Below are 115,343 nucleotides of genomic sequence, written 5' to 3'. Positions count from 1 at the left end.
GGGTTTTGTGTTCTCGGTATATCTTTCTACGAACGGAACCATGGCGCTGATGCGAGCCTTCAACGCGTGCTATCGCACCATTGAAAGACGCAGTGGCGTAAAGACACGCGTAATCGCCACCGGGCTCACAATTAACCTAGCCTTTGTTGTGTTGCTGGCTATAGCACTGCTGGTTGTAGGTCAATTTGTATTAGACTATATCATGCAGTTCGACTGGCTCAACATCGATGAGTTCACGGTGTTCTTACTGTTCGCGCTTCGCTTCATCGTTATCTTCATCGTGTTCTTTCTGGCTATATCTACGCTATATTATTTCGGTCCGGCAATACATTACAACTGGCGTTTCTTTTCCATCGGCTCGCTTGTTGCAACATTCCTTACTCTGGCTGTGTCGTACGGCTTCTCATACTACGTAACAAACTTCGCCACCTATAACAAAGTATACGGCTCCATCGGTGTGCTTATTGCGTTGATGGTGTGGATACAACTTGTAACCGTTGTGTTATTGATTGGCTACGAAATCAATGCCAGCATCCACCACGCCATCCGCAGAGAAGCCCTCTGGAACGCCCGCAAGTACCGCAAGCAAAGCCCCACTGCTGGCAAAATCAAATCCGACTCTGATCTCTATTATCAACGTTGATATGTGTTTACGTGTGCACGTGTTTACGTGGAGGTAAGCTATATCTCGCGTCATCCCTAGCGTTGGCATGTGTTTACGTGAAGGTAAGCTACATATAGTGCTTCATCGCCAACTACATAAACACTTAAACACCTACACACATAAACACAAAGAGCGCCCTTGCGGAGCGCTCTCTGAGATGTTAAGCGATATGCGGATTAAGCAGTTACTGCCTTTCCCGTGGTCACCTTATTATCGGGTTGTTTGTTGTCGTCTTTAGAGAAGTCAACCAACACTGGTGTACCGATACAGAGTGAAGAATATGTACCGATCAATACACCGATCAACATCGCGAACGTAAATCCGCGGATGGTCTCACCACCGAAGATGAAGAGGATCAACAATACGAAGATTGTAGACATACCGGTGATAAGCGTACGGCTTAAAGTATCGTTCAATGCATTGTTAACAACCGTTGCCGTATCTTCCGTGCTTTTCTTCATTGACAAGAATTCACGTACACGGTCGAACACCACCACGCTGTCGTTGATCGAGTAACCAATCACCGTAAGTATAGCAGCTACGAATGCCTGGTCAATCTCCAAGCTGAATGGCATTACATTCTCCAGCAACACGAAGAGAGAAAGTACAACAAGCACTGTGTGGAACAAGCTCACTACAGTACCCAATGCAAACTGCCATTTTCTGAAACGGATCAGGATATACAAGAACATCAATACAACCGCCACGAGTAACGACCATACTGCAGATACTTTGATGTCATTCGCAATGGTTGGTCCTACTTTATACGAGCTGAGTACAGTTACTTTGTTACCGCTTATTTTAGCCAGGCCGGTTTCAAGGTGTTTCTCAGCTTGTACAGTTGCGTTATCAGAATCATCATCTACCAGGTAGCTGGTTGTGATTTTATACTTTGTTTCACCACCGAAAGTTTTTACTTCAGGAGCTTCACCGAAAGGTTCTGTTAAGCTTTCGCGAACTTCTGCTGGTGATGCAGCTTTTTCGAACTCAACGATATACGTACGGCCACCTTTGAAGTCAACACCATAGTTAAATCCTTTTACAGCGAGGAACGCCATACCAGCAATAATGATAGCTCCGGATATAGTATAATATATCTTACGGTTACCGATGAAGTTGATGTTGATACTGCGGAACAGGTTTTTAGACCAGCCCATAGAGAAGTTAACTTTCTTACCTCTGCGGATATAGTATTCGAATATCACACGGGTAAAGAACACCGATGTAAAGAACGAACAGAGAATACCGATGATAAGCGTTACCGCGAAACCATAGATAAGACCAGAACCGAATGCAAGCAATACGAAACCTTTGATAAGGGTAGTAACGTTGGAGTCGATGATGGCAGTAAATGCATTTTTATAACCGGCACGGATCGAAGTATCCAGTGTTTTACCGGCATTCAAATCTTCTTTAACACGTTCGTTGATAAGCACGTTCGCATCCACCGCGATAGCGAGTGAAAGCAATATACCGGCAATACCAGGGAGCGTAAGTGCTGCGTTGAGCGAGGCAAGTATACCTAACAGGAAGATCAGGTTAAGAATAACGGCAAGGTCAGCAACCCAACCAGACGCGTTATATACTACCAGCATGAAGAAGATGATGATGAGGAAACCTACTACGATCGAGATCATACCGTTACGGATAGACTCTTTACCCAGTGTAGGACCAACCGATGATTCTTCTACGATTTTGGTAGGTGCAGGAAGTGAACCAGCCTTCAATACGTTTGCTAAATCTTTCGCTTCTTCCGGAGTAAAGTTACCCGAGATTTGCGAGTTACCGTTTGGAATTTCACCGTTTACAGAAGGTGCGGAGTATACAGTATTATCAAGCATGATCGCGATTCTTCCTTTAGGACTCTTGCTGGATGCTTCAGCTGTCCAGCGAGCCCAGATGCGTGTACCTGTACCGTTCATGTTCATGCTCACAGCGGGTTGTGCGCGTTCATCAACATCGTTACGAGCATCTGTAATTACTTCACCGGTAAGTTTAGCTTTACCGTTACGTCCTATATCCAGGAAGAATAACTCCAATGACTCAGTAGTACCGATCACATCCGGTTTGTTAGCCCAGTATACACCTACGTTGCGTGGCAACAGGTTACGAATATCAGCTCTTCTGAAAATGTCGTTGATCGTTGCAGTATCTTTTGTGTTGTAGCGGAATGATCCGGGAGGTGAGCTTAATGAGAACAGTGGAGATATATTCATGTTCTGCAGTGAATCAAGACCTTTTGATTCATCAGTTGTTGCTGTAGTGTCAGTAGCAGTCTTAGTGCTGTCACCTAACAATGATGAAAGATCATCATCACCTGTTTTTGTTTGCTCGCCAGCTTTAGCAGTGGCAGCAGGTTTAGCAGCCTTCTGTTCTTTAACGAGTACATCGTTTATAGCGAGCAATGAATTGTTCAGTGTGTTTGGTTCGATAACATCCCAGAATTCAAGACGCGCTACACCTTGCAATAATTTACGAACACGCTGCGGGTTATCAGCACCTGGTATTTCAACCTGGATTCTGCCTGTACCCGGCAAACGCTGAATGTTTGGCTGTGATGTACCGAACTGATCAAGACGGTTGCTAAGAATTGTGAAAGAGCGATCTATAGCGCTTTCAATTTCTTCGTTTACTACGCTGATAACTTTGCTATCGCTGTCGTTGGTAGCAATTTTACCACGCGTAGCAGCATTCGCGAAAAGAGAAGCCAGGGGCTTGTCAGGATTTGCATCGCGGTATGCTTTGAAGAAAAGCGTGCTATAGTTTTCGCGGCTCTTCTTCTGCTCTTGTGTTGCAATGCGCAGTGCCTTTACGAATGAAGAGTCCTGGCTGTTACCAGCAAGACCTTTGATGATATCTACCGGAGAAACTTCCAGTGTTACGTGCATACCACCCTGAAGGTCAAGACCGAGGCTAAGCTCGTAGTCTTTTACTTCTTTATAGGTATATTCTGCACCGAACAGATTATATACCGGTGTGTTCCAGATCGAATCGAGGTAAGCCTGTTTCTTGTTGAGGTCTACCGTACCGTTGGAAGTTGTGGCGGCCGCGACAGCATCCTGCTGTACGTTATACGACACCACCGTAAATGAGAGGTAGAAGAAACACAGCAGTGTGACGACTACCGACAGGAAAATTACTAGTCCTTTGTTTTGCATATGGTTGGTTAAATAAAAAACGTAGAATAGAGAAATAAATGAAGCCCGGATATATAGGCAATCCGGTAAAACAATAAGTATATAATTACTTACTTAGGGAGCGTTCGGGGAAATGATAGCCCCGAAAAGTGTCTGGAAGAATTTATTTAAAGGCAGTGAGACATTGAAGTCATGCTCTTCCGTCTTTTCTTCTTCAAACAGTATTTCAAAGAGACAGAACGCCTCCTGGTTAAACTCTACATGTGTGGAAGAAGGAAGTGTGCTGGAGGGTAACGTAATATAGGCACCATCGTCTGACTGAGATTGATCGCCTTGTTGCTGCTCAGTCTTGATTTCCTTTTTGCAAGTATGCGCCTGTTCAAAATAAAAAAGCTGCGACACAACAATAATCAGCGCGGTGAGTACACCGGTTATAATTGTTGTTGTTTGTATGTGCTCTTTTTGGGCCATTACTTTTTCAAAGGGTTACAAAAGTAGGCATTTAATGGCAATGTACAATAGCTGTTAATCAACCTGTTATTTCGCCTGAAATTGCTGCGCAATGCGCGATTTCAAGCCCCAGGTGATCAGATCCAGCGCGCGTTCGAAATGATGGTTGTTGGGAATAACAAAGTCCGCACCGTGTTGCAACGGCTTAATCAGACTTTCATATACTGGCATAACATGATATTGGTAGCGATACAGAACATCGTCCAGGTCATAGCCACGTTCTTCATTATCGCGCCTGATGCGTCTGCTGAGTTTGAGGTGATCTTTCGCTTCTATGAAAATCTTGAGATCAAGTTCGCGCTCTATTTCGGGGAAGTATTGCACAAAGAGTCCTTCAATGATTAACAGCGGTGCTGGTTTAAACTCCAGCATGGAAGGCTTTGCATTGGGATTGTTGAAAGTATATTCTTCCTTCAGAAGCGTTTCACCGCGCTTTAATTTTAGAATATCGAGGTGAAGTTTTTCACGTTCGATGGAGTCTGGCAGGTCGAAGTTTTTTACACCCTTTTCATCGCTCACCTGGAACTCACGTGGTTTGTAATAGTGGTCTTGCGAGATGAGGCAGATTTCTTCCGGTTTGAAACGAGACGAAAGAGTATTCAGGAAATAAGTTTTCCCGGAGCCGCTGCCGCCCGTGATGCCGATGGTGTATATAGGTTTCATAGATCCGGGCACGAAATTACGAATCATCGCGAAATGTGCCGAACAAAAAAAGCCTCCGGAACATTTATTCCCGGAGGCTTTATTCAATGTTGTAAAGTATATCTTATAAACTCGCCAGGTATTCGGCCAGCTTTTTAACAGCAATAGCGCGATGGCTCAATTGATTTTTTTCTTCAAGCGTCATTTCGGCAAACGTCCTGGAATGTCCTTCCGGGATAAATACCGGGTCGTAACCAAAACCCGATGAGCCACGCTTTTCTGTAATAATCTCTCCGCGGATAATGCCTTCAAAAAAAACGGGCTGTGCTTCTATACCAATCAACGTGATGACGGTACGAAACTGTGCCTTGCGATTGGTATCGTTCTTCAGGTTTTGCAGCAGCAGGGCTATATTATCGTCATTGCTGCGATGATTGCCAGCATAGCGTGCCGAGTAAACACCCGGAGCTCCGTGCAGCGCTTCAACTTCAAGTCCGGTGTCGTCAGCAAAACAAGGGGTGTTGTAATGCTGCAGAATGTATTCAGCTTTTTGAAGAGAGTTGCCCTCCAGCGTATTCCGCGTTTCGGGCAACTCTTCATTGCATTTTATATCTGCGAGACTAAGTATTTCGAATTTCCGGCCAACAACATTTTTGATCTCTTCAAGCTTGTGCTTGTTGTTGGAAGCAAAACATAATCTCATTGAACGTCTAATACCTCTAAGTCAACAATCAGGTTTGCATTGCTGCCAATTACCTGCGAACCGTTGGAATCCGTAGCACCGTTTGCTCCGAAGCCAAGACCGGATGGTATATATACAGTAGCTTTACCGCCTTCAGTCATTTTCTGAAGCGCGATCATAATGCCTTGTATAAAATCAACGGGACGGCTATGGAAGCTTTCGCTTGGTGTTTGTGTAACACTGGCGACTACGTTGGTTGGGTTTGCCAACAGTCTGTAGGTGATCTTGAAATTTACCTTTGCAAACCAGGTGATTGCAGGACCAGATCCCTGCTGTGTTATTACGTAGCTGATACCGGTTGTATCCTTCACAACATTTGTAATGTTGTTGTCTTTGATATACTTGGATATAGCTGTAGTGTCTGTCTTCATCAGGTTCTTTTCTGATTCCGATAATGCTGATGAGTTAAACTCAACATCAAACTGCAGAATAGAATTAGCGGGTATACCGTTTTGTGCCGTGGTACCATAAGCCCATCCGGAAGGTACATATAGTCTTGCCTGAGTACCTACAGGAAGTTTGGTAAGCGCTATCTGCCAACCGGTGATATAGCTCTTCAAAGTACCCGTTACATTTCCCTGATCGAACACAGCACCATCCGGAAAGAATTTACCTACATAGTCAACATCAACTGTAGAGTTAACTGTGCGCGCAGGCAACTTGTTTCCCAGCTTGGTTATCTCGATGCGTATACCGCTTGGATCTTTTAATGCCCCAATAAAATTAGATGTCAGGTAACTATCAATGGCAGCAACATCTTTCTGGAGCTGTACATTTGGATCTTCGATATCATCAGGCGAATCAATACATCCGTTGAAAACAAATACTGCAGCGATCAATGCAGCACTAATCAATCTTCTTACACTGTTCATCTTTTCTTATGGGATTATGGGTTAATTATTATTTACAGGATCTTGTTTGCGGATCGTAGTTTTCTCCTGTAGCAAAGAGCTTCACATCGAAGATCAGAATTGCGTTAGGAGGTATAGCACCCGGATATCCTTGCGGACCGTATGCTAAATGTGATGGTATATAGAATGTAGCAGAGTCGCCAATGCCGAGCATCGGTATACTTTGCTTCCAGCCTGGTATTACCTGGTTCAGCGAGAAAGACATCTTCGGATTTTTGTCGAAAGTCTTTTCGTCTTTCAGAAATTTACCTTCATAGGCTACTTCAACACAGCTGTTAGGTGTAGGTTTTGCACCACCGGCCGTTGTGTGGATCACATAGCGTATCCCGCTTGTATCGGTTTGAGCAGTGATCTTTTTATCAGCCAGGTATTTTTCAATCGCTTTGGCATCTTTAGTTTTCTGGAATCCTTTTCTCTTGGCATACAGATCGGCCTGGAATTTCGCGAAGTGTTGTTGTTCGATGATATCCACCACTTTAATGTTGATGGTAATAGCACGTGAAGAATCTACCTGCGGAGGCATCGGGCCACCGAGTACATCTTTGAAAAATTCTTTTGCAGGGCGCGTCAGTGTAACGCTGTCAGCTTTTGATAACATGCGGAACATTTGCAATGCACCAATCTCGGTTGCTATCGCGCTGCTATCCTGGATAGGGAACACACCCGGAAAGCCATTCTCGTAAGTATCCTGCCATACAGAATCCTTTGAGTCTTTCATGATGTATTCGAATATGAGCAGCTGTCCTGGTTTTGGCTTCACGCCATCGCCAGTTTTTACCACCTGGAATTTAAAGCCGTTGGGAGTTTCCTTTTCTTCTGAATTCTTGCAGGCAGCACACAGCAGCAGCAATCCGATCAGCACGTTCGCGAATTTGGTCATGTTCATGATTAGACAATGATTTAATTTATAAAGTTGGAATTGGTTAAATACTTTTTAATTCTCTTCGGCCAGCAACTGCTCCTTATACTCGGGCAGGATACTTAAAAACTTTTCGAGCGTTTGTTCCAGGGTGAGTTTGGTTTGTCCTCCGGACGCATTGCGGTGGCCACCTCCGTCAAAATACTTGCGAGCCATGTCGTTCACTGAAAAATTTCCGAGTGAACGGAACGATAACTTGATATTTTCTTTGCGGTCGGATATAAGTACGGAGAGTTTTATTCCTTTAATAGAGAGGCCATAGTTTACAAAGCCTTCGGTATCGCCTGTTTGCGAACTGAAATTTTTCAACTCTTCAGCCGTGAGTACAATATAGGCCGTGCGATATTCGGGAATTACTTTCAGTTTTTGTCCCAGCACATAACCCATGAGGCGCAAACGCTCAATGCTGTTTGTATCGTATATCAGCTTCGATACTTTGGACGGATTGGCGCCCAGTGCCACCAGCTCGCCTGCGATTTTAAAAACCTTGTGCGTGGTATTGGAGTGTCTGAATCCCCCTGTATCAGTCATGATACCTGCGTACAGGCAGTTGGCTATATTTACATCGATCAGCGATTTATCTCCGAGCTCTTCAATCAGTTGAAAAACTAATTCAGCGGTGGAGGCTGCCGTGCCATCCCATTGTTCGTACTGCGCAAACTTTTCGGGCTCAAGGTGATGGTCGATCAATACTTTGGTAGCAGGCGATGCCCCTACAATTTCTCCAAGATCGTTGATGCGATTAAGACTTGAAAAATCGAGACAGAATATAGTATCAGCATCAGCAATGAGTTGCTTTGCTTTCTGAGGTCGTTCTTTCTGGAAGATAACCACTTCATTATTGCCGGGCATCCACGAAATAAAGTCCGGGTAATCGCTCGGAGTGATTACCGTTACAGCGTGTCCCTTCTTTTTCAGATAGCCCGACAAACCAAGCGAGGAGCCCAACGCATCGGCATCGGGTTTAAAATGCGTTATAACAACAACCTTGCGTGACTTGTTGAGGTATTCTTTAAAAGCCGTAATGTTCTGCATAGAGGCCTGGTAAAACAAGGGGCAAAAATGAGTAAAAAATCTTGATAGTTCACGCAGTGTTACGACCGGCAACACGCTTCATTCTTTATTTAATAGTTTGTTAAACCTGCTGAGTGCCTGTAGACTGTTGATCTTTTTTCTATTTTTGCGGCCGTTTACTAAAAGGGTTGTGGCAAAAAGCATAACTCGTTATCCGTGCAACTAACTAACAAATGAATATGGCAACTAACAGAACTTTTACAATGATTAAACCTGATGCTGTTAGCGCAGGTAATACCGGAGCGATTACAAAAATGATCGAAGAAGCCGGTTTCAAAATCGTTGCAATGAAAAAAACAAAATTGTCTGCTGAGCAGGCCGGACAGTTTTATGCTATACACAAAGAACGTCCTTTCTACAAAGATCTTTGCGCGTATATGTCATCAGGTGCTATTGTGCCGATGATCCTGGAGAAAGCAAACGCAGTGGAAGATTTCAGAAAACTGATCGGTGCCACTGATCCGAAGAAAGCTGAAGTTGGTACCATTCGTAATCTCTTTGCTACATCGATCGAAGCAAATGCTATACATGGATCTGACAGCGATGAGAACGCAGCGATAGAAGGAAGCTTTTTCTTCTCTCAGTTCGAACAATTCTAATCGAAGAAGCTCTTAATTGAGATTGAATGATAAAAGAAAAGCCGCTTCAATGAAGCGGCTTTCTTATTTATTGATAAACTGATTTTCTATTTCTTTCGTAGTACGCTGTTGTTCTTGCTATAGCCGAAGTATACAATGAAGCCAAGCAACATCCATACAGCTGCTACAACCTGTGTGCGGCCATCAACATAGATGATCAACGCTGAACATACTAGTATACCCAGTATAGGTACCAGTGGTACTAACGGAGTTTTGAAAGGACGACTCAGGTTAGGACTCTTAACACGCAATACCCAAACACCTATACATACAACCACAAACGCGAAGAGTGTACCAATGCTGGTTAAGTCACCCGCCATGCTTCCCGGTATAAATGCAGCGAATGCACCTACGAAGAAGAATAGAATGATGTTAGACTTATACGGTGTTCTGAATTTAGGATGCAGATCGGAGAATACTTTCGGAAGTAAACCATCATTCGCCATCGAGAAGAATACACGTGACTGACCTAGCAACATCACCAGAATTACAGAAGAGAAACCAGCGAGGATCGCTACAGTAATCGCGGTAGCAAGCCAACCGTATCCGTGCATATAAGTTTCAATTGCATACGCTACAGAAGCTTCTTTACCGGCAGTTTTAAATTCTGTCCAGTTCGCTATACCAGTAAGAACGTGCGAGAACAAGATATATAGTATCGTACATACTACTAGTGAACCTAATATACCAATTGGCATATCGCGCTTCGGATTTTTAGCTTCCTGTGCAGCGGTTGACACAGCATCGAAACCTATAAATGCGAAGAATACAATACTGGCTCCTCCGAGTACACCTCCCCAGCCAAATTCCCGGAAGCCTTCATGGCCAGGTGTTCCTTCCGGAATAGTGAAAGGTTCATAGTTAGCAGGGTTGATAAAGCCCCAGCCAATAGCGATGAACAACAATACAATGGCTACTTTGATGAACACGATGATGGCGTTCAGGGATGCAGACTCCTGTGTTCCTTTGATCAATACGGCAGTAAGTATAGCCAATATAAGAAGTGCAGGGAGGTTAATGATACCGTGCGTTCCATCGGCTGCAACTTCCAATGGTGAGTGACTGAACGCATACGGTATGGCCCCATTCAAGAGCTTGTTGAGGTACTCACTCCATGCGATCGATACTGTTGCTGCTCCCAACGCATACTCTAATACAAGAGCCCAGCCTATAACCCAGGCAACCAGTTCGCCCATGGTAGCATACGCATAGGTATATGCACTACCGGCAATAGGAATCATCGAAGCAAACTCTGCATAGCAAAGACCAGCAAACGCGCAACCTATAGCTGCTACTATAAATGAAACTACTACAGCAGGTCCTGCAGCTTCACTTGCTGCAGCGGCAGTTCTAACAAACAGACCTGCACCAATAATGGCACCGATACCCAACGCCACCAGATTCGTTGCGCTAAGTGTGCGCTTCAGCCCCTTCTCAGAATCGCCTGCCTGTGCCAGCAGTTGTTCCAGAGGCTTTTTGATAAACAAACTCATTATCTTCTTCTTAGGTTAAGGTTTTGGAAAAGTAATCAGCCCTAAAAGTAATAATAATAATGAATTTGGCTAACGCGTATTAGTATATGAAAGCTAAAATTATGACGTGTGGCTTCTTTTCGAAGGCACGCCACGGATCGTTACGGCTGAGTGAATTATAAATTATAGCTGACCAGGCGTGTCGCGTCTGTCTTCTGTGATTGGATGTTCTTTTACTTCATCGGCCGGAGGTAGTTCATCTGACGACATCGGAACGGTATCATTAATATGTTCGCCAAAGAACCTGCGTTGAAACAAAAGGATAATTACCACACCTATAAATATGGAAGAGTCTGCAATGTTGAATACCGGACTAAAGAACAAAAAGTAATCACCACCAACGTATGGCATCCACGTTGGCCATGTAAAATCAAACAGCGGGAAGAATAACATATCGATTACCTGACCATGAAACCACGGTGTAGGTGAGTTAGCAGGTTGGTTGTTTAACAATACGCCATAAAATGTACTATCAATCACGTTACCGACTGCACCACCGAGTATAAGCGCCATGCACCAGAGGAAACCCATGTGTGCATTCTTCTTTGCCATTTTTACCAGGTAATATCCTATACCAAACATAGCGGCAATGCGGAAGGCTGTTAAAGCAAGTTTGCCGAATTCATTATTCCAGCGAATGCCGAATGCCATGCCGGGGTTGAGGAGATAATGTAGTTTGAAGCCGAATTGCTCGTTGCCGACAACCGTTATCTCCTGATGCAGGTACATAAAGTGATGTACCAGTAATTTGGAGGTTTGATCGATGATGATAACGAAAAGCGCGAGGATGAAGTATTTATATATTTTCATGGAGCTGATTCACAATTCGGTTTGCAATGATGCGTGCATCATTCACACGGGGTATAAATGATGCACGGCCAATCACAAATTATTTCTTGACACTGATTTTTACTTTCAACATAAATTCATCCATATCTACTTCTGTAGCATCGGTTATGGTTTCTTTTAACTCTAACGACAGTGCCTGTGTTTCGGTGCTGATATAGTCTTTGAAGGTGGTTAACGCAGCCGTTACTACTTCGCCATCCTTCTCTACTTCAATACCGATCTTATCGAGCACTTCAAGGCCCATGTCTTTACGAAGATTCTGAACGCGGTTTACAAAGTCGCGCGCTATGCCTTCTTTCTTCAGGTCGTCTGTGATCGTAATATCCAGCGCTACGGTGATACCTGCTTCGGTTGCAACCGACCAGCCCGGTATATCTTCTGATGAGATAAGTACATCTTCGAGCACCAGGTCAAATCCTTCTTTCGAAAGTTTACCCTGCTTTTCGATCTGCGCTATATCTTCCTTGGTGAAGGTGTTTATCACCGCAGAAACTTCTTTCATTTTAGGACCGTACTGCTTACCAAGCTTCGCGAAGTTTGGCTTCACTTTCTTCACCAACACTCCGGAGGTATCATCAATATACTCGATACCCTTTACGTTTACTTCTGCTAGTATAATTTCTTCTACCGACTTGATGCGTTTTGCGAATGACTCATCAAGCACTGGTAACAAGATACGTTGTAGTGGCGTGCGTACTTTGATCTTGGCATTCTTACGGATGGAGTGAACCAGCGAACAAATCTTCTGTGCATACTCCATCGACTTCTCCAACTCACCGTCTATGCGCTGTTGCTCAGGTTTAACAAGATCCGTTAAGTGAATAGACGCATGGCGAAGCGGTGTATTGTTCGCTACTGCTTTCTCGCGAATGTTCTCCGTCAGGTTTCTGTAAAGCCACTCACTGAAGAACGGTGCTACCGGAGCCATCAATTGACTCACTACCATCAAGCACTCATAAAGTGTTTCGTAGGCAGCTTTCTTGTCCTCACTCATCTCACCTTTCCAGAAACGCTTACGGTTCAGGCGAACATACCAGTTGGAGAGGTGATCGTTTACAAAATCCTGTATAGCACGTGCAGCACGAGTTGGTTCGTACTCTTCGTATGCTTTGGTTACATCGATGATGAGTGTCTGTAATTTGGAGATGATCCAGCGATCGAGGTGCGAAAGTTTTTCATAAGGTACTACGTTCATTTCATCTTTTACAAAGCCGTCGATGTTGGCATATAGGGCAAAGAATGAATATGTATTTTGAAGTGTACCAAAGAATCTGCGCTGCACTTCGGTTATACCATCGAAATCGAACTTGAGGTTGTCCCAAGGCGGTGCGTTCTCGATCATATACCAACGCACTATATCCGGACCATATTTACTCAGCGTCTCAAAGGGATTTACAACGTTGCCTTTGCTCTTCGACATTTTGTTGCCGTTCTTATCGAGCACAAGTCCGTTGGAGATAACATTCTTAAATGCTACACCACCGTTGTTAACTTTCTTATTAACCGTATTTATCTCCGGGCTGCTTTCATTGATCATCACAGCTATAGCATGCAATGTGAAGAACCATCCACGCGTCTGGTCTACACCTTCCGCAATGAAGTCAGCCGGATAATTTTTTTCGAATACATCTTTATTCTCAAACGGGTAATGCCATTGTGCATACGGCATGGCACCTGAATCGAACCACACATCAATCAAGTCTGGTTCGCGATACATCGGCTGGCCGGAGGCACTTACCAGTATAACATCATCCACGTATGGTCTGTGTAAATCAAAGTCAGCAGCAAGTGCAGCTTTCATAAAGCCAGCCTTTACTGATTTGGATACTTCGTTATTCAGTTCTTCGAGAGAGCCAATGCAGATCTCTTCTTTACCATCTTTCGTTCTCCATATAGGGAGTGGTGTTCCCCAATAACGCGAACGAGACAAGTTCCAGTCAACAAGGTTCTCGAGCCAGTTACCAAAACGACCTGTACCTGTAGATTCAGGTTTCCAGTTTATAGTCTTGTTGAGCTCAACCATCTTATCTTTCAAAGCGGTAGTGCGGATAAACCAGGAGTCTAACGGATAGTATAGAACCGGTTTGTCAGTACGCCAGCAATGCGGATAGGTGTGTTCATATTTCTCTACTTTAAATGCCTTGTTCTCTTCTTTCAGAATGATGGAGATGATAACATCGGTATTCTTATAGTCAGCATGTGCTTCATCTTCATTGGTATAGTTCTTCACATAAAAATCATCAGCATCTAATGGCTTATGTGTTTTGATGTTGAACTTCGCTACACCTTCTTTCAGTCTCTCACCGATCGGAGTAACAAATTTACCTTTGCGATCTACAGTAGGCACCTCGTTGCCGGCTTCATCTTTCAAGGTTACCGGAGGCACTCCGTTTTGTTTCGCTACGCGGAAGTCGTCTGCACCAAAGGTTGGTGAACTGTGTACGATGCCCGTACCATCTTCGGTCGTAACAAAATCTCCGGCAATTACTTTGAATGCTTTGTCAGCATCGTATAGTGGCTGTACATACGGCATTAGTTGCTCGTATGCTACACCAAGTAATTGTTTACCGGCAAACTCCTGGACGATCTGATATGGTATAGCTTTATCGCCCGGCTTGTAGTCTTCAAGCTTCAGGTCTTTGTTCTTGTCAGAGAAATATTTTCCGAACAGATCTTTCGCCAGTATAACGCTTACAGCTTTGTGTGTATAGGGATTGAAAGTGTTTACCTGCACGTACGTGATCTTCTCGCCCACCACCAATGAAGTGTTGGAAGGAAGCGTCCACGGAGTAGTGGTCCATGCCAGTATAAATACATCGCCTGTTGGTTTCGCAAAGAGGAATTCTGATTTTGAATCCTTCGTTACCTTGAACTGCGCCACGATGGAAGTATCCTTCACATCTTTATAGCAGCCTGGCAAGTTCAGTTCGTGCGAACTTAAACCAGTACCAGCAGCCGGAGAGTATGGCTGAATGGTATAGCCTTTATATAAAAGTTTCTTGTTGTAAAACTGCTTGAGCAGCCACCAGAGTGACTCTATATATTCTTTCTCGTATGTGATGTACGGATTGTCAAGATCAACCCAGTAGCCCATCTTCATGGTCAGGTCGTCCCACTGATCTTTATACATCATTACCGTTTCGCGGCATTTCTTGTTATAGTCTTCGATCGATATTTTTTTACCGATATCGTCCTTGGTAATGCCCAGTTGCTTTTCAACCTGAAGCTCTACCGGCAAGCCGTGTGTATCCCAGCCGCCTTTGCGTTTCACCTGGAAACCCTGCAGTGTTTTATAGCGGCAGAAAATATCTTTTACGGTGCGCGCCATTACGTGGTGAATACCCGGAGTTCCATTTGCGGAAGGAGGTCCTTCGTAAAAAGTAAAGGATTGTGAACCTTCGCGGTTGGTTACAGATTTTTGAAATACCTGTTCACGCTTCCAGAAATCGAGGATTTCTTCAGCGATGCGTGCAAAATTCAGCTCTTTGAATTCTTTATAATTTCCTGCCATGCTCAAAAACTAGCGTCTGCGTTCGAAATAAGAGCGCAAAGATAACTTAGAATTACAAAGTAAGTAGCAAGAATTTTTTCGGGAAGCCTGATATTCAGACCTCCCGAAAGTATTTAAGACCTCCCGAACTTATTCGGCAGCGGAATGACGGTTGTGGATTTTGATTTTGTCGAGGTCGATCTCCTCGTCTTCTGATTCCCCGTAAAATGTATGGTCAAACTCATCAATAAGCTGGTGATCATCTTTCTTTTTCTTAGGCTTATCGAATGTCATGATCAGTGCAGGCAACAGGATCAGGTTGGTGAACATGGAGATGATAAGCGTTACCGAAGTGAGCAGCCCCAGCGCAATGGTACCCCCGAACGAGGAGAAGGTGAAAATAATAAACCCGGCAAACAGCACCACCGAAGTATAGATAATGCTCTTCCCGGTTTCCATGATCGCTTCACTTACTGCTACTGGAATGTAAAAGTTGTTTGATAGAATTTCCTGGCGATACTTCGCGAGGAAACGTATCGAGTTATCTACCGAGATGCCGAAGGTTATACTAAAGATGAGCGCAGTACTTGCCTTGAGTGGTATATCAAAATACCCCATCAGTCCTGCCGTAATCATCAGCGCTAACAAATTCGGAATGAGCGAAATGATGATCATGCGCACATTGGCAAAAAGTATAGCCATGGAAAGTGTGATGAGGAGGAACGCGAGCAACAAACTTTCCTGCAGGTTGGCGATAAGGAATTTGTTCCCTTTAATAAAGATCTTGGTTGACCCGGTAACGGCAGTCTTTACCGAATCTTTTTCAGTCGATACAAAGATGGAATTCATGCGGGGTTCAATTACGTAGTGAACAAGTGAATCCATTTTAACCGAACCTATATCTGCAATCTGACTGGAGATACGCATTTTGGTAAACGTGCTATCCACAAAAGATTTGAACAAGCCACTGTTATCCGATTGGCCCTTCATATAGCGGAGTATAAAAGCACCTTCACTCTTGCTCGGCAATGTATAGCGATCGGGATTGTTATTATAGAATGCCTGCTTCGATGCCTTGATGAGACTTAACACCGACACCGGTCTTGATACTTCCGGCAGTGAATCCAGAAACGCTTCGAGTTCATCAACCTTCTGCATGTTCTTTACATCCAGCACCGGTCTGCGTTTCTTCGTTTTAAATTCTACTACAATTTCCAGTGGCATAATGCCGCTGAAGTTTGCTTCGAAAAAGTGGAGGTCTTTCTTGATCTGGCTCTCCTCCGGTATATCATCTACCATAAAGGATACGGAGCGAAGCTGGAGTATACCGTATACTGAAACTACAGCCACCACCATCGACACTATATATATAACAACACGGTTGCGATGTACAGCAAGGTCAACCAGTTTCAAAAAGCCACCCATGATCTTAAAGTTCAGGTGGCGCAAGTGTTTTTCAGAAGGTGTAGGCAGCCATGAAAATACACTTGGTATCATCACCAGACTTACCAGGAACAACACCATGATATTTATACCGGCTACAATACCGAACTCGCGAAGAATAATAATGTCTGTTGAAAGAAGTGTGAGGAACCCGATGGCAACGGTAAGGTTTGTCAGGAAGGTTGCAAGCCCCATTTTTTGAACCACGGTTGCTATAGCCTTGAGCTTGTCTTTTGATTTGGCAAACTCGAGGTGATATTTGTTGAGCAGGTAAATGGCGTTTGTTATACCGATAGTTACAATCACCGGAGGAATCAAACCGCTGAGCAATGTTATTTTGAAACCGAAGAGCGCCAGCGTTCCTAACGTCCACACCACGACAATACCGATGATGATCATCGAGAAGATCACCGCGCGGAATGATTTAAAGAACAGGAACATGATAAGCCCCGTAACAAAAGCGGATGCATATAGGAATAACTGCATCTCTTTACGCACCTGGTTTGCCACCAGCGTTCTTATAAATGGAAGACCGGCATAGTGAAGCTGTATCTTGGTTTGATCTTCAAAACGTTTACCGGCATCCAGAAGCGATTGAGCAAGGGCCTCGCGCTTGGATGAGTTCATATACTCTTTCTGCACCGACACCAGCATCATGGTAGCACCGTTTCGTGAATTCACGATCAGGTCCATATATATTTTCTGGGTTGCTGTTAGCGCCATCAGGCTGTCGAGCTCTGCCTGCGTGCTGATCTTTTCAGGGAATATGGATTGAAGATAAAATTTAGACTGGGCGGTGTCCTTCAAAATCATTTTGATCACCGGCAGCGACACCACTTCATTAACACCTTCTATCTTTTTTATATCGCGTGTCAGTTGTCTGTACGCATTGAAGTTGTCTACTTTATAAACAGTACTGTCTTTCACACCCACGGCAATGATGTTACCGTCTTCTCCGAATTGCTGTTTGAATTTGGTGAGCAATACCATGTCCGGGTCATCCAGCGGCACTGTCCGGGCAAAGTCGTAACTCATTTGAACTCTGGAGGCAAAATATCCCATTACAATGGTGATCATACCAATTATAATGATCAGTGCCAGTCTGTACTTTATAATAAATTGAGCAACCCTATTCCACATAATCAATACTTGCAAAGTTTCAGAAGGGCCAAAGCTAATCAATTTTGCCTTTTCCCGAGGTTATGATATAATCAACAAAAGCTGCGGCAGAATGAACGGTAAAAAATAGCCGAGAACCTGCCCCAACGCTTCGTCTGCACTTGTCGTATAGGGGCATAAGAGCCAGGTGTTTCAAAGTTTGATTTCGAATCAATGGTTATACACCAGGCGTTTATTATTTTTGAGTAATATAAAAATACCTAGCTATGGCAAAATCACAAGATGCACGGAAGGAAACTAAAAAGAAGCCTGCCAAAACATTGAAAGAAAAGCGCGCTGAAAAGCAAGCGAAGAAAGCTTCTAAGAACTAGTCTTTCCTTCGGGGTTGTTTCAGTACAGGGAAGTGCAGAAACAACCCTTTTTTGTTTTCAAGGGATCGTTACAGGGCTATACCTTTTATTCTTCGATACAGCGAAAGCGCATGCCGGTCGGTAAGGCCGGAAATAAAATCCAGAACAATGCGCAACATCTCATACGTGCTTACCTGCTTTTCTATTTCGGTGCGCATCTCTACCGGCAACAACAGCGACAGGTTTTTATACTTGCGTGATGATGATTTCTTCATGATGTGCTCACCGGCTGTAACAAACTCCTGAAGCAAACCGGGTAATACTTCGTGACCCGAAGCTTCGATTTCCACGACATGACGTGCGCGGTATATTTTATCCACCGATATACTGCTGATCTTTTCAAGCGCATCTTTGGAAGAGCAATGATCGGCAAGCGCTTTATCAAATGTACCGTTCATGATTTCCTGTTCATGCACCAGAAAAACTTCCGTACATTCTTCAACCAGTTTATTGATCGTCATAGCGCGCAATACTCCAATGCGTTCATTCTGCCCGCTGATCTTGTCAAGCTTCTCGGGTTTGAAATTATCTTTCAGAATGTTGGCCAGCAATTCCACGGTATCCCTATACGGCACGAGGCCCATGCGACAACCATCTTCCAGGTCGATGATGCTATAGCAGATATCATCAGCTGCTTCCACCAGAAATGTTAATGGATGACGAACCCATGCATCAACTGCAACAGGTATTAATTCAAGCTGATTGGCCGTAGCAGCGAATATATCTTTCTCGGATTGAAAGAACCCGAACTTCTTCTGACTCTTCTTCGCTTTATCACGCCCCGGAAACAATGCAGGACAAGGATATTTAGTAAAGGCACCCAATGTTGCCTGTGTAAGCTTAAGGCCGTATTGATTGCTGTTGATGATGCGAAAGCCCTGCGCGTTACCTTCAAACTTTACCAAATCATTCCACTCAGCATCTGTTACTTTAGATTGAAAAGATCGTCCGTGAGCATTCTCCAGAAAAAAATCAGAGAGCGAGTCTTCACCGGCATGACCAAACGGAGGATTACCAAGATCGTGTGCCAACGATGCTGCTGCGACAATTGCACCGAAATCAAACAACGAAAATTTGTCTTTCAACTCCGGGTGTCGTTGTACAATTACTTCTCCGGCCTTACGCCCCAACGACCGGCCTACACTCGACACTTCGAGCGAGTGTGTTAAACGCGTATGCACAAAGTCGTGCTCCGGCAGCGGATGAACCTGCGTTTTATCTTGCAGTCTTCTAAAAGGATGCGAGAAAATGATACGATCATAATCCTGTTCAAAAGCACTGCGCGAAGCTTCTGAAGAAGTTGGCTTGGAACCCGAACGTTGTGAAGAAAGAAGAGATTGCCAGTTCATGAAAAGTAAAGAGCGAAAAATGTATAGATCATTTTTCGCTGCGCAAGATATTAAATATTTATAGACGTGCCAGATGGAACATTCCAGCACGTCTTGACAAATAGTATTACTCTTTCAAAACAAAGTCGATACACATAACAGCCGCCATAATAAGCTGACGAAGCGGATGATTCTCCGGTACTTCAGCGCTGATCTGCAGAACATAATTATCAGCGGAAGTGAACAACTCTTTACCAAGGCCAGACCATTTCTTTGTTACCGTAGCAAACTCTTTATTATCCGCAGATACAAATTTGAAATCCCAGCTTGTCCATTTTCCTTTCAGCATACAGAGTGAGCGTTCACTTGCATCCAGCACTTCAAACTTTCCACCTATTGAAAAGAACTTTTGCTTGAACTTGCCGATCACCACATCGTTCTCATCTAATACCTCTACGGTGGAAAGGAAGATGGAAACACCACGTCTTACGGTTATAATTTTTTCACCGGCTGGTGTTTTTATTTCGATGTTGAAAGGAGTCATGCGCTTGTAATCGGAGAAGCGCAGCATCTTGGTAAAGAAACCGAGGTTCTCCTCGCGGCAGTTCAGTATAATTTGTTGTGTTTCGGGATTGTAGATGTCGAAGCTGTTGGAAGCTTTAAACATGCCCACGTGCTCTTTTACAAAAAAGAGATTTCTGTTCAGGATAGGATTCATGGTATGATTAAGATTAAGTAGTTCTGTACAACTATATATAGCATATACATGCAGACACCCTGAATCAGAATGTCTGCATAATATTTCTATATACTATTAAAATTAAATTTTGCGGAGGAGGTTGTTAATTGAACAGGCATCAATCAGCTTCGCTTTTACATCAGCGATTTTGACACGCTCTTGTTTCATCGTATCACGATCGCGGATAGTAACGGTATCGTCCTCCAATGTTTGGTGATCGATGGTAATGCAATAGGGAGTACCGATAGCATCCTGTCGTCTATAGCGTTTACCAATGGCATCCTTCTCTTCGTAGAAGCAACGAAGATCGTATTTCAGATCGTTCATAATCGCTTCTGCTTTTTCTGGTAAGCCATCTCGCTTGATCAATGGAAGTATAGCCACTTTATGCGGAGCCAGTGGCGCTGGTATCCTCAGTACAACGCGCTCACTCCCATCTTCCAGTTTTTCTTCCTGGTATGATTTGGATAATACAGATAGGAACAGACGATCAAGACCAACCGAAGTCTCTACAACGTAAGGTATATACGATTGATTTTCTTCTGAATCGAAGTACTGTAGTTTCTTGCCAGAGTATTTCTCATGATTCTTCAAATCGAAATCGGTACGTGAGTGTATACCTTCCAATTCTTTAAAGCCCATCGGGAAATTAAACTGGATGTCGCACGCAGCGTTAGCATAATGCGCCAGGTTTAAGTGATCGTGGAAACGGTAATTCTCGTTACCAAGTCCTAAAGTCTGGTGCCATTTCATTCGCTTGGCTTTCCAGTACTCGTACCACTTCATTTCTTCACCCGGCTTGATAAAGAACTGCATCTCCATTTGCTCGAACTCGCGCATACGGAATATAAATTGACGCGCTACAATTTCGTTACGGAAAGCTTTACCGATCTGTGCTATACCAAACGGTATTTTCATACGACCGGTCTTCTGCACGTTTAGGAAGTTTACAAATATACCCTGAGCGGTTTCCGGACGTAAGTATATCTTGTTTGCTTCTTCTGCCAGTGAACCGATCTCGGTAGAGAACATGAGGTTGAACTGACGAACATCGGTCCAGTTCTTGGTACCCGAGATTGGATCTGCAATTTCAAGATCAATCACCAACTGCTTCATCGCAGCCATGTCGCCATTACCCATGGCATCTTTCAGGCGTGCATTGGTCTCATCTATCTTCTTTTGATATTCAAGTACACGCGCGTTGGTTGTAATGAAAGTCTCTTTGTTAAAGGCATCACCAAAACGTTTCTCAGCCTTCTCAACTTCTTTGTTGATCTTATCTTCCATCTTCGCGATAGCATCTTCAATGAGCACATCTGCGCGATAGCGTTTCTTGGAATCTTTGTTGTCGATCATCGGATCGTTGAAGGCATCCACGTGGCCGGAGGCTTTCCAGGTAGTGGGATGCATGAAGATAGCGGCATCGATCCCCACTATATTATCGTGTAGCAGGGTCATAAACTTCCACCAATACTCCTTCAGATTGTTTTTCAGTTCGGCCCCGTTCTGCCCGTAATCATATACAGCACTGAGGCCATCATAAATCTCACTGGAAGGAAAGATGAACCCATACTCCTTGGCATGGGCAATCACATTTTTAAACAGGTTATCTTCTTGCGTTGCCATAAGCGGCAAAGATAATATTAGTCAACAGTCTGCAACGGACTGTCACCTGTTTTTTAAATGTTAAGGATAGTACCCTGCCGTTTGTTAGGGGATCACTTACGCGATGTGTTTGGGCAGTTTTACTGTAAAGGTAGAGCCAATACCCGGTGCCGATTCAAGATGTATAGACCCAGAAAGCTTCATGAGTGTTTCCTTTACAATATATAGTCCGAGGCCCGAGCCCTTTGATTTTTCGTTACCGCGATAAAACATGTCGTATATCTTGCCGTGATACTCTGGTGCTATACCTTGACCATTGTCTTCCACCTTCAGGTAAAATACGCGTCCGTTTAACTGGTGTTGCAGGCGTATATACTTTCCGTCTTTACGATTATCGTGGTAGCGAATGGCGTTGGAAACCAGGTTACCGATGATGATGCGTAGGCGGTTCTTGTCTGATTCCACCACGGTGTCTTCCGGTATATCCACATGGAAATCAATTCGCTCAGCCTCCGGAGAGTAGCGCAGGCTATCCCATACTTCGTGCGCCAGTTCGTGCAGGTTTACTTTCTCGCGCGTAATATCAAGACGGTTGTTCCGGGAGTAATCGGTAATATCTTTAATGAACTTATCCAGCGAATGAATGCGATCCTTCATCATCAGCATATAGTTCTTCATTTCATGGGCGTTTTGCGAGCGCTCTGCTATGTTGAGCAAGCCCATGATGGAAGTTAATGGAGCACGAAGGTCGTGCGAAGTGCTGTATACAAAACGATCGAGTTCACGGTTGGTCTTGGTGAGCATCTCGTTGCTCTGCACTAGTTGTATAGCGTTATAATGATTCAGGCTTATGAGCAGATATACGCCCATGGTAATGGCCGGCAGTGCAACGGTAAAGTTTAATACAAGATGTAGTAACAGTAATTCTTCGCTATGATTTCTTTTTGGTAATAAACTGAAATCAACAAAGTAAGCCATCGCAAAGAGTACATACGTAAATACAGCGAACAATATTGAAAGTAGTCGCTGCTTATAGCTAAACACCGCGAAAGCGGCTACCGAGTTGGCAATGAAAAAAACAAAGATACCGGTGTTGGGCGATTCGCTGGCCGCGAAAAGATATACCATGATGTTAACCGTAGGTAATAGAAAGTAATTTGCCAGGCAATGGTCGCCTTGCCGATGTATGAAAATAGAGAGTGAAAGAAAAAAAGCACTGCATACAAATACCGGCACCGAGAAATATGTACCCGACAGAACATCGATCACTATATATAGCGCACATACAAGAATACCGAGCAACGCAAATTGCCCGGAAAGCATTACCTGCTTATACTCTCCCCAGGACTCAATGTGCTTGTCTTCACCAACAATCAAATCCCGTATCACTTTTCTAAACTCCATTCTTCGAATTTTGAGTAAACAAAAGTAGAATACCCCTGAAAATGGTACCGTTTGATTATTTCGGTTGGCGTATCCATGCAAGTTTTTCAGAGAAAAAGTAAGAAGAATTGAAAGCGAAGGTGTAATGAAATTTCCGGCAAAAGAGAATTCTGAAAACCAAAACAGCGTTGCAACACATTAACAAACAGATATATCGTTGAGGCTGTTATAATTCTGTGCTATAGGGTAAGTAAGTTTCAGCAAAGCACAACATCGCGGAAGGCTGCAATACTGCAGTTAATACTAAATTTTATACTACTAATCCCTTATTAAAATCCGTTATCTTACCGCCTTAATGGTGCAGTTCCATAAAATAGCATTAGCCCTGGCGTTCTCTCCGCGTACGCAAGCCCTGCTGGCAGAGGTTGCCCGACTTAAAAATTTATGGAATGCCGAGCTCATTCTCATTCACGTAGGCGACTATGGTGATCGCGAAAAATTATTGCTAGACGAATTTCTTGCGGGTGTTAATTTATCGCTTGATAAAAATGTTCGCGTGTGCTGGGAGCAGGGTAAACCCAGTGAGCGTATACTGGCAACCTGCAAAAAAGAAAATGTAGATCTGCTTGTGGCGGGTGCGCTAAAGCAGGAGAATCTTGTTCAGTATTATCTCGGTACGATAGCCCGTAAAATTTTACGCAAGGCTGGTTGTTCGGTGTTAATGCTTACGGATCCATCCAACACACCGGCACCTTTCCGAAATATAGTGGTAAATACAGAAGACAGTGCTTATGTAGAAGATGCTGTTCGTATAGCGTGTGCTATAGGTTTAAAAGACAAGGCGCAGTGGCTGCATGTGGTTCGCGAAATCAAACTATATGGTTTAACAATGTCTGCATCCGATCAGCATTCGGAGGCAGAGTACGAACATCTGCGACAAAGCCTGGTGAAAGATGAAATTGAAACTGTGGAGAAATTGTTGAAAGGTATACCGCACGAAGGATTGAAAGTAAATATAAAGATGCTGGCAGGTAAGTCTGGTTTTGAGCTGGCCAAGTTTGCTCAGCGTAAGCATGCCGACTTGCTTGTAGTAGGTGCATCGCCCCGCAGATTCTCCTTGTTTGATCGTGTTTTTCCGCACGGCCTCGAGTATATATTTGCCGATATGCCATGCAATTTACTCGTGATACACCCAATCAAAAATCAAGGCACCGGAAGGGAGGTAAAGCATGGTTAGGCTGAGCCACGCAGATGTAGTTCACCTGCTCATGCAGTTGGGCATCATGCTCATCATGGGGCGTATACTGGCAGAAGTTGCACGTAAATTCAAACAGCCTGCTGTAATTGGCGAAATTATAGCAGGGGTTTTGTTAGGCCCCACGGTGTTGGGTATGATTCAACCCGAATGGTTTGATGCGCTGTTTCCTGTGCCGAGTGGTGCGGGTACTGTTCTTTCTGGTATGGTGCAAGTGGCCGTAGTGATGTTGTTGTTCATTGCCGGGCTTGAAGTAGATCTGCACATCGTATGGCAACAAGGCAGGCAGGCTATTGCTACGAGTTTGTTCGGGTTGATAATTCCGTTCTTTATTGGATTTGTATTTCCATATTTATTCCCTGAATTTTTTGGCATAGCCGATATACATGCTCGTCTTGTATTTGCACTGTTTATGGGAACGGCTATGGCTATATCTGCACTGCCGGTAATTGTGCGTATACTCATGGACTTGAACATGTTCAAGTCGCGCATGGGTTTACTTGTTGTTGCATCCGCCATGCTGGATGATTTGATTGGCTGGATGATCTTCTCGGTAATATTAGGCATGATTGGTAAAGGAGGAGGCATGTCTGTTTGGAATACAGCGTTGCTAACCCTGGTATTTGCCGGACTGATGCTTACCGTAGGCAGAGGATTGCTTAACCGTTTTCTTCCGTGGGTTAATCGTAAACTGGCGTGGCCCGGTGGTGTACTTTCTGTTTCGCTGGCGCTTTGTTTTTTTGCAGCAGCCTTTACAGAATATATAGGTATACATGCGATTTTCGGTGCCTTTATCATGGGCGTTGCCCTTGGCGATTCAGAACATTTCTCGGAGCGCGCCAAAGAAATTGTTCACCAGTTCATCAACAACATCTTCGCTCCGTTGTTCTTTGTTTCCATTGGGTTGCGGGTAAATTTCTTTACCAACTTCGACCTGATGCTAACGCTCACCATCATCTTCATTGCCTTTGCAGGAAAGATAGTAGGTGCCGGTATGGGTACACGCCTGGGCGGCTTCTCATGGAAAGAATCGCTCGCTGCCGGTTTTGGCATGAATGCGCGCGGAGCAATGGAAATTATCCTTGGATTAATTGCGCTTGAAAACGGATTGATAAACGAAAAAGTATTCGTATCCCTCGTTATCATGGCGCTTGTTACCAGTATGACGAGCGGACCTTTAATGCGGTGGAGTCTTACCAAACGGTAAATTTTACACAGCGCTACATTTCCCCTTGGTAAACTATATATAGGGCTTGATTGAAAAACTATTTCTGATCGCGCAGTTGCTTGGCTCGCTCCCAGTATATATCCATTTCGGCAAGTGTCATCTCTCCCATTACTTTGCCGTCTTTGGCAGATTCAGTTTCAAGGTATTGAAACCGCTTGATGAATTTTTTGTTGGTACGCTCGAGAGCTTCCTCCGGATCTATATCAATAAAGCGTGCATAATTCACCAGTGAGAAAAGCAGGTCACCAAATTCTGCCATCGCTTTTTCTTTGTTGATCGCTTCGTTGGATTCTGCATTGAATTCATTTTTAAATTCCTGCATTTCTTCTTCAACCTTTTCCCATACTTGCTCTTTGCGTTCCCAGTCAAAGCCAACACCACGAGCTTTATCCTGGATGCGAATGGCTTTAACAAGTGCCGGTAAAGATTTCGGTACACCCTCCAGCACCGACTTGTTTCCAGATTTGAGTTTTATTTTTTCCCAGTTGGCTTTCACAGTTTCTTCATCGTTCGCTACCACATCGCTATAGATGTGTGGATGACGCTCGATGAGTTTATCGCAAATAGAATTTAACACATCGCTCACATCAAACGCGCCACGCTCGGAGGCAATGCGCGCATAGAACACCATGTGCAACATGATATCTCCCAGTTCTTTTTTTATTTCGTTCAGATCGCCTTCCAAAATAGAATCCGATAGTTCGTAAGTTTCTTCTATGGTTAGGTGACGCAGACTTTCCAGAGTTTGCTTTTTATCCCACGGACAGTTCTCCCGCAATTCATTCATGATCGTCAGCAGCCGGTTGAATGCTTTCAGTTTTTCTTCGCGTGTGGGGTCTGGTGCCGATATAACTTTCTTCATAATTCCTGTTCAAAATTTAGTAACAAACTAAAGGGCGTTAATCTACGATCTAAAATCATCAATCAAAATCATACTTGGTAAAGAGTGTCTCGTACCTCATGAGATTTCTTCTTATTTTTGCCGTCCGCATAAACTTTAAAATCACGTGACTTTAATTAAATCGATTTCAGGTATACGAGGTACTATAGGAGGTAAAACTGGCGATAACCTCACCCCCGTTGATGTTGTAAAATTTGCTGCCGCCTATGGTTCACTTTTGAAAAAGAAAAAAGGTGCAACAAAAGTTGTGATCGGTCGCGATGCACGCCCTTCTGGTGAAATGGTAAGTGCATTGGTAACTGCTACACTGCAAGGTTTAGGTATTGATGTAGTTGACCTCGGCTTATCGACAACGCCTACTGTTGAAATTGCAGTTCCGTTAGAGAATGCAGCCGGTGGGATTATTCTTACAGCAAGTCATAACCCGGTACAATGGAATGCATTGAAATTACTCAATGAAAAAGGTGAGTTCATTTCAGGAAAGGATGGCGAAGAAGTTTTACGTATAGCAGAAGCTGAAGAGTTTGATTTTGCCCAGGTAACAAAGCTGGGTAAATATGAAAAGAACGATGACTATATCAAGATACACATTGATCAGATTCTGAAACTTCCGCTGGTTGATGTGGAGGCTGTTACCAACAAAGGATTCAAGGTGGTAGTAGATGCTGTGAATTCCAGTGGCGGTATAGCGGTGCCTATGTTGTTGAAAGCAATGGGCGTGAAAGTAAAAGAATTATACTGTGATCCTACAGGACATTTTCCCCATAACCCCGAGCCGCTGCCGGAACATCTTACCGATATTATTCGAGAGATCAAGAAAGGTAAGTTTGATCTGGGTATAGTGGTTGATCCGGATGTGGATCGTTTGGCATTGGTATCGGAAGATGGAACCCCTTTCGGTGAAGAATATACACTGGTAGCAGTTGCTGATTATGTATTGAATGCCGGTAAAAAGAAAAACGGCAATACCGTATCCAACCTATCCTCTACACGCGCGCTGCGCGACATCACGGAAAAAGCAGGAGGCGAATATTTTGCGGCCGCTGTAGGTGAAGTAAATGTAGTGACGATGATGAAGGAGCAGCATGCCGTGATTGGTGGTGAAGGTAACGGTGGTGTAATTTACCCTGATCTTCATTACGGTCGCGATGCACTGGCAGGCATTGCACTTTTCCTCACACACCTGGCAAAGTCTGATACAACGGTTTCAAGACTTCGCGCCAAGTATCCGAGCTATGTTATCTCTAAAAACAAGATCGAGCTAACACCGGATATTAACGTTGATAAGGTGCTGGAAGAAGTAAAGAAGAAGTACGTAAAGCAGCCGATCAATACCATTGACGGTGTTAAGATTGAATTCGATAGAGAATGGGTACACCTCCGTAAGTCGAACACGGAGCCCATCATTCGTATTTATGCGGAGTCTGATATGGAAGTTAAAGCCGATAATCTTGCTAAAAAGATCATATCTGACATTAAAGAGATTATTAACGAAAAAACTCTGGCTTAACGCTCCATTACTGACGATGGTTTAAGCCTGAACCTTTAACTTTGCTGTCTGAACTCATTAACCATATGCGCATTTATTTAGACAATGCAGCCACAACTCCGCTTGATCCGGAAGTGTTTGAAGCGATGAAGCCCTTTATGCTCGAAGATTTCGGTAATCCGTCTTCTACGCACGGGCATGGTCGGAAAGTTCGGGCAGCAATTGAGTCGGCCCGAAAAAAAATTGCCGAGTTGTTAAACTGTACGCCCGGTGAAATCATCTTTACCTCAGGAGGTACAGAAGCCGACAATGCAATTTTGGGAAGCAGCATTCGCACATACGGTATAAAGAATGTGATCTCTTCGCCCATCGAGCATCACGCAGTAGAGCATACGTTGCACATGCTGGCGAAGAACGATCAGTTTAACCTGCACATGGTAAAGCTTGATGCGAAAGGACACATTGATCTGAACCACCTGGAAGAATTGCTGAAGATAAATCCGAATGCACTGGTATCGTTAATGCATGCGAACAATGAGATCGGAAACCTGCTGGACCTTGAACGTGTTGCCGAATTATGCAATGCCTACAGCGCTTACTTTCATTCGGATACTGTTCAGACTGTGGGGCATTATCGTCATGATCTCAGCAAAACAAAAGTACACGGCATTACGGCTGCGGCACATAAATTTCACGGACCAAAAGGTATAGGCTTTATGTTCATCCGCAAGGATAAAAAGATACAGCCTTTTGTTCACGGTGGTGCGCAGGAACGTAACATGCGCGGAGGTACTGAAAATGTATATGGTATAATTGGTCTCGCGAAGGCACTTGAAATAGCGTATCGCGATATGGATGAACATATACACTATGTCAAAGAACTGAAAACGCGAATGATCGAACGGTTAAAAGAGCAGATACCGGGAGTAACGTTCCACGGTGACTCTGATAACCTCGACAAAAGTTTATACACGGTGTTGAATGTTTCACTTCCTGAATCGGAAGAAAACGATATGCTGCTTTTCAATCTTGATCTGCAAGGTATATCTGCTTCCGGTGGAAGTGCATGCTCCAGCGGAGCAGCAACCGGTTCGCACGTGCTCGGTGCCCTTTATCCGGAATCGAAGCGCGGTGCTATACGGTTCTCATTCAGCAAGTATAACAAACCCGAAGAAATTGATACCGCTGTAAAAGCATTGTCAGAGCTTTGCAAAATACCAGCGTAGGAATTTTCGTTACCTCTACTCTATGCAACTCCAAAAAGACTAGGGAGCTGCATAGACTCTAAAAAATAACTCTACATACATGAAATTCATTCCCTCTGTTCTTGTTATTCTTTCTGTTCTATTTATAGCATCGTGCGGTGATGGTATTGATAAAGATCCGGTATATCCGAAAGCAACGCATCTTTACTTTTCAGACTATAGCGGCAAAAAAATTGGAGTTATTGATTTGAATAACAGCCCCAATACATTTACAACGATAGCCGATGAATCTAAAGGACTGGATACACTTGCCGGTATAGCGATTGATTTTATTGGCGGGAAAATTTACGCGGCAGAAGAAACCAACCACCGTATAGTGCGCCTTAATATTGACGGCTCAGGATCGGTAGAAGTACTATACGATGAAGCCGACAGTGTAAAAACACCAACAGCACTCGCACTGGATGTTACCAATAACGTTTTATACTGGTCTAATTCAGGCACAGGTCAAATGAAAAAAGGAAGCCTGGATGGCACTGCTATAGCAACGTCTATGTTTGAATACGACACAGTGCTTTCCTATAGCTATGGATTAGCATTTGATCCCGCCCGTAAAGAATTGTTTTACTCTGATCTGAGCGACTATGCATCGATCTGGTATTTTAAAGTCGATGGTACTGCAAAATTCCCCGCACGTTATTTCGGTATCAACAACCTGACGTTGCAGAACCCATCGGGTATATATTTGGATGCATCTGCCAACCTGATTTATTGGGCAGATGAAGGTTTGCGTAAAATTGTAGGCGCTAATTTGTCAGGTAGCCCGGCCGTGTTGTTCGACCGACAGGATGGCATTACGCGCCCGGATGGTATAGCAATCGACAAAGGTTCCGGAAAAATATACTGGACGGAAACCGATCCGACTACTGATACCCGTGTTATAGCGCGTGGTAATCTTGATGGTACCGGCACGCGCGAAGTATTGGTGCAGGGAGTTGAATCCTATAGCATCGTTCTCCAGTTCGAAAAATAATATCACATCATTCCTGCAAAAGTATATATATATTATGCAGGAATGATTCCCATCTTTTTCATCAGAAACGTTGCATTCATTTTCTGCGCCAGACCTGGCTTCAGTTTATAATCAAAAGATAGCTGGTCATTTTCGATTGTTGCTTCGAAGCAGTAGTTCCTGACACGATCCGGATATTCTGTTTGAAGTTCTCCCAAAGCCAGATCGTGTGTGGCCACCATTGCCAGGCAGGGGTGTGGTAAAAGTTGTTTTACCAGTGCTATAGATCCAGCCTGCTTATCTGTAGAGTTCGTCCCCTTCAAAATTTCATCCAGTAAAATCAATAACGGCTTGTCGCTTCGAAGCTCATCCATAATGGTTTTGAGGCGGTTGAGCTCTGCATAGAAATATGACTGATGATCTTTCAGTGAATCAGCCGTGCGCATACCTGTTCTTAAATATATAATCGGACAGCGGAATGACTGGGCGCAGACAGGCGCACCGCTCAACGCGAGTACCAGGTTTACGCCAACGGTGCGAAGAAATGTACTCTTGCCCGCCATGTTAGCACCCGTTACAATTAATACCGATTGATTATCCCCGAGCGTAAGATCGTTGGCCACGCGCTCGTGTTCACGAATAAGCGGATGGCTGAGTTGATCTATTTCAATCGCGAGCTTGTCATGAATAGCTGCATACTGAAACTTTGGGTGGTTGAATGCAAATGTACCGAAGCTCGTTAGCACTTCCATTTCATCTACGGTGTTGAGCCATGCGATTAGTTTTCCGGCATGATCAGCTTTCCATTTCTCCAGCCGGTATACACATTGCAGATCGTATAGCAGTAAACTGTTTACTACAAGCGTTGTCATGGCATTGAGGCGTGCATCCAATGAGCTTACGAGCGAGGCAAGTGTTTTTACTTTTGCATCAGCTTCATGGGCATGGTCTGATAATCTTTTAAGAAGCGGTGCCTGAAATGTAGTGTGCTGAAGATAATGAAGCAGCCGCGCAAATTTTTGAAGTATATTTTTCTTACGACTGATATAGTCGTGAAACGCATTTACTTTCTTGATGTGAAATCCGAGTATCGCCCATTGCGTCAATGCACAAAGTATAGCGTAACCTTTCAATGCCGGAAAGAAGAATGCAAGTACAACCAGTGCTATGGTTATTAGCGGAAATATAGTGAGCAGATAACGATAAGCAGGCTTGCCATACAGAAATGCAGGTTGCTTTAGCCATGTGTCTAACTGCACACGGTCGTCAGGTTGCTCATCCATCTCTTTGCCTGCCGCCTGAAAGTGTTGCCTGAAATCGGTGTTGGAAGACAGCTCCCGTATAGCCTCCTGCTGTTCATATATACTTTCGGTGGAGGGCAATGGCGATAGAAGGCGATTTGCAAATTTTCTTTTACCACCGCGTGTATTGCAGCGGTTTATATACTGAAAGAGCGAGCCCTCTCCGAAAATATCAAGGTCGTGTGAATAAGGGTGATGCGGGTCGATATACTCAACACCGGTTTGTAATGAGGCGTAATCGCCAATAGCAGCTTTACTTTCTGCATCGTTTAATGCTACTAAATTTTCGAGATGAGTCTTCTCATCAAAAAGTATACTATGCCTGCGTACCAGTATAACAAATAGCACCAACAGCAACACTGCCAGGTATAGCAGGTTGTGTTGTGTAAAACTAAAGTATATAACAATAAGAAAGGCAATAGCGGTTGCCAACCTGATGTTGGAAACCAGGTTTATCTTTTTTCGAATCGAAGAAAGGCTTTCTGAGAAAGTCGATTTTCGGGTAGTATAGAAAGATTGAAATTGATCCTGCGTCATCACTGCTTACAGTAGTTTTTCGATGATGCGCATTACTTTCTCCAGTGACTCACGATCGGTTTCATCAAAATCATTCAGCACATCGCTATCAACATCAAGCACCAATGCCACTTCGCCATTTCTGAATGCAGGTAATACGATTTCTGATTTGGAGGCAGAGCTACAGGCTATATGCCCCGGGAATTCATCTACGTTCGGAACGAGAATCGTTTTCTTTTCTTTCCACGATGTACCACAAACTCCTTTGCCGAAATTAATACGCGTGCAGGCTATAGGTCCCTGAAACGGGCCCAGCACTAACTGATCATTTTTAACTATATAAAATCCGACCCAGAAAAAACTCATAGTCTGTTTTAATGCAGCCGCTATATTCGAGAGGTTGGCTACTGTATCGGGTTCTCCTTCCACCAGCGATTCGATTTGCGGAATGAGTGTAGTATATCGTTCTTTTTTGTCAGCAGATGTAGCAATAATAAGTTCTTCGGCCATGATTGAAATATTTTATATGGGTGCGTGAAGGTACCAAACGTATATGGCTTTTACAGGGTTGCTGCAGATTTTATCAATGCGTGTATGGCAGCTTGTAAAGCACGTATAGTTTCAGCGTCTTTGATGTTTCCTTCTGCAGTAATCTTTGAGCGTACAAATGGAATTAACACATTTGTTTCGTCCGATAGTTTAGCGGATAGTGCAGATAGTGTTAACAGCAGCGATGCATGTGCTTTGTCGCCTACCGTTGCAGCAGTAATAACCGCTACGGGTTTATTACCAAAGTCTCCGGAAGAAACAGTCCAGTCCAACGCATTCTTGAGTGAACCGGGCACGCCAAAGGCATATTCCGGAGTACAAATTACGACAGCTTTTGCTTCTGCAAGTTGCTTTCGCCACGCCAGAACTGCAGCCGGTTGATCGGCAGCATCGTTAAAATGTGGAAGCTCCGCCAAACCTGCATATACTATAATTTCAACATCATTTGGCGCCAACAATTTCAGGTTGTTCAAAATGTGTTGAGTCGATGAATTTTCCCGAAGGCTGCCGCTAACGGCCAGTATTTTTATTTGCATGGGTTTGAAGGATTGCGAGGTGAACCTTTTTCAGCATGAAGAAGTTTCAATCTTGTCTACACTATTTTTTGTTTAAATTCGTTGTGAATTTTACTGTCAATCAGTTATGATCAGATACCTGATATTACTATACTTCATTGCATGCTCCGCTACGCTGGCCTTTGCACAACAACCCGAGCCGGAAGAAGAGAAGCGCTTTTCCATAGATACTCCCGCTACGCTGGATTTCAAACGCGAAGATGAGCCCGTTGAAACCAAGAAGAAAAAGAAGGTTAAGAAGAAAGTCTTCTATGGTATAAAAACCAAGAAAGGATTTACCCGAAAAGGTTTTGGCGATCGTGTAACGTATGAGACATTCTACTATCTGAAAAAAACCGAGAAACCTCAGACTTTTGTGCGTGATATTTACTGGTATGATTTTACCCGTAAGGAGATACGAAAGACAACAACATTCGATCCCAAGAAAGGTGTACTGCTACACGGTCCGTATGAAAGACGTCAGGGCGAGGTGGTGTTAGCAAAAGGTATATTTTACAAAGGAACAAAACATGGACGCTGGCTCACCTATAGCCGCGATAGTGTACTCACCGATAAGGAAAAATATTATAGAGGATGGCCGCGTGAATCGATGGTAACATATTACGATCCATCGGAACGTAAGAAGATGAAAGAAATGATACCAATTGAGTTTGGTGAAAAAGAAGGCTTCTACTATTTATTTCATGAGAATGGAAATGTAGCGGTGCAGGGGGAATATCACTGGGACCAAAAAGTTGGCGACTGGACAGAATATTACCCCAACGGCAAACGCAAAAAAATTGTATCGTACTCAAAAGAAGCATTCGATAAAGAACTCAAACCCTACGTGAAAGCCGAATGGAACGACAAAGGGAAGGAGATATATAAGAATACGAAGATGGCAGCTTTGAATTAGCTTTGAGCTGCGAGAAAGGAAGAAGGCCGCAAGCTGCTGGCTTCAAGAAAATCAGATATAAGCAGCTTACGCAAGCTCTCAAAAGCATCACCTATAGATATAGCTATAAAAAATTTTATACATCTGATGGCCTTTTTCCTCTAGCCAGCAGCTTGCAGCCTTTCCTCATGCTCGTAGCGCTTTAAACATAGAGATCTCTGTTGTCCGCCTCGACTACTTCCTGGAAGAACTTCGCTACTTTTTCGGTGACAACTTTAAAATAGCGTGCGCCTTTTTCACGTGACGCTTTTCGCGGATCGCCTACGCCTGTATCTTTTGTTACTTGTGTCCATTTGCGTTCGGCCCATGCCCAACCTTCACGTATAGCGGTAATGCGGAATTTTTTTGCTGCTCCATCACCGGCTTCTTCCAAAGGACGAACTAAGTGTGGCGTGAGGTGCATCACAACACTTGTCTCCATTTCTCCGGCATGATCATCTTTGTTTTCAAAAAAATCTTTCTGGTCAACCGCCTGGTACCAGTTACACTGACATAAAAACATTTCAGGAAACTGAAGTCCTAATTCGCGGATCATGGTTTTGAAATCATTCCCGCCATGACTGTTCAGTATAATCAGTTTATATATGCCCTGCCGGTTTAATACCGTAACAATATCACGAAGCACAGCAAGTTGTGTGCTCGGGTTCATGTTGATGTCGAGCTTTACATCAAACTGCCCGGTATTGACACCAAATGGTATAGCGGGCAATACCACGATACGGCTACCGTTTTCCCAGGCAATGCGTGCAGCTTCAGCGGCTACGTGTTCTGCTTCGATAATATCTGTTCCGTACGGTAAATGATAGTTGTGAGCCTCGCACGCTCCCCAAGGGAGAACTGCTGCTTTATAATTTGTTTCTTGTATCGTCTTCCAGGTGTTTTCTGCAAGGATATAGGGGCGCATAAATTACAGGGTTGTAATACTAAATTTATATATAGCAGTGAACTAACTTCTGAAAAATGCTACGAAGCCGGAATAGCTATTTTATATACCCTGCCCTTCTTCACTGTAAGCTTATCTTCACGTAACCACGGGTTGTGTCGCTTCAGTAATTTGTAATTGATGCCTTGCTCCAGCGAGAATGAAATAAGATCTTTTACGGACTCGGTGACTTCTACATATCGAAGTTCTTCCTGCTGATATAGATGTCGTGATTCAATTTTGAAACCATACTTTACCGGGTTCTCGATGATATGTTTGATCGCCAGAATGCGAAATACATACCGCGATGTTTCATCGTTCAGGTATAGATCATAGTATGATTTTACATGCTGATCGTCCAGTGCCCGTTCAAGGCCACCCATGCCACGGTTATACGATGCTGCCACCAGAGCCCAATCGCCAAATTTACCGTAAGCCTTCTTTAAATATTTACAGGCAGCTTCTGTTGCCTTTAGCGGATCGTAGCGCTCGTCTACTTCTTTGGTAATTTCCAATCCAAGCTCTTTGCCCGAGGACTCCAGTATTTGCCAGTAACCAACCGCATCGCGATAAGAAGTAACGTTCATCAAATTACTTTCAATAAGAGGTAAATATTTGAAGTCGTCCGGTATACCATACTTACGAAGAATCTCCTGCATCTGCGGAAGCCAACGGTTGGCACGCTTGATCAGAAATATAGTATTGCTATGCAGATAACAGTTTATCTGGAGTTCCTTGTCCAGTCGTTCGCGTACGTCCGGTATATTCAACGGTACGGGTTCACCTGCAAAGCTTATCTCTTGGGGCAGATCAAATGCAATGGCGGGTAGCGGTGTCGTTAGTTCTTCGTATTGTGTAGGGATGACTCCTTCATCAGAAATAGTCTCTTCTTCTTTTATAGACGACTGCCTCGTTTGACTATAAATAATATAGCCAAACAGGATAATGAGTGTGCATACCGATATGAAATCTGCGGTCGAGGGACCTCCCGCAGGGAAAAAAGATCTCCGCCTTCTCGTTACTTGTGTAGCATCTGTTTCCATCAGCACGATATCAGTATATAATTATGCCTTCCTTTACAAAACGAAAGTTGAACACACTGTGTTCCCCTCCGTTAGAAGTTTGGCGACAATAAATATTTCGAGTAGAACTCGTCTATCACACGTACAGCATCTTCCGGTGTATCTACCAGGTTAAAAAGATCAAGATCTTCGTGATGTATCATACCTTCGTTCACGAGTACTTTTTTCCACCAGTCGATTAAACCTCCCCAGAATTTTTTTCCGACAAGCACGATAGGAAATCGCCCTATCTTTTTCGTCTGGATAAGTGTAAGCGCCTCCGTTAATTCATCGAGTGTACCAAATCCACCGGGCATAACGATAAACCCTTGCGAGTATTTTACAAACATAACCTTGCGCACAAAAAAGTAATCGAAGGTAATGAGTTTGTCAGGGTCTATATAAATATTTCCTTTCTGCTCATGCGGCAGATAAATATTCAAGCCTACAGATTTACCCTTGGCACGATTGGCACCACGGTTACCGGCTTCCATAATACCGGGTCCACCACCTGTGATCACACCATAGCCTTGCTGTACAAGTTGGAACGCAATTTCTTCGGCCATCTTGTAGTAAGGATTGCTTGGCTTTACTCGTGCCGATCCGAAAATAGTAACACAAGGTCCGATCTTGGCCAGCTTCTCTAACCCTTCAACAAATTCTGACATGACTTTGAAGATCATCCAGCTGTTGGCACCTTTTATCTCTGCCCAGTCTTTATCTTTAAATGCTTTGCGTATACGATGCTCTTCTTCTATTGCTTCTTTGATTAACTCTTCTTCAACGCGTTTCTTTTTCGTTTTCATAATACTAACTTAAACGTTTATAATAGGTAAGGCAATGATAACCTCACCGGGTCTGCATCTGCTGAAATATAAAAATATATCTACATGAAACGAAAAAAGAATTTTTGGGATGTTCTTTTGGTACTGGTTTCTGTTGCGCTCATCGTAGCGGGTTGTGATTCGCGTAAGCCGTCATCGTCCGAAGCGCCACAACCGGATTCATCGTGGGCTATGTTGCCGTTTATAAAGGCAGACAGTGTTAACCCGGTGTTACTTCCGGGAGAGAATACGTTTCAATGTTCAATACTAAAAAAGAGTGTGAGATGGGAAGAGAAAGATGTATTTAACCCTGCAGCTGTTGTGCGCGATGGTAAAGTATATCTGCTATACCGCGCTGAAGATGTCATCGGAAAATATGCAGGTACTTCGCGCTTAGGACTGGCGATTAGTAGGGATGGACTACATTTTGAAAAAATGAAAGAGCCCGTGCTATATCCCGATAATGATAGTCTTAAAGTATATGAATGGGAAGGAGGCATTGAAGATCCGCGTATTGTAGAGTCGGAGGACAGCACGTATATAGTAACCTATACTGCTTATGACGGTAACGTGGCGCGACTCATGCTGGCTACATCCAAAGACCTTGTGCATTGGCAGAAGCACGGATGTGTATTGCAAGGAAAGTATAAAAATACGTGGAGTAAATCAGGTGCTATTGTAGCACGTCAGCAAGGGTCGCGTATTGTAGCAGAAAAAGTAAATGGTAAATACTGGATGTATTTTGGTGATACCGATTTATTTATGGCAACATCGGCAGATCTTCTTCATTGGACACCGGTATTGGAAAATGATTCACTGAAGAGTGTGCTTCAACCACGTGCCGGATATTTCGATAGCAGACTGGTGGAGAGTGGTCCGTATGCGTTGATAAAAGATGAAGGAATTCTTTTGATTTACAACGGTATGAACCTCGATGAAGGCGGAGATAACGCTATTGCAAAGGGTGCTTACTGCGGAGGACAAGTTTTATTTGATAAGAACGATCCCACAAAAGTGAAAGCACGGCTGGAGAAAAATTTTATCAGGCCCGATAAAGAATATGAAATCAACGGACAAATAAACCAGGTATGTTTCCTCGAAGGGATGGTATATTTCAACAATCGCTGGTTCTTATACTTTGGAACAGCCGACTCTAAAATTGCAGTAGCTGTTCATCCCTGAATATATAGCTTATTTGTTCTTTTTGCGAACGAGGAAGGATGTTACTATTAAAGATATAGCACCGCCCACAATCATGATAGCGGTTTGCCATCCATGAAAAATAAAGGTGAATGCAGTGGCTTCCGTATGCGGAACGCCATATAGAAACACAAGACCTTGTGGCACCAACACATGATATGAACCTGTGCCACCCGGAAGCGGTGCCGCCATGGCAATGGAACCTATAGCAAATAAACTGAGCACAGCTCCGAAGCCCAATTCACTGGTAGTCGGAAAGGCTTTCAATACAGCATAGCTTGTAAGAAAATAAAGCGCCCATATTGTGATAGAATAAAAAATGAAGAGCCACTTGTTCTTCAATTGAAATACAGACAGCAATCCTTGCTTGAAACCCGCCCAGGTTTTTGAAAGGAAGCTACGCACTTTTTCATTCTTTCTCAGGTAATAAAAAAGGGCTGTTAAACCCAGTATACCGGCAATGCCTATATATAGCAGTAGATTAATGTTCAGCGTGCTCTTGTTGCCTGATGTTTCAAATGTTAACGTGTCGATGAACTGAAACAGTTTCTCAGATTCAACGGCAAAAGAAATAGCGATGAGAATGAGCAGACAAATCATATCGATGATGCGTTCTACCACTACGGTGCCAAACGACATATCAACCGGAGTTTTGTCGAGTTTATAAAGATTATAGCAGCGTGAAACTTCTCCTCCGCGTGGTATCACCAGGTTTACCAGGTAGCCAACCATGAGCGAATAAAAACTGTTTGAAAGTTTAGGATGGTGCCCCGCAGGAGTCATGAGCATACGCCAACGCTCGGCACGAATCAGGTGACTCAGCATTGCTATACCCGCCATAGCAAACAACCAACCTTTATCAGCGGCTTGCCACGTTTCCTTAAGATAATCCCATTTATTCTCGCCTTGTAAGCCACGAAGCGAATACGTGATCAGCAGAAATGTAATTGCAAAGATTATTGCATACTGTATAATGGCCTTAAGGCGTGGAGACACGAGCTATAAAATTGGTTAGAATAAAAATTAAGCGCTTAAGGTAGCTTATTATCCGGAGTAGGGAAAATGATTGTTGGTTTGAATTTCTTTGCCTTTTCAAACTTCATGGATGCATAGGAGATGATGATCACAATATCACCTACCTGGGCTTTGCGTGCAGCCGGTCCGTTAAGACATATCATACCGGTGCCGCGCGCACCTTTTATAACGTAAGTTTCCAGGCGTTCACCATTGTTAATGTTAACCACCGTTACTTTCTCGCCCTCAATAAAATTAGCGGCATCCATCAAATCTTCATCTATAGCAATGCTGCCAACATAATGCAATTCAGCCTGTGTGATTTTTGCCCGATGAATTTTCGATTTTAAAACTTCTATTCTCAAAGCGTTGAAATTTTAAGTTAATGTTATGAAGGTCAAAATATACTTTGCTCCCGCGTATCGGTTAATCCAGGAACATATTATCGATCAAACGAATCTCCCCGACAAACCCGGCAATGCACATTATTGGCCGATCCGAGTCCTTAACGTTTTCCAAAAGATTTAAGTTTTTGCTGTCTGCCACTTCAAAATACTCAAGTACTATTCCGGCATGCTGCTCGACTATTTCCTTTACCTTCTCGCGCGTGCTTTCAATGTCTTTACCTGAAAGAAGTTCCTTCCTGGCAACGTTTAGCGCTTGAAAAAATACAATAGCCTGTTTACGCTGCTCCGGATTTAAACGAAGGTTACGCGAAGACATAGCCAAACCATCTTCTTCACGTGAAGTAGGCTCGCTATGTAATGTAAGGTTAAACTTTAATTCTTCTGTAAGCTGACGTATCACTGCAAATTGCTGCCAGTCTTTCTGGCCGAAGTAGGCGTGGTGCGGATCTACAATGTGGAACAATTTTGATACGACCAATGCTACGCCACTGAAATGTCCTGGACGAAATTTACCTTCCATCACTTTATCCAAATGACTGAAGTCGAATTTGATCAACGATGTTTCCGGGTACATTTCACTGCTATCCGGATAAAAAACCGCATCGCATTCAACTTTTTCCAGCAATAAAGTGTCTTTATCAAAGGTACGCGGATATTTCAGCAGATCAGCAGGATTGTTGAACTGCGTTGGGTTAACAAAAATTGAACAAACGGTTATTGAATTCTCCTTTTTGGAGGCTTCAATAAGCGAAAGGTGCCCGGCATGAAGCGCCCCCATCGTAGGCACAAGTCCAATAGACTTGCCCTGCTGCTTCTGGGCGTGTATATAGGCTTTTAATGGGGCTATTTGCTTGAAAATCTCCATTTTAGGCCAGTCTGGCAAAGGGGGGCAAAGATATAGGGAAAACTGAAAATAAGTTGATCATGGGGGTATTTATTTGTACTTTTGTGGCTCAATTTTCCGTTCTACTTTTAAAATTAATCAATATGTCAAAACTCCGTATTCTTTATGTAGCCAGTGAGATAAATCCCTTTCTGCAAACTTCAGATGTAGCGGACTTTGTTCGCAAACTTCCGCAAGCCATGCAGGAGAAGGGAATGGAGATAAGGATTCTGGTGCCGCGCTTCGGTATTATCAACGAGCGCAAGAACAGGTTACATGAAGTGGTGAGGCTTTCAGGAATTAACATTGCTGTAGGTGATGAAGAGAAACCGTTGATCATTAAAGTTGCTTCCATCCCGAATGCCAAACTTCAGGTATACTTTATAGACAATGAAGATTACTTCCATCGTAAGTCTGTATTTCACGATAAGGAAAATAATTTTTATGAAGACAATGACGAGCGTGCAATCTTCTTCTGCAAAGGCGTGATTGAAACCGTTCGTAAATTAGGATGGGGTCCGGATATCGTACATTGCAACGACTGGATCACGAGCTTCATTCCGTTGTACCTGAAGACCACCTATAAAAATGATCCGTTGTTTAAAAACACAAAAACAGTTTTCTCGATCTATAACAATCCGTTCTCTCACAAATTCAAAGGTGATATATTGGATAAAGTGAAGATGATGGATATCGAAGACAACATGCTGGGTAATTTAAAGACAGCAGACTTCGAAGGTTTTATTAAACTTGGTGTTGAATTCTCTGACGCAGTAATTGCAGCAGGCGAAACCAAGAAACTCGAAGGCCTCTTCAAGAAGATCAAAGAGAAAAAAGTTGAAACTATACAAGACGAAAACTATACTGAATCGTATTACAACTTCTATAATGAACTTGCGGGTTAAGCGCGTAGGGCAATGGGCTATAGTGGCCGTTGCCCTATTTTTTTTATCGTGCGAAGATGGAACCAGCCTCCTCGGTTACGAAAATCCAACATCCAAATTCAATCTTTCTTATGTAGATATACCTATAGAGACCAGTGTTATACTGCTGGACTCTGTTCGTACATCGAATAACAATGCTTCGAATGATCTGAACCGTCTGCTGGTGGGTAAGATTGACGATGCACGTTTCGGTGATGCTACTGCAATTGCTTTCGCGCAATTTCTGCCCAAGAGCGGATTAGACACTTCGGTTACAAACCACTCGCCTGTATTCGATTCTATATCGCTTCGACTGCGTCATGATTATTATGCGTATGGCGCAAGTGGTAATACATCACAAGAGATTAATGTACATGAACTGACCGATGCATTGAAAGGTTCGTTTGATGTTACTACTACTACGCAAACCGGTGGACAACAAAAACCACATACAACAACCTATAGCTATCAGAAAACATATTTCAGTCAGTCCGTTGCCGCATACGACCCAACCGCATTAGGAACCAAAAGCTTTAACATAAGTGCTGATGAATATAAACTGAAAGCTGCAGACGCAACGCCTGATACGACTTATACAACGGTACCCCTAAGTGCCGCCTTCGGCCAGCGATTGTTCAACCTGGCAACAACAGCGAGCAAAACTGATTTTACAAGCTATACTTACTTCACCGACAAGTTTAAAGGTATAGCATTGGTGCCGGGTAATTCCGATAAGATCCTCGGTATAAAACCAGGGGATGATTTTACGAAAATAGTAATGCACTTTCACACCACGAAAGATACGCTGGCAATCGAGTTCACACTTACAAACCTGATCAGCTACAACCAGATTATAGCCGATCGTTCTTCTTCCGAACTTGCTACGCTTACTACTAAGTACCAGGATACAGAGCCGAACGGAGACCTGCGCTATATTCAGGCAGGTGCAGGTATAGTAACGAAAATAGACTTCTCAAAATTTGAAGAGTTTGCGGCAACACAGGATAAACTGGTTATCAACTCGGCTGAATTGGTTATCAATGTAGAGGATCCGGGAAGTAATGTACCGCCTTCTAACCTGCTGGTTAAATTGGTAAAGGATAATAATCGTTTAAAGAAACCTGCCTTCCGCGGAAACAGTTCAGCCTATAGCAATGATATAACACAGATCAATTCCTATAAAGGCTTTATCAACTACGATCTCACCAATACTTCAAATTATTATTCAGGTGCTGTTCCGTTTGACAGTACCTTGAATATCATGAATGATCTCGGACGATTCTTTACGCTGAATTACTCTGAGACAGACAAGAAGTATAAAGGTTCTGCAAGTTTATTTTTTCAGCAACTGTTTAGTAAAACGGCTGAAGAGGCGAAATTTACCAAGGCAGTTCTTGTGCCGTATGAAGGTGCTTCTTCATCATTTCCGTATGGACGACATATACTCGGTAAGTCGATGAACCGTGTTGTCTTTAACAAGAATAATATAGTACTTCGTGTTTACTATACTGTTCCAACGGTAAACTAAACCCAATTTTTTTATGTGCGGAATTGTTGCTTATGTGGGCCCACGTCAGGCCCATGAAATAATTATTAAAGGTTTGAAACGTCTGGAATACCGCGGCTATGATAGCGCAGGTATTGCACTGCTGAATGGTGGCCTGAACGTTTACAAGAAAAAAGGCAAGGTATCTGAACTTGAGGCGCATCTGAAAGATAAAAGTCTCAACAGCAATATCGGTATTGGTCACACGCGCTGGGCTACCCACGGTGAACCGAACGACTGCAACGCTCACCCGCATTACTCGGCATCCGGTAAACTTGCTATCATTCACAATGGCATCATTGAGAACTATAGCGCGTTGAAACAAGAATTACTCCGTAAAGGACATACGTTTCAAAGTGAAACCGATACGGAAGTTTTCATTCACTTTATTGAAGATATAAAGGAGAATGAAGATTGCTCGCTGGAAGAAGCCGTACGCCTGGCGCTAACAAAAGTTATTGGTGCATACGCGATCGTTATCATGTCGCTTGAAGAACCGGATTTACTGGTGGCAGCTCGTAAAGGAAGCCCGCTGGTAATTGGCGTGGGTAAAAATGAATTCTTCCTGGCTTCTGATGCTACACCTATAGTAGAGTATACCAATGAAGTGGTATATCTGAACGATCAGGAGATTGCGGTGATTCGCGATGGTAAACTTAGCATCACCAATACAGCCAATCTTCCATTAACACCCTATATACAGACCGTTGATCTTGAATTGGAAGCCATTGAAAAGGGTGGTTACGAGCACTTCATGATCAAGGAAATTTTTGAACAGCCTCGCTCCATTAAAGATTGTATGAGAGGTCGCCTGGATTCACAGCGCGGCAGACTTGTACTCGGTGGTTTGCGTGAATACGTAAATAAACTTGTTAATGCAGATCGCATTATCATTGTTGCCTGCGGAACTTCGTGGCACGCAGGTTTAGTAGCGGAATACTTCTTCGAAGAATTTTGTCGCATACCGGTAGAAGTAGAATATGCTTCTGAGTTTCGCTATAGAAACCCGGTGATCCGCGAAGGCGATGTTGTGATCGCTATATCTCAATCCGGTGAAACGGCCGATACATTGGCAGCCATTGAACTTGCCAAAGCAAAAGGCGCAGTAATTTTTGGTGTATGTAACGTAGTAGGTTCATCTATAGCGCGTGCTACACATGCCGGTGCCTATACACACGCAGGTCCTGAAATTGGTGTGGCTAGTACCAAAGCATTTACCGCGCAGTTAACCGTGCTGAACATGATAGCCCTGTTAGTAGCGGGTAAGAAAGGAACGATCAGCGAGCAGAAGCTTCACGAAATGCTGGTAGAGATGGAAACTATACCAGACAAAGTAGAGAAAGCTCTAAAACTGAATGATCAGATACAGGATATAGCGGCTACCTTTAAAGATGCTCACAACTTTATATACCTCGGCCGTGGCTACAACTTCCCGGTAGCGTTGGAAGGAGCATTGAAACTGAAGGAGATCTCCTATATACATGCTGAAGGTTATCCGGCTGCCGAAATGAAGCACGGACCTATCGCGTTGATTGATGAAGAAATGCCGGTAGCATTTATAGCCACCCGCGACAGCTCTTATGAAAAAGTGGTTTCCAATATACAGGAAGTAAAAGCCCGTAAAGGAAGAGTAATCGCTGTAGTAACAGAAGGCGATCAGCTCATTCCGAAAATGGCGGAGTTTGTTATTGAAGTGCCGGCTGTACACGAAGCGCTTATGCCAATGGTATCGGTTATACCACTGCAGTTGCTTTCGTATCACATCGCGGTAATGCGTGGTTGCAACGTAGATCAGCCTCGTAACCTCGCTAAATCTGTGACCGTAGAATAAAATAGACCTATAGTAATTCAAAAGGCCTGCGGTAAATATATACCACAGGCCTTTTCTTTTATGTTGCCTGGCAACTAGTTGGTTACTTCGCCTTTAATAGTAAGCAGCACAACACCATCTTGTGTGTTAGAGTTGATGGTAACAGTTTTTGTAAATACACCGGCTTTTGCAGCGTTATAAGTAGCTTTTACAAAGCCTTGTCCACCGCTGGGTATAGGTTCTTTGCTATACTCTGCCACCGTGCAACCGCATGATGCTTGTACCGAAGTTATTACCAGCGGAGCATCGCCACTGTTGGTAAATTTGAATTCATGCGTTACAGGAACATTCAATTTAATCTTGCCAAAATCGAATGAAGTCTGCACCCATGCAAAAGCTGCTTCGCGCAGCGGATTGCCAGGCTTTTCGTTTGATGCCAGGGTTTGTGCAATAGCTATAGAAGCAAACACGAAACCGAGGATGATAAATGTTACTCTTTTCATAGTTTAAAGTTGTTTTTGGTTAAATAAAAAGTCTATGTCCGAACACAGTACAAAACTCCGTAAACCATTTAAAATCGCTTGTTAACGATTCTCTAAAAATTGTTAACAACTTGTTAAAGCATCAGCACACTTGCATCCAAACTCGTACCTTTATAGTGTGAAAAATTCTACGATCCGTCTTATTGTAATTCTGGCTACACTGTGCATTACCGGTATAACCATTACGCAATTATACTGGGTAAGACGTGCCTTTGATTTAAAAGAAGCAGAGTTTGAACGCACCGTTACGGCAGCACTATATAATGTAGCACAGCAGATATATGATATCAATGATACACCGCCACCTTCCAACAACCCGGTAAAGCAATTGTCTACAAATTACTTTGTTGTAATGGTGAACAACGAGTTGAATGCACGCCTGCTTGAATTTTTACTGCGAACAGAATTTGAGAAGCGAAATATCATGGTCGATTTCGAGTATGGTATATATGACTGTACTCATGAAAAAATTATATACGGCAATTACGTTCCATTAAAATCCAAACAGAAGAACATCAGCAACAGCTTGCCGCAGTGGTCAACGCATGGATATTATTTTGGTGTACAGTTTCCAAATCGTGAAGCGCACATCATTAACCAGATGGGCATATGGTCGTTCTCTTCGTTTGTGTTGCTGCTGGTGATTGTATTCTTTGCCTATACACTCTTTGTTATTTTGAAGCAGAAGCGCTTGTCAGAAGTACAGAAGGACTTCATCAATAACATGACACACGAGTTCAAGACTCCTATATCTACCATCGCTGTATCTACGGAGGTGCTGAAAGATCCGAACATCGTAAATCAACCAGAGCGCTTGCTGAATTATACCTCGATTATCGAAAAAGAAAACCTTCGTCTCAAGCAACAGGTTGAGCGCGTGCTGCAAATGGCGCGACTTGATAAAGAAGATATGGGCTTGAAGAAAGAGCGCGTTGAAATGACCCAGTTAATACAAGATGCCATTCGAAACACATCAGTAGCCCTGAACGAAAAGCGCGGTATAGTAAAAGAAGAATGCGACAGCGATCCCTGCTTGCTGCATGTAGATAAACTTCATATCACCAACGTACTGGCTAACCTGCTCGACAATGCCATTAAGTATTGCCGCGTAGAGCCTGAGATCACCATTAAAACCAGGCACCATGCTAAAGGCGTAACGGTGGAGGTTCATGATAACGGTATAGGTATAAGTTCAGAAAATCATAAGCGTGTATTCCAGAAATTTTTCCGTGTGCCTACCGGTAATGTTCACGATGTAAAAGGTTTTGGTTTAGGATTGAGCTATGTGAAGACTATAATCGAAGCACATGGAGGTACGATTACATTGCAAAGTGAAGTTGGAAAGGGAAGCTTGTTCAGATTTTTTTTACCAGTTGACTAAACAGTAACATCTATGAAAAGAATTTTATTGGTGGAGGATGACCCGAGCCTGGGCTTTGTGATTAAAGATAATCTGAGCCTGAAAGGTTATGATGTTACGCTTTGTACCGATGGTGAAGCCGCTGAGAATACGTTTAATACTTCTTCCTTCCAGCTCTGTATATTCGATGTAATGCTGCCAAAGAAGGATGGCTTTTCGCTGGCCAGGTATGTGCGCTCGAAGAACAAGAATATACCTATATTATTTCTGACTGCGAAAGCAATGATGGAAGATAAATTAACGGGCTTCCAGACGGGTGCAGATGACTATATTACAAAACCGTTCAGCCTCGAAGAACTTCTGTGTCGCATAGAGGTTTTTCTGCGGAGAAGTTCGGAAGAATTGCCGCATCAGTTAAAGAAGTTTCACGTTGGCAGTTATGAATTTGATTACACCACGCTCACGCTTCGAAACCCCGCGAGCGAAAAGACACTTACCCAAAAAGAAGCCGAAGTACTTCAGCTCCTGTACTACAACCGACATCGCGTATTGAAGCGCGAAGAAATTCTGAAAGAAGTATGGGGCGATGACGATTATTTTATGGGCCGCAGTATGGATGTATTTATCTCCAAGCTGCGCAAGTATCTGAAGGAAGATCCGGCAGTGCAGATCGTAAACTACCACGGTGTAGGCTTCCGGCTGGAAGTAGCCTGAGTATATATAGTATATTTTTCATATTAAGCGATGGCAACAGATTCTGCCGCACCATTGTTTTCTGGCAGTGAGAAATAGAATGTAGTGCCCTTGCCTTCCACACTTTCAAACCAGATACGGCCGCCATTCTTTTCAACAAATTCCTTGCAGAGTAAAAGACCAAGACCGGTTCCTTTTTCCTGTTTGGTGCCGGGTGTGGTTATACTTCCCAGGGTAAACATTCTGTGCTGGTTCGCGGCTGGTATACCCACCCCTGTATCCGCTACTGATAAAATTACCTGTTGATCGGTGCGCATGGCATTTAACGTAATGGTGCCACCAGTACCGGTAAACTTGATAGCGTTGGTAAGTAAATTTCGCAGCACCGACCGAATCATATTTAGATCAGCGTATGCTTGTAAAGAATGGTGTAAATTGTTTTTAACGTTAATGTTTTTTCTGCGAAGCTCGGCTTCCATTAACGATATAGTTTCTTCCGCTGTTCTTGAAAGATCAAGATAGCCGGGATCATACGTTTCTCCTTTCAATTGAAGCGTTGCCCATTGCAAAAGGTTCTCTATAAATTCAGTTGTCTGGCTGAACCGGACTTCAAGTGCTTTCGCGAGATTTTGAAATTCATCTTTACTTACATCGCCCGATTTTAAAAGCGAAAGCGCAAGTTGTAATGATCCGAGTGGTCCTTTAATATCGTGCGATACAACGGAGAATAGTTTGTCCTTTACGCGGTTTACTTCTTCCAGCTTTTCACTCTTGTGTTGTATCTCTTCAATGCGCAGTTGTACTTCGCGCTCCAGACGTTCGTTCTCTTCCTGGTTACGTTTCAGTTCGAGTTCTTTGGCAAGCTGATTTTCTTTTCGAAGTATATTCCAGCGATCGCCTAATGCAAAGGATATAAATAGCATTTGCATGATGCATCCCACCATAAGCCCGCTATAGTTTGTACTGAGGTAGCCCGGTATAAAACCAAGGTTGCTGATGGTAAAGAAAACGGCTGCGATTAAAACGGTGACCCAGGCCAGCAGGTAGTAGCGTGCTGAGCGATAATTTTTCAGGAAGCAATACCCGGCACTGATCAGCGCAAGCAAACAGTGGATGAGTATAAAATAGTGATGATATTCGTACGATACATTCGGAAAGAAAATGAACATGCACAACCCCGCCAGCAGATTGAGGGACATGTTGATGAGCATGAGGTTATCCAGCAACGGACTGAATTTCTTCAGGTTTAGAAAGGAGCGCGTCAGGAAAGTGGAAGTCAGTACAAACGCTGGACCCGAGAACATCGCGAAGATATCGTTCAGCCTCGGAGAATTGGGATATATATAGAAAAACGTATACCCCTGGAACAATGAAACTATATTTACCATGGACATCAATGTGAGTACATAGTAAAATGTAATGCGATCGCGAACCGACAGAAATAGGAACAACTGGTATAGCAGCATCAATATCATACCGCCATAAAAGAAACCGTTTACAATCTGCACGTTGTAACTGGCAGCATAGAACACCTCCGGCTTCCAGATGGTAACAGGCATTTGCACCGAAGATATAGTACTTACCTTCAGATAAATGGTGCGCGTTTCACCGGTAGGTATATTAAATGAAAATATAGGATGGCGGTGTGCTACATCGCGGCTCTTGATGGCCAGCCGGTCTCCCGAAGTTTTATGCAGGCCTACCAATGATGAATCGGTGAGCATATAAAAATCAATAAAGTCTAACGGAGCATAGGCAATCTCCATCAGCCAATCCTGATTGGCAGATTCATTTGTAATGGTTAGTTTGAACCAGTGCGTAGCGCGGTCGAAACCGAAGTTGGGAGATTTGGAAGGAGGAAGCGAGTCGAATTGTATACTCTTTATTTCCTCCAGTGTAAGTTTATGGGTTGCATCCCGCCAATGTCCGATGTTCCCCTTTACATCTATATGCCCGGCATTTTCCAGGCGTATAGTTTGAGGGTACATCTTGTAAGAGGCGAGCACAAGACAGATCAGGAGAAGAATTCTGCGGCCCATAAACACAATATACTATATATTACTTTAATGATGCGAACTCTTTCGCGAAATAGGTTAATATAATATCAGCTCCTGCCCGCTTCATACTCAATAACGTCTCCTTCATTACGCGCTCACCATCCAGCCAACCCTTCAGTGCGGCAGCCTTTATCATCGAGTACTCACCGCTAACATTATAGGCAGCGATGGGTAATGATGAATTGTCTTTTAACAACCGGATTATATCCAGATAGGAAAGTGCCGGCTTTACCATTAGAAAATCAGCGCCTTCCTGTGTATCGAGCTCTGCTTCAATCAATGCTTCCGTGCGATTGGCCGGATTCATCTGATACGTTTTCTTGTCACCAAATTTCGGAGCAGAGTCCAACGCATCACGAAACGGATTATAAAAACCACTGGCATATTTAGCGGTATAGCTCATGATGGACACTTGGGTAAATCCATTCTTGTCGAGTACATCGCGCAGGTATCCTACACGACCGTCCATCATGTCTGAAGGGCCGAGTATATCTATGCCGGTGTCGGCCTGAGCCAATGCCATTTTGCCGAGTATCTCCAGTGTCTCATCGTTCAGTATCTTTCCGTCTTTCACCAGGCCATCATGTCCGTCAGAGCTATAGGGGTCCATCGCTACATCGGTCATGATACATGCTTCCGGAAATTGTTTTTTGATTTCACGGAGTGCACGGAGGTAAAAGAAATTTGGATCGTAACTCTTCGTTGCCGTTTTATCTTTATACTGATCTTCTACCGCCGGAAAAATATCAAACGCACGAATGCCGAGCTTCATACATTCTTCAACTTCCTTGAGCATAAGATCCGTTGAAAACCGGAATATGCCGGGCATGGATCCAACTTCAATTTTCTGATTCTTGCCATCCAGCAAAAACAACGGAAAGATCAGATCATCCGTAGTCACACGGGTCTCCTCCACCATAGCACGAACGGCCTCACTCTTTCTGTTTCGTCTGGGTCTGCGAATATTAAAGGACTGTAACATGTATATCTATATTTGATTCAAAGGTAGTGCTTCCGGCTAACCAAAAAAATGTTGATCTTCAGGTACACACTGTCCCTAACGGTTTATGATAAAGCGAACAATTTACATAACATTTATTTTCTTCTTTCTGTTTTCATGCGCTTCGCGAAAAAATAATATAAACGTTGACGCCATCGATAGGTTTGCATCATCATACTTTCCTGCTAACGAACCAGGAGGTGCTATTGTTATCATGAAACACGACAGTATAATTTTTTCGAAAGGCTATGGTGTAGCAGACTTAACAACGCACGAGTCCATTACTCCGAAAACTCTTTTCAACCTAGGCTCATTGTCCAAAACGTTTGTGGCCAATGCTATTCTTATTCTGCAGGAGCAGGGAAAGTTATCGGTGGAGGACAGCCTGTTGAAATATTTCCCTGATTTTAAAAATAAAACGATTGCTGCCAAGGTAAAGATCAAGCACTTGCTTACGCATACATCCGGTTTGCCGGATAACCGTCACGTTGCAAACGACACCGTGTTTTACCTCACTGCGAAAGATGCCGAGAACTGGTATCCGGAGATGCAGGTTGATTCACTTCTGTTCACACCGGGATCTCGCTTCGAATATTCCAACCCGGCATTTAACGGGCTGGCGTTAATCGTTGAGCAAGTAGCCGGCATGCCCTGGCAACGTTTCATAGCAGAGAATGTCTTTAACCCATCGGGTATGAAAACGAGTACCATCACAGATGGGTCGCATCCACAGCAAGGCGTATCACATGGGTATATACTGAATCATGGGAAGTGGACTGAAGATGATTACGGTGAAGAACCAACTTTTGCTGCAGCAGGCAACGGTGGTGTGTGGAGTTCCGTTGAAGAACTGGCGATGTACGAACGTGCCTTGCGACATGCTATATTTCTGAAAGCAGAAACGATTCGTGACGCACGCACGGTAAAGCAATTCAGCAACTGGAGTGGCAATGAGCCTCCCTTTATAGGATGGTCGTGGTTTATAAGAGACCTCAGGAGCAACTTGCAAAGTATAGGACACCCGGGGAGTCAGGGCGGTTTTCTTACCAACTATATTACGATTCCCGGTAAAGATATATTACTGGTAATACTTTGCAATGCACCGCGCGAGTCGTACGAGATGCAGGATTTTACAAACTATATACTTACTGAAATAGAGAAGCAGAACTGGTATGACTAAACGCAGATTTGGCTGGGCGCTTTTATTGATTTTTATAGTGATGAATGGTGTGGCATTTCAGCATGCTTATAAGTTTACACATTTCAGTGAAACCGCTGCTGCACGAACACAGGACCCCAAAGAACTATCCGTACTAAGTAAAGCGAAAATTCTTTTTACCGGTATAGATAATCCTCGCCCGGAAGCGAAGAGCCTTCCGGATATACCTTTTAAAACTATTCGCATTATCAGTACACACGAGCTGGAGTGTTGGCAAATGGAAGTGCCGCGAGCCAGGGGAACGGTGATTATGTTTCACGGATATGCCGGAGAAAAATCTTCATTGCTCACCCGCGCTAAAGAATTCAGAAAGCTCGGCTATAACACCTTGCTTGTCGACTTCATGGGTTCCGGTGGCTCCACAGGCGATGGTACATCGATAGGGTATATGGAGGCCATACAGGTAAAAGATTGTTTTGAGTATATAAGCGAACAATCGAAGCATGTTATACTCTTTGGAACTTCGATGGGTGCTGCCGCTATATTAAAGGCGATGGATGACTATACATTGCCGGTAGAATCTATCATCCTGGAGTGTCCGTTCGGTTCATTGTATAAAACAGTTTGCGCTCGTTTTGAGTTGATGCATGTACCGGCCGTGCCGATGGCAGCTTTGCTATGCTTTTGGGGTGGTGTTCAGAATGGCTATTGGGCGTTTTCGCATAATCCGTCAGCGTATGCAAAATCTGTTTCGTGCCCGGTACTGTTGCTCTTTGGTGAAGACGATGATCGTGTAACGCACGAAGAAACCGATTTGATCTTTGCCAACCTTCATGGCAGAAAACAATTAAAAGTATATACCGGTATAGGACACAATGTATTTACAAAGTCGAATGAGAAACAGTGGGTGAAAGATGTTACGTCTTTCCTGGTCACCGTGAATTAATGATACCGGTCTATTATATGCTGACTGATCACTTTATAGATCTCGGCACGTTGCTCATCGTTCTGCAAAAACTCCATGTGGCGATCGAGTATTTCAAAGTCACCACGCCTTGCCGGACCTGTCTGTGCCTGCTCCGGTCCAATCGATATACTCTTGTTGATCATCTCTGCGATAAGCGGTTTCAGCCAATCAAAATTGAGATTGTTTTCTTTCATGATCTGCTGTGCGATCAACAGCATGTGATTGGTAAAGTTGGAGGCAAACACGGCAGCTATATGCATGGCCTTACGCTCTTGAGAAGTAACCTGGTGTACATTTTTGCTGATCGCTTTCGCCATGGCAAGCAACACTTTTTCCGTTCCCGGATTTTCACTCTCTACAAATATAGGTACATCCGCAAAGTCTACTTTTTTCGATTTGCTGAAAGTCTGCAACGGGTAGAACACTCCAATGCCGGGAATAGCCGCATACCCTAAAGCACTAAGTGGCTGGCTGCCCGATGTGTGAACGAGTATAGCTTCATCCGGAAGTATAATTTCCTGCACAATAGATTGAATAGCATCATCCGGCACAGCGATAATAAATATGTTTGAAGGACTGTCCGAAAAGTCAAGCGAGGTCTTTACATCAGCTTCGTATAGTTTGTCCACCAACGCTGCGGCATGTGCCGGATTTCTACTATATACTTCGCGTACGGCAAAATCGGTATTGTCTAAAGCCGGAGCCAGGTGCCAGGCTACATTTCCGGAGCCGATAAAAGAGACAAGTTTCATGACTATAATTCTTAATTTATACTATACCTTTTACAATACGATCTTTGCCATCCAGGTCTTTCATAATGGCTACATCATGAAAGTGGTTTGCTTTGAATATAGCTGCGGTTTCATGGCCAAAGCGTTCGTTGATTTCTACAATCAATAGCCCGCCATCGTTGAGTACTTCGTAGGCTTTCACTGCAATGGCTTTGTAAAACTTCAGGGCGTCATCATCAGGAACGAAGAGTGCAAGGTGTGGTTCATATTGCAATACATTCCTGTTCATCAACGCCCCTTCTGTTTGTGCTATATACGGTGGGTTACTAACAACAACATCAAGACGACCTAACGGGATGTTCTGCGTTAGTATATCATGTTGCAAAAATTCAACGGAGGCATTTAGCATGAGGGCATTTTCTTTTGCTATAGCCAGTGCTTCGGTGCTGATGTCGGTGGCAGTAACGGAAGCTTCCGGTAATTCTTTCTTGATCGTAACCGGTATACAGCCACTGCCGGTGCCTATATCCAGAATGTGGGGTGCGTGGTTCTTATACAGATTGGTATGGTGAAGAATTTCATGAATGAGGTATTCGGTTTCCGGGCGCGGTATGAGCACTGCGCTGTTTACTTTAAACATTCTTCCGAAAAATTCTGCTTCACCTAAAATATACTGAATGGGCTCGTGCTTGTTGATACGCTGTGCAATGGTGTATAATTCTTTTTCCTGTTCTTGGTCAAGTGCAAGCGGTTTTGCTGCGAGAATATCGGTTCGGTCGAGCCGGAGAATTTTAGCAAATACGAGATATGCTATGCTCCTGATTTCATCGGTGCTTTCCTTCAGGGTGATATTCGCGATGAAATCCTGAAAGACTGTTTTGGAATTCTTCATAGCTTGACAATCTTTGCAAGTATAAGGCAATGCTAAAACACGATCACCATATTGACGAAGTTTTTATGCAGCGTACCCTGGAGCTGGCGCAACTCGGAAGAGGACACGTTAGTCCGAACCCGCTGGTAGGCTCTGTGATTGTGTACGAAGGAAAAATTATAGGCGAAGGCTGGCATAAAAAATACGGTGAAGCACATGCTGAAGTAAATGCTGTTCGAAGTGTAGACAACAAAAATCTATTGCAACACAGCACAGTATATGTAAACCTTGAGCCATGTTCGCATACCGGTAAAACACCTCCGTGTGCCGACATGCTGATTGAGCACAAAGTAAAAAAAGTTGTTATCGCTAACTTGGACTCAAACCCTTTGGTAGCCGGCAACGGAGTGAAAAAATTGCGCACTGCCGGCATTGACGTGGTAACGGGTATACTGGAAAAACAAGGACGCGATCTCAATAAGCGATTTTTCACTTTCATGGAGAAGAACCGCCCGTATACTATATTAAAATGGGCCGAGACTGCCGATGGATTTGTGGCACATGAGAACTTCGATTCGAAGTGGATCAGCAATGAACACGCACGACAACTCGTACACAAATGGCGAACGGAAGAAGATGCTATATTGGTGGGTGCCCGCACGGCAGCATACGACAATCCTCAATTGAATGTACGCGATTGGTCGGGAAGAAATCCAGTGCGCATAGTAATCGATCGTTACCTCAAGCTATCTTCAAAATTGCATCTCTTCGATAAGAAACAACATACACTTTGCTATAATGTTCTGAAACATGAAGAGCATGAAAACCTCTCGCTGGTGCGCATCGATGAGGATAAATTTATCTATAACCTTTTACAGGATTTATACCGCAGAAAGATTCAGTCCGTAATTATAGAGGGCGGTGCTTCTACGCTAGCCATGTTTATCGACAATAATCTCTGGGACGAAGCACGCATATTTACAGCTCCGCAGAAATTTGGTAAAGGTATACAGGCTCCGCACCATCCGGGTATACTTACCGAGCAGCACATGCTGGCAGGCGACAGTCTGAGTTTTTACCGGGCTATGCACTGATCATTTCCTTTTTCAGGTGAACAATTTTGTCCACCTGAAAAAAGGTGCTTTAACCGCTATTTAAATTGCTCACCTTTTTGACTACCGCGTATCGAAGTTATTTTTCATAAATAGTTTAATCTTTAAAACACTTATCTGCTATAGTGTCAACCGCCTCACTTAAATACGGATGGTATTTTGCTGGTTTAAACAATTAAGTATATGGAGATTTATTTCGATACGGACTATAAGCGGATTGAGTATAACGCTGCTCATCACATTTTGATAGCAACCTGGAAAGTAGCGCCAACTTCAAATGAATTCAGAACCGGAATGATGGCCATGGTTGATGCTATGGCACATTTTAAAACGGGCCGGGTTGTGTATGATGTAATTTACCTTGGTGCTCTTCTGGAGGAAGACCAGGTATGGACTGCTACCGAATGGCGCACACTCGCAGTAGCGGTTGGACATTCAAAAGTAGCATTTATACTTCCGGAAGATATCTTTACCAGTATGTCTATGGAAGACATGATGGAGAAGGCAGATAAAGAAGTCTCCTTCGCTTACTTTGGCAGAATGGAAGATGCTATACGTTGGGTAATTATTCCGCAGCAAAGAAATGGTACTGGAGCCAGTGCATTTCGTAACACCACAGACAAGTAATATTTAAAGGCGTTATTCAGTGTGACGCAAATATACTTTTGTGACTTTTTAATACTTTTTGTTAACCAATTGAAGAGCATAGAGATTTATTTTGATACAGACTATGTAACCGTTAAGTACGATGCTGTTTATCATATTGTGATATCAATCTCGAATTTACCACCCACTTCAAAAGAGTTTAGAGATGGTATGATGGCCGTGCTTGGTGCGATGCAGCATTTTAAAGCTGACAGAGTTGTGTGATGTAACTAATCTGGGGGGGCTGCAAGAATGGCGGCCGCTAGCCGTGGCGACCCGCATTCCAAGGCTGCATGGGTAGCTCCGGATGATGTTTTCACGAATATGTCCATGGAAGACATGGCGGCACAGGCCGATAAAGATGTATCCTTCGGCTATTTCAACCGGATGGAAGACGCTATTCGCTGGGCATTTATTCCGCAGCAAACGAATGGCTTGAAAGCAACACCGTCAAAAAGCAAAGCTGATTTATGATCTTTACTCAGCTATAGTCGGCTTACTAAGCGGCCGATGTTTCGAGGTAAGTTTGTTGATAAAATCTTCCAGCGTATCATCATCGGCAAGCTGGTATTTCTTTTTCAACCGGTAGCGCGCTGTCTTTACACTTTCAGGTGATATGCCGAGTATAGAAGCAATTTCTTTTGCGTTAAGATTTACTTTGATGAGTGCCGATAGCCGAAGCTCGGCCATGGTAAGTTTTGGGTATAGATAACGCAATTGCGAAAAGAACCCCGGGTATATATCCTCGAAAGCTTTCTTGAAGTTTCCCCAGTCCTCTTCTGTAAGAATATTGATTTGAAGTACCTTGTCGAGTTTTTCTGCCTGCGTGGTATCTTCCGAAATGTTGGCACGCAGCGATTCAAGCTCGGTATTGATTTGTGCCAGTGCATCTGATTTCTCGATCAATCGTTTCAGGTATAGATCGAGTTCTTTTTTCTTCATGGCCAGGTTCTTGTTTGTAATTAACCGGAATCGGTTATAAAGTAAAAAGCCGATCAGCAGTAAAATGATCAGCGCCACTATAAATACGTTACGCTTGAAAGTATCAGCATCGTATTTCTGATTCAGCAGGATGATCTCAGATTCTTTTTTATCAAGCTCGTGCTTATAGTTTAGCTTCTCGATGGCGATAAGATTGTCGGCATTTCGCAGGCTGTCGTTTAGTGTAGTAAAGTTCAGATGGTCGCTATAGGCCTTTTCAAAATTATGAAGCATGGCATTAACGCGCGAAGAAAGGTCGTATCCTTCTGCTATATAATGGCGGTCATCCGCTTGAAGAGCCAGTGCCAGTCCGGTTTGTGCGGCCGCTAGTGCTTGTCGTGCATCGCCCAGGGCTAAGTATATTTTTCCCAACTGTATATATATCTCATACCGGGCAGAAGGGTTGCCGGAGCCAGGCTCTATCGACAGCGCTTTCTTTTCAATGGATAATGCTTCCGGGTATCGTTTCTGATTAAAATATACTTTACCTATACCCAGTAAAATAGCAGGCCGCAGGGAGTTTTCGTTTAATGCTTCCGATATTTTTAATGCAGCCTGGAGCTTTACCAGGGCCAGTGAATCTCTGCCGAATCGTGCATAAAAATCGCCCAGGTTATAGACAGCTGTCATTACATCAATCTGGTCGCCACTCGCTTCATACAATGCGATTGATTTATTGGAGAACTTCACGGCATTTGCTTCTTCGCCTGCAATAGCATATAAAATAGCAAGGTTATTATAGAGTGCCGGCAATGCCCCGGTTTTGTTTATCGACTTAAATATCTCGGTTGATTTGAGCAGGTAATCAGCAGCTTTCAATAGTTTGCCCTGTTTTTGGCATGCAAAAGCGAGGTAATTATAAACATAAGCTTCTCCGCTTTTATACCCTATTTTTTTTGAAAGTGCTAACGCTTTCTGAGCTGTATTAAAAACACTGTCGGTATGCATTCCTTCCTGCTGGGTGCAGATCACAATCAAGGTGTTAACCCGGTTCGTATCTTCCGGCAAGGTCGCGAGAACATTCTTTAAGCTGTCAAGCTTCCGCGATTGAGCCAGCGCAGCAAATGAAGTAAGGCTGATGAGAAGTGTTAGAAAATACCAGTTAGCTGTGCTGCGCATAGTTATATACTTATAAATGTGTGTGAACAGTTTGGTGTACAGACGCAATAATTCTATATGTACGTGCATTTTTGCAAGGGTTACAGTCATTACACAGTTGATCACCTTTTTGCTGCCCGACCGGATTGGTATCTCTTGCTGATTATGTTCAGCTTTGAATAAGCAGTAAGTCAAATACTGAGCAAAGTAAAAAGTAATCCGATGTTGATATGCATGCTGGTATAGCGATGTATGCACTGGTAGCAAAAAACCAAAACGATGGAAATACATACCTGCTTAGGGGTACCTACTTTGCGTTACTCTAATACAGAAGTATTTGACGGACCACAAACATTAAAAAGGCAACTGTATGGCAGTTTATTTTGATTCCGATTACAAAAGAATTGAATACGATGAAAAGAATAGGGTGCTGATAGCAACCTGGAAACTTGCGCCAGCATCAGAAGAATTCAGAAGTGGAATGATGGCCATGCTCGATGCCATGAAACAATTTAACACGGGCCGACTCGTATACGATGTTATTCCGCTGGGAGTTCTGCTCGAAGAAGACAGTATATGGGCAGCTACAGAATGGCGTGAGAAAGCTACGGCATTAGGACGCTCTAAAGTTGCCTTTGTTTTGCCGGATGATGTATTTACGGTGATGTCGGTTGAAAGTATGGTGGACAAAGAAAATCAGGAAGTTCCTGTCGCCTACTTCAAAAGAATGGAAGACGCAATTCGATGGGCAGTTATACCAAGGCAAAAGATCGAAGTAAAAAGAGAGTCTTTTAAAGACAAAAAAATCTACGAAAGCGTGTTATAGTTCCCGGTTACCCTGGTAATTGCCAGATCTCTTGTACGATATTTTTTCCGCGGCCTATGACATAGCGCACTTCAAGGTATTCATGTATGAAAAAAATCGAATCATTACGTTGAACATGCACCATACCACACTATACAGTAAAAAAGGAATTTAAAATCTAATTCATTTAACTAGACAGCTGAATCATCGGCTTTCAAGGAGAATAGCGGAATGTTTATTTTTTTGCTTTGATGCAACCATATCTGAACACCAACTACGCAAGTAAGGTTAATGTTAACCTCGCTGCACTACTGCTTTCAATAATTAGTAGCTATGTGAAATTTTTAAAAGAATAAACGAATACAGAAAATGCAGACTTTTTTTGAGAACAAGAGCGCCAAAGTATATTACGACACTAACCTTGATACGCTGTTTCTTGAATACACAGACAAGGTTGCCAATCACGAACAGTTTGTTGTTATCAATGCAGCTGTGTTGAAAGCATTTGAGAATTTACAGACGCGGAAGTGTGTTGCTGATATTCGTAAAATGGGTGTTATAAGTATAGAATCACAAAAGTGGGTTGTTGATATTCTTTTACCTGGAATGATAAAGCACCTGGGCGGAGAAATGCCGATTGTTGCTCAATTGCTTGATAGAGTTGAGATTTTTGCAAAAGTAGCCGCGAATAAAATCAATGAAAAAGTAAAAGACGATAAGAATGGTTTTAGGGTGATGCAGTTTACAGAACGTAAGGCAATGGAAGCCTATTTAAAAAGCGTTTAAATTTACTTTCCTAATATATACTCATGCATATATTTTTTGAAAACCAGAGCGCGAAAGTATATTATGATACAGCGCTCGATGCTTTGTTTCTGGAATATACTAATAAGGTTACCTGTCACGATCAATTTGTTGTTATCAATACAGCTGTTTTAAATGCCTTCACTAAACTTCAAACACAAAAATTTATAGCCGATGTTCGTAAGATGGGGGTTATCGGCATTGAATCACAAAAGTGGGTTGTTGATTATCTTCTTCCGGGCATGATAAAACATCTGGCATCAAAAGATCTGATCCATGTTCAGTTTATGGATGAAGTAGAGATTTTCTCCAAGATTGCTGCAAATAAAATAAAGGATAAATCCAGCCAGGCAATAAAAGGCATTCAGATATCACAATTCTCCAATCGCGCTAAAATGGAAACCTATTTAAAAAGCTTTTAGTTACTTTCTTGCCAATAATATATATACTATTACTCCGGATAACGGTTAACCATTAATGGATAACGATTCACGATTAACGTTTATCCTACGAAAGAAATCCATAATCAAAGCATTCGGTTTTTCCGGAGTAGAATCCAGGGGAGGCTGAAACAATGTGCCCTTGTAAAAACGATGTCCTTTCAATTCGAGTCCGCGCACCTCACCACTGCGAGAGAAAGCCGTGAATACAAAAGGACCTTGTTGAAGTTTACGGGTATAGACCGGATTAATACCATAATTACAATTAAAGAATCCGGTAATAACATCTTTCTTTAACACCGTATATAGCCATGAATCCTTGTCGGTAATGACTACTTCTTCCTGTTGTCCTTTAAGCGAGCAACTCAGTTTGGCAATTACCAGTTGAGATGCATCGGGCTCACTTTCCTCATGGCCGGCATCGACTATACCTAAAACATTTTTAGCATACTCCACAACCATATACTGAAAGCCACCACACGTGCCGAGCAACGGAAAATTATTTTCGCGCGCCCAGCGAATTAACTTGTATACGGCATCATCATTTTTATAGGGCGAACCCGGAGCAATCCACAGTGCATCAATATACCCGGGTATTGATGCGGAAACCGGAATGTTATCCGTTGCTGCCCATGTTGTCTCAATCGGAAAATCAAGATGCTGCCGACAATGTGTTACAGCTTCGTTTAAAGCAATATGTGTATGCTTGTTGGCTGTGAAATCGCCAATGATCGCGATGCGGAGAGGTTTCATAGCAGTATAAAAAAGAATCCATCACAACGCAGTCACTACGCGAAGTATACCTGTCGTTATGATGGATTAATACGTTTCTTAAGATTACGCCAGACGTTTGGCCACTTCATCCCAGTTCACAACATTATACCAGTTGGCGATATACTCGTTGCGTTTGTTCTGATACTTCAGGTAATAAGCATGCTCCCACACATCAATGCCGAGTATCGGAGTTCCTTTCAATTCACTCACGTCCATCAGTGGATTATCCTGATTAGGTGTTGAACCAATTTTTAATTTACCGCTGCTGTCTTTTACCAGCCAGGCCCAGCCGGAGCCGAAACGAGTCATGGCAGCTTGTGTAAATTGTTCCTTGAATTTATCGAACGAACCGAAAGAACTATTGATAGCTTCACCAATTTTACCGGTAGGATTAGCACTTCCCGGCTTCATTACCTGCCAGAAGAAGTTATGATTCCATGCACCCCCTCCGTTGTTTCTTGCTTTCGCAGAAAGTTTGGAAGCGTTGGCAAAGAAATCTTTCTCTGAGCTGAAAGTAATTTTCTCAGCAGCGATGGCTTCATTTACATTCTTGATATATGCTGTGTGGTGTTTCGTATAGTGAATCTCCATGGTAGTCGCATCAATGGAAGGTTCAAGTGCACTATACGCATAAGGCAGCGTTACTTGCGAAAACTGTAAAGCTGATTCCGATATAGTACCGGAATGTGAAGGTTGATCTTCTGCAAGGGCTTTAAAGGCCAGAGGCGTTCCGAGGGCGGTAAGGGTTGTAGCTTTTAAGGCTTGCTGCACAAATTCTCTTCGGGTTGTTTTCATAAACAGATATATTATAGTGTGATACTTCTGCAACCAGTATGGCCGCGTTTACCTGCACGAAATTTAGCCAAAAATATTTAGCTTGCACGGAAACAACTCCGAGTGTTATGAACGAAATATTATACGATCAGATTCCCTCGCTCGACCTGGCTGATTACTATGGTGGTGACGAGAACAAAAAGAAGAAATTTGTAGCAGACCTGGGTGCTGCCTATAATAACATTGGCTTCGTGGCTATCAAGAATCATTTTCTTACCGATGCCATGCAACAGGATTTGTACAAGACGATCAAAAACTTTTTTGCTTTGCCGGATGAGGTAAAAAAGAAATATGAACGGCCGGATTTGGCAGGTCAGCGGGGATATACCGGTAAAGGAAAAGAACATGCCAAGGGTAGAAATACCGGAGACCTGAAAGAGTTCTACCACGTTGGTCAGGATCTGGCCGAAGCAGAACTCAAGAGTGAAGATTACCCGGCCAATGTTTGGCCACAGGAAATTCCTGACTTTAAAAATATAAGCACGGATGTATACCGCGCGCTGGAAAAAACCGGCACCTATATGTTACGTGCTATAGCGCTATACCTGAACCTGCCTGAAAATTACTTTGACGACAAGATTAAGCACGGCAACAGTATATTGCGCCCCATACATTACTACCCTATCGAAAATCCGGATGCCGTGCCGGAAGATGCCGTGCGTGCTGCCGAACATGGAGATATAAATCTGATCACCTTGTTAATGGGTGCCAGTGCCGATGGTTTGCAGGTATTGCGCAGAGATGGTAAGTGGATACCAATAACAGCATTGCCTGATCAGCTCGTAGTAAATGTAGGCGACATGCTGGAGCGCCTTACCAATAAAAAGCTGAAATCAACGATACACCGTGTGGTAAATCCGCCACGCGCGTTAATGAATACACCACGTTACTCTATTCCATTCTTTATGCACCCGCGCTCGGAGATGAGTCTGGCTGCACTGAAAGATTGTGTAAATAGTGAGAACCCGAAGCAATGGGAAGATATTACAGCCGGAGAATTTCTCGATCAGCGTCTGCGCGAAATCGGATTGAAAAAATAATGGAAGCGAACACCGGTATACAGTTAGCATGATCGGGCGGGTTCGATACTATATCTTCCTGCGCGATATACTGATGCTCGCGGTCACCACGTTTGGCGGACCGCAGGCACATCTTGCTCATTTTCAAAAAGTGCTGGTAGACAAACGGAAGTATCTGACAGAGGATGATCTGATGGAGATCAATTCACTTTGTCAGATATTGCCCGGCCCCACTTCAACACAAACATTAACCGCTATAGGTTTCAAGATTGGCGGGCCTACGCTGGCCTACCTCACGTTGCTGGTATGGATACTTCCGGCTGTTATACTCATGACGCTTGCCGCGATGCTCATGTCGAGCATAGAAGAGAAAAACTGGTCGCTTGAATTCACGCGTTTCATACAACCCATGGCCGTAGGCTTTGTAAGCTATGGTGCGTTTGTAATTATACAGAAAACCGTGCGCACCAAAACAGGTATAGTGTTAATGGTAACGGCCGCTATACTTTCCTATCTCATTCAAACTCCCTATGTGTTTCCGGTTATATTGCTGTGCTCAGGTTTACTTACTGCACTGAAGTATAAAAATCAACCGAAAGAAGAGAAGGTAAAGATTGTAGTACCGTGGGCAAACTTTTTACTATGGGCAGGTGTATTGATTTTTGCTGCAGCACTTGGAGGTATAACGCGTGCGCTTCCCGTAAGGCTGTTTGAAAACTTCTATCGTAACGGGAGTCTTATATTCGGTGGCGGACAGGTACTCACTCCGTTGTTATATACCGAGTTCGTGCAATATGCACCCAAACAATATCTTACTTCAGGCGAATTTCTGTCGGGCTACGCTATAGCCCAGTCGTTGCCAGGCCCGGTATTTTCATTCAGCTCGTATATAGGTGCATTGTCGATGCGCGAGTATGGAACCGGTGGAGAAATTCTTGGTGCACTGGTTTCTGCGTTCGGTATATTTTTACCGGGCACGTTTTTGATCTTCTTTGTGATTCGCTTCTGGGAAAGTCTCAAACGCTATAGGGCTGTGCGCGCATCGTTGGAAGGAATTACGGCTGCAAGTGCGGGACTCGTGGCAGCATCAGCGGTTATACTTTTTCAGCCGCTTGAGAATACCATTATAAATTTCAGTGTTACTATAGCAACGTTTCTGTTGCTGCTATTTACCAAAATACCATCACCGCTAATTATACTCGGAGGATTGTTATTGGGTTTTGTTGTGCGATGGGCGACTGAACGTTAATCCAGAAAATCAACAGGCAGTTTAATCTGATCAGAGTAAAACTGCATGCGCGAATGATTCGTATCTAACGGTAATATCTTCTCAATTATTGTGTTCTTATGATTGATAAATACTTCAACATAAAAATTTCCGAGTAGATAAAGATTTACTTTATACCCGTAGTATCGGATCGCCATGATGAATGTACCTTTTTCGTACAACACATCAATTTTTTCTTCGAGCGCCAGCTTCTTATAGTCTTTCCACACGATCATGAGATGAACATACAGTAAAAATACCTCGGGCACAACATTGCATGTTATCGAAGTTTTTCGTTTACGGAGCAACGGTACTTCTCCGCGATAATATGGTTACAACTTCGTTGTACTAAGTTGCTGTTGTGTCCTATATAATTTCTAAAATATACTTACGCGCGTTGAGAAGTTTTGCATACAAATGTCAACTATACTGCGTCAGTACGTTCATGCATATACGCATAACGCAATTGTAATGTTGTGTTGATCTTTGAGACACCTGTCTGCTCTATAGTTTATAATTGGGCAACAGACTTAATGTTCAGAGAGATTAAAAAGAATAATGAATATGTCTGATTTAGATGAGAGATGTTGTGCCCGTGCTATATGCATTCACCAGGTTGATGAACGCAGAAAATTTTTCTCATCTTCTTTAAGAATTCTCCACATGAAGACATCTCTGACGTTTGCTGAAAACAGGCAGCGTTAATTTCAGAGAGACTATGAAAAGCAAAAAGCCTCTTGAAGAGGCTTTTATTTTTGGGGTGAATGATGGGACTCGAACCCACGACCCTCAGAATCACAATCTGATGTTCTAACCAACTGAACTACATCCACCATTTTGAGGACTGCAAATTTAGTGACCTGCTTCGAATTTGCAAAAAACATTTAAGATCATTTTCGATTAAACGTCAGGCGCTCGCCCGGGTGGCTTTCATCGAACTTCCCATCCTCGTACGCCAGGTGGCCCGAAACGAAAGTATGCGTGATGGTTGAATGAAATTTTGTTCCCTCCAGGGGCGACCATCCGCATTTTGATAAAATATTGGACTTGTGTACCGTCCAAGTTTTATCGAGGTCGGCCAGCACGAGGTCAGCAAAATATCCTTCACGAATAAAACCGCGCTTCTCGATCTGGAAAAGTATGGCCGGGTTATGACTCATTTTCTGTACGATCTTCTCCAAACTTATCCTTCCCTGTTGGTAAAACTCAAGCATCGCCACCAGGCTGTGTTGAACGAGTGGTCCTCCGGAAGGAGCCTTGAAGTATGTGTTGCTTTTTTCTTCGAGCAAGTGTGGTGCATGATCGGTAGCGATAACATCGATGCGATCTTCCAGCAATGCCTTGAAAATCTCCTGTTGATCGTGTGATGTCTTCACGGCCGGGTTCCACTTCAGCAATGTACCCAGTCGTTTATAGTCACTGTCATTAAACCACAAGTGATGAATACAGGCTTCGGCAGTGATCTTCTTTTGCTCCAGCGGAATGCTGTTATCAAATAACGAAATCTCTTTGGCGGTTGAGATGTGCAGTACGTGAAAACGTGCGCCATGTTTTTTAGCAAGGCCAATCGCGAACGATGAAGAGCGATAGCATGCTTCTTCACTCCGTATCAGCGGGTGGCATTCTATAGGTACATCTTCTCCATAACGATCTTTATACTCGGCTGTGTTTTTGCGAATGGTAGGTTCATCTTCACAATGCGCAGCGATGAGTGCCGGAAAGCGAGAGAAGAAACCTTCCAGTGTCTCCTGGTTATCAACAAGTAAATTGCCGGTAGATGAACCCATGAATATCTTCAGTCCGCATACTCTGGTAATATCGGTCTTCATTACTTCTTCCAGGTTATCGTTCGAAGCACCTATAAAGAAGGAGTAATTCGCTAATGATGTACGCGCAGCGATCTGATATTTTTCTTCCAGCAACACCTGCGTAAAGGTTGGCGGGTTGGTGTTGGGCATTTCCATAAAACTGGTAACACCACCGGCAACAGCCGCCCGTGCTTCAGTTTGTATCGTTGCTTTGTGCGTTAAGCCGGGTTCGCGGAAGTGAACCTGGTCATCAATTGCTCCCGGTAGCAGGTATTTACCCTGGGCATCAATTACTTTATCGGCCATCGGGTACGACAGATCTTTTCCGATTCTTTCGATATACCGGTCTTTAATAAGTACATCTCCCTGAAAGACCTTGCCCTCATTAACTATATTTGCGTTCGTTATCAGCGTAGTTTTCATCGCAGTAAAATTAGAACCAAGTGTCTGCCATTACAACTTTCGAAGAATTTAATCTCAATAAACAATTACTCAACGCAGTTTCCGACCTGGGTTTTGTGCACCCCACGGAAATCCAGCAGAAATGTATTCCCATTATCCTCGCGGGGCAGGAAGTAATTGGCATTGCGCAGACCGGCACCGGTAAAACGGCTGCCTATCTTTTACCGCTGCTCATGAAGATCAAGTATGCACAAGGCACGGAGCCGCGTGCGTTGATTCTTGCACCGACAAAAGAGCTAACCATTCAATTGGCGGAACACACAAAACTACTCGCTAAATATACTGACCTGCGTATACTGCCGATCTACGGAGGTATAGGTCCGAAAGCACAAATTGAAAGCATTCAGCAAGGTGTCGATATATTGATATCTACTCCCGGGCGCTTTACCGAACTTTACCTGCGGGGTGAGATTCCGGTAAAGCAATTTAAAATGCTCGTGCTGGATGAAGCTGATCGTATGATGGACATGGGCTTTATGCCACAGCTTCGTAAAATTTTTGAAGTGATTCCGAGCAAGCGTCAGAACCTTTTGTTCTCGGCTACATTTCCGGAGAAAGTGGAGCGACTCTCGGGCGAGTTCCTGGAATTTCCAGTAAGAGTTGAGATAACGCCACAGGCTACACCGGCCCGGCAGGTAGAGCAGGAGTTGTATCATGTACCCAACATTAAAACGAAGATCAACTTTATAGAATACCTGCTCCGGAATAAAGAAGACTTTAACCGCGTGATGATTTTTACCCGCACGAAGGAGAATGCTGAAAATGTTTTCAAGTTCATTGAACGTAAAGATCTCGGCCCGGTGCGCGTGATACACTCGAACAAAGGGCAGAACAGTCGTATCAATGCCGTTAATGAATTTAAAGAAGGCAAGTTGCGTGTGCTTGTATCGACTGATGTAACGGCCCGTGGTATAGATGTGACGAAGGTATCACATGTTATAAACTTTGATGTACCTATACTATACGAAGACTACGTGCATCGTATTGGTAGAACAGGTCGTGCGTTTCAGGATGGCAAAGCGATTACATTCGTAAACCGCGCAGAAGAATATCATATTGAAAAAATTGAAAAGCTGATTCGCGAGAAAATACAGGCAAAGGATTTACCCGCTGAAGTGTTTGTAGAGAAAACATCTTTCGAAGAAAAGCAGGAAATAAACAAAGCGATTGATGATCAGAAGCGCAGAGACGATCCGGCCTTTAAAGGAGCGTTTCACGAGAAGAAAGATGCAAAACGTATCGAGGCAAAAAAGAATGAAAGCAAGGCCCGCGTTGGCAAACAAAAAGTAAAGAATAAACGTGACGACAGAAAGCGACCCGATATAAACCGGGAGGACAGGAAGAAACCTGATAAAAGAAGACCGCGGTAATTTATATGCGTTGCTATAAAAGCAGAATCATCGCAGGTATATATGCAATGCTCTGCAGTGCAGGGGCAGGCACGGCACAAGTCACAAACAATAACATTCAGAATGGTTCGCGATTGATGCAGGATGCTGCATATACAGAATCATCTACCGATCATGCCACAGTTGAGTGGGATTGTGTCAATAAATCACTCAAGGCTCTCACCAATAAATGTCTGATCTATCACAACGATCAGTGGTTTACGTTTCGTGTGAATCAATCAGGTAAATATTACTTAAATATAGCATCACTGGCATGTCGTGATGCACGGGGTATTCAGGCTATTATACTGCAAGGCAATCCATGCACTACTGAGCAATATCAGGTACTGAAGTGTATACCCAAAATTGAAGGCGATGATGTTTTCATAGAAATCGATTCGCTGTTAGCAGGTAATGACTACTTCGTAAACATCGATGGCTTCCTGGGTGACTTCTGCAAGTTTGAAATACAATTCAGCTCAAACCCCAAAGGCTTTCTGTACACATCTGAAAGTCTTGACACGTTATCACTAAAGGCAGATGTTACCGGCAAAGTAGTTGATCTGCATTGGACAGCCTCTGAGTCTTTGCTACAAACGCTGGAGCGATTTGAAGTATTCCGGAAACGTAAAGGCGAAGCTGCTTTGCCTGTTGCTGTATTTGCTCCTGTTTTGAATACGGCAGGAAAGTATATCACAAATTATTCAGCAACAGATGTGCTTTCAGAAGCCGGTATATATACCTACGAAGTTATAGCCGTCTATAAAGATAGCCAATTAAAAGAAGTCCTCGATCGTGAGTTGGTTACATTCCGTCCATTAGCAAGTCTTGATCCCTATCTTCATGTTTCATTAGACTATAAGACCGGAACTAAAGTCCAATTGATGCTGATCGATGAAATGCGTGATGTTGTTCTAAAGCAAAACACCTTTGTGTTCAATGCCAGGCACGACCAACAACAAAAGATCTACATTGGCGATTATCTCGACAAAGGAATCAATCACTTCCTTGTTGTATCCACCAACTTAAAAACTTTCGAGAAGCGCGTTTATAAATTCACAGCGACAAACAAATAATCCACCAGCAACCTGTAGCTGGCACCGAGAAGACAATTACCGTCTCGCAGCTCAAAGCTTACACCCGCAGCTATTTCACCTGCCGCTAAAAAGTGTGTGCTCCCGGCACATGTAAAATTTTTTCATCGCTGCACGAAAGTGCTTAACTTGGTTGCCTTACAAACCCCAACTACAACCATGAAATTTCGAACTTTACGAGGTGTGTTATGCATTGCCTGCTGCGTGTGGTTTGCCCAGGCAACAGCACAAAACATTTCTCTTATTCCTGCTCCGGTAAGCTTGCGGCAGGAGACTGGTCACTTTCTGTTCACCAGCACTACAACGGTAGGTGTACCCGCCAAACAACCGGAAGTAGCACGCATTGCCCAGTACCTCGTTGACAAAGTAAAACCTGCTACCGGGTATATATTAACAGTAGCTGAGTCAAACACGGCACATGTCATACTTCAGCTCAACGCAAAACCGGATGCGCGCCTCGGACAGGAAGGATATACTCTACATACAGTGGCTGGTAAAGCTGAGATAAACGCGAATACACCGGCCGGTATATTTTACGGTGTGCAAACCTTGTTGCAACTTTTGCCGCCCGAAATAGAGTCTTCTTCCCTGGTAAAAGATGCTGAGTGGAAGGTGCCTGCAGTTACAATTGTAGATTACCCTCGCTTTAGCTGGCGAGGACAAATGTTTGATGTAAGCCGACACTTCTTTTCTAAAGAATATGTAAAGAAATATATAGATCGCATGGCTAAGTATAAAATGAATCGTTTCCATTGGCATCTTACCGATGACAACGGCTGGCGTATTGAAATAAAAAGTCTGCCGCGCTTAACTTCGGTTGGTGCATGGCGTGTGCCGCGTGTTGGTACGTTCGGCAGTAACGATGCGCCTAAGCCTGGTGAGTTGGCTACCTATGGCGGCTTCTATACGCAGCAGGATATAAAAGAAATTGTGCAGTATGCAAAGGAGCGCTATATAGAAGTACTTCCGGAAATAGATGTGCCCGGTCATAGTATGGCAGCACTGGCTTCGTATCCGGACCTTTCGGTTACCAACGATACAACGCTGCGGGTAAACCCGGGATCGAGTTTCTCAACGTGGTTTGGCAATGGCAAATTCGAAATGCACCTCGATAATACACTTGATCCTACCGATGAAAAGGTATATCAGTTCCTGGATAAAGTATTTACCGAAGTAGCCGCATTATTCCCGTTTGAATATATACACATGGGCGGTGACGAATGCTATAAAGGTTTTTGGGAGCGCGACAAAAACGTGCAGGCGTTCATGAAGAAAAATAATCTGAAGAATGGTGAGGAGCTACAATCTTACTTTGTGAAACGTGTTGGCAAGATCATTCAGAATAAGAAAAAGAAGATGATCGGGTGGGACGAGATATTGGAAGGCGGTATCGCACCGGGTGCTGCCGTGATGAGCTGGCGCGGTACCAAAGGAGGTATAGAAGCTGCACACCTCAAACATCCCGTTGTGATGAGTCCGGCACCGGTATATTATCTCGATATGTACCAGGGGGAACGATCTATTGAGCCTCCGGTATATGGCAGCTCGCGATTGAAGGAAGTATATACCTTTGACCTGGTTCCTGCTGAAATGGATTCAACGTATGTGCTGGGGGCGCAAGGCAACTTGTGGACAGAACAGATACCCACAGAGGCGCATGCCGAGTATATGATATACCCGCGTGCGCTTGCTATGGCAGAAGCATTCTGGACACCGGAGAAACAAAAAGACTGGCCAAACTTTGTAACACGGGTAGAAGAACACTTTAAACGCATGGATGAAGCGCATATAAACTATGCTCCGAGTATGTACGATCCCATCATTACCGTAAAGAAGAGTCCACAAGGTAAAATCATGATCGATCTTGCATCAGAAGTACCGGAACTCGATATCTTCTATACCGTTGATAATACAATTCCTAATCAATATTCGCCACGGTATAGTACTGCATTTGAATTTCCGACAGGTGCCGATAATCTGCGCATTATCACTTATCGTAAAGGTGAGCCTGCAGGGAGGTTGATTACGTTGAAAACGGAAGATCTTGAAAAAAGAATAAGGAAGTAAGCGTAAATATAACGTACTGCTATAAATTGCCCGGATAAATATCCGGGCTTTTTTTTATGGGCTACAAATCAGTTTCAGAAATAGTCGTAAGCGATCATGATGTACGTATCGATGAAAGTCACTTTACAATACCTGTACCGTTGCAAACTTTAAAAGACATACTTGGTACTACACCGGCTGTATTTAAAGGCAAGTACAATACGGTTTATACCTGGCATGATCTGGGAATACGTGCATACTCCAGTGATAAAGTAAATGTGCAGGCGTTGGGTCTGGACTTTTTAAAACACAGAGAGTATAATTTTACACCATCGTCACTGTATACCGGTAAATTAGAAATAGGCGATCAGGACTATGCTGCCATTTGTGTGGAGCGAAAGGATGAGCACGATGATTCCATGGAGATCACGCTTGGTGTAAACCACATATTTATAGATCTGAATGAATCAGGTGCTATTGCAGCGATAGAAATTTCTGAAGTGAAGGCACCGGAGCCGATAGGAGACCCGGACCGGTATAAATTTACACCCATCGCTGGTGAAAAGATTGAGTTTAAAGATTTCAATTTTAAACTGGCAATTATACAGGTGCTAATGTATGAAAAGGAATTGCTCAAACCTGCCTTCGATATATTTGAGTTTGCCAAGCGATACAACGAACGTGCGATCGATGTAAACAGCGAAGGCTACGACATTATTCCTGAAGTAAAAGAATACTTTGAGAAACTGGAGATCGACAGGAAGTATGCTGACGAGATAACGGAGATTATACAGGATGGCGGCAATGATATATACATGAACATGATCGCCTTCTGGAGTGGCGAAGATGATGTATTCAATATTCGCTCATTCGAAGATGCTGACCATTTTAAGAACCTGAAAAAAATGGAAATATTTTACGATGAGAATATAGATGCTATACGCGAAGAATTTCGTGTAAAAGGTATAGACGTGGATTTATATTAATCGGTATAGATACTTACAGCAGTGAGTGTTACTGCCGTAAGTATTTTCTTATCAAGCGGCCGCCATTTCTGTAGCTTTTACAACCTCGGTTGCAAACTTGGTGACCTTCACCACTTCACCATTGGCATTAAGAATCGGATTGTAGATTGCATTTAGCCATACAGTTTTGCCCGATGCTGTAAGGCGCCTGAAAACACCTTTTGTAGCTTTACCAGCCGCAAGGTCTCTCCAGAAAGTCCTGTAGTCATCCTGCACCCGTATATCTTCCGGAACAAACTTGTGGTGGTGGTGTCCTGCTATATCTTCGAGACGATACTCCATTGTTCTGAGAAAGTTCTCATTTGCCGTGAGTACAGTTCCATGGGGAGTAAATTCAATAATGGCCATTGTTGCGTTGATGCCTTCAATAACACCTTTGCTCTCAGCCATCATTTCCTGTTCATGGGTTATATCGGTGGCAAATTTTACGATCTTTATAACATTGCCGGCCGCGTCCAATATAGGATTGTAAATAGCATTCAGCCATTTGATTTGTCCATCCTGCGACAGCCGCTTGAATACACCTTTGATCGATTCTCCAGCCGCAAGGCGATTCCAGAAAGTTTTATACTCGTTCGAATGTAGTATATCATTCGGAACAAACCTCCGGTGATGCATGCCGGTAATTTCCTCAAGCCTGTAATTCATGGTTCTCAGAAAGATTGAATTTGCATGGAGAATATGCCCGTCCGGTGTAAATTCTATAGTAGCCATGGTAGCGTTAATACCATTAAGAATACTCATCATTTCAGCAGAAGCTTTATTAAGCGCATCGCTTTTACGCTGCATTTCCTCTTGTGTAGCCTGCAACTCTTCCATATTCTGGCGCATTTCTTCTTCCTGCGCACGCATCTCTTCGGCTTGTTGCTGACTTGCACTTAGTAATGATAATATGCGCTCGCTTTCCTTAACGTGTTTGATGCTGGCCGCTATATTCTCCGACAGCTTCCGGATGAAGTCAATCTTGTGCGCTGGAAATTCATGAAACGAAGCGAGCTCAAGTACACCAAAAACTTTCTCGTTAATGAGCAGTGGTGATATAAGAATAGATTTTGGCGCGGCCTGTCCCAAACCGGAAGTGATCTTTACGTAACCGGCAGGCGTTTGAGTCATATATATAGTCTCTCGTTCCAGTACACACTGTCCTACAAGACCTTCGCCCAGATTTACCTTGTTTGATACATACTTCTTGCGATCGTAAGCATAGCATGCAATCATATCCAGGTATGCATCATCGCCCTCACCCTCCAGAACGAAGAGCGCTCCCTGATTGGCTTCTACATATTTAATGAGGTTGCTGAGTATATCGTCAGACAGTTTTTGCAAGTCGAGGGATTCTTTATTACGAAGTATATCTGCAAACTTCGCCAGCCCTACATTGAGCCAGTTTCGTTCGTGTTCTTCCTGCGATAATTTGGCAAGATGATTTTTGATGGATGTGAGAGATGCTCCCAACTCGCTATCGAGTAGTTCTTCTGATACATCAATCGCCAGATTCCCCTTCTCAATTTCCTTAATAAAAGCAGATGCTTTTTTAGCTTGCTCCAGTTGACGTTCAAGTCCACTCCTGACTTCCTTCAGAGCTTTCTGTTGAAATAGTAGTTTCATGTTGATTAACTTGGTAATAAAAAATTATGATGCATAAGAGGTTGTTGTACGGGGGAGTGTAACCTCATAAAGCTTAGATCCAATTGTAATGCCGGGTTCAAAAATGTGCTTTGACTCCGCTGCTCCGATGCCAAACTATATTTTGTAACGATATACATTATTGCTTTTTGCATGCCTTTTCGCGGTTCATTATAACTGTTATAACACGTAGCGATTGGTTTTGTTTGGCGATGGTTGTCTTAATTTGAGATATTTTGTTCCGTTTCTATAACGATTGTGCACCCATGTGAGTGTAAACGTTGTCGCATTTGACCCGATCGATGTCGCGTTTCCGGATCGTGACATTATTTACTGTAGAGTAATTTTGATCTATACCACATAAGCAAACGAATCATGGAAAACACGAAGAATATAACCAAGTTTACAGGCATTGACGAGTACATTGCAGCTTTTCCCGCGGATGTTCAAAAGCTGTTGGAGAGTATAAGAGGTACGATTCGGAAGGCGGCACCGAAAGCGGAGGAAACTATAAAGTATGCCATGCCCACATTTATACTGAATGGTAACCTGATACATTTTGCTGCCTATAAAAATCACATCGGTATATATCCGGTGCCACGCGGTGACGATTCATTCAAGAAACTACTGGTGAGATACGAAGGCGATAAAAGCACCATGCGGATTCCACTGCATGAACCACTACCGTTAACGCTGATAGGTAAGATTGTGAAGTATAATGTGAAGCGAAATCAGGATGCACTTAAGGTAAAGAAGTAGCCGTTAGCTTATTCCAGAATTTTAATAGGATTGTATTCGCTTATGGTATAATTGTCACTGGTGAACTCTAACTGAAAATGATGGAATTTGTCTTTATTGTTTAGCACACCATCTTTGTTTCGATCTTCAAGCGTTCTGAAATATAGCTTTGCTTCACCCTTTATTATAGTATAGTCGTAAAATTCGTTCAACTCTTTTGATAGCTTTTTGAATTCAGATCCATCCGCTTTACTAATGTATAATGCTTCGAGATCCTGGTAATTATATACATTATCACCGTTCGTATCACGGTCATTAACGGTATATAGAATAAAACCTTTGCGAGTTGATTCGAAGATTGGACGAAGGAAGACGATATCGCTTATCTTCATTTTGTGGTGAGTGAGTTTTCGATCATTTCCATTATTATCACGAAATATCACATTGACAAAATCTCCCGTCAGGTGATCATTCCTAAAATAACTGGCATCTGAATCGGTGCTACCATAATAGTCGTAAGTTGATTTGCTAATACCATTTCTTCCGCTTATGCTGATAGCACTTACAGCGAAGATCAGTGATTCAGTACTGTCGAACTTAACAGGCAGCTGTGCAACCAGAATTTTGGTAGTGTCTTTTTGAATTTCTTCTACTGCTATAGTGTCAATTTTGTTTTCATAATTGATTTTGGAACGCTGCTGGCACGACATGATAAAAATGAATATCGTGCCGATAATTAATGTTCTCATCACAATCGACTAAAAGCGTATGGAGTTTGTTCTATAATGCATACGAAGGCTGCCTTTCAATAACATACGTTTGAGCAATCTTATCATGTAGCGAACGCTTGCGAGAGTCGGCCAACAATACAATGGCATCAACAATTGTAATTAAACCACTTACAAAGTTCATGATCTGAAGTGACTTGAATTGACCGCTATACTGCGAGTATTCCATAAAACCATTGATCTCCTCAAACTCGGGACTAAGGTATATATCAAGTGTAAAGAAGAGTGTTACCAGTGAAGGAACAATATGAAAAATGTTTCGCAAAAGTATTTCCTGGAGACCAGCCTTCTCAAATTGAGCATCAACTACTTTTAGTTTTAAAGCCATTTTACCAAGCGTAGCACCGTATACATACTCCATAATTGGTTTATAGGCAAGCGTAAGAAGCGTGACAACGGCAAGAAGCAGCGAACTTTTGGCTGATGTAACATTGAAGTACATTACGCCTACGCTTATAGGCGCCAGCACAAGTCCGTCAATAAACATGGCACCAAATCGTGGCCAAAAGCCTCCATAGATGACAGCGTTTGGATCAATGGCGGCATTGGGCTGAGGTGCATCGAGGATTTCCATGGGAGAAGTTAGATTTGATTTTTCAAACTAAAGATACTTATCCGATGCGAACTTATTAATAACATGGAGTTAATTTTTTAGGACAAGATGATGATAGGTGTATTAACCTAATAGACTTCTGGTATTTACTCCCCTCCCAAATGATCGACCGGATTGGCGTTAGCCGTTTTTATGGTTTGAAATCCTGAAACAATTAACACGATAATCATGATAACGGTTACAGGCAACAGTGCCAGCCATGCCGTTAATTGAATTCGCTCCGGGTAACTTGATAACCATTCTTTTGCCAGTATATAAATGAGCGGAGTGGCAAGTATAGAGGCTATCGCGATTAATCTTACGTTGGTTTTCGAAAGCAATATGGTTACTCCCAATACAGAAGCTCCCAGAACTTTACGAATGCTGATCTCTTTCAAGCGTGAATTCATTTCAAAAAGCGTTATGCCTACAATTCCAAGACAGGCAACAATAATCGCTATACCTGCAAATAGTGTAAATATTTTCTGGAAATATACTTCGCTTCTGAATTGACGGTCATAGTATTCATCCAGGAAGAAGTAGTCGAATGGCCGGTCCGGGAAGAGTTCTCTCCAGGTGCTTTCTATTTGAGACAACGACTGCTGATGGCGGCTGCCTTCTTTTAATCTCACGGAGAAATATACCTGTTGAAAAGTTGCATAGTTGTGAAATAGGATCGTAGGGTATACTTCTTTCTTGGTGGCTTCGTGATGATAGTCGCTAATCACACCAATGATGCGACACTTCAGTGGCTCATCAAAGGCTTCGAAATATATTTCCTGGTTAAGCGCTTCTGACGCAGAGGTAAATCCCAGCTGACGGATTGCGCGTTCGTTTAAAATCACAGACGACCAGTTCGCAGTTTCCCATGGAGCTGTGCCGTTAAATTTTGATGGAACTTCAAAACTGTTGCCAGCGATCAAATCAATGTTATAGGTGTTGATGAAGTCGGCACTTACAAAAAGTGTTTTATATACTGCCGGATCGTAGGGGTCACCTATATTTCGTTTGATCAGATTGACATAATTGAAACCAATCTCCGAACCGGGTATAGCAGATGAACTTGCCAGTGATTGCACAGCCGGGTATTGCAGTAATTTATTCTGAAATGTTTCGAATTCACCATACTTCGTGGTTAACTCCTGGTTTGAGTATGCGGTAGGATTTCGAATCGCCACAACGGTTTCAAGTTCAATACCTTTGTTGATCAACTTCATGAAATCAAGTTGCTGTTGTACGGTCATGACAAACGCAACAAGTATAATAGAGACCGTAAATTGGAACACCACGAGAGTTTGTCTCACTTTGCTGCCTGACCTATATTTACTCATGTTTCCCTTCAGTGCAGCAACAGGATCAAACTTCAATAGAAATATAGCCGGGTATATTCCCGCCGAGACAGATCCGATCAGGAATAGTACAGCAGCACCCGTCCATACAAAAGACTGATTAGCCGAAATGTACTCGAGCTGAACTCCGGTGAGATCCGTATAGTAAGGAGCGAATGCAATAATGACTAAAACGGAGAGGGTAAACGCCCCTAGTGTGAGACAGCAGTACTCGGTGAGATATTGTACAGCCAGATTCAGTTTGCCGGAACCGATAACTCTTCTTACGCTAAATTCTTTGGTGCGCGAAATAAACCTCGATGTCTCCAGGTTAATATAGTTTATCCACGCAATTACAAGTATAATGAATCCTATACAGCCAAGCAGATAAAGTAATTCCTTGTTGCCGTTCGCTTCAAGTTCATCCTTGCAATGTGAAGACAAATGAATGTCTGTAATGGGCTGAAGATATACTTCAGTATCTTTAATTAGCTTGTTTTCCTTTTCCAGTTGATGAAGTAATCGATTAAGCTTTTGTTCAATAACATCGGGCTGTATTTTGTCTGAAAAGGTTACATAGGTCATCAGTCTTCCCTCACCCCAGAGATCTACTGAAGCTTCGGGACGAGTATCATTGATTTGCTCAATTATAGTCGCATGGAAATGTGCGTTCTCCGGAATATCCTTAATTACACCCCGTATAGTATAGTGACCTCCTTCCGAGTGATCGTCTATTCTGTCGAGTATCTGGCCGACCGGGTCTTTATCTCCGAATAATTTTTTTGCTATTGTCTCGGAAATCGCAATGCTATTTGGTTCTTTCATAGCCGTTGCTGCGTTGCCGTGAAGTAGCAACGAAGGAAACACAGCGAAGAAAGCTGAATCGGAGCTGAGCCAGCCACCCGTTTCGTTATATATCTTGCCCTGGTAGCGGAACAGAAAACCGGTGTTGGCGGGAATCTTATAGAAACCTGTTACACTTCGTACCTCCGGGAAGTTCTCCTTCAACAGCATCCGTATTCCGGGGAAAGTCTTGGCTGACGTTTCTACCAATTCACCATTCTCATAACGTTTTAGTCCAATGCGGTATATATAGTCTTTGTTGGTGTGGAACTGATCGTAGCTTAGCTGAAAGCTGATATAGTGTACGATAAGCAGAAAAGCCGATATACCTATAGAAAGTCCTATAACATTGATGAGTGTAAAGATTTTGCTTCGGGTGAGATGGCGGAAGGCAACTTTAAGATGGGTTGTTAGCATGGCACAAGAGGGTTTGGGAAATCTAATATACAGCAAATATGGATGCGTTCTTTATCCCATTTCATAGGGAATAATCCCTATGAAATGGATATATCGCTATACAAAAATTAATGATGCCAAGTGATTCCCCTTTGACTTGTCCACTTACCATTTTCCTTTTTAAGCATCAATTGCCACCCGCTTCCGCAGAGGCCTCGACATAAATGGCGTACCATCATTACGGCTGTCGTCCCGTCTTTCGAAAACAGCGGAGGACTAAATACGTACCAATTTTCTTTATTGCTTAAATTAAACTTTAGTCGATTGTTGTTCCAACTGAAATTTGAAGCAGATGATAATTGATATAGCATACCTTCAACGTCTTCAGGACTTAAGCATTTGTCAAGACTAAAATTATATTCTATGGCAACCTTCAATTCCAAGAAGTGTTGCTTGCGATCTGATCCGGTTGAGTGTTGTGCTGTATTTTTACTTTCAAGTAAGCTTAACAAAAATTCTTTATTGCTTTTGGTGTCATCGATCTGATATTCCGGAGTAAGGGTTAGCCCGTAATTCTTATCCAAGTTTTGATCTTCAATGACAAAACTTAACACTTCATAAATCCTGTCATCATTTCTGTTTTCTCGAATACAACCACACAAGGCAATAATGATGCACAGAATCAAAAATTGTTTCATATGAATTTGTGTCACTACGTGCAGTATTAATACATCGTTACTTCCCTCTCAGCTTCTGCCTTCGGTTGTTTCGGATCAATGCCACTATATAGCCTCCTAACACAGACAAGACCAAATATATAGGGAACGCCCACGTTAACGTTGTAAGAAGACCACGCAGAAAATCTTCGGCACCATTAAGTGCATATTCGGAAGAGCGTTGTGAGAACTTCACTATATGGAAGATCAGGAGGATGACCAGTATTATGGACGAGTATTGAAAGAACTGCTTTTTCATTGACGAACTGTAACGAGTACAAAGCTACTATGAAAAACGCATTTTTAGATGGCTAAAGTTGATCAACCGGTCATTGCCACAAGATAGAGCTGAAATCAAAGTTTATCCACCGGTTATAAAACGATGATAGCCATCAATTTTATCACGCAAACGATCGGCAAGGTATTTATTGCCATCCTTTAGTTCGCTCAGTATAATCTCGGCTTCTTCGATATACTTTAATTTTTTGTCGTTGTTCCAGTAGTAAGGCGGCTGGTATAGGTTTACAATTCTATCAGCCAGTTTAACCGCCCAGATTTCTTTTGGTTGTTCTTTGATTCGCCTCAAGCTGTCGAGCATCTTTTCAAGACGATCTTCTATTTTGTCATTTTTAGATAATGCGAGCACGCCATGAGCAACTTGCTGTCCGAAGAGTTCTTTTACTTTAGGGTAGGTAAAAGGAGTGTCTTCAATCGTGTCGTGGAGAATGGCGCATTTGATAGCCAGGTCTGCGTCAATGTCTTCACTATGTTGAATAGCATTTAGTATCTCAAAAGCTACACTGCCGATGTGATTTATATATTCAATTTTCTCGCCATCGTTAGGACCTCCATATTTTTGTCCATCATGTAATTTGGATGCGAGTTGCCAGATGTTCTGGACTTCGTCTATTGTCCATTGTTTCTTCATGTATACGATTATTCTTTAGGCGTTAAATATTCTTCTCAACCACGATGCGAATCGGGATGATGATGGTTCCTGCTCTGGAGGTGTGTCGTCAAATTGAAATTGATAAAGGTTGGTGTGAAAGAAATTTCCAATTCGTTCTTTCTTTTTCAGCGTGTTGAATAGACGTTCCAGTGTTTTACTGTTGCCAGTATATTTGCTTTCGTGCGTATGGCTTTGTCCTAAGTAGATGAACCCGTTGTTGTGATTTACAATCAAATTGACGACAACGCTCATTGTTTCATCCTGGTCGGTCAAATCGAAGAACGACTTAAATATAGTTGCTCCTTGTTCATCGCTAATGATCTCGAATATAGACCCCGTTTGTTTTACCTGAAGATTATTGTTTTGAAGCATTGTCCTTAGGTCCATGCGCAACGCTTCTTCGATCTTCGACTGCCATTTGGATTTCACAGAAGTGTTCGTCTTCTCCATCTCTTCCTCTGTCGTTACTTTTGAGTAACAGCCGTTCTCTGTGAGATAGTCATCCAGCTCTTTCAGAATTTTTTCAAATTGCATAACTATGTAAGCCGTTGCTTTCGTTATGAAGTGTATTGGCTTTTGTCTTTGGGGAGATTATTGTGGAGATTCCAGGATTCAAATTCTCGCTTTGACTCAATCAAACTATTTCTTACTTCGTTCCAATCTTCTTTGTTACAGAGTCCTATTTTAATACGATCATAAGAATCTATTGGTAACAGCTTGAATAGTTCTGGTATACCGGAATGACATCTGACAAATATTTCGCAATGATGGCCTTTAGGCAATTGAATGAGATAGTTGTTTCTTAGCCATAAAATATGTTCTAGCGAGAGATTAGTTTCTTCAGTGATAGAAAGGTCTTGCATATCAAAGATCAAATCGAATGTAACGGGTGTGAAGTCTTCCATAGGTGTGCCAACAGAAACCAGTCGATATATATTGTCGTTCTTAATGTCATCAGTGAATCTATCAATCTTTTCATTTTCTATAGGTGATAGTGTCGCGCGCGATGAAATCTTTTCTTTTAAAATGGTTGACAATCGCTGCCCGGTATCTATTAGTCCTTTCTTATTTAGAATTCGGTCAATCAATAAGTGGCGCATTTTTATTATGGTTTTTCAGGAACTAATCGTTACCGCTACTACTGAAGGAGCTGCTTGAATCAGATGAAGTAGAATCCGGACTGCTCCAACTATCAGAGCTGTTACCGCTATCGCTGCTGTCGAAGTCGTTACTTGTTTCGTGGGAGCTTGAATGATCATGGTTATAGTGACTATGAGGATCATCAGAGCCCGAGTAATGATGGAGATGATGATCACTATTGGCTTCTGTGGATGACTCCCAGATTGTTGCTGATACAGATGCGTTGTGAATGGTATGATTTATATCGTCCTGATTGGTGCCTCTATCTGAATCGTTGTTGCTGGAAATGTTTTGCGCCTTGCCTGGACTGACAATCATGAAAAGCATCACAATGAAGATAACGATAATGAACGTGACTACAACAGCAAACATAGTATGTACGGGTTAGGTGTCTATAATTTGAAAGTACAATTGATCAGGAGTGTATTGATATATTTCAACTAAAATTTGATAGGCAATACAAATCGCACCGGAACTTTTTCGCCTTGATGTTTTCCAGGTGTCCAATCCGGAAGCAACTTTATTAACCGCAAGGCCTCCAATTCTATTGGTGTAAGTGTATCTTTTTTAAAGCGTTTAAGAATACACCCATTACGCACATGACCCAATGTGTCGACTACAAATACTGTGAATACTGATCCTTGAAATTCTGATTGTTCGGGATATTTTATATTCTTACTGATGAATTTGGCCAACTCTCCAAGTCCCCCTTTGTATTCCGGCATTTTCTCCGCGACCAACATCACCTTCATGCCATCTATACTCTCCAAACTTTCCTTACACTCTAATTCTGTCAACGGAATTTGGGAATGAAGGGATACATTCATTAATACAAGTAATATAACTATATACGGTTTCATACCGGACTTTGTGAGCATACGGTAACAATATACGTTATTTTTACTCGTGTGTGAATATCACTTCACCTCAATTCCAAAGTTAAAGTTATACACGGTAGCCCCGGTTTCTAAAGGTTGCCAATCATTTTCAAAGTCCAGACGGACCCAGCTGGCAGGTGTACTATATTGATCAGTGAACGAAGCCTTGTATTGAATGTACTTATTCTGGTCATCTGAACTGAAGGCATTGAATTGGTTATCGCTATAATAGCCAAGGAATTCCAACGCAATGAAAATTCCATCTGCAGGGAGCTCGATATTTAATGACTCAATGTCAAATACGATGTCCGTTTGCTTCTCCGATACTTCTTCAACGATATTACTTGTTGTTATTTCTTCGCCCGGGCCTTTATCAAACTTGTTACGCTTATATAGTTTCAATCGTACCAGTAACTTGTAGAGCTTTGGCTTGGTACTGTAGATCCAGGTTACTTTCGAAAGCTGAAAAAATGCTTTTGATATGCTGACATTCAATCGCTCGGTATTGGCGATATACAGAGCTCCTGCAATGGCGCCTGTGTAAGCACCCGTCCGTTTCATGCTGTGTAAGCCCATAGGAACTGAGCGTTGCTTCCGCTCTCTTGAGGAGACTACAATTTCAGGAAGTTGCACCATTTCGTCTTGCAGCAAAATGGTGTCTGGCAGGGACGCACAATGGTATATACTCTTTTTATAACCAATAGCTGAGATCGCTAGCGAATCGACATTGCTGCATGAAATCGTAAATTCTCCAGAAAGGTTTGTGTAGGTGCCGTTATTGCTATTTCTAATGGCGACTGATGCAAACTTGACGGGCTGAAGGTCAGTCGCAGATAGTACGGCCCTCTTGATTGTTAGATTCTGTGCGTGGCTTGTAAGCGCGGTAAAGGTTATAAGAGCGGGCAAGAGGCACCTCTTGCCCGTAAAAATGCATGACATTAGTAACAACGTCCGCATGTGTTTTTGATTTTTAATTTTCAAAAAAAACACTTCATACTTTCATTTCAATTAATATTAGCTCTTAATATAACGCAGAATCTGTTTTGAAAGCAGCAATGAACCGAATAGCCCTAGGATCACCAACGCTAACGTAGACAGAGCCAGTGAAATATAGTTCTCTTTAATAGAGAAAAAATTGCTTGCGATATAGTATGATGATGGAACCAGTAGTACGATATTAAATGAATAGTATATGGCTTTTGAAGCAATATTTCTCTTGATCTTTGCCAGGGCTATACCCAACACAATGATACTAATTATATATATTACGATGTAGTATATCATTACCTAACAATTTTACTGAAAGCTCTGGTACCTGGTATTGAACCGGCAGCGCCCCATATTAAAGCTTGTCCCCCTACTTCCCACCAATCAACTTTTTCATTATTCCGCTGACTCCACAACGAACCTCCCGCACCTGCCAAAGCTCCCACAGCGTCTAGGCCTACCCATAGAGGTACGGCTTGAGTCTTGCCATTAGCAACAGTGTTTTCATTCGTCCAGTAATTGTAGGAATTTTCTGCGACAGCCAGCGTTAGGCCGCTTATATAGCCTTCATTTTTTGATGTGTTGAAATTGGCGCTTGCCTATTGATCTTGAAGATCGTTAAGCCGTACCTTGAAGTCAGAATAATCTCCATTAGTATCAGCATCCTCTATCAGTGTAATTAATTTTTCTAAAAGTATAGATTCTGTTGAGGTAATGAGATTTTCTTTATTCAGGTCGTTTATTTGATCACGAAGTTTTTCAGCTATAGTTTGTGTTCGAGCTGCAATACTCTTGTGAGCGATGTATGTGTTGTTTGTTGAGGTTGCTATATCTATAGTATTTACGCTCTTAAATGTTAAATTGTTGCTTGTTAAATAGCGATTTATAAGGTGTGCTTCCTTTATTGTTAATTCTTCGATCTCGTCTTCATCTTCTATTGTAATCTGCGTAGAAACTTGCTCCAGTATTTCATTATGTTTCCTGCCAATTTCTTCAATTGATAAACTGGGGGATTTTTGTGTATCTATTTCTTCCCTATTACAGGAGAGGAAAATAAAAAATACCAACAATGAGATTGTGAATTTTGTAAAGTAAGCTTTCATACTGTATAATATGTTTGGTTATGTGCATAACCTAAGAGTTGTGTTGATTTTTGCTAACTGCTCTTTCCCAACAGCATCATTTTGTTTCCGAAGTAATGGATTTACTTTCCGAAGGGAGGAAATCGTATTATTATGATCGGATGATTATACTTTGAATGAAACGGTATTGAGATTTACATAAAAGATACCTGTATTTGGGATATTAAGTTTAATCCGATTCCATTGAACACGCTTTATTCCTCGTTAGGTCGGTGATTACTCTCCGACCTGTTGATGTTGGTGTGTTCGCAACGCTTTAGCAGCACGCGCCAATTCATAAAGCTGATGAATCTGATGGCGGGTATTTATATATAGGTTAAGCCGCTCGGGTGAAGGCGATGTAGTGCGTACCTCGTTAGCCAGAAATTCAAAGAAAAGTTCGCCTAGAAATTCGTAAGTATCTGTGCCGACAGATAACTCACTTAGCGTTTCAAATATTTCAGACTTGCTATAGCTCGATAAATTTTGATTCCGATCCTCTTCATGCTTAGCCAACTCTTGTTCTAGTTGAATGATACGGTTCGATAGTTCTTTACGGCCGACTTTTTTCAATACTCTCTTTTTCATCTGTAATTCAAACAACAGCACAATATAACCAAATCGGTTATATATAACCAAATTGGATAGGTAGATATTTGAAATGATGGCAAAAAGGAAGACAAAATCTACCAAGCCGATTTTGAATCGGATTAAAGAGGTATTGGAAGAGCAAGGTAAAACTCAGACTTGGTTGGCTGAGAAATTGGATAAGGATTTTGTTACGGTTACGAGGTATGTTAATAATCATAGACAGCCTTCAATTGAAACCATTTTTGAGATTGCTAAGATTTTAAAAGTTAATCCTAGGGACCTAATTAACAGTTAATATATAGATATGAGTCCAGAAGCATTAAGCCAACTACTTTCCGGTGTGATTATTTTACTCATAGCGGCTTTGTCATTGTATCTTAAATCATATATCAACAAAAAGGCAGAAAATGAAGCTACGAAAAAGGACATACAGGAATTAACGAAGACAGTAGAGAAAACCAAGGCAGAGTTCAATGTAAATCTTGAAAAATTGAAATCTGAATTGATGTTAATCACCAATCAAACCTTGAGCCTTGCTAGTGAAAAAAGGAATGCAATCTACAACTATAATGAGGAGTATCACAGGTGGTATAATACAACGATTGATCTTGCTAGGCCTAGCTTCGAACAGGAGGATATGAAAGAGTTGCTACGGAAACTTGTCGATGCTAAAATGTCTTATTCCATAGCTTCATCAAAAATTGAAATCTTCTTTCGGGATAGAAATTTTATTGATGTTAAGAGGCAAATTGAAAGCAAAACTCAACAATTGAGTGACCTGAATGCATTATGTTTTCATGGTTGCCATAGCTTAATGCATGACCGTAGGATGAACGATATTGTAGATCCGCTAGTAGACCCATTTGATAATCGTTATTCTGAGGTAGCAAAGGCGCAGATTGGATTGATAAATGAATATAGTGAGAAGCAGAGAAAGATTGTTGATGAGATGCAATCGGATTTTTCAAGTTTAAGAGATATACTTTATGGTTACATTACGACCATAATCAAGTAAGAATCCCTGACGAATGCCCAAATTCTCCTTATAGTTATAACAGGATTAGTTCTTTTTCAATGCGGAGTATTCTTTGCAAGCAACAACAACTGAGTGCTACATGAATCAGAATATCTCGATAATTCAGGGTATAGAATGGACATTGATAATCTTCCAATCTTAAAATTTTCCAATCTTCTAATTTTCAGAAAAAAAGAAAGCCACCCCGCGTAACCGAGATGGCTTCCTATATAAGAGAAGTGTATATAAGTGTTATCCGTTCATTGAAAGCAGGAACTCTTCGTTTGTGCGGGTGCCTCTCATTTTGCCTTGCAGGAATTCCATTGCTTCAACGGAGTTCATGTCAGACATAAACTTGCGCAGTATCCATACACGTTGCAGTTCGTCTTCTTTCATCAGCAGGTCTTCGCGTCTTGTGCCCGATGCAGGTACATCCATAGCAGGATATACTCTACGGTTAGCAAGCTTGCGATCAAGCTGCAATTCCATGTTACCGGTACCTTTAAATTCTTCGAAGATAACTTCGTCCATCTTCGAGCCGGTATCGATAAGTGCTGTAGCGATAATGGTGAGTGAACCACCGTTCTCGATCTTACGGGCAGCACCGAAGAAACGTTTTGGTTTGTGCAGTGCGTTAGCATCCACACCACCGGAAAGTATTTTACCAGACGAAGGAACCACCGTGTTATAAGCACGTGCCAGACGCGTGATAGAATCCAGTAGGATTACTACATCATGTCCGCACTCAACCATACGCTTCGCTTTCTCAAGTACAATGCTCGATACTTTTACGTGGCGTTCAGCCTGCTCATCGAATGTAGAAGCAATAACTTCTGCATTCACACTGCGCGCCATATCGGTAACTTCTTCCGGACGTTCATCGATCAGCAATACAATCAGGTATACTTCCGGGTGGTTCTGCGCTATAGCGTTGGCAATGTTTTTCAGCAATACAGTTTTACCTGTTTTAGGTTGTGCCACGATCATACCGCGCTGTCCTTTACCGATAGGCGAGAACAGATCAAGTATACGTGTAGACATGTTATCAGGCGTAGTGCTGAGTTTTAGTTTCTGTTCCGGGAAAAGCGGAGTAAGATATTCGAAAGCCACACGGTCGCGTATTTCTTCAGTAGTCTTACCGTTAACCGATTCAACCTTTAACAGTGCAAAGTATTTTTCGCCTTCTTTCGGAGGACGGATCAAACCTTTTACAGTATCACCGGTCTTAAGGCCGAATAGTTTTATCTGTGATGGCGATACATAGATATCATCGGGACTCGCCAGGTAATTATAGTCTGACGAACGAAGGAAGCCGTATCCATCCTGCATGATTTCGAGTACACCTTCATTGCTGATAGCACCATCGAACTCGCGTATAGAGGCGCGCTGATGTTGCGGGCGCTCCGGCATACGTTGCTGCTCGTGGCGTGGTTCTTCGTTAATGATAATGTTTTCAATATCGCTGTCGTCTTCCTCTGTATTCTCAGCGAAAGTCTGAGGAGTAGAATCGAAGTTCAGATTTATAGAATCCAGCAGCTCGTCCGAAGTAAAATCAGCTTCTTCTTTAGCTGGCGGAGGTGTTGATGAAGCATTGGCAGGTGCTACATTCTCGCGTCTGCGCGGACGCATTTTACGTTCAGGTGTAGCAGCTTCAGCAGTAGTGTCAGTAATTTCAGTCTTAACAGCAGCAGGCTTTTTGGCGGGGGCTGCATCACCAGATACAGCTTGTTGATCGAGGATTTTGTAGATAAGATCTTGCTTGGATAGCTTCTTGGCATTTTTTACGCCCATCTCCTCTGCGATCTCTTTCAATTCAGAGAGAAGCCTGACATTCAGGTCGTCAATAGTGTACATGAGATTTAAAAATGAATGTGTTTAAAAATGATGATATGTGAATTGGTTGTGGTGATCAGCATAAAGCTGAATAATAACGTTGTGAAACAGTTAACAAGAAAAACAAAAATTTGATTAAGAATTCCGGATTTATGTTCAGAGGGCTTGAGATAAAAGCCGAATGATGATGCAAGTATAACCCAAAAATGAAAATTATCAAATCATAGAAATATTTTATTACAGTTAGAAAAGCACAAGGCGATCAAAAAAAACTAATTTTGAAGCCTTTTAAAAAATCCATACCAATGTTACAGGTAGCAATTGTCCGCGAGCAAACCGACAAAATTATAGCGGGTTTAGCCAAGCGGAATTTCAAAGATGCAAAGGCCCTGATAAATCAGGTGCTCGAAAACGATCAGTTACGAAGAGATACTCAGAAAATACTCGATGAACTGAAAGCTAAATCTAATACAGACTCCAGGAAGATCGGAGAGTTAATGAAGTCGGGCAAGCAGGATGAAGCTGCTGCATTGCGTGCATCGGTTGCTGCTGACAAGGATAAAGTAAAATCGCTCGAAGCAGAACTTGATGCATACGAAAAGAAACAACTCGAACTGCTATATAAGATCCCCAATGTACCGCATGAAAATGTACCGGCTGGTGTTGGTGCTGATGACAACATCAGTGTATACCAGCATGGCACAGTTCCTCAACTAGACGCGGATGCTCTTCCACACTGGGAACTTATCAAGAAGTACGATATCATTGACTTCGATCTTGGTATAAAAATTTCAGGTGCAGGTTTTCCGGTATATAAAGGGAAAGGTGCACGGCTGCAGCGCGCGCTTATCAATTTCTTTCTCGATGAAGCTGCGAGCTTTGGCTATAGAGAAATACAACCTCCTATAGTAGTAAATGAAGCTTCCGGTTATGGAACAGGACAACTTCCTGACAAGGAAGGACAGATGTACTTCGTAAATGAAGATGGTCTGTACCTGATACCTACTGCCGAAGTACCCATCACGAATTTATACCGTGATGTACTGGTTGCCGAAGATGAACTGCCGATCAAAAATGCCGGATATACTCCTTGCTTCAGGCGCGAGGCCGGCAGCTGGGGAGCACACGTGCGTGGTTTGAATCGCCTGCATCAATTCGACAAAGTTGAGATTGTACAAATCAGAAAAGCAGAAGAATCATACCAGGCACTTGACGATATGTGTGCTCACGTGCAGGGCTTGCTGGAGAAGCTTGAGTTACCGTATCGCAAATTATTACTCTGCGGTGGCGACATGGGTTTTAATTCAGCCATGACCTACGATATGGAAGTATTCTCTGCAGCACAACAACGCTGGCTCGAAGTAAGTTCAGTAAGTAACTTCGAAACGTTTCAGGCCAACCGTTTAAAGCTGCGCTATAAAAGTAAGGAAGGCAAATCACAATTGCTGCACACGCTTAACGGCAGTGCACTGGCGTTGCCTCGCATTGTAGCGGCTATATTGGAAAACAATCAAACCAAAGATGGCATACGCATACCCAAAGTGCTGGTGCCGTATACGGGTTTTGATATCATCAACTAAGTAAAAACAAAAACGATAGCGAATACAGGTTAACTGGCCCGCGGTGTAAAAACCCGTGGGCTATGTTTTTTAAAAAATGCTCGTGCTATGGATATGATCGACTCATCCCTTACTAATATTCAACAAGTGTCTGCACACTATGTAGGTAACCCTGTTAATGGCGAATCGCTGCGCCTCTCGGAAGCTCCTATCGATGTGGACAATGAAAAGGTACACCAGCTTTTGCGCACGTACTTTCTCTCGAACTTCAACACTCCGGAGTATAACACGTTTACGTTCTCCAACGAAGACTTTACGCTTAACCCGATCTATAAATTTGCTTTAGATACGTTTACCAACCCGGAAACATTTCACGAGAATTCGGTAAATATAGCGCGCCATCTTTACGATGCTACGCAACACCCGAATATAAAAGCCGGTGAATTATATATAGCCTTCTTCGACTCCATTGAAGTACAGAACATGAGCGCTGAGGCGATCGGTATATTTAAATCGGAGAACAAAGAGAATTACCTGAAGCTCTCCTCACAATTTGAAATGAGTGCCGATGAAGGTATAAATATCAAAAAGCTGGATAAAGGTTGTCTTATTCTGAATGCAGAGAAGGATGAGGGGTATAAAGTGTTGATTGTAGACAACATCAATAAATCAGACGCGCATTTCTGGAAGCACGACTTTTTGAATATAAAGCCGCGCTCCGATGCATACCATCATACCAACAACTTTATGAAACTCACCAAGCAGTATGTGGAAGAACAGTTGTCGGAAGAATTTAGTGTGTCGAAGGCAGACAAGATTGATCTGTTAAATCGCTCGATGGAATTCTTTCGCTCGAATGAGGAGTTTAGTAAATCTGATTTTGAGGTAAATGTACTGGGCAATGTTGATGTTATCGAGTCGTTCCGGAATTATGGAAATGATTTTATGGGCAAGCATAATTTTGATGTGATCGATCACTTTGAGATTTCTGCACAGGCTGTAAAGCGACAGGCGAAGGTGTTCAAGAGTGTGTTAAAGCTTGACAAGAACTTTCACATCTATATACATGGCAATCGCGAACTCATCGAAAAAGGTTTTGATGAAGTAACAGGCAAACATTACTACAAGCTATATTTTGATAATGAGAGCTAAGCGGTGGTTCGCTTTCGCATCACGTAGAAAATGCCTACGGCCAGAAATGTCATCAACACCATAGCGGCAATGGTAATGGATGAATAGCTGCTGTTGTGCCACCGGAAATATATACCGAACAGCGCCCAGATCACCACCAGGGAAAAGAACGGTACCCGGTAGTCGATTGTTACTTTCAGGGCGAGCGCAGCGGCTATAGTCATCATCAGGATAGTCCACAACTGCGGTGGTATCGATCCGCCCTGCCAGCCAAGCGCTATTAGCCAAGCGGCTATATTGGCAATTGTGGCAACGCATATCCAGGCGAGGTATACTGTGAAAGGCAATATAACCCACAGTTTTAGTTTCATATCCGCGCTATCACTTTGGTGCAGCATCCGAAAGATATAGGTGAGTATACTTAACAGGGCCAGCATGATAAATACGGATAGCGTTGCGAGCAAATGGTGCCACGCTAATATCCAGCCCATATTCAACACACAGGTGAATATAAACCACGGCAGCACACGGTTGATCATTTTATCGTCTGATCGTAGCCAGCTCATCACCACAAAGCCCGCCAGCAGAAAATAGATAACGCTCCAGATAGAGAATGTTAACCCGGCCGGTGTAAAGAGGCTTGGGTATAGATCAGACACCTGGCCTGTATTCAACCCGTTAATGGGAAGTATATTTGCCAGCGCATTTACAGTTATAGTACCTGCAAACGACAGTGTTGCTGCTATACGGAGAAGTGTGGTATTCATTTCGGTGTTTTTTTTCAGAGTATAAACAATGCAACTTTTAAAAAGTTATGCCACTCATCACAACTATATTGTCAAACCCGATACCTCAATCTTATTTTATAGAACTTTTAAATGTATAGCATGAGAAACCGAACCTATTTACTGATAACTTGCTGCGCATGGGTGGCGCTGGCATGTTCCACTAAAAAAGAAGAAACGACAAGCATGAAATATCCGGAGACAAAAAAGGTAGATACAGTTGATACATACTTCGGCGAGCAGGTAGCAGACCCGTACCGCTGGTTGGAAAATGATACGGCCAAAGAGACAGGCGAGTGGGTAAAAGCGCAGAACGACATAACGTTTGGCTTCCTTGAAAAGATACCCTATCGTGAGACAGTAAAGAAACGCCTGGAACAAGTATATAATTACGAACGCCTCGGTGCACCGTTCAAGGAAGGAGAATGGTATTACTTCTATAAGAACGATGGCTTACAAAACCACAGCGTGCTCTACCGTAAGAAAGGTGAAACTGGTACACCGGAAGTATTTCTCGATCCGAATACATTTTCAAAAGATGGTACAACAGGACTCAGCGGAGTGTTCTTTACGAAGGATGGTTCGATGGCTGCATACCTGATATCTGAAGGTGGATCTGACTGGCGCAAGGCTATTGTTATTAAGACAGCCGATAAGTCGGTGGTGGAAGATTCGCTTCGTGATCTGAAATTTACCGGTATAGCCTGGAAAGGTACCGAAGGTTTTTACTATAGCAGTTACGATAAACCGAAAGGCAGCGAGCTGTCATCCAAAACTCAGCATCACAAACTATATTATCATAAACTCGGCACGCCACAGCAACAGGATGTATTGGTATTTGGCGGAGAGAAAACACCACGCAGATATATAGGTGCCGGTTTAACGGAGGATGAACGCTTCCTTATAGTATCGGCCGCTACGAGTACTACCGGTAATGAACTATATGTACAGGATCTGAACGATCCGAAAGGTAAATTGGTGAACCTGGTAAGTAATTTTGATAACAACCATAATGTTATCGATAACGATGGTTCGCGTCTCATCATCCAGACGAACCTCAATGCTCCGAACGATCGCATCGTTGAAGTTGACTTTGCAAATCCTACACCGGAACATTGGAAAGATATAATTCCTGAAACTGACAATGCACTGCAAGGTGTAAGCACAGCCGGTAAGAAGTTATTTGTAAACTACCTGAAAGATGCCAGCACGCTGGTAAAGCAATATGACTATAAAGGTAAACTGGAGCGTGAGGTAGCATTGCCGGGTATAGGTTCTGCCGGTGGTTTTGGTGGAAAGGTGACTGATAAAGAAGTATATTATTCCTATACTTCATTTACCTATCCTACATCTATTTTCAAGTATGATATAGCGTCCGGTAAATCTACGCTATATGAAAAGCCGAAAGTTGATTTCGATCCGGAAGCGTATGAGACAAAACAGGTATTCTATACCAGTAAAGATGGAACGAAGGTGCCGATGTTTATTGTGTATAAGAAAGGCATTGAGCTGAATGGCAAGAACCCAACGATGCTATATGCATATGGAGGTTTCAGCGTCAGTCTTACACCAGGCTTTAATACTTCACGCATCGTGTGGCTGGAGAACGGTGGTATATATGCACAACCAAATTTGCGCGGTGGTGGTGAATACGGTGAAAAATGGCACCAGGCCGGAACAAAACTCAATAAGCAAAATGTGTTTGATGATTTTATAGCCGCTGCTGAATACCTGATCAAAGAGAAATATACCTCAAGTGAATATCTTGCTATATCCGGAGGTTCTAACGGTGGCTTGCTGGTAGGCGCTACCATGACGCAGCGCCCTGATCTGGCTAAAGTAGCACTGCCCGCAGTAGGTGTCATGGACATGCTGCGTTACCACACCTTTACCGCAGGTGCAGGCTGGGCGTATGACTATGGTACAGCCGATGATTCAAAAGAAATGTTTGAGTACTTGAAGAAGTATTCTCCAGTGCATGCGTTAAAGGCCGGTACAAACTATCCGGCTACGATGGTAACTACGGCAGATCATGACGATCGTGTGGTGCCTGCGCACTCGTTCAAGTTCGCGGCTACATTGCAGCAAAGCCAGGCGGGCAATATGCCGGTTTTGATTCGTATCGATACGAAATCCGGTCACGGAGCATCCAACTTGTCAAAGGCTATAGAATCTACAGCCGATCAATATGTATTCGCGTGGTATAACATGGGCATTGTTCCGCCAGTGGCGAAGAAAGAGATGTGACTATAAATTTCCTGTAAATTTTTGGAAGAGGCAGTCTATATACGGTCTGCCTCTTTTATTTTTGAGTATATGAGTAATGTTACGATACGCATCGGTAAAAAAGATGATCTGCCCCGCGTGCTCGAATTGATTAAAGAGCTTGCCGAGTATGAGCGAGCCCCGCATGAAGTGATCAATACGGTTGAGCTGATGGAATTCGATGGTTTTGGCCCCAACCCTGTGTATGGTTTCTTTGTTGCAGAAAATGAAAATGGAATTATAGGGTTATCGCTGTATTACTGGCGTTACTCCACGTGGAAAGGCAAGCGCCTATACCTGGAAGATATCATTGTAACGGAAGCCGAACGCGGGAAAGGCATTGGTAAGGTATTGTTCGATCGCACCATGCAACATTCGCTGGAGCAGAATTGTTCGGGTATGATGTGGCAGGTGCTTGACTGGAACGATCCCGCTATAAATTTCTATAAAAAGTACGGAACCAGGTTCGACAACGAATGGATTAACTGTACACTGGAACGCGACCAGATCGCGAAATACGTTTCTGGCCAGGCAAAACTTTAGCATAAGTATAAATTTACATCTGGTAAGTTTTTTATAGTTTTTGAAGGGTGTTGTGGTGATGGGTTCGTCATCTTTGAGTTAAAATTAAAACCATGAAAAACCTGCGACTACTCATGCTCGTGCTGTTTGCTGTTACTGCGCTTTCAACTGCGGATGTAATGGCTCAGGGAAAGAGCAAGAAAAAACAAAAGAATGAAAAGAAAGGTGGAGGTCCTCCGCCTTGGGCACCGGCTCACGGGTATCGTGCTAAAACCCGTTATGTATATTTTCAGGATTACCCGGTATATTATGACAACGATCGTGGAGTATATATATCGATGTCAGGGAAGAACTGGTCGATATCAGCCAAATTACCCGATATACTAAAGGGTGTTGATCTGTTTGCCACTCCGAAAATTGATCTTGATTTTAGTGGAGACAAGCCTCAGGAACTGTTTGACGAGCATAAATCGAAGTATCCTGGTAAAAAATAACGCATATAGCGCCCCACGAGGAAGCAATCTCCCTGATAGTATACAGGGAGATCGCTTTTTATACCCACAACAGGACGGGCTCAATAATCCCCGAAAGAATTATAAAATGTTGTATAGCTGATCTGGTAAATCTTACAATTTTCGAATCTTGCAATTTTCCAATTCTAGGCTTCGACATCTACAATCGCCCACACCGGAATAAACTTACCCCCCTTCACCTCAACATAGTTGTCAGCAAAGTCAACAAGGTTCGAGAAGGTTTCTATTACTTCACCATCTTCCAATTGCATGATCAATCCAACATCCTGGTGTTCGAGGTTGCTGATCATAACTGCTTTCACAAGTTTGTGTGCACGAAGGACTTTTTGTTCTTCATCACGCAATACATCCTGATGCGTAAAATGCACCATCGGAATTTCTTCGGGACTAATCTTCCTGACGTTCATATATCTGAAATGTTATTAAGATCAAGACATAACAGGATGTTGTATAAACAAAAGCAAAAAATCTTTTGTTTCAGACCTCTTCGAGAAGCGTACGGAAGGCAACGTGCCGATCTTTGAACCGTTTCTGAAATTCTTTATTCAGCTCCGGTTCAACTTTCTCCACAAAGTTTACCACTTCCTGAATATCGGCAGCGAAATACTGAACACTATAGGAAACTGATCCGTCTTCCTGGTCGTGCAGTACTTTGTACATCTTCCAATCTGTAAACATCTCTGTTTTCATTACCACGGGGATATACTGTTGTTTCATCCAGTCTATCCACTCTTGTTCAATTTCCTTGTCGATACCGACTGTTACGTTGTATAGTAGCATGCCGCAAGATACTGAAATAGCTGCGAGCTTTTAGCTGCGGGAAGAAAAGCTGCGAGCTACCAGCTACCAGTTGCTAGCGGTGTGCGTGTGAGATGGTGTGCCATGCAGCGCTATATATCTGGCTTCTGGCTACAAAGTACTGTGTGTCCGTGGCCTGATGGGGTGTATATATCAGCCAAACACACTCGTCACTCAGGCTCACACGTCTTGCACATGGTAGCTAGTAGCTAGAAGCTATTTTCATCAGTATCTTCTCATCTCCTGTCAGGTCTGCTTTGCCATCGGGTTCTTCTATCGTGTCGAGTTCATCGAGGTAGCGTTTCAGGTTGCGGTCTTCGTATAGTTTTACCAATGCAGGGTGTACATAGTATTTGCGACAGATCATCCGCGTGTTGCCTAGTTTTTTACTTACAGCATCGAGTGCCTGTAAAATATTCTTTTTGCATTCGCTGTCTGTCGTTACATCTCCCAGCGATTTCAGTTCGCGAAGAAAGTGTAATGAGCCTGCCCACGTTCTGAAATCTTTGGCGGTAAAGTCAAATCCGGTTGCATCATGAATATAACTATTTACCATTCCAGAATCAATAGATTTTCGTATTCCGTTAGCATCGTAATACTGAAAAAGTTCTTTGCCTGGTATTTCGCGACATTGCTTTACAATATTGGCCAGTCGCTTGTTTTTTATTGATATACGCTGAAAAATTCCTTTCTTCCCTTTGAATGAGAATTCAAGTTTACTGCCATCAATCGCAACATGTTTATCTTTTAGCGTTGTAAGTCCATACGAACCGTACAGTTTTTCATATCCTTCATTACCCACGCGTATATAGGTGCGCTCCATCAACGCGATTACCGTGGCTATAACTCTTTCTTCGCAAAGTGTCTTTTTGTTCAGATCACCTTCCACTTTCAGGCGCAATGCCGGTAATGCTTTACCAAACTCGTATAGTCTGTGAAATTTAGTTTCGTTTCGGAGCGCTGTCCACAATGCATGATAACGATATTGTTTGCGACTACGAAGGTCGTAACCTGTAGCTTGTATGTGGCCGGTTTCATCAGCGCAGATCCACACGCTTGACCATGACGGTGGTATAGCGAGTTTCTTTATACGCTCCAGGTCTTTTTTATTGCGTACCGGCTTTTGATCCAGCAAATAGGTATAGCCTGTACCCTTGCGCATACGCACTATACCCGGACTGTTATCGCTCACATATTTTAATGCTATAGCTTTAGCGGCCCGCTCGTAGTTACGGTTTATGCGTATAAACTCCTTATGCGTTAAGGCGATATTCAAGGCAGTAAATGTTTGTAATAAAAAAGTCAGGACGTTACATCCTGACTTCTGGTTGTAAGGGGATGGGATCCTTATTCCTGCTCAGCAGCTTCGTTAATGTCAGCTTCCGCCAGTGATGTGAGAAGTTCATCAGCCTGCTTTTCTTCATTCAGTGTCTGACCAAGTATCTGTTTGATATCATCGCGTCCCATGGTTTTGGCAAGCTGTGCCAAACCACCATAGGTAGCGATTTCGTAGTGCTCAACTTTCTGGGCTGCCAGGATCAGACCTACATCGCGTGTAGAAGAACCTTTCTCTGTTTCCGAAATTATATCTTCACCTTCTTTGATCAGGCCTTCCATTGCTTCGCATTTTTTTGCCTGTGGTTTTTTGTCCAACAGTTCAAATACTTTTTCAACGCGTGCAACGTGTTCCTGAGTAACGGTGAGGTGATCTGCAAATGCACTGGCAAGCTCTTCGGATGTTGCTGCTTTCTGCATTTTCGCCAATGCTTTTGTCAGGTGTTTCTCTGCCCAATAAATGTCTTTCAGGCTGTCGATAAAAAATTCTTCTAATTCAGAAGCGCTCTCCTTAGAAGACGCTCTTCTGGTGCTCGTTGCTTTTTCCATGGTACTAGGGTTTTTAATTGTTAATCTGAATTCTCACTTCGATATAAATAAAACTCTGTGCCGTTGTTCCTGCTATACTTTGCTCTATTCTTGTGGATGTTTATACCCGGGAACTATATACCGCTTGGTGAAGGAGGTGCTGATTTTACGCGTTCCTTTTCTTCAGCCTTGCGCTTCTTTTTGAAATAGCCGCGCAGCAGAAAATTATGTTGCATCGCTTCCATATTCTCATCGAGTTTATTCGATGCGCTTTCTGCGTTGATCAATGTATTCTCCATGCGTTGTGCAAAAGTTGTATCGGCCAGAAGAAGACCAAGAGCATTGTCGTTGCTATTTACTTTGGCTACTACATCTTTCAGATCTTCAGCAATCTTTGCAGTGTTAGCTGAAACTTTTTTTACATTAACCAATGCGGCATCAAATGTACCGGCCATGGTGGTGTCGTATAGCAAGCGATTGATAACGCCATCGCCATTCTTCATTTGGTATACCAGTCCGTTTAATTCGGCTGTAGCACGATTCATATTGTTGCCGGCGAGGCGAAGATTGGTTACGGTGCTACGGAGATCTTGAGCAAAAGCACCATCATTTAAAAGTTCGCCCACCAGACCTTGTCCGTTCTTGACTTTTTGTGAGATCGCTTGCAGATCGCTGGTTAACGTCTTTGTGTTCTGGCCTACATCTTTGGCTATATTAATAAGCTCTTGTGTATCTGTGGGCGATGCGGCATTTATAGTATCATTATCCGTAATGTGGTTCGCAGCATTACCAGGACGTACAACAACTATTTTGTTTCCTACCAAACCATCTGACCCTATATATGCCGTTGCATTCTTCGTGATGAACTCATTCTGCCGTTCTTTCAATTGAAGTTGTACAACAACTTTACCTTCCGATACGATTCGTACATCTTTTACCGTACCGATCTTTACTCCCGAGAGCCAAACATTGTCGCCTTCCTTAAGGCCTTCTACATTTTTAAAAATTGATACAATGGTAAAAGTTCTGCTGAATATACTGTTCTCACTTCCGATGAAAAAGACAGTAGCGATAAAGATTGCCAACCCTGCCAGTACAAACACACCAAGTTTTATATCCTGACTGATTTCTTTCGTTTTCATATTTGCTAATAGTTAAAGAATGGTTCTAGTTCCGGATCGGTCGTTTGCCTGATCTCGTCAAACGTACCTTCATATTTACTATAGCCTCCTACCAGGGCTATAACACGATCGGCCGTGTGTCGCGCACTGCTGATATCGTGCGTGATGATGATGGAGGACGTTTTATACTTGTCGCGTACCTTTACGATCAATTCGTTGATCTCGATAGAAGTTATCGGGTCAAGTCCTGCAGTAGGTTCATCGTACAGCATGATCTTCGGCTTCAGTATAAGCGTACGTGCTATACCAATGCGTTTCTTCATACCACCTGAAAGTTCTGCCGGCATTTTGTTGATGGCATCCTCCAGGCCTACATCTTCCAGTGCTTCCACTACGCGTGCTTCAAGTTCTTTTGTATCAGATATTCCCAGGTTCCGCTTCAGCGGAAACTCCAGGTTTTCGCGCACCGTCATGGAATCATATAGTGCACTTCCCTGAAATGAAAACCCTACCTGCAGCCGCAGCTCATTCATTTCTTTTTCATTCAGTTGCAGTACATCGTAGTGGAGTATATGAATAGAGCCGCTATCGGGTTTGATAAGCCCCACCATACATTTAATGAGTACAGATTTACCAGTGCCCGATCGGCCGAGTATAACCAGGTTCTCGCTCGCATGCAGGTCGAGATTTACATCGCGCAGCACATGCGTGTCTCCAAATGATTTTTTCAGGTGCTGTATGCGCACTACAACATCGGATGCTGATGCAACTTCTTTTTCGGTTATAGATGTCGTTACCGTGTCCTGTCTCATCGTCTGAAAAGATTAATGAACTGAAGACTCAACAAGTCAATAACAAAGATCAGGATCATGGACGCCACCACTGCTGTGTTGGCTGCTTTCCCTACACCGGCAGTGCCGCGTTCGGCATGGTAGCCGGCATAACATGCTACAACACCTATAGCAAAGCCAAAGAAGGCTGCTTTAATAAGGGAAGAAAATATATCCACATAGGTTATGGATACGGCTACATCATTAAAGTATAATTGAAAGCTTGAGTTGTTTATGAAATTTACCGTAAGAAAAGACCCCAGTAGCGCTGTTGTATCAGCAAACACCACCAGGAAGGGCAACATTAATGTAGCGGCCGTAACACGACTTGCCACTAAATAAGAGAATGGCCGGGTGCCCGATACTTCCATAGCATCGATCTGTTCTGTTACCCGCATGCTGCCTAACTCTGCTCCCATGTTCGATCCCAATTTCCCCGCACAGATCAATCCTGTAATAAGCGGGCCTAATGAACGCACCACAGCCTGCGATACAAGCGAAGGCAACCACGACTCTGCACCAAAAGAAGATAATGAAGGTCGCGATTGTCGTGTAAACACTATACCTGCCAGAAAAGAAGTAAATATGATCAGAAACAAAGAGCGATTGCCCACTACAAAGCACTGCCGCAATGTTTCTTTCCAGTCGTAAGGAGGTAAAAAAACTTCGCGCACAACGCTCATTGTAAAACGATAAACCTCCGCCAGATTTACCAGGAATCCTTTGATCTTCATGCTATATATTAAATGATTTTAAGTAGTGGAATTGTAAAAGTTGTGCCCCAAATACACAGGGTAACTTTGCAAAGGATGATGTATAATAAAATCTACAATTGGGTAAACGGAAGGTATATATTTTAGGCAGATACTATATTAAAGTAAGTTTTTCCCCACTTGCAAACGGACCGATGGCAAGCTTTTTTATCCTGGTGTATGTATAATCTTAACAACAAACATTATGAGATCACTATTGTATTTAATTGCCGTGATATTAATTATCGGGTGGTTGCTGGGCGTATTTGTATATAGCGCTACCGGATTGATTCACATTCTGATTGTATTGGCGGTCCTTTCTTTATTGCTAGGTGTAATCAGGAGGGCCTGACGTAATTGTAAAGTATAAAACAAACAAATTCATTATGAACAAAGTCAAAAGCAGCGTTCTAGGAAAAGTATCTGTATTGTTTATGCTGGTAGCAATGAGCATGCAGATATTGATGGGATGTAATGCAACCAATACCACGAAAGGTGGCGCTATTGGTGCAGGAGCCGGAGGCGCTATTGGCGGAGTTATCGGATCGCGATCTGGTAATACAGCAGTAGGTGCTATTATAGGAGCTACCGTAGGCGGAGCTGCCGGGGCGTTGATTGGACGCCAGATGGATAAACAGGCAGAAGAACTTAAACGCGACCTTGAAGGCGCAACGGTAGAACGTGTGGGTGAAGGTATAAAGATAACATTTAACTCAGGCTTGTTGTTTAATGTTAACTCTTCGCAGCTGAGTCCTACAACACAGCAGAACCTGCGCGAGCTGGCAGGCACACTGAATAAATATGAAGACACGAACATTCTGATTGAAGGCCATACTGATAATACAGGTTCGGATGATCACAACCAGAAGCTCTCGGAAGAAAGGGCAAAATCGGTTGCTTCATTTCTCGGTGCGCAAAATGTAAAGAACAGTCGTATTACCACAACCGGCTATGGCGAGTCACAACCGGTTGCTGATAATAACTCTGATTCAGGACGCGACCAGAACAGACGCGTAGAGGTGGCAATCTATGCCAATAAGAAAATGAAGAAGTGGGCAGAAAAGAATGAGGCAGGTAATTCATAACAACAGCCACTATATATATACATCTCTCAGCCGGCATGGAAGTTTCGAACATATTTTTCGTAACTTCTATGCGGCTGCAGGGAAGAAGACCGAAAGCACCCTAGTGAATGAAAGCGAAAAAGTATGTATGGATCGTTTCTATTGTTCTGATCGTTATTAGTACTTCTGTTTTTTTTGCCTCCCGCTATCTTCCGACATTTCTTCATAGTAAGCTTAAGGAAAAAGTTTCATCCCTTCAGAAAGATGGCATTTATATTCAGTACGATTCGCTGCAATTAAGCCTGCGCGATCGAACCATGGCCATCGATACAATCTCCATTGATATACCCAAGGAGAAAATGTCGGCCGAAATATATGGTTGCCATGTGCGATCTTTTAATTTGCTCCGCCTCATCTTTCGAAAGGATATACACCTCGGAGCCATTACAGCCGATATAGTAAAATTCAGCATCAGTAAGAAGAAGGAAAGCGAGCCCATGGAAGACGAGGCAGTGAAGAGCAACGACATATCTATTTTTATAAATACGATCGCGATCAAGCAGGCTTTTTTTCGTACAGGCGATAGTATAGCACGCGATACGATGGCGCTGAACGGGCGCATTAATATAGAAGGTCTTACCATTAACAACACCAATGAAGTGCAGCCGGTAACGGTGCGCAGAATGGATATGGATTCTCTTGTAATGGAAGTTCCATTCTATACGCTGGCTTTCGGGCATCTACAATTGGACAGGGAACACAAACGACTGAGTATAGATACGCTGCGCATACGTCCGCGTTTTTCAAAACATGAACATGCGAGACGTAAGCGTGTGGAGGATGATCGCTTTCATGGTATGGTCACGTCATTCACAATGGATGGGCTGAATTTCGCAACGGGCGATTCTGTTTTTGTCAACGCATCAAGTGTAAAGTTCAAGTTGTTGCTGGATGTTTTTCGGAGCAAACATTATCCTTTCCCGAAGCGCGACTATATGCCGCTGCCTGTAGATGCGCTGGGTAAGTTACCCTTTGATCTGACGATTGATACGTTGCGCCTTATCGACAGCCGTATATCGTACGAGGAGATTGGTGAAGAGGCAGACTCCAGCGGTACTATATATTTCGATAACCTTAAGGCGGGTATATTTCATATTTCCACGGATAAGGCATTGCCTCCTGCCTTTCTCGAAGCATCATCATCGTTTATGGGTAAAGGTAAACTGGTTATGACGTGCCAGTTCTCCAACACGAAAGAACCTGCTGTGGTAAAGGGATCGCTCAGTAATTTTCCGCTTGCGCGTATGAACGATATGCTGGGGCCACAAGCTAAAATACAGGTTGAAAGCGGCACGATGCTGAAACTTAATTTCAGTTTCAGGTTTACCGATATACGTTCAGACGGTGCTGTGGATATGAGTTATAAAGATCTGCGTATGGCAAGCCTGCGAAAGGACAAGGATAAGGACAAAGCTGTTCGCAATAACTTGCTGACGCTGGCCATCAATACATTTATTAAAGATGATGCAGGCCGCTATGTAACGGGAGAGAAACAGACCGGTATAATTTTATTCTACCGCGATCGGAAGAAAGCCATTTTTAATTACTGGTGGAAGTCACTCTTCTCGGGTATGAAATCTTCGTTTGCTTTACGTACACAGCAATCCGATCAGGCCACAGCTGAGAAGAATGCACGTAAGGATATGAAAAAACGCAAGCGCAAAAAAGAATAGGTTCATGAAGATCACGCGGAGCATTTGGGTTGTGGCAGCGCTTGCTGTTATATTGATTGGCGCACGCCTGCTGTTGTTGCGGTATTTAACGCGACACGTAAACAACGCACTGGCTGGTGTACAAGGTTATACGTGTAAAGTAGATGACGTAGATCTATACTTATACAGAGGTGCTTTTCAATTGCAGGATGTTCAGATCAATAAAACCGGAGTCCAGAGTGATATCCCTCTTTTGTATGCTTCAGCTATTGATATATCTATCGATTGGAATGCTCTGCTCGATGAAGCCTTCGTGAGTGACATTACCTTTGAACGTGTCCGATTAAATTTTATTGAAGGTGAAAAGAGTGACCAGTACGGTACAGGTGTCGACTGGGCTATGGTATTAAAAGAACTTTCTCCGTTAAGCGTAAATCGAGTAGTTATAGTGGATAGTAAATTTACATATTACGATCTGAACGTAGAGTCACGTCATGAACTTGCCTTCTATAACTGGAACGGAGCTATTGAAAATCTCTGTCAGATAGCAGACAGCACCAGTGCTTTACCATCCATGGCATACTTTACAGCATCGTCTTCCGACTCCAGCGTATTGAACATGAAAATGAAATTCAATGCTCATAAAGCCGTACCGGATCTTGATATTACATTCGCATTTGAGAATATAGACCTGCAAATATTAAATGGCTTTTTTAAAACGTACTCACAAAAGACTGTTGAACACGGTAAACTCGATCTATATACCAACCTGGCCTTGCTGGATGGTAAAGTTGAAGGGTATATAAAATACGAGGCGACTCATTTGAAAATGACCGATAGCAATGACGGCAAACCGGATGCTTCAAAAGCATGGCAAGCTATAGGTGTGTTTCTGGCGAGTAACCAGGATAAAGAAAAGTTTGCAACACGCGTGCCGCTGGCAGGTACACTGCAAGAGTCTCACCCGGCTATATGGGCTGAACTTTGGCAATTTTATTCGAAGGAATTTTTAAAAGCATTTGAACAACGTAAGCGCGAAGGCACCATTAAGCTGAATACGGTTACCAATGAAGACACTGCTTTAACGCGCAAAATGGAGAAGCAACTTAAAAAAGAGCAGCGGAAGGAACGCAGAAAGAAAAAGCGGGAAGAGCGTAAGAAGCAAAAAGACTCATAAGTAATTTTTGAGCGACCCGAGACTGATTGGCTTCTCCAGGAATTTAATGGCGGGGTGTCCGTTAAGCTCCGTTGGAAATCCGCGGTAAGCACTCATCAGGTTAATAGTGCTGGAAGGAAAATTCTGATGTATATAGTCTACTTTGTCCCATCCCAACCCATCTGGTAAATTATTGTCCAGGAAAATAATATCCGGAGATATACCTTCCAATTTTTGTATACCTTCCTTCAGGGTATAGGCTATATGCACCTCGTACTTTAATGGCACCAGATACGACCTCAGTAATATACATAGATCCTTTTCATCATCTATGATCAATATCTTTTTCACTTCGAATACTCTTTACAGGTAGAGTTAACGATAACTTATTCGTTAAAGTAACTCAAAAACTCTTGTTAAGTTATAAAGTGAAATAAAAATAATCTCACATTTTCGTGTGGGTTGATTTTACGTGGATTTCGTTTCACTTGGAATGATTTTTTATGAAGCGGTATAGGTAAACTTAAATGTAAAAGTCATGACTAGAAACGGTAAAATAATCTTGGGAGTGCTGGCTGCTGCGGCTGCTGGCGCTGTTGCAGGACTACTCCTTGCACCGGACAAAGGAAGTGATCTTCGTAAGAAGATATCGAAAGCTGCAGATGATTTTGCAGGTAACATTACGGATATGATCCTGAGCAACAAAGAGAAACTTTACAATGCGAAAGACCGGGCTATATCCGAAGCACGAGGATTAAAATCTGAAACAGAATCACGTCTGTCGCGTGTAAAAGAATCGTTGAGCTGATCGTATGCAGCCTTTGTTTAGGGTTTTACATATAACATACAGGTTGCATTGTAAAACCTTAAACAAAACTTTATCTACCGAATCTATAAATGTTAACCCGTATGGCAGAAATAAAATCAAAGGCAGAAGATTTAGCAGAACATGCTGGCGATTATTTTGAAACACAGTTTAAACTTGCCAGGTTAAATGCTACCGATAAAGCCACAGGTTTGGCATCACAGGGTTTCATGTTTGCAGTGGTCGCTATACTCGCCTTGTTTGTACTGCTGTTCACAGGGCTTGGCCTGAGCTGGTGGATCGGCAGAGTTATTAATAATATAGTAGGTGGTTTCTTTATTGTTGCAGGAGTATATGTTCTGCTGATAGCCTTATTATTATTGTTGCGCAAATCGGTTATAGCGCCTGTTATTCGTAATTTCTTAATCGCCCGGATTTATGAGTAGAATTCGTACACATGATGATCTTGTGAAAGAGAGACAGCGGCTATTGGCTCTCCTTGAAGAACAAAAAGCGCAGATCAAAGTTGATGTTCGGGAATTGAAAGAAGAACTTCGTCCGCTTTATACATTGATGTCCGTTGTTGGAAAAGTTACTACGCGCGAAACCCGTAATGACCTGTTGGTAAATACCGGCTCATCGTTAGCGGTGGATCTGCTGGCCGGCAGAGTTATATCCAAGAATCCTATTGCACGCATGTTCCTGCCCGGTGTATTAAAGAATGTTGCATCGCATCTTATATACAATGCAAAACCATTTTTGCAAAAACTCTTTTCTAAAAAGAAAAAGACAGCACAACCTTCTGACGTCTTATCGCATTGATTTATGATGCAGGTATAGATGCTACCGAAAACCAATAATTGCGTACTTCCTGAATTACAGTGAGCAACGATTCAAAGCTTGTTGGTTTTACTATATATGTGTTGGCACCAAGTTCATAACAGCGCTGTATTTCAGCATCGTTTTTAGTAGTGGTGAATACAACTACAGGTATCTTTTTAAAAACCGGATGTTGCTTGATTTCTTTCAACGTTTCGCGGCCATCTTTCTTGGGCATGTTCAGATCCAGCAGTATAAATCCCGGGTATTCTGTATTTGCGATTGACTCCAGATAGTTAATCAGTTCTATTCCGTTCTCTACAAACTCGACTTTGTCTTTATATCCCTTCTCATCAAAAGCCGTCTGCATGAGGTAGCGGTCATCGGCATCGTCTTCAGCAACCAGGATAAAGTCTTTGCGCATGGGTTTTATTGTCATGATCAAATATAATTATTCGGATAGTTGTTGTAGAAACGTTTTTAAACCAATGGAAGTTTAAAGCGAGGAAAAAAGAGATAAATCTGTGGAATTAATTACACTGCGCTATAGCTGCGGCAGTGTGCTATACGAGGAAACCGCGGGCCTAATTTTTCCTATATATCCATAAACTAACGCTTTATGAAAGTGCACGCAAAACAACAGAAACGTGTCGGTCAGAAAAAGCAAGATCCGAAACGCCCCGTTGCAACACGTAAACCTGGTGAAAAGCCTTCGGTACCTGCAACGGAAGAAGAAGTGTCTGCACAAACAGAGCAGGCAGTAGCCAATGAAAGTGCGACATCTGTACCTGAGACAAAAGATTGGGAGAAACAACCTCGTGTAAATGAGGACGACCAACGCAACATTGTGAACAATCCAGAGCATGCACAGCAGGAAATAACCGATCACCATGACAAGTAACGATAGGCTGGTGCACGCGAAATATAGTTTGAAACCATTAAAGGATTAAAGTATGGCATTTGAAGTGATTGAGAACCGCCACGAAGCGGTAGAAAAACTTAAAGAGCTGGTAGATGATGTGAATATATGCATGCTTGTTACCACCGATGATACCGGTAACGTAATGAGCAGACCTATGGCAACCATTGATGTGGATGATGACGGTAACGTATGGTTCTTTACTAACGAGTTCTCCGAAAAGATACATGAAGCTTCGCAGGACAATTCGGTTGCGCTCGTGTACTCGCATCCTGGTAAAAATGTATATATACACGCCAACGGTATAAGCTCTGTGATTATTGACAAAACAAAAATGAAACAACTGTGGAAGCCGATGTTAAAGGCATGGTTTCCCGATGGCGTTGACGACCCTAAGCTATGCCTGCTAAAAGTAAATGTACAGGTTGCTCATTATTGGAACAGTGCTTCCAACAAAATGGTAACCTTCTTTAACATGCTGCGCGCTGTTGCAACAGGCGACCGCTACGATGAGGGTGAAGTAGGCAAACTCAAACTCGAAAAGTGATGACAGTTAATGTTAAGGGTATGCTTGCGTGTACCCTTAACGTTGCTTTAGTTTTGTATCGGGAATGAAATAAGGAATGAAGTGCCAAAGTTTTCCCTTGATTTAACATCAATGTGGGCTTTGTGTGCCTGGAGTATATTAAGCGTAGCCGCGAGCCCCAGTCCCATTCCGTTTCGCTTGGATGTAAAATAGGGCTCAAACAACTTGGAAAGATTTTCCGGGGATATACCGCATCCGTTGTCTGTTATCTCTACGGTGTAGTGTGCATGATTGGGATTTACGACAATGGTAAGTTCGCCCTGCACATCTTTCATGGCTTCCACAGCATTGATGATGATATTGAGAAAAGCAATTTTCAATTTCTCGCTATCGGCCTGTATATAGCACGCAGTTTCGGGGTAACGCACGCGCATGTTGATATGTTGTAGTGTAATACGATCCAGCGCAGCACCAATGCTGTCGTCAAGCACACCTTGTAATATAGCTTTCTTGAATTGAAGCTCCGTTGGTCTTGCCGAATTGAGAAGCTCGGTGATGAGATCGTTTATTCTCTTGGAGTTGCGTTGTATGATTTCCAGGAACAACGCATCGTCTTCAATTTTGTTTGAGCTGATGAGCTGTTCTACCGACATCTGTATGTTGTTAAGTGGATTGCGTACTTCGTGCGCCAGTGTTCGCACCAACCTTCCGGTGGCGGCCAGCTTCTCTGCCTGCAATGCTGCTTTTTCTGCTCGCTTCAGATTTGTTATATCGTGAATAATACCCTGTACATATAGCGCACCGGTATTATCAATCTCCTGCGTGGCGGAGAGTATACAATATTTCTTTTCGCCTTGTTTATTGATCAATACGATTTCGGCATCGTCTACCTCGCGCGCATACTCGAGACTTTGCTGTATACTATCTTTACCTTCCGTGATAAGTTCGTAGAGGGAAAGTAATGAAAGCTCTTCCTGTGTGTAGCCCAACAGTTCGGCTGTGGCACCGTTCACATTTTTAAAACGCAATGCTTCGTCCGTAATAAATACGGCATCTTTTGAGCGCTCAAAGATGCTGCGATACTTTCGTTCGTTGGCGCGCAAGGCTTTAAGTGAAGCGGAGCGCTCGAGCGAATAGCGAATGCTGCGTTCCAGCTTTTCCGTATTCAGCTCAGACTTGATGAGGTAATCCATAGCACCTACCACCATGGCCTCTTTATCTACCGCTCGATTACCTTTACCGGTAAGTAAAATAATAGGCTGCTCACAATTCAATTGTACAGCTTCCTTGAGCAGGTCCAAACCTGTTTTTATTCCGAGACGATAATCTACCAGGTATAAATCGTGCTCGGAGGTGCGTATATGTTCTACCGCGCGGGCGTAGGTAGAGCACCAGTCAATTTCAAAAGAAGCACCTTCAATACTTTTTATATAGTCGCTGGTGATGATGAAATCGTCCTCATCATCGTCTACGATCAGAATGCGTGTAGCCTGTACGGTAGTTGACATGGGTCAGGTTATGATTGTTTCTCGGGTAGTATAACTACAAAAGTAGCACCGGAATCGGGTTTACTTTCTGCATACATTATACCATTGTGATTATCGATAATTTTTTTGCAAATGGCTAGTCCTATACCAGAGCCGGGGTACTCTGCTTTACCATGCAGCCGCTGAAAGATCTGAAAAATGCGGTCTGCATATTCTTCTTCGAAACCTATACCATTATCACTTACCTGTAGCTTGAAAAATTCTTTATCAACAGGAAGATGATGTTCTTCTTTTTCAGTTTTACTGGCTTTGCTGCTGGTTATTTTTATCACGGGTGCAATAGCAGGCTTTCTGAATTTGATAGCGTTGCTCAACAGGTTGTTGAAGAGCTGCTTCATTTCAGAAGCCACCGCTTCGAGCCGCGGCAATGCCGATGTAACTATACTCGCATTGGTTTCTTCGATCTTCAGTTCAAGATCGGTTTTTACATTGGCAATTATATCCTGCAGGTTTATCCACTCGAATGCGTACGAACTTCGACTGGTTCGTGAAAACTCGAGCAGGTTATCAATCAGCATACGCATGTTCTCAGCCGAAGCCATAATGCGTTCCAGGTATAGCCCGCCATCGGGACCTAATTTATCTATGAATTTTGCTTTGAGCCGCTCACCGAAGGTTGATATTTTCCGGATGGGTTCCTGCAGATCGTGCGAAGCTATATAGGCAAATTCTTCCAGCTCTTTGTTCGAGCGATTCAATTCACGAATGCTGCGGTCACGGTCGCGCTCAAAATTACGCAAGCGTGTAATATCGCGTGTTATACCTACAACCTTTATAGCACCGCCATCAGTGTTCGTTACTACTTTCGCTTTTGTAGATACAATCTTGGTTGCACCGGTTCGGGTTTTTACCTGGTACTCCTGTTCAAAGCCCGATTTCGTGCTGATCGCATCTTGCAGCGCGTGTTCAAATGAAGCTATATCTTCGGCTGATACCAGGTCTACATAAAAATCATAGGTGATGGCAGGCCGATCGTCTTCTTCAAATTCAAGTAACTGGTATAGACCTTTTGTCCAGGTAATTTTTTGATCGGCGATAGTATACGTCCAGCTGCCCAGTTGAAGAAGCTCTTCAGTTTCTTCAATTAAACTGCGCACAGCTTTTACTTCTTCTTCGCTTTTCCGGAAGTCGGTTATATCCTGTGCTATAAATAAAAATGAAGCAGGCTGGCCTGTTTCGGCTCTGCGCATAACCGTACCATGGGTTCGGAAGTAGCGCCAGTAACCTTCTTTATGATTGAGTCTGCAGTTAAAGCAATACGAATCATTATTTTGTAACGCATAGAATTTCTCCAGCTCGTGCTGAACAAGTTCTATATCTTCTTTGAAAATAAGCTCATTCAGGTCGCCACCGATATCTTCATAGGAGAATCCCAGAAAATCATGAACCTTCCTGTTGAGGAATGAAATATGTTTCGTATCTACATCATAGATGTAGATGATGGCGGGAAAGAAATCAGCTATTTTTTCATCAAAGGCATTCCGGCTCTCACCGGCTTCAAACAACGTTTTAAAGTATTGAATGTGCTCACTCATACTTCATGATGAAACTCAATGTTATTGAGTTCTTTGTATTGCTTGATTTTATTATAGAGTGTTTTACGATCGATCTTTAAAAGCTTCGCTGCTTTGCTTTTGTTGAAGTTTACGCGCTTCAGTGCCTCGAGAATAATTTCATACTCGGCATCTATACCGGCACCTTTCAAGCCTGTTTCTTTAATAATAGGACGTGTATAACTTGGTGTTGGTGGTAAGCCTGAATCCATGTAGGGAGAAGCTATAGGAGCAGAAGTATCTGCGCCACTGTTATCAAACTGCAGTTTGGTATAGTTTGATACTTCAAATGGTATACTCTTCACATCAATAACATCACCATCCGCTAATAGTGTAGCACGTTTGATAACATTCTTAAGCTCGCGCAAGTTGCCATGCCATACATAGTTCTGGAAAATGGTTTCAACTTCCGGAGTAAATCCTTTTACATTTTTACCAAGCTCCTGATTGGTGATATTCAGGAAGTGATTGGCGAATATCATGACATCATTTTTGCGTTCGCGCAATGGCGGAACGTTGATCTGAAATTCGTTGAAGCGATGGTAAAGGTCTTCGCGAAATTTGCCGTTACGGCATGCATCCCAGAGTTTTTCGTTGCTCGCTACAATAATGCGTACATCCAGGTCTATATCTTTTGTACCACCTACACGTTTCATTTTTCGCTCTTGTGTAACGCGAAGTAATGACACCTGTACATCATACGGCAGGTTGGCAATTTCATCCAGTAGTATCGTGCCGCCGTTGGCAAGTTCAAAACTTCCTATCTTCTGACCGACAGCTCCCGTGAATGATCCTTTTTCGTGACCGAATAATTCACTACCTGCAAGTTCTTTTGACAGGGCTCCACAATCTATCGCGATAAAAGGTTTATCAGAACGTTTGCTTCGCTTATGTATCTCTTGTGCGATCGCTTCTTTACCACTTCCGCTTTCGCCATAGATAATTACACTATAATTGGTTGGACCAACAAGGTCGATCTGGTTTAGTATATTTTTAAAATCAGGACTGTTGCCGAAAATATAGATTTGATTTGAATCTCCCTTTTTACCGTTTGATACCTGCGTTCTGCTTCCATTGTACTCTTCGGTGTTGGCAGGTGCTACCTGTGTTACAACAGGAGCCGGTTCTTTCAGGGCACGTTTTATAGTAATGAGAATTTCATCAGGCAACAACGGTTTTGTTACATAGTCTATTGCTCCGAGGCGCATTACCTCTACAGCCGTTTTTATATTACTATAGCCTGTAATGATAATTACAGGCACTGCCGGAAGTTTATCTTTTATATTCTTGAGAATGGTGGTACCATCCATATCCTCCAGCTTGAAATCGCAGAGGATAAGATCCGGATTTGTTCCCTCCAATATTTCCAATGCCTTTTTGCCGCTGTTTGCCTCAATAGCCTCAAAGCCGTGCTTGGACAAAAAACGCTTCAGAACAAGGCACATGTCCTTATCGTCATCAATGATTAATATTTTTTCAGCCATATATTTTTTAAAAATAACTACACCTATAATTACTCAAAAAAATTACGCCCAGAAAGCCCGCATCTGAGCAACGGGTATCTGAAGATGCTCACGGTATTTGGTAACGGTGCGTCTTGCGATGTTAAAGCCGCGTGTTGCCAGCAACGATGCCAGTTGCTGATCTGAGTATGGAGACTTCTTATCCTCGCACTTGATAACTTCTTCAATCTCCTTCTGGATAACTTTGTTGCTGATCACTGCACCGCTCTTGTTCTCGATACCTTCGCTAAATAAGCTCTTTAATAAAATCGTTCCAAAGGGCGTTTGAATGTACTTGTTACAGGTAATGCGTGACACCGTAGATATATCTACCACGGCCATCTCCGCTATATTTTTCAGGATCATCGGTTTGAGTTGTGACTTGTCTCCATCCTGAAAATAATCGAACTGGTATTGAACAATGGCATTAATAACATTTAGCATGGTTGTTTCACGCTGGCGTATGGCATTTACAAACCACTCTGCTGAACTGAGTTTGCTCTTCAGGTATTGGAACGTACGTGTATCTTTACCTTTCTCGGCTTCCTTTACCATTGCTTTCATGCGATTGCTGATGACGAGATTAGCAGAGCGCTGATTGGTAAGACCTACTTCCATGCCATCTTCACGATGGGTGATAAAGAAATCGGGAATAATTGTGTCGGCTGAAGTTCTTTCTTCGGTGCTTCCAATTGGATTGAGATTCAGAGCGCCCATCATCTCCAACACCATGCGTAATTCTTCTTCGTCAATCTGTAAAGCGTTTTCTATTTTTTCGAAGTTCCGCGCCTTTAGATCATCGTAGTGTTTTTCAAGAATGGTAAGCGCTGCTTTTACATCCGGACATTTTGTATTCATGCGCTTCAGTTGCAACAGCATACACTCACGAATGTCGCGCGCACCTACGCCTGCGGGTTCAAAGCTTTGTATAACGTGTAGTAATTTTTCGGCATCTTCTCCTTCAATCCACTTCATGGTTTTGAGCGAGAAATCTTCAGCGAGTGTTTCGAGAGGTGTTTCAAGAAAACCTTTTTCATTCAGGTTTCCGATGACGAACTGTGCGAAGGCTTCGTCTGTTTCAGAAAGTTTTATAGCTGATAACTGTTCTTCAAGATCTACTTTGAAATCGCGGCCCGCAACGATAGGCCTATCCGGCATTTCTTCCTGCTGATAATATTGTCTGTTTTCAGTTTTATAGTCGGGTATATCATCATAACCATATTCATCCCAGTCCTGAAACTCCTGAACTTCTTCTTTGCTATTGGTTGTTTCTATTTCATCAGAATTATCCTTCTCCTCGATAATAGGATTTTCCTCCAATTCGTTTTTTATTCGTTGCTCAAGTTGTAAGCTTGTTAAGTGAAAGAGCTCAAGCATCTGAAGCTGCTGAGGATTTATTTTTAGCTGTTGCTTCTGCGTTAGATTCTGACGTAACATAGCCAATGGTTTTGGTTTAAATATTAAAACCTATATGCAACCCTAAAACCAAACTTTTTTGCCCGTTGATTTTTTTTTAAGATTCTGATTGTCAGATAAATGTAATTTCTAAAAATAAAGCGGTCAAGTGTAAATGAGGAGTATTGGGGAAAATGTTGCTCATTTTGTAGAAATTAATCTATTCTATGCGTAAGTCCGTTATAATAACCTACTTAGCTTTTTTCGTTTCCCTCGTTATTTTGCTCGGCATTGGGTTTAACTTTTATACCCGGTTATTGCGCTATAATTATTCCATCACCTGGATTGAACGCACCCACGAGGTGTTGCAGGAACTGAAGAACCTCGAAAATTATTTCAAGGAAATGGAGAGCAGCCAGCGCGGCTTCCTGCTCACCAACGACAGCCTTTTTATAAAACCTTTTGAAGAACGACTCAGCGCTGTGCGCGGATCATTCAGTCGCTTACTCGAGCTTACGAGTGAAAACCCCGCGCAGCAAAAAAAACTAAAAGACCTCAGCTATATAATTGCCCGAAGAATAGATATACTCGAAGAGAGCACAGCGCTTCATAAACTGGACAGAACATTATTTGAGAAACGCTTAAGGGCAGGAAGAGAAACGATGCAGGAATGCGAAGCTATTCTCAAGGATATAGAGCAGGAAGAAAAACGCCTGCTCGTTACACGAAGAAAGATAAAAGACTCATACGGCTCGGCTTCATCTAACTACTCGGTTGTAATATTTACATTTTCATTTGTTGTGTTCATTATCACGTTTCTGCTCATTATACGCGAGCTATCGAGACGATTCCGATACCAGCGTGAACTGGAACTAAAGATTACCGAGCTCAATCAAGCCAACGCGGAGCTGGAGCAAATTACATTTGCAGCTTCGCACGATCTGCAGGAACCGCTGCGCAAAATTTTAACCTTTAGTGATATGCTAAAGGTAAAGTATAAAGATGAATTACCTGCCGAAACACAGCGGCTGGTAGAGCGTTTGCAATTCTCGGCAACGCGCATGCATGAGCTGGTGGAAGACCTGATGAACTTTACGCAACTGGTAGGACAAAAAGAAGAATCGCAACGGGTATCACTGAAAGAAGTTGTGGAGGAAGTACAGCATGAGTTGAAAGATATATTTACCGCTAAAGATGTAAAGCTCTCCATCGATTTGCGTCTGCCGGATATAACCGGGTATCGTTCACAATTAAATCTGCTGTTTCATTCGCTGTTGGACAATGCCGTGAAATTCTCGAAAGAAAATGTGCCTCCGGCAATATTTATACTTACGCAGCAAGCCACGGCTGAAGAAATGAAAGAGAAATTTAAAATCCGGTACGACAGCCAGCACTATATTAAAATTATTGTACGCGATAATGGCATTGGCTTCGATAATGAATTTGCCGGAAGGATGTTCAATTTATTTCAACGGCTGCACTCGCAGCAATCGGCCTATACGGGTAAGGGTATTGGACTTACCATTGTGAAGCGAATTATGACGAATCACCTCGGGTTTGTATCAGCTCACGGGAAAGTAAATGAAGGTGCCGAGTTTGTTTTATACTTCCCCGTGAGTGAATCTGCCTGAATGTTACTGAGCCGATCGTAATTCTTTTCCGGCTATATCTTCCCAACGATAAAACTGGAATGTTTTATCATCGCTCATGGCTACAAACAACCCGTGCGGAAATCCGGGCAACGCTATGCTGGTAACATCACTGCCATCGCTTTCAACTGTGGAAGTCTTTACAGTTTTTAATAGCGGATGATCGTGCTTGCTGTTTTTGCCTTCGCGTAAATATATGTGGAACTGGTTGGCCTGCTGATCGGATACAAGTATATATCCTGTACCATCTTTAAATTTATAAATGGATATACCTTCGTGATTGTCAGTAAAGCCGGTCGTGCCGAAGTGAGCAAGTTCGGTGTTGGCGCTATCCGGATGCGCATAGTACTTGCGAATGCCGACACCTTCGTCTGAATAGTATATATATCCCAGCTCATTGTCCACCGCGATGGATTCTATTTCGTTTTTGCCACTATAGTTTCCGAATTTACGAACTAGTTTTCCGGTTACATTTCCACTGCCGTCATCCTGCAGCAGGTATTGCCAGATATAGCTTCCATCGGTAGGTCCGGATTTTCTCCCAACAATAGCATAGATCTTTCCATCAGCCGGATTAGTATATAGCGCTACCCCCATGGGCGCGCGCAATGAATCATTTTCAAAAACCGGTATACCACCTTTGTCTATTGCCTTCATATCAGGCAAACTGAAAACACGGATGGAATTTGTGTTACGCTCGGTGCATACGGCTATATCTGTTTTTTTATTCTGAAGACTAAGACCGTATGCTATATCTACATTATTAGGGCGCTTAATGTTCTTTACCGTTTTTGATTTGATCTCTTTTCCATTCAGATCAAATACATAGAGCGCACCATCACCGGCATCGCCACCTTTGTCGGTGCCCACGATCAGGCTCTGAGACGGATCATTCGGGTTGATCCAGAATGCAGGATCATCGCTGTCATACGACACAGTATCGGACGCAAACACGGGTTTAACTACGGCTGCAGTATCTACCTGGGCTGGTGATGTCGGTGTCTCTTTTTGTTTGCAGGCTATAAATAAAAATGCGGGTGCTGTAAGTATCAGTAATCGCTTCATTGTAAAATATACTTAATTTATGCCGATCGTGCCGTGAGCACGGTCAGCCATTCTATACCATTAATCTTTTGTAAAGGTGAAACTAACGCCATCACCATTGCTAAATAGTTCTTCGCCTTCTTTGAAGTAATCTTCATCCACAACTTTTAGAAAATGAATTGTTATGGTTTCTTCAGCTTCATTGATTTCATATTCACTGTCGATGATGAAATCCAGTTCGTCTTCTTCAACGCCTTCGTCATTTACAATAACGTGGCTT

The 115,343-nt window shown here is 42.9% G+C and carries 112 protein-coding genes, 1 tRNA gene and 1 pseudogene (2 of these 114 only partly in view); 46 read left to right on the top strand and 68 right to left on the bottom strand.

The genetic code is table 11. The annotated features are described in order from the left end of the window. Positions 1–643 carry the 3' portion of a YihY/virulence factor BrkB family protein gene (locus ACFQ21_RS23160; protein ID WP_377583154.1) on the top strand. 377 nt of this gene lie to the left of the window's left edge, so the window shows 643 of its 1,020 coding nt (coding positions 378–1,020); its start codon lies off the left edge, out of view; it ends in the stop codon at positions 641–643. A gap of 197 nt (positions 644–840) precedes the next feature. Here ACFQ21_RS23160 and secDF read toward each other — a convergent pair whose 3' ends face one another. From secDF to ACFQ21_RS23125, 7 genes are all read right to left on the bottom strand, one after another. Beyond that, positions 841–3,822 carry a protein translocase subunit SecDF gene (gene secDF / locus ACFQ21_RS23155; protein ID WP_377583152.1) on the bottom strand — a complete coding sequence of 994 codons (2,982 nt, stop codon included), beginning with the start codon at positions 3,820–3,822 and terminating at the stop codon, positions 841–843. Positions 3,823–3,915: 93 nt separating this feature from the next. After that, entirely contained in the window at positions 3,916–4,272 is a 357-nt protein-coding gene (locus ACFQ21_RS23150) for a hypothetical protein (RefSeq protein WP_377583150.1), read from the bottom strand. A 66-nt stretch (positions 4,273–4,338) separates the two neighbouring features. Beyond that, on the bottom strand, positions 4,339–4,974 hold the full coding sequence (locus ACFQ21_RS23145) for a uridine kinase family protein (protein WP_377583148.1): 636 nt from the start codon (positions 4,972–4,974) through the stop codon (positions 4,339–4,341). A 103-nt stretch (positions 4,975–5,077) separates the two neighbouring features. Beyond that, complete coding sequence (locus ACFQ21_RS23140; RefSeq protein ID WP_377583146.1) at positions 5,078–5,656, bottom strand: non-canonical purine NTP diphosphatase; 579 nt, start codon at positions 5,654–5,656, stop codon at positions 5,078–5,080. Next, positions 5,653–6,567, bottom strand: a complete 915-nt coding sequence (locus ACFQ21_RS23135) for an FKBP-type peptidyl-prolyl cis-trans isomerase (protein WP_377583144.1) — start codon at positions 6,565–6,567, stop codon at positions 5,653–5,655. Before ACFQ21_RS23135 ends, ACFQ21_RS23140 begins: the two co-directional genes overlap by 4 nt. 28 nt (positions 6,568–6,595) lie before the next feature. Then, complete coding sequence (locus ACFQ21_RS23130; RefSeq protein WP_377583142.1) at positions 6,596–7,492, bottom strand: FKBP-type peptidyl-prolyl cis-trans isomerase; 897 nt, start codon at positions 7,490–7,492, stop codon at positions 6,596–6,598. Between the two features lie 48 nt (positions 7,493–7,540). Continuing rightward, complete coding sequence (locus ACFQ21_RS23125) at positions 7,541–8,560, bottom strand: DHH family phosphoesterase (RefSeq protein ID WP_377583140.1); 1,020 nt, start codon at positions 8,558–8,560, stop codon at positions 7,541–7,543. A gap of 218 nt (positions 8,561–8,778) precedes the next feature. Between ACFQ21_RS23125 and ACFQ21_RS23120 the strand changes: the two genes are divergently transcribed. After that, positions 8,779–9,198 (top strand): nucleoside-diphosphate kinase, encoded by a 420-nt coding sequence (locus tag ACFQ21_RS23120; RefSeq protein ID WP_377583138.1) that lies wholly within the window; start codon positions 8,779–8,781, stop codon positions 9,196–9,198. Between the two features lie 86 nt (positions 9,199–9,284). On the opposite strand, the gene ACFQ21_RS23115 is transcribed toward ACFQ21_RS23120, so the two are convergent. The 8 genes from ACFQ21_RS23115 to ACFQ21_RS23080 form a co-directional block, all read right to left on the bottom strand. Continuing rightward, positions 9,285–10,730 carry an amino acid permease gene (locus tag ACFQ21_RS23115; RefSeq protein ID WP_377583136.1) on the bottom strand — a complete coding sequence of 482 codons (1,446 nt, stop codon included), beginning with the start codon at positions 10,728–10,730 and terminating at the stop codon, positions 9,285–9,287. Between the two features lie 162 nt (positions 10,731–10,892). After that, complete coding sequence (locus ACFQ21_RS23110) at positions 10,893–11,579, bottom strand: lipoprotein signal peptidase (RefSeq protein WP_377583134.1); 687 nt, start codon at positions 11,577–11,579, stop codon at positions 10,893–10,895. 79 nt (positions 11,580–11,658) lie between these two features. Continuing rightward, positions 11,659–15,129, bottom strand: a complete 3,471-nt coding sequence (gene ileS, locus ACFQ21_RS23105; RefSeq protein WP_377583132.1) for an isoleucine--tRNA ligase — start codon at positions 15,127–15,129, stop codon at positions 11,659–11,661. A 129-nt stretch (positions 15,130–15,258) separates the two neighbouring features. Beyond that, complete coding sequence (locus ACFQ21_RS23100) at positions 15,259–17,628, bottom strand: efflux RND transporter permease subunit (protein ID WP_377583130.1); 2,370 nt, start codon at positions 17,626–17,628, stop codon at positions 15,259–15,261. A 481-nt stretch (positions 17,629–18,109) separates the two neighbouring features. Further along, positions 18,110–19,429 carry a deoxyguanosinetriphosphate triphosphohydrolase gene (locus ACFQ21_RS23095; protein ID WP_377583128.1) on the bottom strand — a complete coding sequence of 440 codons (1,320 nt, stop codon included), beginning with the start codon at positions 19,427–19,429 and terminating at the stop codon, positions 18,110–18,112. A gap of 106 nt (positions 19,430–19,535) precedes the next feature. Then, entirely contained in the window at positions 19,536–20,126 is a 591-nt protein-coding gene (locus ACFQ21_RS23090; protein ID WP_377583126.1) for a phospholipid scramblase-related protein, read from the bottom strand. 102 nt (positions 20,127–20,228) lie between these two features. Then, complete coding sequence (locus ACFQ21_RS23085) at positions 20,229–21,773, bottom strand: glycine--tRNA ligase (RefSeq protein WP_377583124.1); 1,545 nt, start codon at positions 21,771–21,773, stop codon at positions 20,229–20,231. Positions 21,774–21,869: 96 nt separating this feature from the next. Next, on the bottom strand, positions 21,870–23,156 hold the full coding sequence (locus ACFQ21_RS23080; protein ID WP_377583122.1) for a sensor histidine kinase: 1,287 nt from the start codon (positions 23,154–23,156) through the stop codon (positions 21,870–21,872). Between the two features lie 334 nt (positions 23,157–23,490). Here ACFQ21_RS23080 and ACFQ21_RS23075 point away from each other — a divergent pair, with 334 nt between their 5' ends. Both ACFQ21_RS23075 and ACFQ21_RS23070 read left to right on the top strand, forming a co-directional pair. Further along, positions 23,491–24,372, top strand: a complete 882-nt coding sequence (locus ACFQ21_RS23075) for a universal stress protein (protein WP_377583120.1) — start codon at positions 23,491–23,493, stop codon at positions 24,370–24,372. Continuing rightward, the gene (locus tag ACFQ21_RS23070; protein ID WP_377583118.1) at positions 24,365–25,597 is read left to right on the top strand and encodes a cation:proton antiporter; all 1,233 of its coding nucleotides are present in this window, start codon (positions 24,365–24,367) and stop codon (positions 25,595–25,597) included. The genes ACFQ21_RS23075 and ACFQ21_RS23070 overlap by 8 nt, the downstream gene beginning before the upstream one ends. Before the next feature lie 58 nt (positions 25,598–25,655). On the opposite strand, the gene mazG is transcribed toward ACFQ21_RS23070, so the two are convergent. Continuing rightward, positions 25,656–26,480, bottom strand: coding sequence for a nucleoside triphosphate pyrophosphohydrolase (gene mazG, locus ACFQ21_RS23065; RefSeq protein ID WP_377583116.1), 825 nt, complete (start codon positions 26,478–26,480; stop codon positions 25,656–25,658). Positions 26,481–26,625: 145 nt separating this feature from the next. Here mazG and glmM point away from each other — a divergent pair, with 145 nt between their 5' ends. The 3 genes from glmM (at position 26,626) to ACFQ21_RS23050 (ending at position 30,246) form a co-directional block, all read left to right on the top strand. Then, positions 26,626–28,029, top strand: coding sequence for a phosphoglucosamine mutase (gene glmM, locus ACFQ21_RS23060; protein WP_377583114.1), 1,404 nt, complete (start codon positions 26,626–26,628; stop codon positions 28,027–28,029). A gap of 65 nt (positions 28,030–28,094) precedes the next feature. Continuing rightward, the gene (locus ACFQ21_RS23055) at positions 28,095–29,234 is read left to right on the top strand and encodes a cysteine desulfurase family protein (RefSeq protein WP_377583112.1); all 1,140 of its coding nucleotides are present in this window, start codon (positions 28,095–28,097) and stop codon (positions 29,232–29,234) included. Between the two features lie 79 nt (positions 29,235–29,313). Next, positions 29,314–30,246, top strand: a complete 933-nt coding sequence (locus ACFQ21_RS23050) for a hypothetical protein (protein WP_377583110.1) — start codon at positions 29,314–29,316, stop codon at positions 30,244–30,246. A gap of 32 nt (positions 30,247–30,278) precedes the next feature. Here the strand turns inward: ACFQ21_RS23050 and ACFQ21_RS23045 are convergent, their stop codons facing one another. Genes ACFQ21_RS23045 through ACFQ21_RS23035 form a run of 3 tightly spaced genes read right to left on the bottom strand, consistent with a single transcriptional unit; the run spans position 30,279 to position 33,127 of the window. Continuing rightward, entirely contained in the window at positions 30,279–32,063 is a 1,785-nt protein-coding gene (locus ACFQ21_RS23045; protein ID WP_377583108.1) for a MutS-related protein, read from the bottom strand. A 6-nt stretch (positions 32,064–32,069) separates the two neighbouring features. Next, positions 32,070–32,552, bottom strand: a complete 483-nt coding sequence (locus ACFQ21_RS23040; protein WP_377583106.1) for a GAF domain-containing protein — start codon at positions 32,550–32,552, stop codon at positions 32,070–32,072. 50 nt (positions 32,553–32,602) lie between these two features. Further along, a complete protein-coding gene (locus ACFQ21_RS23035; RefSeq protein ID WP_377583104.1) occupies positions 32,603–33,127 on the bottom strand; it encodes an NADPH-dependent FMN reductase in 525 nt (174 codons plus the stop codon). Positions 33,128–33,233: 106 nt separating this feature from the next. Between ACFQ21_RS23035 and ACFQ21_RS23030 the strand changes: the two genes are divergently transcribed. Beyond that, entirely contained in the window at positions 33,234–34,061 is an 828-nt protein-coding gene (locus ACFQ21_RS23030) for a toxin-antitoxin system YwqK family antitoxin (RefSeq protein WP_377583102.1), read from the top strand. Between the two features lie 181 nt (positions 34,062–34,242). Here ACFQ21_RS23030 and ACFQ21_RS23025 read toward each other — a convergent pair whose 3' ends face one another. From ACFQ21_RS23025 to ACFQ21_RS23015, 3 genes are all read right to left on the bottom strand, one after another. Next, positions 34,243–35,004, bottom strand: coding sequence for a creatininase family protein (locus tag ACFQ21_RS23025; protein WP_377583100.1), 762 nt, complete (start codon positions 35,002–35,004; stop codon positions 34,243–34,245). Positions 35,005–35,063: 59 nt separating this feature from the next. Further along, complete coding sequence (locus ACFQ21_RS23020; protein ID WP_377584054.1) at positions 35,064–36,065, bottom strand: lytic transglycosylase domain-containing protein; 1,002 nt, start codon at positions 36,063–36,065, stop codon at positions 35,064–35,066. Between the two features lie 71 nt (positions 36,066–36,136). After that, positions 36,137–36,889 carry an LOG family protein gene (locus ACFQ21_RS23015; RefSeq protein WP_377583098.1) on the bottom strand — a complete coding sequence of 251 codons (753 nt, stop codon included), beginning with the start codon at positions 36,887–36,889 and terminating at the stop codon, positions 36,137–36,139. Positions 36,890–36,973: 84 nt separating this feature from the next. Between ACFQ21_RS23015 and ACFQ21_RS23010 the strand changes: the two genes are divergently transcribed. Beyond that, positions 36,974–38,089, top strand: coding sequence for a glycoside hydrolase family 130 protein (locus ACFQ21_RS23010; protein WP_377583096.1), 1,116 nt, complete (start codon positions 36,974–36,976; stop codon positions 38,087–38,089). A 9-nt stretch (positions 38,090–38,098) separates the two neighbouring features. Here the strand turns inward: ACFQ21_RS23010 and ACFQ21_RS23005 are convergent, their stop codons facing one another. The 3 genes from ACFQ21_RS23005 to panC all read right to left on the bottom strand — a co-directional run bounded on the left by ACFQ21_RS23005 (position 38,099) and on the right by panC (position 40,393). Further along, the gene (locus tag ACFQ21_RS23005) at positions 38,099–39,103 is read right to left on the bottom strand and encodes a lysylphosphatidylglycerol synthase transmembrane domain-containing protein (protein WP_377583094.1); all 1,005 of its coding nucleotides are present in this window, start codon (positions 39,101–39,103) and stop codon (positions 38,099–38,101) included. A gap of 35 nt (positions 39,104–39,138) precedes the next feature. Then, the gene (panD, locus tag ACFQ21_RS23000; protein ID WP_377583092.1) at positions 39,139–39,486 is read right to left on the bottom strand and encodes an aspartate 1-decarboxylase; all 348 of its coding nucleotides are present in this window, start codon (positions 39,484–39,486) and stop codon (positions 39,139–39,141) included. A 61-nt stretch (positions 39,487–39,547) separates the two neighbouring features. Further along, positions 39,548–40,393 (bottom strand): pantoate--beta-alanine ligase, encoded by an 846-nt coding sequence (gene panC / locus ACFQ21_RS22995; protein WP_377583090.1) that lies wholly within the window; start codon positions 40,391–40,393, stop codon positions 39,548–39,550. A gap of 122 nt (positions 40,394–40,515) precedes the next feature. Between panC and ACFQ21_RS22990 the strand changes: the two genes are divergently transcribed. Genes ACFQ21_RS22990 through glmS form a run of 3 tightly spaced genes read left to right on the top strand, consistent with a single transcriptional unit; the run spans position 40,516 to position 44,711 of the window. After that, entirely contained in the window at positions 40,516–41,316 is an 801-nt protein-coding gene (locus ACFQ21_RS22990) for a glycogen/starch synthase (protein WP_331970050.1), read from the top strand. Continuing rightward, positions 41,300–42,862 (top strand): DUF4270 family protein, encoded by a 1,563-nt coding sequence (locus ACFQ21_RS22985; RefSeq protein WP_377583088.1) that lies wholly within the window; start codon positions 41,300–41,302, stop codon positions 42,860–42,862. The genes ACFQ21_RS22990 and ACFQ21_RS22985 overlap by 17 nt, the downstream gene beginning before the upstream one ends. 13 nt (positions 42,863–42,875) lie before the next feature. Next, positions 42,876–44,711, top strand: a complete 1,836-nt coding sequence (gene glmS / locus ACFQ21_RS22980) for a glutamine--fructose-6-phosphate transaminase (isomerizing) (protein ID WP_377583086.1) — start codon at positions 42,876–42,878, stop codon at positions 44,709–44,711. Positions 44,712–44,785: 74 nt separating this feature from the next. Here the strand turns inward: glmS and ACFQ21_RS22975 are convergent, their stop codons facing one another. Further along, entirely contained in the window at positions 44,786–45,193 is a 408-nt protein-coding gene (locus ACFQ21_RS22975) for a DUF1573 domain-containing protein (RefSeq protein WP_377583084.1), read from the bottom strand. Between the two features lie 157 nt (positions 45,194–45,350). Between ACFQ21_RS22975 and ACFQ21_RS22970 the strand changes: the two genes are divergently transcribed. Both ACFQ21_RS22970 and ACFQ21_RS22965 read left to right on the top strand, forming a co-directional pair. Further along, complete coding sequence (locus ACFQ21_RS22970) at positions 45,351–46,613, top strand: sensor histidine kinase (protein WP_377583082.1); 1,263 nt, start codon at positions 45,351–45,353, stop codon at positions 46,611–46,613. A 12-nt stretch (positions 46,614–46,625) separates the two neighbouring features. After that, positions 46,626–47,306 carry a response regulator transcription factor gene (locus ACFQ21_RS22965; protein WP_377583080.1) on the top strand — a complete coding sequence of 227 codons (681 nt, stop codon included), beginning with the start codon at positions 46,626–46,628 and terminating at the stop codon, positions 47,304–47,306. Between the two features lie 23 nt (positions 47,307–47,329). Here the strand turns inward: ACFQ21_RS22965 and ACFQ21_RS22960 are convergent, their stop codons facing one another. Continuing rightward, positions 47,330–49,324, bottom strand: a complete 1,995-nt coding sequence (locus ACFQ21_RS22960; protein ID WP_377583078.1) for a sensor histidine kinase — start codon at positions 49,322–49,324, stop codon at positions 47,330–47,332. A 19-nt stretch (positions 49,325–49,343) separates the two neighbouring features. After that, positions 49,344–50,324 carry a porphobilinogen synthase gene (gene hemB, locus ACFQ21_RS22955; protein WP_377583076.1) on the bottom strand — a complete coding sequence of 327 codons (981 nt, stop codon included), beginning with the start codon at positions 50,322–50,324 and terminating at the stop codon, positions 49,344–49,346. An 85-nt stretch (positions 50,325–50,409) separates the two neighbouring features. On the opposite strand from hemB, the gene ACFQ21_RS22950 reads away from it, so the two are divergent. Both ACFQ21_RS22950 and ACFQ21_RS22945 read left to right on the top strand, forming a co-directional pair. Further along, positions 50,410–51,522, top strand: coding sequence for a serine hydrolase domain-containing protein (locus ACFQ21_RS22950; protein ID WP_377583074.1), 1,113 nt, complete (start codon positions 50,410–50,412; stop codon positions 51,520–51,522). Beyond that, on the top strand, positions 51,515–52,447 hold the full coding sequence (locus tag ACFQ21_RS22945) for an alpha/beta hydrolase (RefSeq protein WP_377583072.1): 933 nt from the start codon (positions 51,515–51,517) through the stop codon (positions 52,445–52,447). Before ACFQ21_RS22950 ends, ACFQ21_RS22945 begins: the two co-directional genes overlap by 8 nt. On the opposite strand, the gene ACFQ21_RS22940 is transcribed toward ACFQ21_RS22945, so the two are convergent. Further along, the gene (locus tag ACFQ21_RS22940; RefSeq protein WP_377583070.1) at positions 52,444–53,220 is read right to left on the bottom strand and encodes a Rossmann-like and DUF2520 domain-containing protein; all 777 of its coding nucleotides are present in this window, start codon (positions 53,218–53,220) and stop codon (positions 52,444–52,446) included. The genes ACFQ21_RS22945 and ACFQ21_RS22940 overlap by 4 nt on opposite strands. Before the next feature lie 16 nt (positions 53,221–53,236). Beyond that, entirely contained in the window at positions 53,237–54,091 is an 855-nt protein-coding gene (gene prmC, locus ACFQ21_RS22935; RefSeq protein ID WP_377583068.1) for a peptide chain release factor N(5)-glutamine methyltransferase, read from the bottom strand. 29 nt (positions 54,092–54,120) lie between these two features. On the opposite strand from prmC, the gene ribD reads away from it, so the two are divergent. From ribD to ACFQ21_RS22920, 3 genes are all read left to right on the top strand, one after another. Beyond that, on the top strand, positions 54,121–55,164 hold the full coding sequence (gene ribD, locus ACFQ21_RS22930) for a bifunctional diaminohydroxyphosphoribosylaminopyrimidine deaminase/5-amino-6-(5-phosphoribosylamino)uracil reductase RibD (RefSeq protein ID WP_377583066.1): 1,044 nt from the start codon (positions 54,121–54,123) through the stop codon (positions 55,162–55,164). A gap of 201 nt (positions 55,165–55,365) precedes the next feature. Further along, complete coding sequence (locus ACFQ21_RS22925) at positions 55,366–55,809, top strand: hypothetical protein (protein WP_377583064.1); 444 nt, start codon at positions 55,366–55,368, stop codon at positions 55,807–55,809. A gap of 270 nt (positions 55,810–56,079) precedes the next feature. Further along, on the top strand, positions 56,080–56,301 hold the full coding sequence (locus ACFQ21_RS22920; protein ID WP_377583062.1) for a hypothetical protein: 222 nt from the start codon (positions 56,080–56,082) through the stop codon (positions 56,299–56,301). Positions 56,302–56,304: 3 nt separating this feature from the next. Here the strand turns inward: ACFQ21_RS22920 and ACFQ21_RS22915 are convergent, their stop codons facing one another. Beyond that, positions 56,305–57,927, bottom strand: coding sequence for a tetratricopeptide repeat protein (locus tag ACFQ21_RS22915; protein ID WP_377583060.1), 1,623 nt, complete (start codon positions 57,925–57,927; stop codon positions 56,305–56,307). Between the two features lie 349 nt (positions 57,928–58,276). Between ACFQ21_RS22915 and ACFQ21_RS22910 the strand changes: the two genes are divergently transcribed. The 3 genes from ACFQ21_RS22910 (at position 58,277) to ACFQ21_RS22900 (ending at position 59,937) form a co-directional block, all read left to right on the top strand. Continuing rightward, complete coding sequence (locus ACFQ21_RS22910) at positions 58,277–58,732, top strand: hypothetical protein (protein ID WP_377583058.1); 456 nt, start codon at positions 58,277–58,279, stop codon at positions 58,730–58,732. 348 nt (positions 58,733–59,080) lie between these two features. Next, the gene (locus ACFQ21_RS22905; protein WP_377583056.1) at positions 59,081–59,497 is read left to right on the top strand and encodes a hypothetical protein; all 417 of its coding nucleotides are present in this window, start codon (positions 59,081–59,083) and stop codon (positions 59,495–59,497) included. Positions 59,498–59,520: 23 nt separating this feature from the next. After that, positions 59,521–59,937, top strand: coding sequence for a hypothetical protein (locus ACFQ21_RS22900; protein ID WP_377583054.1), 417 nt, complete (start codon positions 59,521–59,523; stop codon positions 59,935–59,937). 45 nt (positions 59,938–59,982) lie between these two features. On the opposite strand, the gene ACFQ21_RS22895 is transcribed toward ACFQ21_RS22900, so the two are convergent. Both ACFQ21_RS22895 and ACFQ21_RS22890 read right to left on the bottom strand, forming a co-directional pair. Further along, positions 59,983–60,708 (bottom strand): glutamine amidotransferase-related protein, encoded by a 726-nt coding sequence (locus ACFQ21_RS22895; protein ID WP_377583052.1) that lies wholly within the window; start codon positions 60,706–60,708, stop codon positions 59,983–59,985. Between the two features lie 84 nt (positions 60,709–60,792). Beyond that, positions 60,793–61,524: a superoxide dismutase gene (locus ACFQ21_RS22890; RefSeq protein WP_377583050.1), complete on the bottom strand. Its 732-nt coding sequence runs from the start codon at positions 61,522–61,524 to the stop codon at positions 60,793–60,795. A 107-nt stretch (positions 61,525–61,631) separates the two neighbouring features. Between ACFQ21_RS22890 and ACFQ21_RS22885 the strand changes: the two genes are divergently transcribed. Both ACFQ21_RS22885 and chrA read left to right on the top strand, forming a co-directional pair. Next, positions 61,632–62,603 carry an isopenicillin N synthase family dioxygenase gene (locus ACFQ21_RS22885; protein WP_377583048.1) on the top strand — a complete coding sequence of 324 codons (972 nt, stop codon included), beginning with the start codon at positions 61,632–61,634 and terminating at the stop codon, positions 62,601–62,603. A 28-nt stretch (positions 62,604–62,631) separates the two neighbouring features. After that, the gene (gene chrA, locus ACFQ21_RS22880) at positions 62,632–63,831 is read left to right on the top strand and encodes a chromate efflux transporter (RefSeq protein WP_377583046.1); all 1,200 of its coding nucleotides are present in this window, start codon (positions 62,632–62,634) and stop codon (positions 63,829–63,831) included. Here the strand turns inward: chrA and ACFQ21_RS22875 are convergent. From ACFQ21_RS22875 to ACFQ21_RS22865, 3 genes are all read right to left on the bottom strand, one after another. After that, complete coding sequence (locus ACFQ21_RS22875) at positions 63,828–64,118, bottom strand: hypothetical protein (RefSeq protein ID WP_377583044.1); 291 nt, start codon at positions 64,116–64,118, stop codon at positions 63,828–63,830. The two genes, chrA and ACFQ21_RS22875, sit on opposite strands and share 4 nt — an antisense overlap. Before the next feature lie 487 nt (positions 64,119–64,605). After that, positions 64,606–64,682: transfer RNA gene (locus ACFQ21_RS22870), tRNA-His, on the bottom strand. 57 nt (positions 64,683–64,739) lie between these two features. Beyond that, positions 64,740–66,080, bottom strand: a complete 1,341-nt coding sequence (locus tag ACFQ21_RS22865) for a dihydroorotase (protein ID WP_377583042.1) — start codon at positions 66,078–66,080, stop codon at positions 64,740–64,742. Positions 66,081–66,100: 20 nt separating this feature from the next. Here ACFQ21_RS22865 and ACFQ21_RS22860 point away from each other — a divergent pair, with 20 nt between their 5' ends. The 4 genes from ACFQ21_RS22860 (at position 66,101) to ACFQ21_RS22845 (ending at position 71,633) form a co-directional block, all read left to right on the top strand. Then, positions 66,101–67,489 (top strand): DEAD/DEAH box helicase, encoded by a 1,389-nt coding sequence (locus tag ACFQ21_RS22860; protein ID WP_377583040.1) that lies wholly within the window; start codon positions 66,101–66,103, stop codon positions 67,487–67,489. A 5-nt stretch (positions 67,490–67,494) separates the two neighbouring features. Further along, positions 67,495–68,583: a hypothetical protein gene (locus tag ACFQ21_RS22855; protein WP_377583038.1), complete on the top strand. Its 1,089-nt coding sequence runs from the start codon at positions 67,495–67,497 to the stop codon at positions 68,581–68,583. Between the two features lie 177 nt (positions 68,584–68,760). After that, on the top strand, positions 68,761–70,668 hold the full coding sequence (locus ACFQ21_RS22850) for a beta-N-acetylhexosaminidase (RefSeq protein ID WP_377583036.1): 1,908 nt from the start codon (positions 68,761–68,763) through the stop codon (positions 70,666–70,668). Positions 70,669–70,724: 56 nt separating this feature from the next. Next, a complete protein-coding gene (locus tag ACFQ21_RS22845) occupies positions 70,725–71,633 on the top strand; it encodes a DUF6892 domain-containing protein (protein ID WP_377583034.1) in 909 nt (302 codons plus the stop codon). A 51-nt stretch (positions 71,634–71,684) separates the two neighbouring features. On the opposite strand, the gene ACFQ21_RS22840 is transcribed toward ACFQ21_RS22845, so the two are convergent. Then, a complete protein-coding gene (locus ACFQ21_RS22840) occupies positions 71,685–73,280 on the bottom strand; it encodes a PAS domain-containing protein (RefSeq protein ID WP_377583032.1) in 1,596 nt (531 codons plus the stop codon). Positions 73,281–73,673: 393 nt separating this feature from the next. Between ACFQ21_RS22840 and ACFQ21_RS22835 the strand changes: the two genes are divergently transcribed. Next, complete coding sequence (locus ACFQ21_RS22835) at positions 73,674–74,057, top strand: iron chaperone (RefSeq protein ID WP_377583030.1); 384 nt, start codon at positions 73,674–73,676, stop codon at positions 74,055–74,057. An 8-nt stretch (positions 74,058–74,065) separates the two neighbouring features. On the opposite strand, the gene ACFQ21_RS22830 is transcribed toward ACFQ21_RS22835, so the two are convergent. The 14 genes and pseudogenes from ACFQ21_RS22830 to ACFQ21_RS22765 form a co-directional block, all read right to left on the bottom strand. Beyond that, positions 74,066–74,785: a hypothetical protein gene (locus ACFQ21_RS22830; RefSeq protein WP_377583028.1), complete on the bottom strand. Its 720-nt coding sequence runs from the start codon at positions 74,783–74,785 to the stop codon at positions 74,066–74,068. A gap of 31 nt (positions 74,786–74,816) precedes the next feature. After that, entirely contained in the window at positions 74,817–75,398 is a 582-nt protein-coding gene (locus tag ACFQ21_RS22825) for an RDD family protein (RefSeq protein WP_377583026.1), read from the bottom strand. Positions 75,399–75,523: 125 nt separating this feature from the next. After that, positions 75,524–78,004 carry an ABC transporter permease gene (locus ACFQ21_RS22820; RefSeq protein WP_377583024.1) on the bottom strand — a complete coding sequence of 827 codons (2,481 nt, stop codon included), beginning with the start codon at positions 78,002–78,004 and terminating at the stop codon, positions 75,524–75,526. A gap of 107 nt (positions 78,005–78,111) precedes the next feature. Beyond that, positions 78,112–78,681 carry a hypothetical protein gene (locus tag ACFQ21_RS22815; RefSeq protein WP_377583022.1) on the bottom strand — a complete coding sequence of 190 codons (570 nt, stop codon included), beginning with the start codon at positions 78,679–78,681 and terminating at the stop codon, positions 78,112–78,114. Between the two features lie 37 nt (positions 78,682–78,718). Further along, complete coding sequence (locus ACFQ21_RS22810; protein WP_377583020.1) at positions 78,719–78,958, bottom strand: hypothetical protein; 240 nt, start codon at positions 78,956–78,958, stop codon at positions 78,719–78,721. Positions 78,959–79,060: 102 nt separating this feature from the next. After that, a complete protein-coding gene (locus tag ACFQ21_RS22805) occupies positions 79,061–79,627 on the bottom strand; it encodes an HD domain-containing protein (protein WP_377583018.1) in 567 nt (188 codons plus the stop codon). Between the two features lie 15 nt (positions 79,628–79,642). After that, complete coding sequence (locus ACFQ21_RS22800) at positions 79,643–80,182, bottom strand: hypothetical protein (protein ID WP_377583016.1); 540 nt, start codon at positions 80,180–80,182, stop codon at positions 79,643–79,645. Between the two features lie 23 nt (positions 80,183–80,205). After that, positions 80,206–80,748 (bottom strand): hypothetical protein, encoded by a 543-nt coding sequence (locus ACFQ21_RS22795; RefSeq protein ID WP_377583014.1) that lies wholly within the window; start codon positions 80,746–80,748, stop codon positions 80,206–80,208. Positions 80,749–80,770: 22 nt separating this feature from the next. Then, positions 80,771–81,160: a hypothetical protein gene (locus ACFQ21_RS22790; protein WP_377583012.1), complete on the bottom strand. Its 390-nt coding sequence runs from the start codon at positions 81,158–81,160 to the stop codon at positions 80,771–80,773. A 68-nt stretch (positions 81,161–81,228) separates the two neighbouring features. After that, positions 81,229–81,648, bottom strand: coding sequence for an energy transducer TonB (locus ACFQ21_RS22785; protein ID WP_377583010.1), 420 nt, complete (start codon positions 81,646–81,648; stop codon positions 81,229–81,231). Positions 81,649–81,705: 57 nt separating this feature from the next. Then, positions 81,706–82,227 (bottom strand): hypothetical protein, encoded by a 522-nt coding sequence (locus ACFQ21_RS22780; protein WP_377584073.1) that lies wholly within the window; start codon positions 82,225–82,227, stop codon positions 81,706–81,708. Between the two features lie 60 nt (positions 82,228–82,287). After that, a pseudogene (locus tag ACFQ21_RS22775) lies at positions 82,288–82,605 on the bottom strand (carboxypeptidase-like regulatory domain-containing protein); the annotation flags it as partial. A gap of 647 nt (positions 82,606–83,252) precedes the next feature. Continuing rightward, on the bottom strand, positions 83,253–83,756 hold the full coding sequence (locus ACFQ21_RS22770; RefSeq protein WP_377583008.1) for a hypothetical protein: 504 nt from the start codon (positions 83,754–83,756) through the stop codon (positions 83,253–83,255). Positions 83,757–84,011: 255 nt separating this feature from the next. Then, positions 84,012–84,362 carry a hypothetical protein gene (locus ACFQ21_RS22765; protein WP_377583006.1) on the bottom strand — a complete coding sequence of 117 codons (351 nt, stop codon included), beginning with the start codon at positions 84,360–84,362 and terminating at the stop codon, positions 84,012–84,014. 73 nt (positions 84,363–84,435) lie between these two features. On the opposite strand from ACFQ21_RS22765, the gene ACFQ21_RS22760 reads away from it, so the two are divergent. Together ACFQ21_RS22760 and ACFQ21_RS22755 are read left to right on the top strand one after the other, a co-directional pair. Then, on the top strand, positions 84,436–84,660 hold the full coding sequence (locus ACFQ21_RS22760) for a helix-turn-helix domain-containing protein (protein WP_377583004.1): 225 nt from the start codon (positions 84,436–84,438) through the stop codon (positions 84,658–84,660). Positions 84,661–84,669: 9 nt separating this feature from the next. Continuing rightward, positions 84,670–85,380 (top strand): hypothetical protein, encoded by a 711-nt coding sequence (locus tag ACFQ21_RS22755; RefSeq protein WP_377583002.1) that lies wholly within the window; start codon positions 84,670–84,672, stop codon positions 85,378–85,380. A 252-nt stretch (positions 85,381–85,632) separates the two neighbouring features. Here the strand turns inward: ACFQ21_RS22755 and rho are convergent, their stop codons facing one another. Further along, positions 85,633–87,234 carry a transcription termination factor Rho gene (rho, locus tag ACFQ21_RS22750; protein WP_377583000.1) on the bottom strand — a complete coding sequence of 534 codons (1,602 nt, stop codon included), beginning with the start codon at positions 87,232–87,234 and terminating at the stop codon, positions 85,633–85,635. 284 nt (positions 87,235–87,518) lie between these two features. Here rho and serS point away from each other — a divergent pair, with 284 nt between their 5' ends. Further along, positions 87,519–88,793 carry a serine--tRNA ligase gene (gene serS / locus ACFQ21_RS22745; RefSeq protein ID WP_377582998.1) on the top strand — a complete coding sequence of 425 codons (1,275 nt, stop codon included), beginning with the start codon at positions 87,519–87,521 and terminating at the stop codon, positions 88,791–88,793. Between the two features lie 87 nt (positions 88,794–88,880). Beyond that, positions 88,881–89,924 carry a nucleoid-associated protein gene (locus ACFQ21_RS22740; protein WP_377582996.1) on the top strand — a complete coding sequence of 348 codons (1,044 nt, stop codon included), beginning with the start codon at positions 88,881–88,883 and terminating at the stop codon, positions 89,922–89,924. Here ACFQ21_RS22740 and ACFQ21_RS22735 read toward each other — a convergent pair. Beyond that, the gene (locus tag ACFQ21_RS22735; protein WP_377582994.1) at positions 89,921–90,670 is read right to left on the bottom strand and encodes a tryptophan-rich sensory protein; all 750 of its coding nucleotides are present in this window, start codon (positions 90,668–90,670) and stop codon (positions 89,921–89,923) included. The two genes, ACFQ21_RS22740 and ACFQ21_RS22735, sit on opposite strands and share 4 nt — an antisense overlap. 120 nt (positions 90,671–90,790) lie before the next feature. On the opposite strand from ACFQ21_RS22735, the gene ACFQ21_RS22730 reads away from it, so the two are divergent. The 3 genes from ACFQ21_RS22730 (at position 90,791) to ACFQ21_RS22720 (ending at position 93,969) form a co-directional block, all read left to right on the top strand. After that, positions 90,791–92,935, top strand: coding sequence for a prolyl oligopeptidase family serine peptidase (locus ACFQ21_RS22730; RefSeq protein WP_377582992.1), 2,145 nt, complete (start codon positions 90,791–90,793; stop codon positions 92,933–92,935). A gap of 69 nt (positions 92,936–93,004) precedes the next feature. Then, on the top strand, positions 93,005–93,496 hold the full coding sequence (locus ACFQ21_RS22725; RefSeq protein WP_377582990.1) for a GNAT family N-acetyltransferase: 492 nt from the start codon (positions 93,005–93,007) through the stop codon (positions 93,494–93,496). 92 nt (positions 93,497–93,588) lie between these two features. Beyond that, positions 93,589–93,969, top strand: a complete 381-nt coding sequence (locus tag ACFQ21_RS22720; protein ID WP_377582988.1) for a hypothetical protein — start codon at positions 93,589–93,591, stop codon at positions 93,967–93,969. A gap of 164 nt (positions 93,970–94,133) precedes the next feature. On the opposite strand, the gene ACFQ21_RS22715 is transcribed toward ACFQ21_RS22720, so the two are convergent. The 7 genes from ACFQ21_RS22715 to ACFQ21_RS22685 form a co-directional block, all read right to left on the bottom strand. Further along, entirely contained in the window at positions 94,134–94,415 is a 282-nt protein-coding gene (locus tag ACFQ21_RS22715; protein WP_377582986.1) for a hypothetical protein, read from the bottom strand. Between the two features lie 70 nt (positions 94,416–94,485). Beyond that, positions 94,486–94,788, bottom strand: coding sequence for a DUF4286 family protein (locus ACFQ21_RS22710; protein ID WP_377582984.1), 303 nt, complete (start codon positions 94,786–94,788; stop codon positions 94,486–94,488). 220 nt (positions 94,789–95,008) lie between these two features. Next, positions 95,009–96,082 carry a DNA topoisomerase IB gene (locus ACFQ21_RS22705; protein ID WP_377582982.1) on the bottom strand — a complete coding sequence of 358 codons (1,074 nt, stop codon included), beginning with the start codon at positions 96,080–96,082 and terminating at the stop codon, positions 95,009–95,011. Between the two features lie 71 nt (positions 96,083–96,153). Further along, a complete protein-coding gene (locus tag ACFQ21_RS22700) occupies positions 96,154–96,690 on the bottom strand; it encodes a YciE/YciF ferroxidase family protein (RefSeq protein ID WP_377582980.1) in 537 nt (178 codons plus the stop codon). Between the two features lie 113 nt (positions 96,691–96,803). After that, complete coding sequence (locus tag ACFQ21_RS22695; protein WP_377582978.1) at positions 96,804–97,811, bottom strand: MlaD family protein; 1,008 nt, start codon at positions 97,809–97,811, stop codon at positions 96,804–96,806. A 5-nt stretch (positions 97,812–97,816) separates the two neighbouring features. Next, on the bottom strand, positions 97,817–98,602 hold the full coding sequence (locus ACFQ21_RS22690) for an ABC transporter ATP-binding protein (RefSeq protein WP_377582976.1): 786 nt from the start codon (positions 98,600–98,602) through the stop codon (positions 97,817–97,819). Beyond that, the gene (locus ACFQ21_RS22685; protein ID WP_377582974.1) at positions 98,599–99,354 is read right to left on the bottom strand and encodes an MlaE family ABC transporter permease; all 756 of its coding nucleotides are present in this window, start codon (positions 99,352–99,354) and stop codon (positions 98,599–98,601) included. Before ACFQ21_RS22685 ends, ACFQ21_RS22690 begins: the two co-directional genes overlap by 4 nt. Positions 99,355–99,577: 223 nt before the next feature. On the opposite strand from ACFQ21_RS22685, the gene ACFQ21_RS22680 reads away from it, so the two are divergent. The 4 genes from ACFQ21_RS22680 to ACFQ21_RS22665 all read left to right on the top strand — a co-directional run bounded on the left by ACFQ21_RS22680 (position 99,578) and on the right by ACFQ21_RS22665 (position 103,325). Further along, positions 99,578–99,724: a lmo0937 family membrane protein gene (locus tag ACFQ21_RS22680; protein WP_377582972.1), complete on the top strand. Its 147-nt coding sequence runs from the start codon at positions 99,578–99,580 to the stop codon at positions 99,722–99,724. A 34-nt stretch (positions 99,725–99,758) separates the two neighbouring features. Next, positions 99,759–100,457, top strand: a complete 699-nt coding sequence (locus ACFQ21_RS22675; RefSeq protein ID WP_377582970.1) for an OmpA family protein — start codon at positions 99,759–99,761, stop codon at positions 100,455–100,457. A 107-nt stretch (positions 100,458–100,564) separates the two neighbouring features. Beyond that, positions 100,565–102,169, top strand: coding sequence for a hypothetical protein (locus tag ACFQ21_RS22670; protein WP_377582968.1), 1,605 nt, complete (start codon positions 100,565–100,567; stop codon positions 102,167–102,169). 4 nt (positions 102,170–102,173) lie between these two features. Beyond that, positions 102,174–103,325 (top strand): DUF748 domain-containing protein, encoded by a 1,152-nt coding sequence (locus ACFQ21_RS22665; protein ID WP_377582966.1) that lies wholly within the window; start codon positions 102,174–102,176, stop codon positions 103,323–103,325. Here the strand turns inward: ACFQ21_RS22665 and ACFQ21_RS22660 are convergent. Further along, positions 103,320–103,655: a response regulator gene (locus ACFQ21_RS22660; protein WP_377582964.1), complete on the bottom strand. Its 336-nt coding sequence runs from the start codon at positions 103,653–103,655 to the stop codon at positions 103,320–103,322. The genes ACFQ21_RS22665 and ACFQ21_RS22660 overlap by 6 nt on opposite strands. A gap of 187 nt (positions 103,656–103,842) precedes the next feature. On the opposite strand from ACFQ21_RS22660, the gene ACFQ21_RS22655 reads away from it, so the two are divergent. The 3 genes from ACFQ21_RS22655 to ACFQ21_RS22645 all read left to right on the top strand — a co-directional run bounded on the left by ACFQ21_RS22655 (position 103,843) and on the right by ACFQ21_RS22645 (position 104,931). Then, positions 103,843–104,112, top strand: a complete 270-nt coding sequence (locus ACFQ21_RS22655; protein ID WP_377582962.1) for a YtxH domain-containing protein — start codon at positions 103,843–103,845, stop codon at positions 104,110–104,112. Between the two features lie 101 nt (positions 104,113–104,213). After that, positions 104,214–104,555, top strand: coding sequence for a phage holin family protein (locus ACFQ21_RS22650; protein ID WP_377582960.1), 342 nt, complete (start codon positions 104,214–104,216; stop codon positions 104,553–104,555). After that, positions 104,548–104,931: a hypothetical protein gene (locus ACFQ21_RS22645; RefSeq protein ID WP_377582958.1), complete on the top strand. Its 384-nt coding sequence runs from the start codon at positions 104,548–104,550 to the stop codon at positions 104,929–104,931. The genes ACFQ21_RS22650 and ACFQ21_RS22645 overlap by 8 nt, the downstream gene beginning before the upstream one ends. A 1-nt stretch (position 104,932) precedes the next feature. Here the strand turns inward: ACFQ21_RS22645 and ACFQ21_RS22640 are convergent, their stop codons facing one another. Continuing rightward, positions 104,933–105,352 (bottom strand): response regulator, encoded by a 420-nt coding sequence (locus tag ACFQ21_RS22640; RefSeq protein ID WP_377582956.1) that lies wholly within the window; start codon positions 105,350–105,352, stop codon positions 104,933–104,935. Between the two features lie 195 nt (positions 105,353–105,547). On the opposite strand from ACFQ21_RS22640, the gene ACFQ21_RS22635 reads away from it, so the two are divergent. Both ACFQ21_RS22635 and ACFQ21_RS22630 read left to right on the top strand, forming a co-directional pair. After that, a complete protein-coding gene (locus ACFQ21_RS22635) occupies positions 105,548–105,829 on the top strand; it encodes a hypothetical protein (RefSeq protein WP_377582954.1) in 282 nt (93 codons plus the stop codon). Between the two features lie 52 nt (positions 105,830–105,881). After that, positions 105,882–106,394: a pyridoxamine 5'-phosphate oxidase family protein gene (locus ACFQ21_RS22630; RefSeq protein WP_377582952.1), complete on the top strand. Its 513-nt coding sequence runs from the start codon at positions 105,882–105,884 to the stop codon at positions 106,392–106,394. 47 nt (positions 106,395–106,441) lie between these two features. Here the strand turns inward: ACFQ21_RS22630 and ACFQ21_RS22625 are convergent, their stop codons facing one another. The 4 genes from ACFQ21_RS22625 to rpoN are packed head-to-tail and all read right to left on the bottom strand — an operon-like array spanning position 106,442 to position 112,412. Continuing rightward, complete coding sequence (locus ACFQ21_RS22625; protein WP_377582950.1) at positions 106,442–107,881, bottom strand: ATP-binding response regulator; 1,440 nt, start codon at positions 107,879–107,881, stop codon at positions 106,442–106,444. An 8-nt stretch (positions 107,882–107,889) separates the two neighbouring features. After that, the gene (locus ACFQ21_RS22620) at positions 107,890–109,455 is read right to left on the bottom strand and encodes an ATP-binding protein (protein WP_377582948.1); all 1,566 of its coding nucleotides are present in this window, start codon (positions 109,453–109,455) and stop codon (positions 107,890–107,892) included. After that, positions 109,452–110,957, bottom strand: coding sequence for a sigma-54-dependent transcriptional regulator (locus ACFQ21_RS22615; protein WP_377582946.1), 1,506 nt, complete (start codon positions 110,955–110,957; stop codon positions 109,452–109,454). Before ACFQ21_RS22615 ends, ACFQ21_RS22620 begins: the two co-directional genes overlap by 4 nt. Positions 110,958–110,999: 42 nt before the next feature. Beyond that, on the bottom strand, positions 111,000–112,412 hold the full coding sequence (rpoN, locus tag ACFQ21_RS22610) for an RNA polymerase factor sigma-54 (protein ID WP_377582944.1): 1,413 nt from the start codon (positions 112,410–112,412) through the stop codon (positions 111,000–111,002). A 185-nt stretch (positions 112,413–112,597) separates the two neighbouring features. On the opposite strand from rpoN, the gene ACFQ21_RS22605 reads away from it, so the two are divergent. Next, positions 112,598–114,001: a sensor histidine kinase gene (locus tag ACFQ21_RS22605; RefSeq protein ID WP_377582942.1), complete on the top strand. Its 1,404-nt coding sequence runs from the start codon at positions 112,598–112,600 to the stop codon at positions 113,999–114,001. A gap of 3 nt (positions 114,002–114,004) precedes the next feature. Here ACFQ21_RS22605 and ACFQ21_RS22600 read toward each other — a convergent pair whose 3' ends face one another. Together ACFQ21_RS22600 and ACFQ21_RS22595 are read right to left on the bottom strand one after the other, a co-directional pair. Then, positions 114,005–115,084: a phytase gene (locus ACFQ21_RS22600; RefSeq protein WP_377582940.1), complete on the bottom strand. Its 1,080-nt coding sequence runs from the start codon at positions 115,082–115,084 to the stop codon at positions 114,005–114,007. Positions 115,085–115,144: 60 nt separating this feature from the next. Then, on the bottom strand, positions 115,145–115,343 hold the final stretch of the coding sequence (locus ACFQ21_RS22595; RefSeq protein ID WP_377582938.1) for a hypothetical protein. Its footprint extends 839 nt past the window's final position; only the last 199 of its 1,038 coding nucleotides appear in the window; its start codon lies off the right edge, out of view; it ends in the stop codon at positions 115,145–115,147.

Source organism: Ohtaekwangia kribbensis (assembly GCF_042676245.1).
Taxonomy (GTDB): Bacteria; Bacteroidota; Bacteroidia; order Cytophagales; family Cyclobacteriaceae; genus Ohtaekwangia; species Ohtaekwangia kribbensis.
This window is presented reverse-complemented; position numbering and strand designations above follow the sequence as displayed.

Coding starts and splice junctions, on each gene's coding strand:
- ACFQ21_RS22920 (WP_377583062.1), top strand. CDS start 56,080: ATGGCGGCCGCTAGCCGTGGCGACCCGCATTCCAAGGCTGCATGGGTA.
- ACFQ21_RS23030 (WP_377583102.1), top strand. CDS start 33,234: ATGATCAGATACCTGATATTACTATACTTCATTGCATGCTCCGCTACG.
- ACFQ21_RS23120 (WP_377583138.1), top strand. CDS start 8,779: ATGGCAACTAACAGAACTTTTACAATGATTAAACCTGATGCTGTTAGC.
- ACFQ21_RS22715 (WP_377582986.1), bottom strand. CDS start 94,415: ATGAACGTCAGGAAGATTAGTCCCGAAGAAATTCCGATGGTGCATTTT.
- ACFQ21_RS23020 (WP_377584054.1), bottom strand. CDS start 36,065: ATGGAAACAGATGCTACACAAGTAACGAGAAGGCGGAGATCTTTTTTC.
- ACFQ21_RS23090 (WP_377583126.1), bottom strand. CDS start 20,126: ATGAATCCTATCCTGAACAGAAATCTCTTTTTTGTAAAAGAGCACGTG.
- ACFQ21_RS22845 (WP_377583034.1), top strand. CDS start 70,725: ATGGGCTACAAATCAGTTTCAGAAATAGTCGTAAGCGATCATGATGTA.
- ACFQ21_RS22665 (WP_377582966.1), top strand. CDS start 102,174: ATGAAGATCACGCGGAGCATTTGGGTTGTGGCAGCGCTTGCTGTTATA.
- ACFQ21_RS22840 (WP_377583032.1), bottom strand. CDS start 73,280: ATGAAACTACTATTTCAACAGAAAGCTCTGAAGGAAGTCAGGAGTGGA.
- ACFQ21_RS22900 (WP_377583054.1), top strand. CDS start 59,521: ATGCATATATTTTTTGAAAACCAGAGCGCGAAAGTATATTATGATACA.
- ACFQ21_RS22940 (WP_377583070.1), bottom strand. CDS start 53,220: ATGAAACTTGTCTCTTTTATCGGCTCCGGAAATGTAGCCTGGCACCTG.
- ileS (WP_377583132.1), bottom strand. CDS start 15,129: ATGGCAGGAAATTATAAAGAATTCAAAGAGCTGAATTTTGCACGCATC.
- ACFQ21_RS23140 (WP_377583146.1), bottom strand. CDS start 5,656: ATGAGATTATGTTTTGCTTCCAACAACAAGCACAAGCTTGAAGAGATC.
- ACFQ21_RS22965 (WP_377583080.1), top strand. CDS start 46,626: ATGAAAAGAATTTTATTGGTGGAGGATGACCCGAGCCTGGGCTTTGTG.
- ACFQ21_RS22925 (WP_377583064.1), top strand. CDS start 55,366: ATGGAGATTTATTTCGATACGGACTATAAGCGGATTGAGTATAACGCT.
- ACFQ21_RS22690 (WP_377582976.1), bottom strand. CDS start 98,602: ATGAGACAGGACACGGTAACGACATCTATAACCGAAAAAGAAGTTGCA.
- ACFQ21_RS22830 (WP_377583028.1), bottom strand. CDS start 74,785: ATGAGAACATTAATTATCGGCACGATATTCATTTTTATCATGTCGTGC.
- ACFQ21_RS22810 (WP_377583020.1), bottom strand. CDS start 78,958: ATGAAAAAGCAGTTCTTTCAATACTCGTCCATAATACTGGTCATCCTC.
- ACFQ21_RS22675 (WP_377582970.1), top strand. CDS start 99,759: ATGAACAAAGTCAAAAGCAGCGTTCTAGGAAAAGTATCTGTATTGTTT.
- ACFQ21_RS23085 (WP_377583124.1), bottom strand. CDS start 21,773: ATGGCAACGCAAGAAGATAACCTGTTTAAAAATGTGATTGCCCATGCC.
- ACFQ21_RS22825 (WP_377583026.1), bottom strand. CDS start 75,398: ATGGAAATCCTCGATGCACCTCAGCCCAATGCCGCCATTGATCCAAAC.
- ACFQ21_RS23125 (WP_377583140.1), bottom strand. CDS start 8,560: ATGCAGAACATTACGGCTTTTAAAGAATACCTCAACAAGTCACGCAAG.
- ACFQ21_RS22710 (WP_377582984.1), bottom strand. CDS start 94,788: ATGCTACTATACAACGTAACAGTCGGTATCGACAAGGAAATTGAACAA.
- ACFQ21_RS22730 (WP_377582992.1), top strand. CDS start 90,791: ATGAGAAACCGAACCTATTTACTGATAACTTGCTGCGCATGGGTGGCG.
- ACFQ21_RS22670 (WP_377582968.1), top strand. CDS start 100,565: ATGAAAGCGAAAAAGTATGTATGGATCGTTTCTATTGTTCTGATCGTT.
- ACFQ21_RS22735 (WP_377582994.1), bottom strand. CDS start 90,670: ATGAATACCACACTTCTCCGTATAGCAGCAACACTGTCGTTTGCAGGT.
- ACFQ21_RS22800 (WP_377583016.1), bottom strand. CDS start 80,182: ATGCAATTTGAAAAAATTCTGAAAGAGCTGGATGACTATCTCACAGAG.
- ACFQ21_RS22805 (WP_377583018.1), bottom strand. CDS start 79,627: ATGAAGAAACAATGGACAATAGACGAAGTCCAGAACATCTGGCAACTC.
- ACFQ21_RS23035 (WP_377583104.1), bottom strand. CDS start 33,127: ATGCAAATAAAAATACTGGCCGTTAGCGGCAGCCTTCGGGAAAATTCA.
- ACFQ21_RS23040 (WP_377583106.1), bottom strand. CDS start 32,552: ATGGCCGAAGAACTTATTATTGCTACATCTGCTGACAAAAAAGAACGA.
- ACFQ21_RS22625 (WP_377582950.1), bottom strand. CDS start 107,881: ATGTCAACTACCGTACAGGCTACACGCATTCTGATCGTAGACGATGAT.
- ACFQ21_RS23145 (WP_377583148.1), bottom strand. CDS start 4,974: ATGAAACCTATATACACCATCGGCATCACGGGCGGCAGCGGCTCCGGG.
- ACFQ21_RS22865 (WP_377583042.1), bottom strand. CDS start 66,080: ATGAAAACTACGCTGATAACGAACGCAAATATAGTTAATGAGGGCAAG.
- ACFQ21_RS22975 (WP_377583084.1), bottom strand. CDS start 45,193: ATGAAAAGAGTAACATTTATCATCCTCGGTTTCGTGTTTGCTTCTATA.
- ACFQ21_RS22630 (WP_377582952.1), top strand. CDS start 105,882: ATGGCATTTGAAGTGATTGAGAACCGCCACGAAGCGGTAGAAAAACTT.
- ACFQ21_RS23110 (WP_377583134.1), bottom strand. CDS start 11,579: ATGAAAATATATAAATACTTCATCCTCGCGCTTTTCGTTATCATCATC.
- mazG (WP_377583116.1), bottom strand. CDS start 26,480: ATGAAGAAAGTTATATCGGCACCAGACCCCACACGCGAAGAAAAACTG.
- ACFQ21_RS22780 (WP_377584073.1), bottom strand. CDS start 82,227: ATGAAACGGACGGGTGCTTACACAGGCGCCATTGCAGGAGCTCTGTAT.
- ACFQ21_RS23010 (WP_377583096.1), top strand. CDS start 36,974: ATGAAACGAAAAAAGAATTTTTGGGATGTTCTTTTGGTACTGGTTTCT.
- ACFQ21_RS22795 (WP_377583014.1), bottom strand. CDS start 80,748: ATGCGCCACTTATTGATTGACCGAATTCTAAATAAGAAAGGACTAATA.
- ACFQ21_RS22895 (WP_377583052.1), bottom strand. CDS start 60,708: ATGAAACCTCTCCGCATCGCGATCATTGGCGATTTCACAGCCAACAAG.
- ACFQ21_RS23135 (WP_377583144.1), bottom strand. CDS start 6,567: ATGAACAGTGTAAGAAGATTGATTAGTGCTGCATTGATCGCTGCAGTA.
- ACFQ21_RS22910 (WP_377583058.1), top strand. CDS start 58,277: ATGGCAGTTTATTTTGATTCCGATTACAAAAGAATTGAATACGATGAA.
- ACFQ21_RS22985 (WP_377583088.1), top strand. CDS start 41,300: ATGAACTTGCGGGTTAAGCGCGTAGGGCAATGGGCTATAGTGGCCGTT.
- ACFQ21_RS22785 (WP_377583010.1), bottom strand. CDS start 81,648: ATGAAACCGTATATAGTTATATTACTTGTATTAATGAATGTATCCCTT.
- ACFQ21_RS23115 (WP_377583136.1), bottom strand. CDS start 10,730: ATGAGTTTGTTTATCAAAAAGCCTCTGGAACAACTGCTGGCACAGGCA.
- ACFQ21_RS22655 (WP_377582962.1), top strand. CDS start 103,843: ATGACTAGAAACGGTAAAATAATCTTGGGAGTGCTGGCTGCTGCGGCT.
- ACFQ21_RS22650 (WP_377582960.1), top strand. CDS start 104,214: ATGGCAGAAATAAAATCAAAGGCAGAAGATTTAGCAGAACATGCTGGC.
- ACFQ21_RS22755 (WP_377583002.1), top strand. CDS start 84,670: ATGAGTCCAGAAGCATTAAGCCAACTACTTTCCGGTGTGATTATTTTA.
- ACFQ21_RS22820 (WP_377583024.1), bottom strand. CDS start 78,004: ATGCTAACAACCCATCTTAAAGTTGCCTTCCGCCATCTCACCCGAAGC.
- ACFQ21_RS22945 (WP_377583072.1), top strand. CDS start 51,515: ATGACTAAACGCAGATTTGGCTGGGCGCTTTTATTGATTTTTATAGTG.
- ACFQ21_RS22760 (WP_377583004.1), top strand. CDS start 84,436: ATGATGGCAAAAAGGAAGACAAAATCTACCAAGCCGATTTTGAATCGG.
- ACFQ21_RS22685 (WP_377582974.1), bottom strand. CDS start 99,354: ATGAAGATCAAAGGATTCCTGGTAAATCTGGCGGAGGTTTATCGTTTT.
- ACFQ21_RS22905 (WP_377583056.1), top strand. CDS start 59,081: ATGCAGACTTTTTTTGAGAACAAGAGCGCCAAAGTATATTACGACACT.
- ACFQ21_RS22740 (WP_377582996.1), top strand. CDS start 88,881: ATGGATATGATCGACTCATCCCTTACTAATATTCAACAAGTGTCTGCA.
- ACFQ21_RS23095 (WP_377583128.1), bottom strand. CDS start 19,429: ATGAACTGGCAATCTCTTCTTTCTTCACAACGTTCGGGTTCCAAGCCA.
- ACFQ21_RS23130 (WP_377583142.1), bottom strand. CDS start 7,492: ATGAACATGACCAAATTCGCGAACGTGCTGATCGGATTGCTGCTGCTG.
- ACFQ21_RS23080 (WP_377583122.1), bottom strand. CDS start 23,156: ATGGAGTTTAGAAAAGTGATACGGGATTTGATTGTTGGTGAAGACAAG.
- serS (WP_377582998.1), top strand. CDS start 87,519: ATGTTACAGGTAGCAATTGTCCGCGAGCAAACCGACAAAATTATAGCG.
- ACFQ21_RS22790 (WP_377583012.1), bottom strand. CDS start 81,160: ATGTTTGCTGTTGTAGTCACGTTCATTATCGTTATCTTCATTGTGATG.
- ribD (WP_377583066.1), top strand. CDS start 54,121: ATGCTAAAACACGATCACCATATTGACGAAGTTTTTATGCAGCGTACC.
- ACFQ21_RS22990 (WP_331970050.1), top strand. CDS start 40,516: ATGTCAAAACTCCGTATTCTTTATGTAGCCAGTGAGATAAATCCCTTT.
- ACFQ21_RS22765 (WP_377583006.1), bottom strand. CDS start 84,362: ATGAAAAAGAGAGTATTGAAAAAAGTCGGCCGTAAAGAACTATCGAAC.
- ACFQ21_RS22835 (WP_377583030.1), top strand. CDS start 73,674: ATGGAAAACACGAAGAATATAACCAAGTTTACAGGCATTGACGAGTAC.
- ACFQ21_RS23150 (WP_377583150.1), bottom strand. CDS start 4,272: ATGGCCCAAAAAGAGCACATACAAACAACAACAATTATAACCGGTGTA.
- ACFQ21_RS23045 (WP_377583108.1), bottom strand. CDS start 32,063: ATGACGCAGGATCAATTTCAATCTTTCTATACTACCCGAAAATCGACT.
- ACFQ21_RS22695 (WP_377582978.1), bottom strand. CDS start 97,811: ATGAAAACGAAAGAAATCAGTCAGGATATAAAACTTGGTGTGTTTGTA.
- ACFQ21_RS23070 (WP_377583118.1), top strand. CDS start 24,365: ATGGTTAGGCTGAGCCACGCAGATGTAGTTCACCTGCTCATGCAGTTG.
- chrA (WP_377583046.1), top strand. CDS start 62,632: ATGATCGGGCGGGTTCGATACTATATCTTCCTGCGCGATATACTGATG.
- ACFQ21_RS22615 (WP_377582946.1), bottom strand. CDS start 110,957: ATGGCTGAAAAAATATTAATCATTGATGACGATAAGGACATGTGCCTT.
- ACFQ21_RS23050 (WP_377583110.1), top strand. CDS start 29,314: ATGAAATTCATTCCCTCTGTTCTTGTTATTCTTTCTGTTCTATTTATA.
- ACFQ21_RS22885 (WP_377583048.1), top strand. CDS start 61,632: ATGAACGAAATATTATACGATCAGATTCCCTCGCTCGACCTGGCTGAT.
- prmC (WP_377583068.1), bottom strand. CDS start 54,091: ATGAAGAATTCCAAAACAGTCTTTCAGGATTTCATCGCGAATATCACC.
- ACFQ21_RS22950 (WP_377583074.1), top strand. CDS start 50,410: ATGATAAAGCGAACAATTTACATAACATTTATTTTCTTCTTTCTGTTT.
- ACFQ21_RS23015 (WP_377583098.1), bottom strand. CDS start 36,889: ATGAAAACGAAAAAGAAACGCGTTGAAGAAGAGTTAATCAAAGAAGCA.
- ACFQ21_RS22700 (WP_377582980.1), bottom strand. CDS start 96,690: ATGGAAAAAGCAACGAGCACCAGAAGAGCGTCTTCTAAGGAGAGCGCT.
- hemB (WP_377583076.1), bottom strand. CDS start 50,324: ATGTTACAGTCCTTTAATATTCGCAGACCCAGACGAAACAGAAAGAGT.
- ACFQ21_RS22640 (WP_377582956.1), bottom strand. CDS start 105,352: ATGCGCAAAGACTTTATCCTGGTTGCTGAAGACGATGCCGATGACCGC.
- ACFQ21_RS23100 (WP_377583130.1), bottom strand. CDS start 17,628: ATGATCACCATTGTAATGGGATATTTTGCCTCCAGAGTTCAAATGAGT.
- ACFQ21_RS22680 (WP_377582972.1), top strand. CDS start 99,578: ATGAGATCACTATTGTATTTAATTGCCGTGATATTAATTATCGGGTGG.
- ACFQ21_RS23055 (WP_377583112.1), top strand. CDS start 28,095: ATGCGCATTTATTTAGACAATGCAGCCACAACTCCGCTTGATCCGGAA.
- rpoN (WP_377582944.1), bottom strand. CDS start 112,412: ATGTTACGTCAGAATCTAACGCAGAAGCAACAGCTAAAAATAAATCCT.
- ACFQ21_RS22850 (WP_377583036.1), top strand. CDS start 68,761: ATGAAATTTCGAACTTTACGAGGTGTGTTATGCATTGCCTGCTGCGTG.
- ACFQ21_RS23075 (WP_377583120.1), top strand. CDS start 23,491: ATGGTGCAGTTCCATAAAATAGCATTAGCCCTGGCGTTCTCTCCGCGT.
- ACFQ21_RS22915 (WP_377583060.1), bottom strand. CDS start 57,927: ATGCGCAGCACAGCTAACTGGTATTTTCTAACACTTCTCATCAGCCTT.
- ACFQ21_RS22725 (WP_377582990.1), top strand. CDS start 93,005: ATGAGTAATGTTACGATACGCATCGGTAAAAAAGATGATCTGCCCCGC.
- ACFQ21_RS22605 (WP_377582942.1), top strand. CDS start 112,598: ATGCGTAAGTCCGTTATAATAACCTACTTAGCTTTTTTCGTTTCCCTC.
- ACFQ21_RS22635 (WP_377582954.1), top strand. CDS start 105,548: ATGAAAGTGCACGCAAAACAACAGAAACGTGTCGGTCAGAAAAAGCAA.
- ACFQ21_RS22720 (WP_377582988.1), top strand. CDS start 93,589: ATGAAAAACCTGCGACTACTCATGCTCGTGCTGTTTGCTGTTACTGCG.
- ACFQ21_RS22890 (WP_377583050.1), bottom strand. CDS start 61,524: ATGAAAACAACCCGAAGAGAATTTGTGCAGCAAGCCTTAAAAGCTACA.
- ACFQ21_RS22815 (WP_377583022.1), bottom strand. CDS start 78,681: ATGAAACAATTTTTGATTCTGTGCATCATTATTGCCTTGTGTGGTTGT.
- ACFQ21_RS22960 (WP_377583078.1), bottom strand. CDS start 49,324: ATGGGCCGCAGAATTCTTCTCCTGATCTGTCTTGTGCTCGCCTCTTAC.
- ACFQ21_RS22855 (WP_377583038.1), top strand. CDS start 67,495: ATGCGTTGCTATAAAAGCAGAATCATCGCAGGTATATATGCAATGCTC.
- secDF (WP_377583152.1), bottom strand. CDS start 3,822: ATGCAAAACAAAGGACTAGTAATTTTCCTGTCGGTAGTCGTCACACTG.
- rho (WP_377583000.1), bottom strand. CDS start 87,234: ATGTACACTATTGACGACCTGAATGTCAGGCTTCTCTCTGAATTGAAA.
- ACFQ21_RS22620 (WP_377582948.1), bottom strand. CDS start 109,455: ATGAGTGAGCACATTCAATACTTTAAAACGTTGTTTGAAGCCGGTGAG.
- ACFQ21_RS22600 (WP_377582940.1), bottom strand. CDS start 115,084: ATGAAGCGATTACTGATACTTACAGCACCCGCATTTTTATTTATAGCC.
- glmS (WP_377583086.1), top strand. CDS start 42,876: ATGTGCGGAATTGTTGCTTATGTGGGCCCACGTCAGGCCCATGAAATA.
- ACFQ21_RS22770 (WP_377583008.1), bottom strand. CDS start 83,756: ATGAAAGCTTACTTTACAAAATTCACAATCTCATTGTTGGTATTTTTT.
- panC (WP_377583090.1), bottom strand. CDS start 40,393: ATGGAGATTTTCAAGCAAATAGCCCCATTAAAAGCCTATATACACGCC.
- ACFQ21_RS22645 (WP_377582958.1), top strand. CDS start 104,548: ATGAGTAGAATTCGTACACATGATGATCTTGTGAAAGAGAGACAGCGG.
- ACFQ21_RS23025 (WP_377583100.1), bottom strand. CDS start 35,004: ATGCGCCCCTATATCCTTGCAGAAAACACCTGGAAGACGATACAAGAA.